Here is a 115,343-nt window from a genome sequence, read left to right as displayed (position 1 = left end):
TTGGGAGGTCAAGTCCATCCGTGCTGGCAAAGTCAGTCTCAATGAGAGCTATGTGTTCATCAAAGATGGTGAGGTGTTCTTAACCAACTGTCACATCACTCCGCTGAACAGTGCTTCCACCCACGTCAATGCCGAGCCAAACCGACTGAAGAAGCTGTTGTTACACCGACACCAAATCAATCATTTGATCGGGGCGGTGGAACGCAAAGGATTGACCTTGGTGGCCAGGAGCTTGTATTGGATCAAAGGCAAGGTCAAGTTAAAAGTGATCTTGGCCCAAGGCAAGAAGCTGCACGACAAACGCGCAGCTTCCAAAGAACGTGATTGGAATCGCCAGAAACAGCGAATCCTCAAAGGTAACAACAGCTGAATCAGTTGTTCCAGCAGTCGTCGTTGGGGCCTCTGCGGCCCAGGTTATCAACCCAAATGCTGGCACATCCGGCATCGTCGGCAGCTTGGCCACCACGGGCATTGGCCTGAATGCGCCAGGCCGCCCCACCGGCATTGCCTGCTTGGACAATCTGGTAATCATTCCAAACCAGAAAAGCATTATCCAAGGTCAAGGCAGTCCCTCCTCCGGTCACGTTGGTCGGATAGGTGTTGGTGTTGGCATAGAATTTTTCATACAAGCCTGCCACTTCTAACAATTTGGCATGGGCTTCAGCCCGTTTGCTCTCGACCACATACTGACGGTAGCTGGGGATGGCATAGGACGCCAACAAGGCGATGATGCCAATAACCACCAACAATTCGATCAATGTAAAGCCGTATTTCTTATTCATGATTCACTCCGAAGGTGCACTTTCTGATATAAAAATTATATCAGAAAATCGTGCACTTCGTTTGTTCTCGCCACGGATGATCATTTCAAAGAAATAGACATTACCGGGTTTCAAGTCTCGCAACTCCAAGCCATTGGCCTGGTCCTGCTCACTTCGGTAACTGGAGTTTTCTGCATCCATTTTGAAGCGATAGGTGTTGCCAGCAACCACCAAAGAACGATTACCCACATCCACCTGATCCAGTTGTGCTTGGACCACTTCGGTTGAAGAAGGCTCAGCCAAGGCCGCTGATGTGAACGACATCAGGGCCATGACCATTAAAATATTCAATAACTTTTTCATGATTTTTCTCACTCAATCAACAAATCTGACCAATTACGTCGGCGCCAGGTGAATTTTTTGAATTCAATGACCGTGGTGGTGCCAGCGCCCTCAATGATGATGTTGGAATTACCACCACCTTGGTTTTCAATGATGGGTGGGCGTCCCACAATCAAGTCGTTAACCTGAATACCCGTGCCATCAAACACCTGGGTTTGTGGGTTGCCGAACGGATCGGTAACAGTCGCATCCAGTTCGAAAATGTTGCCTGAATCTGGTGTCGCACCATGCAAGGGGTCTATCGCTAAAATCCAACTCTTACCACCGGCTTCACAGGGGTCAATCCCAGCCGTTACCGTGGTGGCCGCCAACAAGATGTCGGTGCCAATCACACTCATGGGGTTGGTCATCCGTTCGCCCTGCTCATTCAATTCCACAGTCCAGCCCCAGTCACCACCGATGTAGTCGACTTCACTGTTGGTGCGGAAATTTCGAATGGCTCGCTCCAGACCATTGGCATCTGTTCCCAAGATTTGTTTTTCCAACTCTTGCGGAATCAGTTCAGCTGAATTGTAGGTGAATACATTGCTGTTATCCACTGCATCAGCAAAACCCACAATATATTGGTCTGAGGGTAAGCTGATGGAACGGTCAGAAACCTCCAGATATTTACCGGTACCAAACATCACCAACGAGTCTTTTTCAGGTGTCACTGGGAATTCACCTTGGGCAGTGGCATCAAAACTGACCACCCGCGGTTGTTCGGTGATGGGGCGATGCATGATGCTGCCGCTGTCAAAAACCTTCACGATGTTTGATGAATTTTCCCAGTCAGAATAGTTGCTGCTGCGGAAATCAAATCGCCACAAGTTACCATACAAATCGCCGGCATAGGCATAATCGGCCCCTTGGTCAATACCGATTGAACCCGAAGTCAAACCCACACCATAAATGGAATCGACTGCCTGGGCAGGTCCCATGCCATTGGGGGTGGCGGCTGAACCCACATTGGTGTCCAGTTTGGCCAACAATTGACCGTCACGCAAGCGCACCACATACAGCACCGCCGAGCCATCGCCCTGGATGCCATCGTTTTCTGAGTTGTTGTAACCATTGGGAATCAACGCCACCCAGTCACCGGTGCTGGAAATGCGGGCGATGTTGGCCCGGCCATATGAATATCCCATGTCGGCATCATCACGATCGGTGAATTCCCACATGGCATCCGGCGCCGTAGCGGTAGGGTTGGTGACATCCAAGGCATAATAAGCTTGGCCACCATAGCGCATACCACCGACCAGCACCGTGCGCCATTGGCTGCTGATGAAGGCATCGGCCAACACCGGCGAATTGTCGACGTATGACCAATGCTCATAGACCGGATCCACCAATCTGTGGATGTTTTCCAAGGCTTTGGAAGGCATGTAACCCCAAATTTCTTGACCTCGGGATGGGCCTTCAGTATACACCGCATGCAACATGCCCGAGTTACTGCCGATGTACACCACATTGGTGCGATTGGCGTTGTTAATTTTGTAATCAATGTATCCATTACCGGCTTGTGCAGCGGCAAATTCATCTGAGCTGTCTGGCCAGCGGGTGTCACTGTAACTTTCACCGGGGCCACGCTGGATGATGGGACTGGCATGCACCACATCAGACAATTTGTTGTCGCGATTACGCAGCACGCCACCACCTTGAATCTCAACGCTGTTGTCGCCATTGACGAAACGAATGATGTCATCCACAGAGGTGCTCAAGCGGGTGATCACACCCAAGCCATTGAGGCTGATGATGGCGTCTAAATTACCACCCACACCCGGCAACAAGCGTTCCACATTACCAGTGATTGGATCATGGGCATAAATGCGGCGGTTGGTTTGTTGTACTTCGGTGCCGCCAGTCGATTCACAATTTCCGCCGGTTAATTTGCAGGCCAAATCCCAAGTGACGGCACCAAAGTCGCCGTCGGCATTGACCGGACGGGCCAGTAAGTTACCGGTCCAATTGGATGAATCAAATCCAGGGGTGTATGCTTGGGTGCCAGCGGTGATCACACCGGATGATACGGTGGAGGTGCTGCCGCGAGACAGGCGCTCCAGAATGCTGTTGACCACGGCATTCAGAGAAGCGGCCAATTGTTCCGGGTCATCGGCGCCAAAAAAGTCACCCCGGCTGTTGATCGATGAATGCCACACGTCATCAATTTTGGTCAAGGCATTACTGGCAATGGGCCAATCACAGGCGCCGCTGCGCAGGCCTTTTAATACGGCTTCTTTCGGATCAGCAATGGACGTGTCTTCAGGGCAGTTGGCGAAGTTGCCGGCTTGGTAGTCCAAAATCCTGGAGGCCTCCAAGCCCATGCCGATGTTGTACGTCACCATGTGTTGCCAATAGGCTGGGTCATTCTTCGGATTCCAGATGAAAGCCGGGTTTTGCCACTCATCTTGGCCCGGCGCAAAGACGATGTCAGCCCCCGTTGAATCGGTGTAATCACCTTTGTATCGTTTGACGTTGTTGTTCAATCCTGGCACCAAATCGCGCTGCCAAAAATGGAAAGCAATGTCTGACAATGAGGTACCGCCTTCACTCAAGGGATAGATGTGTTGTTCACCACCACCGTTGTAGCCGCCATATAAATTCAAGTCATCACCGGCCAACTGCCCCAGATTGGTTTCGTCCTGATCCACCGTGTAACTTAAACTTTGGTTCCACTCACCGTCAGAAATGGCGATGTGGAAATTTTGTTGACAAGACAAGCGGGTGTTGAAATCATCGGAATCGTAACTGTCCAATTGAGTGAACAGGTTACCAGCCCGATAGAAGGCGTTGCGCAGTGGCGTACCGCCGTTAGAAGGCACCCGAAACAACCAACGGAAAAAATCTTTGCGGTGTTCCTCGTCGAACCGTTCCAAATCGGGGAAATTGGTGTTGCGGTTCAGTTGTTGCCAGGCAATCTTGAAGGTCGGACCGAAAGTTGAAAAGGACCGACTGACCGCCGACTTGGCCAATTTATTGCGCGTGCTGTAATACGTGTACCAGTTGGCGAAATTTTGTCGTTGGCCGGCTGGCACATCCACCCGGGTATCGCCCAAGTAGTAAAAAGCCGACCGACCCCTGGCGTTGCGGGTGTCTCGATTCGGATAGTAATCGTTGTAATTGTTGGTGTTCACCGTATCCACATTGGGTGTGTTGGGTATCTTGGCAAAGCGCAGTTGATAATCACCAGGCCCGTAATAATAATAGCGGGCGATGGGCAAAAAATTACGGCTTAAGTCAACGGTGGCTGAATTGCTGTCAAATCCATCCACCTTCGCAGCGGTAAAAACTGAATTGGGCAACTCCACCCCATCGGCGCCAATCGGCGGACGGTAATTGATGTTGGGGTTGTAATATATTTTGTTGCGGGTTGGATCGGCAAAGGAACGGCGATCATAAGTGCTGCTCGAGTTGCTCAAACCACGACCCATAAAACCCCAAGCCATGGAACCCGAATCATCAAAGGTCACGGCCAAAGCAGGCGGCACCGATTGATTCAAGAACAAAGGATCATGAGACAGGTCCAGCAAAGCCGCGTTGGCGGTTTTGGCACCAGACATCATCACCAAAGTGGAGGTGATGGCTAATTTAAATGTGGTAGATAATTTCATGTGTACCTCTGCTTATTGACTGGGTGAACTGTTGGGAACCGCGGTATACACCGATTCCATCATGGCAAACGATTTGCCATCACCACTTCGGCTCTTGGCCGTGATTAAAAATGTGGATTGCTGTGGTGAGCTACCACCACCGCCACCGCCAGCGCCATAACTGCCGAATTCGACGGTTTGGGTCGCCCCACCTGCACCACCACCGGTGGTGCCGCGAATGTGTTGAATCATGTATTCTGGTTGCACACTCAACGCACTGCCCAACACCGATGCCGATGTGTAGTTGTGGCCGGGTTCTGAGCCTGAGGTGCTCCAGTCGTTGGCTTTGAAAGCTTCAACGGTGTTGTTCAAGCCCGAGGTGGGATCACCTGGGGTGTTATACAACGAATAGATGTTGGACAATGAGCCGGCTGCGGTGCCTTCAATCACCACGCCATTGGTGGTTTCCACCAAATTGTATAAAAACTGTTCACCAGCCCGCAGGGCACTTTGTGCGCCACTGTAAGCCAAGGAACGGTTCTTCAAACCAGCAGCCATTTTGTCCTGCAAAATGGTGCCCTTCATACCGGTGTATCCCATCAAGGTGATGATCAATAACAAGATCAAGCCCACGGCCAATGCAGCGCCGTTTTGATGGGTTCTGAATGGGGTTGTTTTTTTCATAATGTGTAGCTCCTGACTGGAACAATGGCAGAAAATTCTTTGCGGTGCATGCGCTCAGCAGGCATGCCAGTGGTTAAGCCCGTGCTGGGGTCTTGCGGGGTCAAACCGTCGGGCGAATAAATAAAAACTTCGTTGTCCAAGGTCGAACTGTTGGCCACGGTGTTCATCAACATGTGGACTTCAATGGCATAAATTGAACGCCAAAGACAACCTGGTTCATTGGCCAAGTTTAAGCTGTTGAGGGTGGGCGCCGCGGGTTGAATGATGCACCCTTGGATGGTGTCAATGGCGCCATCATTGTTGGTGTCACCACCGCCAGACACGCCTTGCACCTGATCGGCTGTCAGACGGGCCACGTGACCGGTTTGTAATTGGGCCAAATAAAACACATCCAAACGTTCAACCCCTTCAACCAATTGTTGGGCCACGCCATTTTCGGCGCGATACAGGGAACTGACACGTCGATTTGGGTTACCCGGATCGGTATCAACCCCGACAAAATAAGTGACTGTTTTGAAATCCCGGTTCATGCTGAACACGCGGGTGTCTGAATCAAGGGCCAGGAATGGCACCTGACCCACGGTAACCGAGTTGCTGCCCCAAGTGGCGGTGGTGACCATGGTGGTGTTGCAGTCGGCCACAATGGCATCACCAGTACTGCCAGCAGGTATGTTGTTCATGGTGGTTAAAGTGTTGCCAGCAACGCTTTGTACCCGAGTTCCACCGGTCAAGTAGCGCACGGTCAACACATCGGTGCTGGGTACCCGGTTGCCATCGGTGGTGCCCATGGACCTGACCACAGTCGCGGTGTCGCCACCCACATCACCAATGGTGGGTGTACAGGATCCGGCGCCACACTCATGGCCACGAATGAACCAACTGGGGTCCAGTGGATAGGGGACATTGGCGGCCAACAAAGAACCGGCATTGCCATCACTGAGTTGATCATCATCGTCGTCATCCAACAACACATCACCCACCGCCGGCAGGTTATGGGGTAAGGTGACATTGCGATCAACCAACCAGGAAGACATTTCATAGCCTTGATCCCAGTCGGTGGTGAAAGTGGTGGGTAAAGCCACCGTGGCGCAGTGCTTGCGGCCAGCATTCTGAATGTCTTGTTTGATGCGCATCATGGCGTAACGGCCATTTTCTTGCAACAAGGACAAGCCTGTTTGGGCGCGGTTCAAATTACTCGAGCTGGTGAACAATGACACCAATCCAAGTAAAATGATCAAGCCAATGACCATGGCGATCATCAGTTCAATCAGAGAAAAACCGCGGTTATTAAGTTGAGAATTGTTCATAGTCATATTCATGGTTGCACCACCAAGGCCAAAGTTTGTGCATCTGTGGCACTGTCTCGATTCGATTCAGTCCAAGATACGGTGACGGTACACAAGCCGTTGAACGGCGGTGCCGGGAACCAAATGGAAGGAGGCTCAGCCGTTGTTATGTTGGCTGGCACATTGGCGTTGCGCACACAATTGATGGTGCCTTGCGCATTGGGCAATATGAAAGACAAGCTTTCGGCCCATTGCTCCAAATCATAGGCAGCCAAATCAGCATAAGTACAGGGCGAAGCCAAGGTACAAGTGGTGGTGCCTACCGCTGCGGTGCCATTGTAATCATCGTTCCACAAAGCCGTGGGGTTGGCGCGCATGCGATCCACCATGTTCTCCGCCAAAAAATTGGCTTGAGAACGCAAATAGCCATTGTGGTTGTTTTTCACTGAAATGGACATCAAGCCAGCAATACCCAACAGACCAAATGAAAAAACCATCACCGCCACCAAGACTTCAAGTAAGGTAAAGCCTTGGGCAGATTTTTTTGTTACGGCATTCATGGTTTCACCACCCTGGCTGAGCCGGAAGGACTGATTAAAATGTTGCGCAGGTTGTTGCTGATGGCCGTTGAACCATTGACGCTGGGGTCATCTTCGATGGCAAACTGGGTACCCAAGCCACCGCGCAATGCGCCCACGTTGTTGTATATCAGATCACCAGTGAAGCCACCCGATTGGGTGACCTTCAAGTTCCTGGGCAAAGCCGGTTGTACATAAACCAACTCGTCATTGTTACCCAACTCATCAAGGGTGAAAATTTGCCAGCCGTCTCTCCAATTACTGCCATTGCGATCAACGATCACATCCACCCCTTGCTTGATGGCCTCATTTCTGGCCACAGTTAAGCTGTAGACGATTTCGTTGGACATGTCACTCACCTGCTTCCTGATTTTAAAGTCACGGTAGCTGGGAACGCCCCATGCCAGCAGGATGGAACCCACCAGCAAGGTAACGAACAACTCGACGAGCGTGAACCCTTTATTTTTTTGAATCATGTGCACTTGATTGTCATACTATTTTGACCGACTTACATCATAAGTGAAGCCGGTCAAGGCAACAAGCAAGCTCAAGAGGATTCCGATTGGCGGTATCAATCGGCAGATAAACGGTTGATTGGGGCGCTATTTTTGCACCAAGCGCAATTCTTTGGGCAACGCAAACACCATGTTCTCAGGCTCCCCATCCAATTCAGTGACACTCACATCAGGATTCTGATCACGGATCGCTTCAATCACGTCTTTAACCAATTTCTCTGGGGCCGAAGCACCGGCTGTCAAGCCCAAGGTATTGACCCCTGAAAACCAGGATTGATCGATGTCTGCTGCGCCGTCAATCAGATGCGATCGAACCCCTTCTCGCTCGGCCAGTTCCTTCAAGCGATTGGAATTTGAACTGTTGACGCTGCCGACCACCAGCACCATGTCGGCCTGATCAGCCAACTGCCGCACGGCCGTCTGGCGGTTTTGCGTGGCATAACAGATGTCATCATGTTTGGGGCCTTGAATGCGCGGAAAGCGCTGGCGCAACTTGGCAATGATGTCACGGGTGTCATCCATCGACAAAGTGGTTTGTGTGACATAAGCGATGCGGTCGGGCTGATTGACTTCTATGGCCTGGGCTTCAGCCACTGAGTCGACCAAATAAATGGCCCCCTGGCCTTGCAGTCGGTCCCATTGCCCCAAAGTCCCTTCGACTTCTGGATGACCGTGATGACCAATCAAAATCAGGTCAAATCCTTGTTTACAGTAGCGGAATACTTCAATGTGGACCTTGGTCACCAATGGACAAGTGGCATCGAACACCTTCAATTGACGCTGTTCGGCCTCCTGTCTGACGGCTTTGGACACCCCATGCGCGGAAAAAATCACGATTTGATCATCAGGAATTTCATCCAACTCATCGACAAAAATGGCCCCACGATCACGCAGCTTATTGACCACGTACTGATTGTGCACCACTTCATGTCGCACATAGATGGGCGCCCCAAAAGAATCCAGCGCACGATTGACAATGTCAATGGCACGATCAACCCCGGCACAAAAACCGCGAGGGTTAGCCAGCAGAATTTTCATGGTCTTTCTCGGGTTTGTTTTTGAACGCGTCGATGATCAACAAGACCGCGCCCAAGGTGATGGCGGCATCGGCCACGTTGAAGGCCGGCCAATAATAGTTGTGATAATGCAATTCAATGAAATCCACCACATACCCCAGCTGCACCCGGTCCCAGATGTTTCCCAAGGCACCACCCACAACCAAGGCCAAGGCGGTGTTTTGTAACTTCATGTGGGGTTTGTTTTGCCACAACCAGTACAACAACCACACCACAATCACGATGGCCACCACCGAAATGAAATACCGTTGCCAACCTGATTGGTCGGCCAACAGGCTGAAAGCGATGCCTTCATTGTGCATCAAAGTCAGGTTAAAAAACCCAGTGATTTGATGCGGCACATACAATTCAAAAGCCTGGCTGGCCCAAGCTTTGGTGAGCTGATCCAACAGCAACACCAAGGCACTGAGCCACAGTAACTTCAAGCCTGAGTTGGGCAGCCGCATCAAGCAAACCTCCGCACTTCACCTTGGTGATCGACGTTGTCCACACAACGGCCACAAATCTTGGGGTGCGCCGGATCGACCCCCACATCCTGCCTGATGTGCCAACAGCGTTCACACTTTTCGCCGGCGGCGGTTTGGGCCGTGACGGCCATTTGTTGACCATCAGACAATTCAATCACGGCCGCACCACCCCGCTCTTCCCAACGCAAAATGTGGGCTTCGGAAGTGATCAAGACAAAGCGAAATTCATCATCCATCACATGCAAAGATTCATACAAGTCATCGGACAAGTACAGCTTCACTTCGGCATCCAATGAGGCACCGATGTCACCAGCCACCCGCAACGCTTCCAAACGCTTGGAGACCACTTGTCTGATTTCGGCAATCGCACGCCACTTATCGGCTTGATCATCAAACGATGCGGCAGGTAATTCATACCAGGTCTCGAACAACACATGTCGCTCACCGCCTTGGGCCAGCCTGATTTCATCGGCGGTGAAGGTTAAGATGGGTGCGATCAAGCGTTGTAATGCCTGTAAAATGTGGTGCATGGCGGTTTGTGCTGACTGCCGGGCCACGCTGTTTTGATGACAGGTATACAAGCGGTCTTTGATCACGTCCAAATAAAAGGCCCCCATGTCTTGTGAGCAAAAGTGCAGCACTTTCTTGAACACCAAGTGCAGTTGATAACTGTCATAACAAGCCAGCACCTCGGTTTGCAGTTGCTTGGCTTGGTTGATGGCCCACAGGTCTATTTCGGTGCATTCAGACAAAGCCAAACAATCTTCAGCAGCAAATTCATTCAAGTTACCCAACATGAATCTGGCGGTGTTGCGAATGCGACGGTAGCCATCGGCAGCCCGATTCAGAATTTCATCCGAAATGGTCATTTCGCCGCGGTAATCTGCCGACGCCACCCACAGGCGCAAGATGTCGGCACCCAAGGTGTTGACCACATCTTTGGGTGAGATCACATTGCCCAAAGACTTGGACATTTTCTTGCCGTCTTGATCAACCACAAAACCATGGGTCAACACTTGTTTATAGGGCGCATGTTGGTTGATCGCCACCCCAGTCAACAGCGATGAATGAAACCATCCGCGGTGCTGATCTGAACCTTCCAAATACAAGTCTGCGGGTTCGGTTAATGCGTCATTTTGTTTCAGCACACAGTAATGGGTCACACCAGAATCAAACCACACGTCCAACACGTCAGTGACCTTTTCATAATCGTCCACGTGCTCACCCAAGAACTGCTGATCATCGAGCTCAAACCAAATGTCCATGCCTTTGACTGCAACCTGGTCGGCCACTTGGCGCATGATGGAGACCGTTTCGGGGTGCAGATCGCCGGTTTGCTTGTGCACATAGATGGTGATTGGTACGCCCCAAGTTCGCTGTCTGGAAATACACCATTCTGGGCGATTTTCAATCATTTTGTAAATGCGTTCTTCACCCCAGCCTGGGATCCACTCGACCCGCTTGATTTCTTGCAATGCCTGGCTGCGCAAGCCTTCTTTGTCCATGCTGATGAACCATTGTGGGGTGGTGCGAAATGCCGTGGGTGTTTTGTGCCGCCAACAATGGGGGTAGCTGTGCCTGATGGATTCGTGGTGCAACAATTGACCCGCTTGAGACAAGGCTTCGGTCACGGTTTTGTTGGCTTCCCACACATGCTGTCCAGCAAACAGGGGGGTGTCAGGCAGGTATGTGCCATCCCCATCCACCGGATTATAGATCTCCAAACCATAGCGCTGACCCACCACGAAATCATCGACCCCGTGACCCGGTGCGGTGTGAACGGCACCGGTACCGGCTTCGGTGTTGACGTGCTCGCCCAAGATCACCGGCACCTGTTTGTCATACAAAGGATGTTTTAATGACAAGTGCTCCAAGGCCTGGCCAGCCACCGTCGCCAAAACCTGGGACTGGTCCACACCCAATCGTTGCATCACCCCATCCACCATATCGGCGGCCACCACCAACAGTTTGTCTGGGTGCCCTTGGACCAGGGCATAATCCAGCTCGGGGTGCAATGACACCGCCTGGTTGGCAGGAATGGTCCATGGGGTGGTGGTCCAGATTGGCAGCGCCGTTGGCTGCGACTGAGCGGCCACCCCGAAGGCAGCGGCCACCGCATCGGCATCGATGAAATCAAACGCCACATCAATCGATGGCGAGGTTTTGTCTTGGTATTCAATTTCGGCTTCAGCAAGAGCCGAACCGCAGTCAAAGCACCAGTTGACCGGTTTCACGCCTTTCTCAATGTGCTTGTTCTCAACGATTTCGGACAGCGCCCGAATCATGTTGGCTTCGTAGTCAAATGATTTGGTGGTGTAGGGCTGATCCCAATCTCCCAACACCCCCAAACGGATGAAATCTTGTTTTTGGATGTTGATTTGGGTGTCGGCATAATTACGGCATTTCTCTCGAAAAGTTTTGGCATCCACTTTCTGCCCCACTTTGCCGACTTTTTTCTCCACTTGGACTTCGATCGGCAAGCCATGACAATCCCAGCCAGGCACATAAGGTGCCCGAAAGCCAGACATGGTTTTGGACTTGACGATGATGTCTTTCAGGATTTTGTTGACCGCATGGCCGATGTGAATGGCTCCATTGGCATAGGGCGGGCCATCATGCAACACAAACAAAGGGCTGTCTTGATGGTGTTGTTGCAAGGCCTCATACAAACCCTCTTTATGCCATTGCTTGATCCATTGTGGCTCCTTGGTGGCCAATGAAGCCTTCATTTTGAAATTGGTTTTGGGTAGATTGAGCGTATTCTTATAATCTTGGCTCACACCGGTTCTCCTGAATTGTTGGCAAAATACTCTCTGGCTTGCTGCACATCTGTTTCAATGGCAGCGGTCAATGCCGTTAAACTGTCGAATTCTACTTCATTTCGCAGCTTTTGAAAAAACAAAACTTCAACACTTTGCCCATACACCGCTTGCTTGAAATCCAACACATGGACTTCAATGCGTTTGGCATTGCCACCGACGGTGGGATTGTAGCCAACCGATGCCACCGCCGGCCACCAACGGCCTTTGATTTTGATTTTGACCACGTACACGCCGCGCAAGGAAAAGGCCCCTGATTTCCATTCCAAATTGATCGTGGGATAGCCCAGCTGACGGCCCAGTTGTTTGCCTTTGGCCACGCGACCCAATACATTGAATTGTCGTCCCAACAACGCCTCCACCTGCGTTAAATGACCTTGTCTGAGCTGTTCTCTGATGCGGGTGGAACTGACCCGGTGACCTTGCACCATAACCGAAGGCATGCGCTGCACCGAAACACCATCAACCGCAGCCAATTCTTGTAACAAGGGAAAATCACCTTGCCGCCCAGCCCCAAATCTGAAATCATCACCCACCAGCACATGCTGGGCCTGTAAGCCATGTAATAAGATGTGTTGGTAAAAATGACTGGCAGACATGGCCGCCAATTGACGATTGAAATTCAAACAACACATCACATCCACGCCCAAGTTGGCCAACAATTTAAATTTGTGCTTAAAAGGGGTCAGCACTTCTACCGCCATGCGGCCATTGAAGTATTGGGCCGGCAATGGGTTCATGGTCACCACCACCGACTGCGTTTGGCGCGCCTTGGCCTCTGCCACCACCGTTTTGACCAGGGCCTGGTGGCCCAGGTGAACCCCATCAAAGTTACCGATGGTGACACAAGTGTTGCCCGAGATTGGCCAGTGATGAGGGTATCTGATCAGTTTCATGCCATCTGTTTGTGGGCCCGCAGCAGGCCCATTGAAATTAAATAAACCGCGGCACCAACGGCGATCACCAGCAGTAAATTGAGGAACCGTTGATAACCACCCAACAGGTGCCAAGCCGGCAACCAGGACACCATGTATATAATGACTGCGGCCATCAAAGCCAATGCCAGCAGCAATTTCCAGAAAAATACCGGCGCCATCAAACCGCCGGTGATGATCTGATCGGCCCGCAGTTTCCGATACAACCAAAAGCATTGCATCCAAGCTGAACTGACGCCAGCTATGGCCAATCCCACATGCAATGACACCACGCCCCAATAATACAACAGACCGACAAAAACGAAATTCAAAATGACGTTGATCAACATGGCCTTGAGGGCAATCTTCACCGGCGATTTGGCGTCTTTTCTGGCATAGAATGCCGGCAACAGCACCTTGTTGGCCACAAACGCTGGCAAGCCCACCATGAACACCATCAGACTGTAGGCAGTGAAGGTGGCATGTTCAATGGTGAATTGATCATAGGCAAACAAAGTGATCACCACCGGCTTGGCCAACAGCAACAAGCCCACGGCCGAAGGCAAGGCAATGAACATGGCCAAGGTCATGGCCCAACGCAAAGTTTGTTGGTAATCGGCATGGTCCTGGGCCGCAAATGAAGTCGACAAGCGCGGCAGAATCACGGTTGAAATGGCAATGCCGAACAAGCCCAAGGGAAACTCAACCAGCCGGTCGGTGTAATAAAGAAAGGTCGGCGATCCCACCAGCGGCAACAAGGTTGCCAACATGGTGTCGATCAACAGATTGATTTGCGCCACCGAGGAGCCCAACAAAGTCGGCAACATCAGGGTCATGACCTTTTTCACTTCAGGATCATGGAATTTCACCACCGGTTTAGGCAACAGCCCCAAGCGCATCAGCGCGGGAATTTGAACCAACAACTGGATCACGCCAGCAATCAGCACCCCAACGGCCAAGGCTTTGACTGGCACCGCAAATTCATCACGTAAATACAATGCCGACCAAATCAACACCAAGTTCAACAGAATTGGGGTGGCGGCCGGCAAGGCAAACCGTCCGAAGCTGTTGAGAATGCCTGCACTGAAAGCCACCAGGGAAATGCAAAACAGATAAGGTAAGGTGATGCGCAGCATGTCAACGGTGTGATCAAACACCGCCTCATGTTCCAAAAACCCCGGGGCAAAGATCGCAATCACACCCGGGGCCAACAATTCCAGTACCGCCACCACGATCACCAGCACCACCACCAAACAACCAAACACATGGTTGAGATATGCTTGCAACAAAGGCCGGCTGTCCTTGGCTTTGATCTCATTCAACACCGGGATGAAAGCCAGTGAAAATGAGCCCTCAGCAAACAAGCGCCGCATGAAATTGGGAATTTTAAACGCCACAAAAAACGCATCAGTCCACAAATTGGCGCCAAAGAATCGGGCGAGCAACACATCGCGAATGAACCCTGAAATGCGAGACAACAAGGTCGCGAAACTCACCACCGCAGTGGATTTAATCAAATTCATTCAATTAATAACCTATCCATGTTGACTAATCATGGCATTAGTGGGAAAATGCCGCGTTTTTTAAAATTCTTGTTGTTAAGGAGAAATAGGTTTGGCAAATTCAGCATCTGCAAGAAAACGCGTTAGACAAGCTGCTAAAAACAGGCAGCATAACATGAGCTTGCGCTCAAAAGCACGCACATCAATGAAAAAAGTAATTGCGGCCATTGAGGGTGGTGACAAAGCCGCTGCTCAAGAGCTTTTCAAAGCCATGGTTCCAGTGGTTGATGGTGTGGCCAGAAAAGGCTTGTACCACAAAAACAAAATTGCAAGACACAAAAGTCGTTTAAATGCAAAAATCAAGGCGATGTCTTAACCCGCGCAAAGTCAATAAACACGCCAGGTTTGAACATCTGGCGTGTACCATATTTCACACCTGTTTTAATCTCATTTTCTGACATCTTCTGTCAGTTCCAGCGTCAAATTCGCGATCCGCTCACAAAACGTGACAAAAAAAGTCAATGATTTGCAAAAAATGTGAATTTCGTCACTCATTTCTTAGAAAAACCGTGTTAATATCGACACTGGGCATAACTATAATGATTGTTTGAGCAATATCATGAATATTGAAAAAGAAAAAATATCGGTTAAATTTCTGAAAGTGGGCATGTATGTATGCAAACTTGACAGATCTTGGCTCGATACCCCATTCCCGTTCCAAGGCTTCTACATCCGCAGCCAAAATGAAATCAGGGACCTGAAAGCGTTTTGTGAATTTGTTTACATTGACGTTGAAAAAGGCAAGTCCCTGAACAGTGAGCCAGAAATTTCAAAACCCTCGCCACTGCTGCGCAAAAAAGAAGTCGGCAACAAATACCGCGGACGCATCAAACCTTTCATCGTAAAACATGACTATTACACTCAAGCTTTAAAGCCCATCAAGAAAGAGTTTGGTCCCGCACACAATTTAATGATCGACCTGAACAGCGCCATTGAAGAAACCAGCTTCAACTTGCGCGTAGGCAAAGGTTTGAACATCAAGAAAACCAAGCAGATTGCCTCGCAGGTGGTCAATTCAGTCATTCGCAACCCCAACACTTTGGTGTGGTTGACCCAGTTGAAAGAAAAAGGCCAGTATATCTATGGTCACTCACTGCGCTCCGCCATCTTGTCAGCCGTGTTCGGCAGACATTTGGGTGTTCGCGAAGACCAATTAGAGATCTTGGTCTCTGGTGTGTTGTTGGCAGACATTGGTAAAACCAAGTTGAGCCGCAAACTGTTGGAAAAAGCCGAAGCATTGACCGATGAAGAGCGCAAGCTGTTTGAATCTCATGTCGAGTTGGGCGTAGAGATGCTGGCCAAAGACCGCACCTTGGATCACAACATTCTGACCATTGCCGAAACCCACCATGAGCGTTTCGATGGCAGTGGGTATCCTTATGGCTTGGTGGGAGACGAAATCCCAGCCTTTGGTCAAATTGCTGGTATCGTTGACACCTTTGACGCCATGACCAGCAAAAAACCATACGGTCAAACCTACACCTCTTCACACGCGATGGAATGGTTGTTTAAACAACGCAACAAACTGTTCAGTGGTAAGTTGGTTGATGAGTTCATTCAAGCCATTGGCTTGTACCCTGCGGGTTCAGTGGTGCAGTTGTCTGACGGCTCAACCGGCCTGGTGCTTTCTCACAACAAAGAGAAACGCCTGAAGCCTGAAGTGCTGTTGATCAAAGACACACAAAACAAAACACTAGAGAAACCCAAGTTTGTTGATTTGTCGAAGAAAGCCATGTTCTCCAACAAAGAAAGACCTTGTATCACTGGCGCTTTGAAAGCCGATGCATTGGACATCAATGTGGATGACATCATCAGCAGCTTCAACAACCGCAACTTGGTACAAAAACTGCTGACCGCATAATCTAATTACCGGTTTAAAAACACAAAACCTTGTTATAATAATTCGCTTTATAACAAGGTTTTTTTATGCAGCAGTATTTGGATTTTGCCCAACACATCCTGGATCACGGCGTCGACAAATCTGACCGCACTGGCACCGGTACTCGCAGTGTGTTTGGTTACCAAATGCGCTTCGATTTGCAGCAGGGCTTTCCAGTTCTTACCACCAAAAAACTGCACCTCAAATCCATCATTCATGAGCTGCTGTGGTTCTTGGCAGGTGACACCAACATCCAATATTTAAAGGACCATGGTGTGCGGATATGGGATGAGTGGGCCGATGAGCATGGCGACTTGGGCCCGGTTTATGGCCACCAATGGCGTTCCTGGCCCACGCCCAATGGCGAAACAGTTGACCAGATTTCTCTGCTGTTGCAACAAATCAAAAACAACCCCGACTCCAGACGCCACATCGTCAGCGCCTGGAATGTGGCCGATGTCGATCACATGGCCCTGCCCCCTTGCCATTGCTTGTTCCAATTTTACGTGACCGAAGGGCGCCTGTCCTGCCAACTCTATCAACGCAGTGCCGATGTGTTTTTGGGGGTGCCCTTTAACATCGCCTCCTATGCCTTGTTGACCATGATGATGGCACAAGTCTGTGACTTACAGCCCGGCGAATTTGTCCACACCTTTGGCGATGCGCACATTTACAGCAACCACATGGAACAAATCAAGGAACAATTGTCGCGCTCCACTTTTGACTTACCAACCATGCACATCAATCCTGACGTGACTGATCTGTTCGCCTTTCAATTTGATGACTTTGAATTGATCAACTACCAGGCCCATCCACACATCAAAGGTGTGGTGGCGGTATGAAGATCACCCTGATTGCGGCGATGGATCGCCAGCAATTGATTGGCAAAGACAATCAATTGCCATGGCATTTACCCGCAGATCTGCAGTTTTTCAAGCAACAAACCATGGGCAAAACCCTGTTGATGGGACGCAAAACTTGTGAGTCCCTGCCGTTTGCCCTGCCGGGTAGGGAGAATTGGGTGCTCAGTCGCAACCCATCATTTCACCGCAAAGGTTTCACCACCATCACCGACCTGAACGCCTTGCCTGAGGTCGATGAATTGATGGTCATTGGGGGGGCCAAAATCTACCAATTGATGCTGCCCCAAGCGACCCACATGATCATCACCCGAATTCAAGCTGAATTGAGTGGCGACACCCATTTCCCCGAGGTCAATTGGGCTGCATGGCAAGTGGACCGGTTGACCAACCACCCGCCAGCAGTGGACCACCCGGACTGGGCATTTGATTTTGTGTTTTATCGCAGAGTCAACGATTGAAGTCAGTTCAATTCACGGTGCTGCAACATGTTTTGGATTGATTTGCGTTCCAAAAACTCATGTAAAGACTCCACCAAAAACACCGAACGGTGTTGACCGCCGGTACAACCGATGGCAATGGTGATGTAACTGCGGTCATTGGCTTGAAACTCACTGATCCATTTCTTGGCAAAATAACACAGGTCATCCAAATATTCTTGGACGATGGATTCTTGCTGCAGGAATTGTTTCACTGCGGCATCCTGACCAGTCAGGTTGCGCAATTCGGCATGCCAATAGGGGTTCGGTAAACAACGCGCATCGAACACAAAGTCGGCATCAAAGGGCACCCCCCGTTTGAAGGCAAATGATTTGACTATGACACTGACGCTTTCATTGCGCTGACTCATGATTTGCCAGATCTGTTGCTTCAACTGTTGTATTTTTAATTGACTGGTGTCGATGATCAAATCAGCATGGGCCTTGAACTCACTCATCAACTGGTTTTCAATTTTGATGGCCTCAGTCAGGCTGTACTTGTGCTGGTCAGTGGACAAAGGGTGGCGCCTGCGGGTTTCAGAATACCGTTTGAGAATGGTCTTGGGATCGGCCGACAAAAAAATTATTTTGATCTTTAAAGCACTTTGATCAATGCTCTCTAAGAGCTCATTGAAGGCATTCAAATCGCTGTTTTTGTTGCGGATGTCAATGCCCACAGCCACCTTGGGGTAAAACTCTTGGTCGGCACTGATGTTTTGCGCCAACTGATGCAGCATGTTCACCGGCAGGTTATCGACACAATAAAATTCCATGTCTTCCAACGACCTGAGGACCACCGTTTTGCCGGCGCCTGACAGACCCGTGACTATGACCAATTGTTGCATAATTGAAAGCCTTTCAAAATGGCGTCGGTCAATTGTTCACGATCCTCGGCCAATATCAAATTTTTATACAAGCGGTGCTGGCGAAATAAATACGCCGTTTCCTTCATCAGCTCCTGGTGTTGTTTGGTGATTCTTTCAGGGAAAGCGATGCCGATAATCAAACTAACCTTTACATCATCAATGCTTTCATAATCAATGGGTTGTGCCATTTTTATAACACATGCCCTGAGGTCATTTTCGGCCAAACATTTGCCATGGGGCACGGCCACACCATTGCCCAAAGAGGTGTTCCCCAGTTTTTCACGGTCGACAAAGCTGTGGTAAATCTTGAGGCTTTCGCCATGTTCATTGGCCAACAAATTGGCCATGGTCTCAAACAACCTTTTCTTGCTGATAAAATGATGATTGATGATCATTTTATCTTCTTCCAGTAAATCAATGATTTTCATGTGGTTCAATTAAAAAGGCCTAACCAACGGTTGTTGACAACCGGTTAAGCCTTGGGGTTTATCTCAATGAGTTGGGTGGTCAGTAACTGACCTGGTTCATTTTAAACGCTTCTTCACGGTGATGGTCGGTCACTTTGTCTTTATGCCGACGGATTTGTTTGTCCAGTTTATCCACCAACAAATCGATTGATTTGTACAGGTGGTCTTCGGTTGAATCGGCAAAGAAATCTTTGCCCCCAATATGCATGGTTGCTTCTGACTTGTGTCTTACTTTTTCTACACTGATGATCACATGCGCATTCAACACTTGATCAAAATGTCTTTTGATGCGCTCAAATTTGGTTTCTATGTAATTTCTGATGGGTTCGGTGACTTCTAATTGGTGACCAGTGATTGTTAAATGCATATGACTGTACCTCTTGCTTTGAGCCCTTGGCTCAACTTAATGAAACTCCCCAATGGTCTGTGTCAGGGTTGTCGACAACCGGCATGGGTGAAGACGTGGCAGTGAAGACGCGGTTTTGGGGAACTGTGTTGTTTGGTGTAACGGAGCCTGATGGCTTGGATTCAAAACCTTGGCACAAGAAGAAATCAGTATGGCTGTGGCTTTGAAAAAATGATCTGAATTGATGACTTTCATGTGGCTCCTGTATATTCAATATACCTAAACAAGGCCACAATAGCAAGCCAAACCGCCTGCTTCACATGGAAAAATCTTGGCCCAAATAAACCCTTTTGACGTCAGGATTGGAGATGATTTGTTCCGGTTTGCCCTCGGTCAACATCTGGCCGTCATTGAGGATGTAAGCGCGGTCACAAATGCCCAAGGTTTCTCGCACGTTGTGGTCGGTGATCAAGACCCCTATTTGTTTGCTTTTTAAATGATAAACAATCTTTTGGATGTCAATAACTGAAACTGGATCCACCCCAGCAAATGGCTCATCCAGCAAGATGTATTTGGGTTCCATGGCCAAGGACCGAGCAATTTCCACCCGCCGCCGTTCGCCGCCCGACAAACTGATGCCCAGCTGACTCTTGACGTGCTCCACATTCAATTCTTCCATCAGCTCCAAACAACGGTATTCTTTCTGGGCCTGGGTGAGGTCTTTGCGCAATTGCAACACCGCCATGATGTTGTCTTTGACCGTCAGCTTGCGAAACACCGACGCCTCTTGTGGCAGATAGCCCAAGCCCAGTTTGGCCCGTTCATGCATGCCATACTTGGTGGCATCCAAAGAATCGATGATGATTTGTCCACGATCGACCGGGATCAACCCGACCACCATGTAAAAACATGTGGTCTTACCGGCTCCATTGGGTCCCAATAAACCCACCACTTCACCCTGACGCACGGCAAAAGACACCCCGGCAATGACCTGCCGCTTTTTGTAGCTTTTGACGATTTGTTGCGCTTTAATCATTGTTTTGATCAATTTCCATTTTGAACTGGGTGTTGGCATCGCCGGTGGAGGTGATTTCTTGGGTGCGTAAATCAAACTCGATGTTTTCACCGGTGGTCACCCCAATGGCGCTGGTGATGCTGACATTGCCACTGAGAAAGACTTTTTCACTGGCTTTGCGGTAATCCACCTGATTGGCGCGAATCACCATTTTTTCATTGTCTTCCATCATTTGTTCCATATACACCTGATTGCCTGACATCAACACCCGGTCAATGCCCTTGTCTTTGTGGTAAATGGTGCCGGCCGCTGATTTGATCAACAGACTGCCCTGCTCGATGGTCAGCCCTTTGGGGCAATCGGTTTCGTTCTGTTTCAACTTGGTCACACAACCCGGACCTTGCACAATGACTTTTTGTTGGCGGTCACTGTCCAGTGCCTGCACTGCTGTCACCGACAACAAGGCCAAAACAATCCCATTAATTTTCAAATTCTGCATACATTTCACTCAGTAACTCGATTTCTTGTTGATTAAAGTTCACCACCGCACCCAAGCCCCGCAATTTCGAACCCAATTGTGTGACCACCAGAGGGTTGTCGGTGGTCCCGGTTTTGCGGGTCACATCGACCAGCAAAGCACTGGTATCCACAGTGACGGCTTGCTCGGTGGGGCTGGCCAATTCAATGCGCACGCGGTTGGGGAAAAAAATTTCCGTCTTGTTGGGGTTGATTTCACCCACCGAGGAAGTGAACACCCAATCACCTTGGCTTTCGTGCAGGGTGACATTGGGTTGGTCAATGACGGTGACTTCGGTGTCGGCATAATGGGTGATGGTTGGCGAACGGACTGTGGTCACGACCTGGCCGCTGTCATCGGTGGATTTGATCACCACCCCAGTCAAGGCATAACCTTTGGTGAAGGGTTTGAACCGCTCACTGGCATCAACATGGAAATACCGCTGGTAAAGACCATAGCTCAGCACCGCCAACAAACCGAACAACATCAATTGCTTGAAGCGGGAAGTTTCAGTCATTGTTGACTTTGGGTGAAGTCATGGCTGAGGCCTTGGGCTTGCATGATCAAGTCACAAACAGCCCGTCCAGCACCCGCGCCACCGCATTGTGCCAAAGTCAACTTGGCCACCGCTTTGACCTCTTCATGGGCATCGGCCACGGCCACTGGTAAGCCACATCGTGACATGATGGGCAGGTCAATCACGTCATCACCCACAAAAGCGGCTTCTTCGTCGGTGATGCCCAAGGCCACTTTCAGGTTTTCATAGGTTTCCAATTTATTCATTCTGCCTTGATAGACATGGTTGACGCCCAAAGATTTCATCCGATCAGCCACAATCACTGAACTGCGGCCTGTGATCACCGCCACTTCCACGCCCTTTTTCACCAACATGGAAATGCCCAAACCATCTTTGACATTAAATTTTTTGATTTCGCGGCCATCGTCGGTGAAATACAGACCGCCATCGGTCAACACCCCATCGACATCAAAAATGACCAATTTAATCGGCTTGGCCAAAGCCAGCATGTCGTTCTTCTTTGCCATCAAACCACTCCTGCTCGCAGTAAATCATGGATGTTCAAGGCACCCACCAAATGGTTGTCATCATCCACCACCAACAGCGAATGAATTTTATGTGTTTCCATGATTTGAGCCGCCTCAACGGCCATTTTGTCTTGTTTAATCATCACTGGATTCAAGGTGGCCAACTCGCCTATCGGCTTTTGTTTGAATTGTTCAAAGGCATTCAAAGTGCGGCGCAAATCACCGTCCGTGAAGACCCCAACCACTTGGTGGTTGCTGGTCACGGCGGTCATGCCCAAACCCTTGCTGTTCATTTCCAACAAAGCTTCACTGAAACTGGCTTGTTGATCCACTTGTGGTATGGCCTCACCGGTGCGCATCACATCTTCGATGCCCAACAACAACTTTTTACCCAGCGAACCGGCTGGGTGTGAGCGGGCAAAGTCTTCTTTGGTGAATCCTCGCAGTTCCAACAAAGTCACCGCCAAAGCATCGCCCATGACCAAGGTCGCGGTGGTGCTGGAAGTCGGAGCCAAGCCCAGGGGGCAGGCTTCTTCTGGCACCGAAATGTCCAGATGAATGTCTGAGTTGGCGGCCAAACTGGAATCCGGTTTCCCGGTCATGGAAATCAACTGCGCCCCCATGCGCTTGATCACCGGCAAAATGGTCAACACCTCTTCGGTCTCGCCTGAGTTGGAAATCGCCAGCACCACATCTCCGGCGGTGATCATACCCAAATCGCCGTGACTGGCTTCGCCCGGATGCACAAAAAATGCCGGGGTGCCGGTGGACGCCAAGGTGGCAGAAATTTTGTTGCCGATGTGGCCCGACTTGCCCATGCCAATGACCACCACGTGGCCATGACAAGCCATGATGGTGTTCACTGCATCAACAAAGGCTCCACCCAGGTTTTGTTGCATGTTCTGCAAACCCGCTTGCTCAATGGCAAACACGGTTTGTGCTTGTTGTAAGATTTGCTCGGCATCCAGGACCTTCATATGCCCTCACTGAAATAAAGCCAGATCATGTAGCTAATATACATCAACACCAAAACCAAACCAATGATTCGCGAAATAAAGCGATCCTTCAACACAAAATACACCGATGCCAGGAACAAAAACACCGTCAGCATCAACATGTAGAAATAATCATATTTGATGAAATGCGCGGTGAACTCGTACTCACGAATCAAGCCCGAAATGCCAATCACCCCCAACAGGTTGAACATGTTGGAACCCACGATGTTACCGATGGCCAAATCATGTTCTCTTTTCATGGCACTGGCCACTGTGGCAGCCAGTTCCGGCAATGAGGTGCCCAAGGCCACAATGGTCAAGCCAATGACCATGTCGGAAACCCCAAATAACACCGCAATGTCGGTGGCGCCTGTGACCATGGCCTGGGATGCAATGGGCAAAGTGATGATGCCAAAAATCAAAAAGGCGATGGCTTTGTTTATGCTGATGTCCAGATCGTACTCAGCCTCGAATTCATCGGTAAACTCGTCTTTGCTGGTTTTCATACCAATCATCAGCAAAAAGCCGGTGACCACGAACATGCTGGTGATCAAGATCACCCCATCGACGAACGAGAGCTTCATGTCCAGCAACAAAAACAGCACCATCAATGTGACCAGCAACAAGATGGGCATTTCCCGCTTGATGGTTTGCGATTTGATACTCATGGGCACGATCAATAAACCCACCCCCAAGACCAAGGCGATGTTGGTGATGTTGGAACCCACGGCATTGCCCAAGGCCAGGCCTGAGTTGCCTTTAAAAGAAGCGATGGCTGACACCACCATTTCTGGTGCCGACGTACCAAATCCCACAATGATCAAGCCCACCAGCATGGTGGAAACCCCCATGTGTTTGGCAGTCGAAGCAGCACCCAATACAAACTTATCGGCGGCGTAAATGAGCAAGGCAAGCCCCGCCACCAAATACAGTGTAGAAATCAGCATACGTCAGTTCAAATTATCCTTTCAAGATGTGAGCAAGTTATACCGGTCAATTGGTTGCGCACCTGCAGCTGCCCCATTTGATAAAAAATGGGCACAACCTCTTTATAAACGGTCTATTTTACAATATCATTCGCGCTCAACAAACAAACAATTGTGATTCATGCACCCAGACGAAGTCAAAAAATTACTTTCAGCACAGATCAATTGTGAACACATTGAAGTTCATGGCGAAGATCGTCGGCATTATGAAGCCGTGGTGGTTTCAGCTGATTTTGACGGATTGATGAAAATCAAACGACACCGCATGATTTACCAGGCTTTGGGACAACACATGGCGTCAGACATCCATGCATTGAGCATCAAGGCACTGACTCCCGATGAGTACCAACGTTTGCATCAAGCCCAATAAGGAACCCAGCATGAACAAAATCACCATCACCGGTGGCCACACCATCAACGGCACAATCACAGCCTCTGGCGCGAAAAATGCGGTGCTGCCCATTTTGGCTGCCACCATCGTGGGCCAAGGCGAATCTCACATTTCGCATGTGCCACACTTGCATGACGTCACCACCATGAATGAATTGTTGGTGCAAATGGGGGCCCAATTGACAGTGGATCACCATGCCGACATCACCATCTGTACCGATCATTTGACCAACCAAACTGCGCCGTATGAGACGGTTAAAACCATGCGCGCATCGATCCTCGCCCTGGGGCCATTGGTGGCCCGCCACGGTCGAGCCAAAGTGTCCTTACCGGGTGGTTGTCAGATTGGTGCCCGACCGGTGGATTTGCACATCAAAGGGCTGCAAGCCATGGGCGCCCACATTGACGTCCAAGACGGCTACATATTGGCCACTTGTGATCGCCTCAAAGGCAACCGCATCGTGATGGAAAAAGTCACGGTGACCGGTACTGAGAACATCTTGATTGCCGCCACCTTAGCCCAGGGTGAAACTTTGATCGAAAATGCCGCCATTGAGCCTGAGGTGGTTGACCTGGCCAAATATCTGTCGGCCATGGGCGCTGAAATCGAAGGCGTCGGCACCTCGAAAATTTATGTTCAAGGCAAGGATCAACTGACTGGCACCCACCATGAAGTGATGCCTGACCGCATTGAAATTGGCACCTTTTTGGTGGCTGCGGCCATCACCGGCGGCGCCATCACCATCCAAAACTCATGCAATGACGATCTCGATGCGGTGTTCGACAAACTCACCGAGGCCGGCGCCACCATCACCACCGCCACCGATTCTGTGACCTTAGAAATGCATGGCAAACGCCCTCAGCCGGTGGACATCAGAACCGCCCCCCACCCGGCCTTCCCCACCGACATGCAAGCCCAATTCTGTGCTTTGAACGCCATCGCCGAAGGCACCAGTGTCATCACTGAGACTTTGTTTGAAAATCGCTTCATGCACGTCGAGGAGTTGATCAGAATGGGTGCCAACATCCATGTGGAAGGCAACCAAGCCATCATCAAGGGCGTTGATCACCTCAGTGGCGCACCGGTCACGGCCACCGACTTGCGGGCTTCGGCTTCTTTGGTCTTGGCTGGTCTGGCCGCCCATGGCCAAACCGCGGTGCATGACATTCACTACATAGACCGGGGTTATGAAGCAATTGAAGAAAAGCTCAACCAGTTGGGGGCCAAAATCATCCGCAGCTGATTTCGGCACCTGGCAAGCGGCTTCCAGAGGTCAAATTGGCTGCCTGCCAATCAGGGATTTGTGTTAAGGTGATTGGGTCAATAATTCAGTCCGTAAACAATGCTCAAAAATACATTTTACCTGGCTCTGTTCACCCTGATTGCTTGGGGCACTTACCATTTGTCCAAGCCGACCAACACCCCGCCTGACTTGTTTTTTGACGGTTTGTTTTTTGAAAACGTGATCGGGCATGTGGACCGCATCACCCAAGGTCCTCGCGCAGTGGGTGATTACTTCCACCAAGATGTGCAGCATTACATCATCGATCAACTGCAGCAGATGGGCCTGCAAGTGGTGCGGCACCGCAGCATCAGCTATCACCCCAAGAACAAAAGAGCGGCGCCAGTGGCCAATGTCATGGCCACCATTCCAGGCAGCGACCCCAGTCGGCCCGCCTTGATGTTGATGGCCCATTACGATGCCGCCCGCTTTGCTGCCACCGGCGCCGGTGATGACGCCAGTGGGGTGGCCTCCATTTTGGAAGCCGCCAATGCCCACATCAAAACCAAACGACAAGCCACCAACAACATCATCTTGCTGTTCACCGACGCTGAAGAAATTGGCTTATTGGGTGCTTTGGCCTTTGTCAATGAACGTTTGGCCAACCAAGACATCGGCTTGATCATCAACCTGGAGGCGCGTGGCACCAGCGGACCGGTGATGATGTGGCCGGAAACCCAAGGCGGCAATCGAGCCATGATCGAGGCCTTTGCGGCAGCCAATGTGCCTTTACCGGTGACCACCTCTCTGCATTACGAAATTTATCGCCAGCTGCCCAATGACACCGATTTGACCCCGTTCAATCAACTGGGCGGCATCAATGGGTTCAACCTGGCCTTCATCGATGGCCATTACCACTACCACACCAGCGAAGACAATTTGGCCAACCTGTCACTGGATACTTTGGCCCAACAAGCCATCCAAACCCACAGCCTGCTGAAACATTTTGCCGACCTGGACTTGCGCACCATGAAAAGCTCAGAATCGTTGGTTTATTTCACCATTCCTTTGCTTGGCCTGGTCAGTTATCCCATCGTCTTTAATTGGGTGTTGCTGGGCTTAATTGCCTTGTTTTGGTTGATTGGCGCCCTCAGCTCCAACCGCTCAATGGCCAGTGGGCAACGCAATTTGTTGGCCCGCATTTGGCCTTTGTTGCTGTCGGCTTTGTTGGCCTATGGCATCTGTTGGTTGCTGTTGTGGTTGATTGCCTGGTGGGTGCCAGTGACCCAAGACGTGATGCAAGGTTTTCCCTACCAAGGTCACGCCATGATGTTGGCTTGTTTGGTCGCTGCTGGCATCATCACGTTTGCTGTGTACGCGGCACTGAATCCCAAAAACCGGCACCAACAGCTGTTGATGGCGGTGATGTGGTGGTGGTTGATGTTGCTGCCCTTGGTGTACCATTTACCTGGAGCCGGTTTATTGATTTGGCCGGTTCTGTTGGCCAGTGTGTTGTTGCTGACTGGCCCCCTTTGGCCGCGCATGACTGAACAATTGGCACCGGTTATGGCGGTTTTGAGCTGGCTATTGATGGGCAGTATATTGATCAACTTACCGATCGCCATGGGCGTGGACGCCTTGCCTTTGACGGCGGTGTTGCTGGCTTGGTTACTGGCTTTGATGGTGTACCTGATCAGCCCCATGAAAGGGGTCTGGCAAGCCCTGGTCATGCTGGCCATACCGGTCTTGTATTTGGTGGCCGAGATGGTCCGACAAGCCCCCATCAGCGAGGACCAACCACACCCGACCAGTTTGTCCTACTTGTATGACCACGATCAACAAACCGGCCACTACTACAACTACGATGTGACTTTCTCCGGCTGGCATGATGACCTGTTCGCGAACCCAGTCAGCGCGGCAGACCGCCAGCAGTTCAGTCAACAATACCGCAAACCGGTGCGCCACTTGGCCCAGCTGGATCAACCGATCGCATTACCACCCATCGGCGTGACTTTACAGCCGCCACTGCGACAACAGCAACGCCGTGCTTTTCAGTTGCGCCTCAATGCCCATGGCAACAGCCAGCTGCTGGACATCTATGCCACCGCTCCCATGACCATCCATCGGCTGGCCATTGAAGGGCGTTTGGCGGTGTTGCCAGAGCCACTGAAAATCCAAGCGGGTCAGCGGTGGTTGCAGTATCATTTTGACAACAAAAAGGAGCTGGTGTTGAATCTGGAAATTGAGCTGGATGACCCAGTGGCTTGGCAGTTACAGACCCACAGTTATGATTTGTTGGAACAAGCGGCATATGGGCTGTCAGCCAGACCGCCTCACCAAATCCAAAAACCATTCATCGCTTCGGACAACGCCGTGGTGGTGCAATCATTTGCGTTTGATTTTGATCAATAAAGGGCTGTTGTCATTGGGGTTTTTCAATTTGGGTTGGTTGTTGTTATCAATCACCAGATAAAAGTGATCATCATCAACGGCCAAACCTTCGGCCTGGCCAAAACTCATGTCTTGGTAACTGTGGTCAAAACTCTTGACGATGTGTTCATAGGACCAGGCCCGCCCTTCCCGGTAATTACCATGCTCATCTTGGATCAATTCATGCACCACATAGGCATTGCGGTGCAAGGCATACAACGTTCCACCATGTAAATACAAGCCAGTGAAATCCGGTTTGCGGGCGCCTTGTAATGGGTGGTCACTGTTATCGTACACCTGGTTAATTTGCTGGGTAATGGTTTGGAACTGTTCATCGAAAGTGACGTCAATCAAGCCGCGTGGCTGCCGCTCCACGGCCAGTAAAAAACGTTGACCACCCAAATGCACCAAGGCCTCCATGCCGGCATTGTGCACCTGGAACAAACCAGCGGCAAAGGCCGGTTGGTAAATGCTGTCTGCCGCTGGCACCCATTGGCTGCCTAGTTGGTTGACTTTGATCATGCGGTGATGCACTTCGCTGACCACAAAAAAGTCATCACCCACGGCAGTGATGGCTTCCAAATCCAGGCTTTCCACTCCCAATGACTCACGGTCTATGGCCAATTCGGCGCGGGCCGTGGCGTCGGTGTCGTTGACCGTCAAGGCATAGATCTGATTGGAATCATCACAGATGGTATACAGCCGCTCATTTTTGATGGTCAAGCCGGACGGTTCAAATGGGTGATTGACCCGAATCGGATAAACGGCATAATCAGCCACCGGCTGTGGTTGGTGACTCATTTCACCATCCCAAATGAACAACAACATCCATAATTTGATCATATTCATCACTCAGTAGGACTCAAAGACGGGTCATCAACCCTCAAAATCATCGGCAAAAATCAAGTCAGAAGGTCCTGGACACACACCGGCTGCCACCACCTTGATGTCATCCAATTTCCAATCGCCAGCGGCCACTGTCTCATCGGTACCCAAACGCCAGCGAATCAACACCGTTTGACCGTCATAAGCCGACAAATCCACTTTCACCTCGGTGAAACTGCCCAGGGTGTCGACAAAGGCCGGGCGTCCACCCAAGGGGTTTTGGAAATTGGCGCTCAAAGTCCCATTGTACCCGTTCTGGGTAATGGCACTGCCCAAGTCATTCCAGTTGGTGCCACCATTGGTGCTGATTTCCAACACCCCACCATCGTAATCGTCGTTGCTCGATTCAAATTGGTGTTTGTGCCAGAAAGTCAGTTCCGCTTGTTCGGTCAAGGCCATCTCTGGGGTCACCAAACTGCTGTCAGAAGTTGAACCGATGTTGGTGGCCACAAAAGCCCGGGTGCCGCCATTGGTGTTGTTGTCGCCACTTTCTACCCGCCAATCGTTGCTGCCCACATCCATCAGTACCGACCAGCCGTCAGTTGTGGCTTGACCGATGTTGCTGTACGCTTCCACGTCGGTGTACAAAAATTCGGTTTCACACACCGGTTCCAACAACACATTTTGTTCGGTGGTCATGCCACCCATGGTGGCCACATCGATAATGGACTGGCTGAAATAACCTGCTTTACTGAAGGTCAAATCACTGGTGGTGGCCGCGGTTTGCACGCTGTAGTTACCGGCCATGTCGGTAAACGTCTGTTGTCCGGCGTATTCGACCAGGACTTGTTCAATGGGCAGGAAGGTGCTGTCATCGCGCACCAAACCGCTGATGGTGCCGATGTTGGCGGGATCCAATACCTCGATGAAGATGGCCGCTGGGACACCGGTGATGCCGTTGTTGGTGCCGACCGCACCGTCGTCACTGGCTTCAAACCAAACCGTGTATTGACCGGGCGACAAACCGGTGGTGTCGATGCTGCCGACAAAGCCCTCGGTGCTGCTGTTGAACGTGCCATCGGCTGCCGTCATGTCAATGGCCACCGCACCGGCTTGCCAGGAAGGGGTGCCCAAATAGGCTTTCACCGCGGTGATGTTGTGGGTGGCTTCGGTGCCATTGGAACCATTGAACCGGGTATCGGTGGCGGTGCCACTGACCGCGAAAGACTGTCCGGCGGCCACTTCGATGGTGGTTTGTGGCAAATCAATCACATCCGGGCCTGAGGCTGTGATGTAAGGCATGCGGGCGACTTTGGCGGCATAAATCATGGCCCCCAAATTATCCGGCCAAATGGTGTTTTCAAAAGCCGAACAACTGGAATAAAAGCCCCCTTCTCCCAACTCAATGGTGAATGCCGCCACCCCCAAGGTGCCATAGGCGTTGTCATCTGAGGCGCCATCGGCACCACCCAATGAGGCATTGGATTGCTCGGGACGATAACCGGTGAAATACGACATGCGCCGCGCCAGGGTGCGCAGTTGGTCGTGATTGGGTGCTTGTCCGGCGCCATTGGAATAGCCAAATGGGAACAAGGTCAGTTCGGCCACATTGTGGATGTCCAAATAAACGCCGGGCTTGGTCAATGGCGCGGCGGTGACCAAATCATCCGGGCGGTCGTCGGGAAACAAAGTTTTGATGTACTCATTGATGGCGGTGGTTTCCGGCTCACTGACAGCTGAGAGTCCTCGGTACACTTCACTGCACTGATTGCTGCTGGAACCGCTGCCTTGATTCCAACGGAACAAGAAATTGCGGTTCATGTCCACCCCTTGTTGGTTGCCGCCAAAGCAGTGGTTTTCATTGCGGTTTTTGCGTTGGTTGGGAAAATTTTGGTTCTCGGAGATTTCCCGACCATCCGGGTTGCCTTGCAACAACAAATGGATTTCGTGGTGATCAACCAACCAGGTCACGTCAGGGTCCACCCCATGATTGGCCAACAAGTGCTCGGCAAAGCGGGTGACCAATTCAGCGGTGGGATATTCACGGGCGTGAATCGCCCCCATGGCATATAAAATGGGTTTGTTCGGATCAATCACATTGGCATTGGTGATTTTCACCACTTGCATGTCATGTCCTGGTAAGCCGCCCGGCTCCGTTTTGTGCCAGGAATCACCGATGTCTACCAAGGTGACCAGTTGCGGATAGGTGCTTTGCATGGTGGTCATGGCGGCATAGGTTTCGGCCACCGTGCGGTAACAGGGAAAGCCATCGATGGGCAATCGCCCTTGAAACTCCTGCTCCCGGATGGCGGCGTGCTGCCGCATCAACTCATCATGTGGTTTCAGGCTGAAGCCCAAATCCAGCAGCTGCTGATAATCGGCGGCCTCATCCACCATCAGCAACACGGTTTGATTCTTCTCATCGATGCGCCACAAATCGTAGTCGGGGTTCAAATCCAACACCGCGTCTTTGTCTTCATAAGCCAACAACACAATCCACGGGCCATCACCTGCAGGCAGCTCTTGGCTGAATGCCTGAACCGGACTGGGTGACAGGGTCACGGCGGCGATGAATGCGATGAGTTTGTGATACATGAATTGACCCTCTTAAGGTTGTTTGCTGGTTTCAAGCACTGTGGTCTTGATGGTTGTGATGTGATCCAACACCGCTTGCTGCGGCCCCATGCCCCCCATGATCATGTACCCATGTGGGGTCCGAAGTAAGCTGCGGTGGTCCATGCTGGCCGGTATCAGGCCGGCTTTGATGGTCCACTGCTGGGTGTTCAGATCAAACTGTCGCACAGTTGCACTGGGTGCTGAAGGCACCCCGTTGTAGCCAATGCCGTCGTAATTATACGGATTGTCGCTGCCGGCCACAAAGAAAATTTGCTGCGCCGCATCACTGGCTGCAGCCATGCGGTAAAATGCGGTGCCGCTGTGGTGTGGGATCGGTTGCCAGTTGATCTCGGTGATTTGCTGTGGATTGATGGTGCCCATGGCACAGGCTGGTGAGGGCAGAAAAGATTTTTGCTCGCCAGACCACGCCACTTTCACCCCATCACAGACCACCATCTGGTTCCCCACCATGCCGCCTGCATGGCCAAACACCGGCGGCATAGGCCAGGGGCTGGCCTGCTGCCAAGTTTGTGTCTCGACATCAAACACCTGGACCAAATCCACATTGTCCACATCGTGCCAGCCACTGATCAAGTAGATGTATCGTGCCTGATAGACCAAAGCCACCGCATCATCCACCGGGGTCGGCATGGGCGGCAATGCCGTCCACTGGTGATCTTGGCCATGGATGCGCCACACATTGGGCACCGAATGTTCACTGTGGTCTGCCGCCACCGTGTAGCCACCGAACAAATACACCGAATCACCCACGGTCACTGCCACCGAGGCCAGCACCGGCTGTTGTGTTTTTGGCGGCTGCAAATCATGCCATTGGCCACCATACCAAACGTGGGCCTGGTTGCTGATGTCTCGATGGGTTTTGCCAGCACGCAGACCATTGAAGGTGTAGAATTGATCTTGGCCGTTGATATTCAGGTAAGCCACCGCATGGTTACTCAGTGGCTGCGGCAAGCGCATAGGCAGGTCGGTGGCTGTCGGCCGATGGCCACATGCCGTCACCATCACCAGCCACAACAACCCCAAGGCGGCATTTTTGCACCAACTGTCAATCACGCAGCGACCTCGCCATGGTCACGCTGCAATTGCAATGCCCGGTGTCACCCATGCGTTGTTCGGTATGGGTGAAGCCATACTTTTGGTACAAAGCTTGGGCGGCCTGCATGCCCGGCACCGTTTCCAAATACATGGTGGCATAACCCAAGGCTTGGGCCTCTTGCAAACAGCGCTCAATCAATTGGCGCCCGATTCCCTGACCCCGCAAAGCCGGGGTGAGGTACATTTTGCGCAATTCCACCACCGTGCCTGGTTCGGTGCCCAACAACGGGGCATAACCACCAACGCCAGCCACTTGTCCATTCAACTCAACCACATAATAGGCGCTCAACGCATTGTCATAGGCCCCGTGCATGTCTTCCAACTCGGCATCCACGCCAGCAAATCCATCACCGAACAAACCAAATTCAGCCAAGGTGTCCAACACCAAGGTTTTGACCGCGGCATTGTCTTTGGGCTCAATGGCCCTGATCAATGCTTGGCTCATGGGTTCAGTGGGTGTTTCAGTCATGTCCATTCTCCGGCGGTGACTTCGACCAAATGACCAAAGTTGTAAGTCACGGTGGTCACTTCGGCCAGGGTGTCGTTGATCAAATCTTCATAGTCAGTCAAGTGGGTGGTCTCCAAGCGGTGTAATTCCCGGGCATCCGAACGGGTTTTCGGGTTCTTACTGATCAAGGCACAACAGTCTTTGTAGGGTTCTCGACACACATCGAACAGGCCCAACTGCTGTGACATTTCAATGATCTGCTCTTTGTTGTAAGTCAACAAGGGTCGCAGGATGGGTACTGTGACCGCTTGGTTCATGGAGTTGATGTTTTCCATGGTTTGGGAAGCCACTTGCCCCAGGTTGTCGCCGGTCACCAAAGCCTGGGCTTCCAATTGCCCCATGATGCGCTCAGCCACCCGTGCCATGAAGCGACGAAACAGAATCAAATCATAGGCCATGTCATGGGCCATCAAGGCCATGTCAAAGTGGGTGTAAGGCACCACGAATAAACGCACTTTGCCAGCCGTTTCACTGATGATCTGGGCAATGCGGGAAATCTTGTATGCCGTGACGTCTTGTTGCTTGTAATGACTGGCCGAAAAGTGCACAAAATCAACGTTACACCCCCGATTACTCATCAACCAAGCAGCCACCGGTGAATCAAAGCCACCAGACAACAAGGTCAACACCCGGCCGGTGGTCGACACCGGCAGACCGCCGGTGCCCTTGATCTTGTTGGTGTAGACCGCGGTGCCTTTGGACGAGACATTGACGTAAAAGGTCTGGTCGGGTTGGCTCAAATCAACATCGGACCAAGCCGTCTCTTGCAACACAGTGGTGGCCAAATCAGCCGCCAGTTGTTGTGATGTTTGGCTGAAATTTTTGTCACTGCGTTTGACCTTCATCGCAAAGGTCAAACCAGGGCGGTGGTGTTTTTCGGCCAACTTTTTGACCAAATCATGCAGTGGCTGCAAATCCGGCTGGGGCCGCATGAAGCGGTGAATCCGCTCCTCAAACCAATGCACAAAACTGAGCCAGGCGATGCCTGGAATGCGCGCAATTTCTGCCACCACTTGTTCGGCCTGAGCTTCGCTGGTGTCAGGCGCTTTGACAAAGATCCGATCATGGATGGCGGTGACTTCCCACTCCAGGTCCATAGACTGCAATTTGCGGCGGATGTTTTGCCGCAAGCGTTTGACGAATTGTTGGCGGTTTTTGCCCTTCAGGGCCAATTCAGCATAATGGACGGTGATGCGGTACTGCATGGGCGATCAGGCGAAATGCGGACGCAAGGCCTGCTCCATACGCTGCATGGCGTCTTGCAACACTTCGATGGAGGTGGCAAACGACAGCCGCACATAACCAGGTGCGCCAAATGGCGTGCCAGGCACCACCGCCACCCCAGCGTGTTCCAATAACCAGGTGGACAAGGCCACGTCATCCTCAACTTCAGCCAACTGTGCGATCACACCCGTCACATTGGGAAAGGCATAGAAAGCCCCATTGCCCTCGCCACATTGGACCCCGGGCAATTCATTCAATGCCGCAACCAAATAGTCATGTCGCTCTTTGAACGCCGCTTTCATGGTTAGTAAACAATCTTGTGGGCCATTGTATGCTGCCGTGGCCGCTGCTTGCGAAATGGAACAGGGGTTTGAGGTGCTTTGTGATTGAATTTTGCGCATGGCCGTGATGATGGGCGCCGGTCCAGCGGCAAAGCCGATGCGCCAGCCGGTCATGGCATAGGCTTTGGACACGCCATTGATGATGATCACCCGTTCTCTGAGCTCCGGCAACAAAGCCACCAGGTTACCCAACGGCTCTTGGCCCCAGTAAATGTGTTCATAGATGTCATCGGTGGCCACCAACACCTGTGGGTGGGCTTTGATCACCTCGCCCAAGGCTTTCAATTCGGCTTGGGTGTAGGCTTTGCCCGTGGGGTTGCTCGGCGAATTGAGCATCACCAGCTTGGTGTTCGGGGTGATGGCCGCGGCCAATTGTGCTGCGGTCAATTTGAATGCATGGTCTGCGGTGGTTTCCACAATCACCGCTTGGCCGCCGGCCAACAGCGTCATGTCAGGGTATGACACCCAATATGGGGTCGGAATGACCACCTCATCACCCGGGTTGATCACCGCATTGAGCAAATTAAAGATGCTGTGCTTGGCCCCACATGACACCAACAGCTCTTCAGGTTGGTAACTGACGTGATTTTCCCGCATCAATTTTCCGATGATGGCCTGTTTCAATTCTGGGGTGCCATCGACCGCGGTGTATTTGGTTTGTCCGGCTTGAATCGCTTCAATGGCCGCCGCTTTGATGTGTTCAGGCGTGTCAAAATCTGGCTCGCCCGCACCCAAGCCAATCACGTCTTTGCCAGCCCGCTTCAACTCGGCGGCTTTCATGCTCACGGCGATGGTGGCGGAGGGTTTCACTTGTTTGACCAAATCAGCTACGAAATCACTCATGGTGGTGCTTCCCACATTCAAAAGTGCTTATCTTAAGAGATGCCCTTCATATCGCAACCTTTTTCTGGTAAAAAGGTCGTGATAAGCCCGAATCAAGGGCGACTCAGTCGCGACAAAGGCTCACAAGTGATGGCAAAATCCACATGGTAGTGGTCGTCATGGCGCACCCATGCCTGGCGTTGATTGAAGGCGATGTGTTGCTGCAAATAAGCCCCGTCTTTGGTGGTCAGCAACAATGGCTGCAAATCAGGCGCCAACAACACCCGTTTGATGCCAGCCCCAGCAACTTGCGCTGCTTGGTGCAAGGCTTTGAGGTGCGCTGCAAAAGCCACAAAATCAATCGTCAGATCCCCCCGCCGTCCCTGCCGATCAAACTCGAGTTGATAACCATATTGGTTGCTGGCAGCCAAGGGCAAATGGGCTGGCCGGCCCTGTTGATCAATGACCGGCACCATGAAATCCACCGACAGGCCGTTTTGGTGGGTTTTGTGGGGTTTGAATGGCCCGCCTTGAGGCCAACCGGTCTCGCCATAAATAAAATGCCGGTCTGGCAGCTCCTGAGCCAGTTGCGCATGACTGGAAGACATGATTTCTGCCACTTGATGGTGGACGTGGGTGCGGCTGAAGTACCAACCCAAACGGCTGTAGCTGGCAAAGTTGGCCCCCTGCAAGGGCAATTTCACCGAATGCTTGATGGCCCCTTGGTGGGTTTTTCCGAAACACACACTGGGGCTGGCCCATGTGGTGCAATTGACTGCGGTGGTGATCAGCAGCATCCAATACTTCATGCTGATCTGGACCACAACTTGGGGCCGGGGTTCATTGCCGCTCTTGCAGCAAAGCCAGAGACTCCTGCACCCACGCCACTTTGGCACCCACTTTTTTGACGCCGAGCATCAGGGTCAAATTGGGATAAAACTCTTCGTCAGGTAAGCCGTGTGGGTAATTGGGGTACTCGGCTTTGACTTGATCCTGAATGGCACACAAGGTTTGGTGCCAGTGTTGCATGTGCAGCAACAATTGTTCCATGAACTGGATGCGATCGGCATGGGATTCGAGGGCGCCCAAGAAAAATGTTTGGGCCAAATAGGCCAACTTTTCGGTGTTGGTCACTGGCCCATGGGCCAACCAGTCAACCAGCTCACGCTGCCCTTTGGCTGTCGTCTGGTAGACCTTTTTGTTGGGCCCTTTACTGGATTCAGCATCTTGCACAGTCAACAAGCCTTGATCGGTCAAGCGCTTGAGCTGTGGGTATATCTGCGACAGGTGGGCCGCCCAGAAGTTGCTGAACACGTGATCAAAAGTTTTCTTCACGTCATAGCCGCTGTGGGGCTGTTGCAGAATTCCCAATAAGATGTGTTTTAGACTCAAACCGCCTCCCTCAAGCCGGAATTTCTTTGAATTTCTTTTGGTAGTGACGTCGCCACAGCACCGATCCTGGGATGCCGATGGCCGCCGGCAAGACCCACGGTATCACCGCCACCCAGCCAGTCAAGCCGATGTCAAAGATCCGGGTCATGCCAAACACCGCAAAGGCCGTGTGAAAAGCGATGCCTGCACCGATCACGGAGCCCAAATGTTCATACAACCAAGCGCGTTGGCTGGGTTGCTTACCGGCCATGTAGGACAACATGCCCCAGCCAGTGGTGAAACCAACCGGACTCAAAGCCAACAACACGATTTTGGTGTTGGGCTCATACGCCAAAGCATACCACACAATGAACACGCTGGTAACGATGCAAAGGTAAGCCAGAGACTTCATATTCGGTGTGGCCAATTGACTGATGTCTTTCTTATGACGCAGCACATCCACGGCATAAAGGGTGACAATGAAGGTGACCACCGACAAGTAACCCAAAAAGAACAAAAAAGCGTAATCATTGGGGTGTGAAAACGGGGTTCTGCCCTGCTCGATTAAGCCAGGCATGTACATCAATATCCCCAAAAAGGCGGTTCCCAACACCACCCGCGCCAACCAGATCCATATTTTGCCCAATTTTCTGTGCAGTGGACTGCCTTTTTTGCTCAATAAAGGCACCCAAAACAGGCCCAAACCGATGAAGCCACCCGTGATGTGTATGTACCGAAATACCTCATGCACCGCATCCATAAACCACCTTTTCTATATAAATTAATATATAGAATACTATGAATGTTTTTACATAGTCAATCAACCAACCACAAAACATGACTTTTGGACCAGCGGAAAAATCCATTCCACCATGTTGCTGCGGCCGCAATTAAGTTATCATTACCTGCCATGGAAACCGTCAACCTACAGATCAAAAAGAAAGAAAAGCCGTTCCAGATTCACAGCCCGTTTGAGCCAGCAGGTGACCAGCCACAGGCCATTGAAAAATTGTCTCAAGGGTTTGAAGATGGCTTGAAAGCGCAGACGCTGTTGGGGGTGACTGGATCGGGCAAAACCTTCACCATTGCCCACATGATCAACCAAGTGCAAAAAACCACCATGATCATGGCCCACAACAAAACCCTGGCAGCGCAGTTGTACACCGAATTCAAAGAGTTTTTTCCCGACAATGCGGTCGAGTATTTCGTTTCCTATTACGATTATTACCAGCCCGAGGCTTACATCCCAGCCACCGATTTGTATATTGAGAAAGACGCCTCGATCAATGAATACATCGAACAAATGCGTTTGTCAGCGACCAAGTCCCTGATGGAACGCCAGGATGTGATCATTGTCGCCACCGTGTCGGCGATATATGGTTTGGGTGATCCCCAGTCATACCTGCAGATGCTGATCGCGCTCAATGTGGGTGACACCATCGACCAACGGGCGTTGTTGCGGCGGCTGGCTGAATTGCAATACTCGCGCAACGACATCATCCTGGAACGCAGCACCTTTCGGGTGCGCGGTGAAGTGATCGATGTGTTTCCCGCCGATTCTGAAAAAGCCGCGGTGCGCATTGAATTGTTTGATGATGAGATTGAAAAACTGAGTTATTTTGACCCGTTGACCGGACAAAAAATCAGCGATGAACAGTCCATCCACATTTTCCCCACCTCCCATTATGCCACCCCGCGAGAGCGCATCCTCAACGCCATCACCCACATCCGTGAAGAACTCAAAGAGCGACTCAGGGTGTTGTACGAGGAAAACCGCCTGGTCGAAGCGCAACGCCTGGAGCAGCGGACCATGTATGATCTGGAAATGATGCAAGAACTGGGTTACTGCCAGGGCATTGAAAACTATTCAAGGCATTTGACCGGTTTGCCACCGGGGCACCCCCCGCCCTGTTTGTTTGACTATTTACCCAGCGATGCCTTGTTGGTGGTGGATGAGTCACATGTGACCATCCCTCAGATCGGCGCCATGTTCAAAGGCGACCGTTCACGCAAGGAAAATCTGGTGCGCTTCGGCTTTCGCCTGCCTTGCGCCCTGGATAACCGCCCATTGAAATTCGCCGAGTGGGAAGAGCGCACCCCGCGCATGGTGTTTGTCTCAGCCACCCCCAGTAAATACGAAGCCGAGCACCAAGCCCAAATCGTGGAACAAATTGTGCGCCCGACCGGCTTGATCGATCCGCAGATCGAAGTGCGCCCAGTGGCCACCCAAGTGGATGACCTGTTGTCAGAAATCAACTTGCGCATCAAGCGCCAGGAACGGGTGTTGGTCACCACCCTGACCAAACGCATGAGTGAAGACCTGACAGATTATTTGGCAGACAAAGGCATTCGGGTGCGCTATTTGCATTCAGAAATTGAAACCGTGGAACGGGTGGAGATCATCCGCGACCTGCGCAAAGGCGTGTTCGACGTGCTGGTAGGCATCAACTTATTGCGGGAAGGATTGGACATGCCAGAAGTGTCATTGGTCGCCATCCTCGATGCCGACAAACAAGGCTTTTTGCGTTCCGCCCCTTCGCTGATCCAAACCATTGGTCGGGCCAGCCGCAACGTCAACGGCATGGCCATTCTGTATGGCGACAAGATCACCCCTGCGATGGAACTGGCGATGGGCGAAACCGAACGCCGCCGTGAAAAGCAGTTGGCGCACAATGCAGCCCACTGCATCACCCCCAAGTCAGTGGTCAGAAAAATTCACGACCTGCAAGCCGCCTACGAACAAGACGACGCCAAACAGCTGGTCAAGATCGCCGAAGGCGAAACCCCCTATGCCGGTAAAAAAGCCAAAGAATTGGGCACCTTATTGAAAAAACTGGAACAACAAATGAAACAGCACGCCGCTGATCTGGAGTTCGAAAAAGCCGCCGATCTGCGCGATGAAATCGAACGCATCAAAGACGCGGTGTTTTGATCATCAAGTCGATAAATGATGGGCCAAAAAATCAAACACCCGGCGCACGCGCAAGTTGGTTTTGAGCTCACGGTGGGTCACCAACCACAACTCCGATATGAATGGCGGCAAAGTGGGCACAATGCGCCTGACACGGGGTTCATGATCACCAATGGCCCCGGCCATCACCCCCACACCAGCGCCTTCAAGCACCATCTGCCAGTGAATGATCAGGCTCTCGCATATCACTGAAAAATGGCCATCATGCAGCGCAAAACCCCACCCCCTGAGTGTCTCCAAATATCGTTGGTTGTCTTTGAACCCCAGAAAATTGGCCTGTGAGAATTGATCGGGACGATCCGGATTGCCCAATTGTTGCAAATATGTGTTGGCGGCATACAAATAAGACTCATCATCCCGGAGCTTGCGCCCAATCAATTCAGGTTCTGTCGGCCTGAAGGCGCGCAGCGCGATGTCGGCTTCACGGCGCAGTAAATCACTGGCAGAATTGGACGCAATCACTTCTACTGACAACTCGGGTTCAGCCCGGCGCAACGCAATGATGATTGATGGCAGCACATGAAACGCCATCACATCGGTGGCGGTGATGATGATTTTTCCGGCGATGTTTTCATTCTGCCCAGATGCCAACATGGACAAATGATCCGCAGATTGCGCCATTTTTCTGACGTGGTCCAACAACTGTTCACCATTGGGGGTCAGCACCAAACCCCGACCGACCCGTTCGAACAACACCACCCCCAATTCTTCTTCCAATGCAGTGACTTGCCTGCCCAAGGTGGGTTGTGTCATGCCCAAGTCCACAGCCGCCGCCGATAAAGAGCCGGTTTCGACCGTTTTTAAAAAGGCTTTGGCATGATTCCAATTAAAATTCATCTTCATTCCATGCATTATTGCATACTAAGCATGCAAATTATGCCATTATATTTGCATTTATGTATGGGTAAAATGGGCGCTTTGATCAACGAACCCTGAGTAACATGCCAACGATCTCATTCACAGCCTGCATACAATCTATGTTCTGTATCTGCGCCGCAAATCCATGCCCATCGATTTTGCTGGGCTGTGTGGTTTTGCTGATCACAAGCCACCAACCTTAACACCCCAGCAGGAGTACAACCACATGCCTCAAATCGCCAAATTCTGGAACAAAATGGCCCCGAAATACGCCAAACAACCGGTGCCTGATCAAACCGTTTACGAACAAAAATTGAAATTAACCCAAGCCAAAATGCACCCGCCAATGCAAGTCATGGAGTTTGGCTGTGGCACCGGCACCACCGCCTTGATTCATGCGCCATTTGTCCAACACATCTGGGCCACCGACGTGGCCGATGAAATGATCCGCATTGCCCAAGAAAAAGCCAGCGCACAACACATTGAAAACGTGACATTTGAACGTTTGGCATTCGATGACATGGCACTCAAACCAGCCTCTTGGGACATGGTCATGGGTCACAGCATTTTGCACCTGATGAAAAACAAGGACCAAGTGATCAAAGATGTTTTCCAATGCCTCAAACCGGGTGGCTGGTTCGTCACTTCAACCGCGTGTATGGGAGACAAACTCAGTTTCTTCAAATGGATTGCACCCATTGGACAATTCTTGGGCTTATTGCCTGTCTTGAATGTCTTTACCAGACAAAACCTGCGGGATGCCATGCAACAGGCAGGGTTTGTGATAGACCATGATTGGCAACCCAACAACGGCCACACCTTATTTTTGATCGCCCAAAAACCACCCAAATCAGGAGACAACGATGAATAACCCAGCCGCCATGATCACCTCAATCACACTGTGCATGATGATGCTTGCCGGTTGTGCTGGTCAAAAACTGAATAAAAAAGCGCAACCCATCAGCCACGAGCAACCATTGATCACGGTGCAAGATGTGCATGTGAAGATCTCCCTTGACCATGTGTTGATAAAAAATGACCCCGCCTCATGGGTCAAAAATGCCGCCTGGGATGAATATGCATTGTCCATCACCCCCAAGCAACAGCATCTGACCATTTCATCCATTGCATTGGTCGATGCTTTTGGCACTCAAGTCGACCACGACTTCAATCGCAAACAATTGAAAAAAGCCAGCAAACTGATCAAAAAGAAGTATGAAAAACAAGGCCACGCCATCCAGATAGGCAGTGTACCCAGCGGCAGTTTGTTGGGATTCAGCGCCGCTGTTGGATTGGGTGCAGCGGCCGGTTCATCCGCCTCGACAATGTACATCGGATCATCTGCCGCAGGCGCTGCAGGCGCCGTGGTGGTGGCTGTACCAGCCGCCATTGTGACGGGGATTATCCGCGCCAAAAACCACCGGCAAGTGCAGCATGTATTGACCGATAAAGCCTTAACACTGCCCTTTTCAATCCAGGCACAAGGCACCCAGATGGGGGTGATTTTTCCCGCGGTGCCGATTCCGAATCACCTGGCCATCACTTACACCATTGACAACCACAGCAATACCATCAAAGTCCCATTAAACCATGTCATGCACGGCGTGCACATCAAACCGCAAAACTGACCAGGGTAATGGGACGCCATGATCGGTCAGACAATTTCAAGGATCAGGTGTCACCATCGGTGTCACCTTCCTGGTCCTTATCTTTGTCCTTGTCTTGAATGGTGTTGAACAGGCCTTCGAGCAATTCACGTTTTTGCCGGTCTTTCTCGGCCCGTTTGCGTTCTTTTTCGGTCATTTCAACCGGTTCCTTGTCGGTTTCACCGCCAGCGCCTTGGGCTGGCTTGTTGTCGTCCTTTTTGCTGCCCAACAAGGCATCAAACAACTCCTCTTTGAGTTCGTCTTTTTTCTCATCGATTTTGGCCTTTTGGGTTGCCAACAGCAGTTGCGCCACATCCACTTTAACCGCCGGCTCCAACAGGTTGCCGGATAAGTTCACGGGTATGCGCACATTGATCAGCTTGGCCAAATTTTTATCCAGCACATCGGCGGGGATGTTGGTCAGCATCGGTTTGATGGTGCCTTGGATGGTTTGTTGATCGAGGTCAATGGTCACCTCGCCTTTGACATCGAAATACGGCGAGGTCAGGCGCAGCTGCTTGGTTTTCAATATGCCGTTGTTGATGTCGGCTTGGAGGTCCATCAATCCAAATGCGGTGCGTAAATCTTCATTGGTTTGGGCGGCCTCGGTTTTATTCAACAAACTCAACGATCGTTGGATGATTTCAAACACATCAATGCCCACCAAATCGCCATCGGTCAGTTGGTAGCTGAGGCTGCCTTGGGCACTTTGCAAGGGGCGTTCACTGAATGGTTCGTCGATGCGCAAATCGGCATCCAACTGACCCAATCCGGTCAGGTATTCGGTGCCCATCAGGTCAGCCAACAAACCACCGGCTTGAAAATCGCGCATTTGGTGGGTGATCTGCAGTTTTTCACGGCTTTGTTCGGGCTGTAACCGCAGTTCGGTTTTGATCAAGCCCTGATAAAAGCCGGCTTTCAGGGGTTCGACCACGATGTTGGGTCCCTGGGTGGCGATGTTCAGGGTGATGTCATTGAGTTGCACCCCGGCTGCTTTGAGCTGCCCCATGGTGATCTGGCCATTCAAGCGACCCAAATCCATGGCGGCATCATCGCCGGCGGCACCTCCGGCCGAATCGACCGCTGGCAGGTATTGATCCAAATCCAATTGGTCCAGGCTCAAGCTGAATTGGCCTTGCATTTGGCTCAGTTGACGCAGGTCCACTTCACCGGTCAAAGTCGAGCCATCCAATTGCATCATGATGTTTTGCAATTGCAGGCGGTCATTGTGCAACCGCCACTGCAACTCACCACCCAACTCATTGTCGGCCTGGTTCTTCAGCGGGGAGCCCAAGGTGTTCAACAAATCATCCAAGGCAAAGGCCGGCATGGACAATTGTCCCGCCAATGTCATGTCTCCGGTGATTTGCTGACCCTGCACCGGGGTGGTGAGGGACCAGTTGGCATAAGAAAGATCCAGTGAGCTGAAATTGAGGCTGTCATCGGCCAAGTTCAACACACTGAGGCCTTGGGTCTGTATGGTTAACGGCACTTGGTCAACCTCCCCAGTCAATGACAATTGTGCAAACTGCAGCACCACACCCGCATCGCCGGTCAAACCGGTGGCTTGCCAGGCGGCCTGCACGCGACCAGCCAGGCCAGTGCCCTCCACGGCCAGGTCCGCGTCCAAGAACATGTCCGTTGGGGTGTTGGCTTTGATGGCGTCGCTGTTGAAGTTCAGATCTTGCAAGGTGGCGGTCAAATCGGCGCTGGCATCGACATAACGCAACTGCCCATCGCTGATTTCGATGCCCCTGATTTCCAACGCAGTGCCGTCACTCGCTGTGGTTTCGTTGCTCGGATCACTGGCCAGGTGATCCAACAGGGACTGCCAATTGCTGTTGCCAGATTGGGCCACTTGCAGTTGGATGTTGGGTTGTTGCAATTCAACCTGACCCACTTTGATTTGCTGTTGTAACAAGGGCCACAATTGCACCTTCACCGCCACCCGCTGAACGGTGGCCAGGTGGTCACCTTTGAAGCCGGATTCATTGGCCACCGTCACATCTTGGAGGTTGATGGCCAAAGTCGGAAACACCGACCATTCGATGGGCCCATTGAGCTGCACTTCACGACCGATTTGTTCGGCCGCCAGTTGTTGAATCCGTGGTTTGTGATCATTGGGGTCAAACACCCAAGGCAAAATGATGATGGCCAGCACCACCAACACCACCAAAGATGCCACCAAACCCAACAGCCATTTGATCAATTTCTTCATCCAGTTCAACTCAGCAAGGAAAAAATCATGCTAGCATTGTTCACCTTAAGATGTTGTGAACAATGGTCACAAATATACGGCTGACACAAAAAAGGCCTCCTGCGAGGCCTGCTCACAACATCTCTGTGGTTGACTTATCTGGCCACCATTTCAACCAACAAGCTGTTGACCAATACTTCATCAATACCGAACTCGGCCGGTGGTCTGAATTGCCACTTTTTCAACGTCCGGTTGGAGTAATTCAACAACATGCTGGAGGTGACGTCATCCAAGCGCTTGACTTTCACCACTTCTCCAGCGGGGTTGATGTGCACCTCCAGCTGGATTTGTTTGTAACTGAAAGACAAGGATTTGGGGATTTTAACCGGCTCACTGACCAGCGCTTCCCAGACGTAGCCATTGGGGTAGTTTTGCTCACCCAACACTTGATAAGGCTGGCCTGCTGTGATGGCTTGGGCGGTGTTATTGATGGTGCTGCGTACTGGGCTGGAAGGCTCATCATCGTTGTTGGCCTGACGCGCACGACTCGATGATTTGGGTGCCGGTGGCACATTGGCATCATCGGTGACCGGTGCGATTTCAATCGCCGGCATGCTGAAACTGGGCCGTTCAATGGCCATGTCAGTCACGGGCATCTCAACCACATCAGGCTGTCCCACGTCCACCTGTGGTTTTTCCACATTCAAATCAGGGGTGTTCATGGTTGGTGCGGCTTGTCGCTCGGGCAAGCCCGTCGACCAACTGGGCTTCTTTTTGTCTTCGGCGTCATCACCGCCAGAGTCGTTATCACCTTGTTGTGCCTGCAAGCCAAAGGCCCACAGCAACAGGCTCATAATGGTTATGATTCTCATGGATTGTGTGTTGGTTTTCAATGGCCGTCACTTTATCACAAGCCCCCCAATTTGTACCGAAAAACCACGCCAATCGCTTGGCCAGAATGGCCCCAGGCCAAGGAGGCCAGATTTTGCATGGTCATGGACGCAAAACTGGCCATTTTTGTCACTCAAACACACAAAAATGTCCACCTGGCAGAAAGCCGGCATTCGAGACTGTTTGCCCCAACCAATCATGGTACACTGATGCATAAAAAATGAACAATACCACCGTCCAATCACCTGCCATCCACAACGCTTTGGCCATCGCCAAAGCGCAAGGGGTGCTGTTCATACGGGAATTTCTGCGACAGCAGAAAAGTCAGGGCGTCCAAGTCAACCTCGGCCCCAACAAAAGCGCTTCGCTGGCCAACCTGCAAACCGCTTTGTTGGAGGGTACCATCGCATTGACGGCTTTGGAACAATGGATCCATGAAGTGGAAGGCTGGGGCCAGCAACACGTCTATTTGTTCGAGCTGCCAGTTGAATTCATGCGCCAAGTGAACGCCGATCCCCAAACTGCGTTACACCAGTTGGTGACTGACTCACCCCACCAAGCCGTGTTGCAGGCGACCGATCAATTCAGCTTCCCCGAAGCCATGGAGCTGCAACAAATCAAAGTGCAACAAGGCTCGTTGGAAGTGATTTGGCGACAACAAGCCAGCAACACCTTGCGGGTCAGGGCCCAGGATTTACCCTTACAAGAAATCGATGGCGACTGGTATGAGTTTCGGGCTTTTCGGATCACCCCATCGCGCCAAGTCATGCGCTTTTTGCTCACCCCCGATACCGGCACAGCGGCCTTATACATTCAATTGCCCTTGGGCAAAGCCCATCGCCTGGCCCACAGCGCTGCGGTGGCCTGCGTGCAAGCCATTCTGCAACTGCCCGATTTGCCGGTGAAGGACTTGGCCGCACCGATCAAAGCTTTGGATCGCCTGGACTTGGCCGCCGGGTCCAACCCGTTGAATTTACATGCACACAGCACCAAATTCAGTACCAACGGTGGCACCATTGAATTCACCGCCAATCAACACATCAGCGGCTTCAAGCAAATCGAAAGCATGCGCTTGGTGCGACGCTCCCTAAACGAAGCCGACTTCACTGGTGACACCGGTCACTTCAACATCCACCTGGATCAATCTGGACGAACCATCCAAATGTCGGTCTCAGCGCGGCACCACAAATGTTATTTCAAAGCCCAGATGAGTGGCTTCGAAATGCGCCGCATCATCACTTACTTGTCGCAATTATGAACCCATGACAACCGCCAACAACAGCTTTTGGTCTTCCGTGGCCGACACCATCAAACAACCGGTTGACCGGCTCAAAGCATGGTATGAGACGACTGACAACGGCACCTTCGATTTGGGCCGATTGATCCGTTTTACAGGTTTGCCAGCAGCGCCTTTGCAACAGGCCCTGGCCTTGCTGGCCAACCAGCAATTGCTGCAAGTGCAAACCACGCAGCATTGTGCCCAATGTTTACAAGCGCCTGATGAGCCCTCCTTGGCCAACCAAACCTGCTCGGTGTGTCAAGATGATGCCCCCTTGCAGTTGGTCACCACAACCCTGTATGTGGTCACCAAAGCCCGCAGCCGCGACATCCATTGGATGCTGGTGATCCATGGCATGAACACCGTGGGGGCCTGGCAGCAGGAATTCAGTTGGTTGTTGTCCAATCATTACCGCCATGCGGTTCCCGTGTACATCTATAAATACGGCAACATCAAGATCAAACCACTGCTGTTGCTCAGCCAACGGCGCCAAATGAACCAACTGGCCGGGGCCATTCGCCAACTGCAACAACAAGCCCCGGCTGGACGACCCGACGTCTTGGCCCACAGTTACGGCACCTTGCTGCTCAGCCGTTTGTTCACTGACGACCGTTATGCCGACATCAAACTGGGCCGCATCATCCTGGTGGGGGCCATTGTGCGGCCCGATTATGACTGGGCTGCGGTGCAGCAAAGCGGGCGCATTGAAGGGGTGATGTGTCACCATTCTGACCGCGACCACACGGTGCGCTTGGCCCACTACACCATTCCGGGCACGGGACCTTCAGGCCGCATAGGCTTCAACGACACCCAACAAGTGATACACCACCATGAAACCGACCTGGGCCACAGCAGTTATTTTGCCACCGACAAATTGACCCACATTTTTCCCCAAGTTTGGTTGCCTTTTCTCACCGCAGCCAAGCCCAAACCCATTTCAGAGGCAAGGCCAGCCAACTGGCGACCGTCCTGGCTGCGCTGGGTGACCCATCCGTTGAAGGTGTTGTTGCTGCTGGGTTTGTTGGGCCTGTTGGTGTTGCTGGTGGTGGCCAGTTGGCATGGTTTTGATGCCACTTGGCAGCGATTGATGATTGAGATTCGAGGCTGGTTTGGCGTAAACTGAAACAAACAACTGGTCACCACATCATGATTTCAAACATCAGCGCCTTGGGCTTCTTTCATACATTCGTGGGCATCGCGGCCATTTTCAGTGTCCTGATCCTGTTGTGGCGTGAACAAGCCATTAGCTGGCAAGCCACTTTGGGTAAAGTTTATTTATTGGCCACCGTGATCACAGCCGGCACTGCCCTACTCATATTCAAACACGGCAGCTTCAACGTGGCCCATGGTTTGGCGGTGTTGACCATCCTGGCCGTGGTGGCCGGTTGGGTGGTGGAAAAAACCGCTTGGTTCAAATCATGGACTCCGTATGTGATGGCCCTGTGTTATTCCAGCACCATCCTGTTCCATGCCCTGCCCACCGCCACCGAAATACTGACCCGTTTCCCAGCCGACGCGCCCCGGGTGACCTCTTTGGAAGACCCATTGTTGCAGCAAACTTTCTTGCTCATCCTGTTGGTCTTTTTGGGTTTGTTGGTGTTGCAACTGTGGTGGCTGAAAAAACGCCAGTGATGTCAGGTGTTGGGCTGCCAGCCCTGACCCAATTCCTCCACGCTTTTTTGACTGGAAACTCATTAACATAACCCCCTTATTCAATTAACCAGGAATCCAATGAATCTTCGTGCTCAATTATGGCTGGCCACACTGATGTGGCTTTTCACCAATCTGGCTGCGGCCACCGATCACAACACCTTACCCAAAGTCCAATTCAGCGATGCCCTGCCCACCTCTGGACATTTGATTCTTGGGGTTTACGCCGAGGGCCAATTGGGTCCTTTGGGGCGACAGATCGACCAACAAACCAACGGCGCCCTACAACACGCTTTGACCGCCACCGACTTCACCGGAGACAAGATGCAGACCCAAGTCATCACCGCCCCCATGGCATCTGGCTTGCAGCAAATGTTGCTCATTGGTTTGGGTTCGGATGCCGAACCCTTGTCGGCGCGTGACTGGCAAGAACTGGCAGGTCAAGCCGCGCAAACCGCCGTTGAAGCATTCAAAACATTGCCCCCCATAGCCATGGACGCCAACCAAGCAGACGGTCTCAGTGGTGCCAACCAAGCTTTGGGGGCCCTGTTGGGCAGTTATTATTTTGACCGCTACCAAACCGATCCGGAGAAACAAAAAAGTCAGGATGCGATCAATGTGGTGGTGGCCAACCCCACCGCCGCCCAAACCGCCTTTGATGCCGAGCAAAAGCCACTGGCCCAAGCCATTTGGTTGGCCCGCAACCTGTCCAACGAACCGGCCAATGTGATCTACCCGGAAAGTTTCGTCAGTCAATGGCGGACCCACTTCAAAGGCATGAATGACATCAAGATCAAAGTTTATGACGAAGATGACATGCGCCAGCAGAACATGGGTGCTTTGTATGGCGTTGGCCAAGGCAGTCAACGCCCGCCCCGCCTGCTGGTGGTGGAATACATGGGTGGCACCAAAGACCAGGCGCCGGTGGTGTTGGTCGGTAAAGGCATCACTTTTGACACCGGTGGCATCAGCCTGAAAAATCCGCCGAACATGTGGAACATGAAATTCGACATGTCCGGTGCCGCCAGTGTCATCGGCACCATCCATGCCTTGGCCGGTCGCGGGGCCCAAGTCAATGCCGTGGGCATCGCTGCACTGGCCGAAAACATGCCCGGCCCCAACGCCCAAAGACCCGGTGATGTGGTCACCTCCATGTCTGGCAAAACCATCGCCATCCGCTCCACCGACGCCGAAGGCCGCCTGGTGTTGGCCGACGCCATCCACTACGGCGATGTCATATACGACCCGGCGGTGTTGATTGACCTGGCCACTTTAACCGGTTCGGTCGGCCGCGCGTTGGGCAAAGACTATGCCGGCTTGTTCACCCGCCACCAGGAATTGGTTGAACCCTTCATCACCGCGGGTTTGAACACCGGTGAAGAGGTGTGGCAATTGCCCTTGAATGACAACCACTTCAAAGCCATTGAGCACGAAGTGGCCGATGTCATGAATTCAGGCCCGGATGCGCCAGGTGCCAGTGCCGGGGCCGCTTTCATCGGTGAATTTGTCCGCGAATCCACCCCTTGGGTGCACTTTGACATCGCCGGGGTGGCCTGGAATGACAAAGCCACGCCGACCAAATCGTCACCGGGTTCACCGGGTTTTGGTATTCGGTTGTTGAACGAATACATCAAAACCCGATTTGAGTGAATCCCCAGCCCGCCATGCAGGATCGGTCAGTGACACTTTCTGACCGATCCGTTGCATCAACCATTGCCATTTCATTGCAATGACCTTACATTGGTAGACAGCCTGCTCACCGACTGATTGAATATGTTTTTACTGCTGCTGTATGTTTTTGGGGCCTTGTTCTTCTCTTTTTTGTGCTCCATTGCCGAAGCCGTGCTGCTCAGCATCACGCCTTCCTACATTGAAAACCTGAAACAAACCGACGCCAAAAAAGCCGCCCGCATCAAACGCCTGCGGTTTGACCAGATTGATCGGTCTCTGGCCGCCATCTTGACCTTGAACACCATTGCCCACACCGTGGGCGCGATCGTCGCTGGTGCCAAAGCCACCAAGGTGTTTGGCGATGCCTGGATTGGCTTGTTCTCAGCCGTGATCACGGTGTTGATTTTGTTTTTCTCTGAGATCATCCCCAAGACCATTGGCGCGGTGTATTGGAAAGCCTTGGCCAATCCCATTGCTTATCTGGTGGCTTTCTTGATCAAAATGCTGTACCCAGCCATTTGGCTGTCTGAACAGGTCACCAAACTGATCTCCAAAGGCTCCAGCCACCATGGTTTCAACCGCGATGAATTCTTGGCCATGGCCGGATTGGGTCACCGCACCGGACACATCGATGAACACGAATCGCGCATCATTGATAACCTGTTCACCTTCAATGCCATCTTCGCCAAAGACATCATGACCCCGCGCAATGTGATGGTCTGCTTGCCCGCGGCTGAAACGGTCGAATCGGTGTTTGAGCAAGTGGCCAATTCACAATTTTCACGCATGCCGGTGTTCACCGAGGACCCCGATGACATCGCCGCTTTTGTGCTCAAAACCGACATTTTATTGGCCCAAGCCAATGGTGAAAACAAGTCGCTGAAAGCCATCCAACGTGAAATTCCCACGGTCATCGAATCCACCACCATGCCGGTGTTGCTGGAATTGTTGTTGAACCAGCGCCAACACATCGCGCTGGTGGTCGATGAATATGGCCACACCGCCGGTTTGGTGACCTTGGAGGATGTGGTCGAAACTTTATTGGGCCTGGAGATCATGGACGAAGTGGACAAAGTCCGAGACATGCAATCCCACGCCCGTGAACAGTGGCGCAAACGGGCCATCGACAAAGGTTTGGTGGTGGACCCAGACAACGGCTGAGGAGCCAGATATGAAGACAAGCGAACAAGACTCAACCCCATATGACATCGTGCTGTTTGGCGCCACCAGTTTTGTGGGGCAAATCATCACCCAATACTTGAGCGAACACCTGGCCGACAGTCCCATACGTTGGGCTTTGGCTGGCCGATCGGCCGACAAATTACAAACTGTGTTGGATGCCTTGCCTGAATCCAGGCGCGACATCCCGGTGCTGTTGGCTGATGCCAACGATCCCGATTCATTGCGAGAATTGTGTCATCAAACCCAAGTGGTGATGACCACGGTTGGCCCCTATGATTTGTATGGCGAACCGATGGTCAAGGCCTGTGTGGCAACCGGCACCGATTACTGTGATTTAACCGGCGAAGCCCACTGGATCAAAAAAATGTTGGACCGGTATGAATCCCAGGCCAAGGCCAGCGGTGCCCGCATCGTGCATTGTACCGGCTTCGATTCAATCCCCTCAGATCTCGGCGTTTGGCACCTGCAACAAGTGGCCCAAGTCAAATTTGGCAGCCATTGCAATCAAGTCAAATTACGCATCCGCAACATGCGCGGTGCGGCCTCCGGCGGCACCATCGCCACCGCCTTGAACATGGCCGAACAGATGAAACAGGACCCGAAACTGAAAAAGCAGATGGTCAACCCATACATTCTGTGCCCTGAGGGACATGGGTACACCAGCCGCCAACATCACGTGACCATTGAGTGGGATGACACTTTTAATCGCTGGACGGCACCGTTTTTCATGGCCCCGATCAACACCAAAATCGTCCACCGTTCCAACGCTTTGACGGCAAACGCTTATGGTGTTGATTTCAAATACAATGAAGGTTTGATGACCGGCCCAGGATTCAAAGGCAAAATGCGCGCCCGCAGTGTCTATTGGGGACTGGGTGCCTTCTTTGGAGGCATCAGCATCGGCCCCATCCGCGCCTTGCTGAAAAAATTTGTCTTGCCCAAGCCTGGCGAAGGGCCCAGCCCAGAGGACCAAGAACAGGGCTTTTACGATTTTCGCTTTGTCGGCCAGACGCCCGACGGTGAGCAATTGTTCACCCAAGTCTATGGCGACCGCGATCCTGGCTATGGCTCAACCGCCAAAATCATGGCCCAAACAGCCCTGTGCATGGTACAAAATTTGTCACCTGAGCACTCAGGAGGCTTTTGGACCCCAGCCAGTTTGCTGGGTCAGCCACTGATAGACCGCTTGCAACAACACGCTGGGGTCACTTTCACCGCAATCGAAAGCAAAGAATGACCTATCGTTCAATTTAACGGTTGGTGCGGGCGGTGCATCAAGTTATAATTTTTTTGTGTGTAACTACCCGCAAAGACCATGACATTCCAATCCCCCACCCCAACGTGGACCATTCCGCCTGCCCAAGTCAATTCAGTGGCCATTTCCGATGACGGCACCCGATGCGTATATGGCTCCTCCTTTGAACGAGGCCAAGGGTACTTTTATACCTACATGGTTGATAACCAAGGCAACCAATTGTGGAAACAACCCATTCAAAGGAACACCGCAACGTATCAAGGCGTTTATTGGGTCGACATCAGTGGCGATGCCGCCATTGTCGCAGCGGGTGGTGAAACCGTCGATTATCACGAAGATCCCAGTTGTGCCAACCCAGGCTTTTTACAAGCTTTTGTTGGGACCACCGGCGAAAAATTCTTGGACATCACCAAACCAGCCAGGATCAACCAAGTCAGCTTGAGTCATGATGGTTCCTACTTAGCCATTTGCTATGGCCAAACTGTGGAAGTCTACAAATTAAAAAAATTGATCATCACCCCGGGCCTGACCAATTATCAATTTGACAGCATTTTCACCCACACTTCCACCACCTATGACATCAACAGTTGCGTCATCAGCCATGATGGCAGCACCGTGGTGGCAGCAGCGATTAACTGGGATGCGAACAAATCCGGTTCAACAGATACACACAAAGGCGCCATTCTGTCATTTTCAATCAACGACACCACGGTGAGTACGTTGGGCACATGCGACTTGACCACCGCCGGTCCCATTCAAGTGGCGGTGACTGACAATGGCAGCCATTGGGCCGCGTCCTTACATGACGGCAGTTGTGCCTTGGTCAACAACAGCAATCCAAGCACCCTGGTTTGGCAACACCTTGCCACACCAGCCACTGGTTACACCTTGGATTTGGCCTATGCCGTGGCCATCGGCATCAACACTTCAGGCAATGCCTTGGTGGCTTGCGGCGCCAACCTCTCAGGAGGTACCAAAGGCGGGCTGTTGTATTTGGTGGAAAATGTCAGCGGTACCGCCACAGCCCAATGGCAAGCGGAATTGTCTTATGGCGCCAACCCGGGGGTGTCCATGGATCATGGCACCACCCATGTCACCGCCACCGATGGCAAGCCCGTGGGCCAAACCACCACCGAATCGGCCGGCAACCTGTACCTGTTCAAAGTGGCCGATGGGTCGACGGTGATCCAGCAACCCACCTTCATGATGAATTGGCCGATGCAGATTTCACGCGATGGCAGTGCAGTGGTCGGGGCCAGTGATGATGGCACCGTGTATTACTGGAAAAGTCCCTACACCAGCGCTGGATGACTGCCCAGCAATTGGCTTCAAATCGCAGCGACATGACATTCAGTGACAAACTCAGCAACACCCTCAGCCAATCCATGGTGCTGCGCACCATGGTATTGTTTGTCGCTTGGTTGGCGGTGTGGCAAGCCGGCCGTTTGGTGGAGTACACCAACCACGCCAGTGTTTGGTTTCCGGTGTCTGGCTTCACCTTCGCTTGTTTCATGGTGTTGGGTAGACGCGCGGCGTTGCCCATCATGGCCGGGGCCATCGTCATCACCATTTGGCAAATCGACATCTATCAAATCCCCTTGAGTCTGCCACAATCGGCTTGGGCCGGATTTTTGTTTGGCCTGGCGCACATGGTGCCCTACTGGTTGGGGGCCCACATCATCGTCAGGTTGTCGTTGAAAGAAAACCATTCAGCCCCGCAATTGATCGTCACATTTTTGGTGGTGGCAGGCATCACCGCTTTCGTGGTGACCACCTTGGTGATCAGCTCTTTGGTGTTCACCGACCAGATGCCGCGAGCCGATGTGCAACAAACCTTGCTGCCATTTTTCATTGGCGACATGGCCGGGGTGGTGGTCTTGGCGCCGTTGTTCAGCGGGGTCTTGCTGCGTTTCTTCCCCGACCCGAACATGAACTTGAATGAGTTCGTTCGAGACGACTTGGGCTCGGTCAAAAGCCTGATTTACAAAATGTCATTGAATGTGGCCTTGATCATATTGACCATGTTGCTGGCCTTTTGGATTGGCACCCAAGAAAGTTCTTTTGCCATTTTCTTCCTGGCCGTAACCCACATGTGGATTGCCTGCACCGAAAGCCCCAAATTCAATGTCGTGAGCCTGGCGGTCAGCAGTGTTTTGATCGCTTTGTTGGTGAATTTATTGGGTTTGATGGACCATGTGATGGTTTATCAATTTGCCATCAATGTGATTGCGGCCAATGCCTTGTTTGGCATCGCCATTCCTCAGCTCAAAGCCTACAACCGGGAACTGGAAATCAAGGTACAAACCGACGCCCTCACACAAGTGTCTTCGCGCCCCCACATGGAGCAACGGGCCGAAGCGGAAATTGCCAACAGCCATGCGCAACAAACACCGTTGTCCTTGGTGGTGTTTGATTTGGATGACTTCAAACAAATCAACGACCAATACGGCCATCCAGTGGGTGACCAAGCTTTGCAACAAGTCAGTGACCACGCCAAAAACAGCTTGCGCAAGAACGATGTGATTGCGCGTTTTGGCGGTGATGAGTTTGTCCTGTTGCTGCCTGATTTGAGCAGCCAGGAGGCCACCCTGGTGATTCAGCGCATTCAGCAAGCCGTCAGTGAAATCATCATCGGTGAAACCACCCTGGCTGGCAGTTTTGGTATTGCCCAGTTGTCGGCAGGTGAAGACTTTCATCAATTGTTCATGCGTGCCGACCAAGCCTTGTATACCGCCAAGCAAAACGGCGGCAACCAGATCAGCATCGCCGACCCAACTGACTGAGTAGGCGCTGGTTCATATCAGGTGACAGATGTGGTTTGTTCCGGCGGCTGATCGATGTTCAAATGGCCGGAAATGGCCTCGGTATCCATGATGTGGCTGGCAAAACCGGCACCGGCCTCAGTGAATATATTGGCCGCCATGTCCACCCCAGCCTCTTCCAAAGCAGCGATGTCCTCAGGAAATTTGGCGATGGACACCAGGCGCTCTTTGTAGCCCATTTCCTTCATCATCTTCACCACTTCCAAGGTGGTGGCAAAATTGGGTAAGGTCAGCACCACCAATTTCAGGCGGTGGATCTTTTTCACCCGGTCCCAAAAATCGGCGTCACTGGGATCCCCCAGCACCACATGCCGATGGGTTTTTTTGTGGTTCAACACCTTGTAGACATTGACATCAATGCCCACCACCAACTTTTTGTGCAATTGACACAGTTGGTCATAGGCGCCGGTGCCAATGGTGCCCATGCCAATGATGGCAATTTCGGCTTTGCCGATGTTCAACACCGGATCAAAAGGCAGACGTTCCCGACTTTGGAACCGTTTGAACCACTTGCGGTTGCTGTTGTACAACTCATTGGAAAAGGTGCTCAACACCGCAGAGACCACAAAAGAAAAAGAAATCATCAAAGCCATCACCACCAACCAGGATTCATGGATCCACTGTTGCGCCACGCCGATGGCCAGCACGATCAAGCCAAACTCACTGAAATTACTCAAATTGATGGTCGACAACAGTGCGGTGCGGGCGCGCAGCTGGAAACGGGTGAACAACACGAAAAACAACCAAGACTTGAGCAACACCAATGGCGTGAGCAGCAAGGCCAGCAACAGGGTGTCCATGTTGGGTTGGCTATACAAGCCCACCGACAAAAAGAACCCCAGCAAGAACAGGTCTTTGAAACTGAGCATCTTCTTCACCAACTCGATGGATTTGGGGTGGTTGGCCAGCAAGGCCCCCAAAATCAAGGCACCCAAATCCCCTTTGACCCCCATGATTTCAAACACTTCGGCGCCACCAATGGCCAATAAAAAGCCAAACAACACCAACAACTCACCGTGCCCCACGGTGTTCAACAAGCGACGCAACAAGAACCGACAAGGAATCAACAACAGCAAGGCCAAGGCCCAGATGGTCGGCACTTTGTTGGCGGTGAATGCCAGGAACACCACCGCCAAGATGTCTTGAATCACCAAAATACCAATGGCAATGCGACCATGCAAGGCGTCGTATTCACCCCGTTCTTCCATCACTTTAACCACGAACACGGTACTGGAAAAACTCAAAGCAAAAGCCAACAGCAAAGCATGTTGCCAGGACAAATCGACGAACACCGACACCCCTGCCACGATCAACAGGCTGAAAATGGCCAACAAGGCCACCACAATGACGGACGAATGGATCAAGGTCACCGCCCAGACTTGTGGCCGGGCCAGGTTGTTGATGTTGATTTTTAAACCGATGGTGAACAACAACAAGGTGATGCCCAAATCAGACATGATTTTCAACAAACCTTGATCAACGATGTTTTGGGTACTGAGGATGAAGCCTGCGGTCAGAAAACCCACCAAGGGTGGCAGGCCTATTTTTTGTGCGACCAAACCCAGGACAAAGGTTAAGCCAATCCACAAAAAGTCATTCAAAGCCATGGCCACCCAGCTAAAATCCATCACCACCCCTCCGCTCGCTTATGATGCCACTGAATTCAATGCCTTGAGTAACCACCGAATGCATGCCCATTTGTGCCCCTTTTTGCCATAACTATTAATATCTTACCAGATTTTTCTTCAACAACATTGTGAACTTGCTCAATGATTTTATTAACCCATTCATCTGCCCACTGGACCCACATTCCCTAACCAAAGCTACTCCGATCAAAAAAACATGCTTCTGGAAAATCATGAATTAAATAAGCAACCCGTCATTCCTGCGGACAGAAACTGCTGGCCGAATATTTTTTATCAGAGCCGACAACTGTCTGCTGAGAGACTCATACGTTACATTGATAAATAAAATTAACCACCAAAAACTGTGCTTTGGTATTCAGGTAGATTCTCGTCATCCTGCGGCTTGACCGCAGGATCCAGGTGCTAATCAGTGTGTTTTTTTTGAAAATATCAGATGTTTTGACTCAGCCTGCCTGGATTCTGTGGTCAGGCCACAGAATGGCGACAGTTAAGTACATGATGATTGACGTCATGGTGGTTGAAAAAGTAATAAACTGTCATTCCTGCGCACGTGTGACAGGGTGTTTGGCTTGTGTGGTCACAATCAACTCATGACTGAAATGCAAACAAACAGCGATTCCCGATCGGAGTCGGGAATGACGCCATAGTGAGAAAAAAACAACAAAGCCGTCATTCCAGCGAACATTCGAAAGGGTTTTTGGCTTGTGTTTAGAATCAACTCATGGCTGTAAGTGCAAACAAACAAAGATACCCGATCGGGGTCGGGAATGACGCCATGGTGAGAAAAATCAACAGAACCGTCATTCCAGCGAACATTCGAAAGGGTATTTGGCTCGTGTGATAAAAATCATTTCAAGGCTGAAATGCAAACAAACAGCGATTCCCGATCGGAGTCGGGAATGACGTCATGGTGGGTAAAAATAGCCGGCAGTCCTACGCATGTGTGACAGGGCATCTGGTTTGTGTGATGAGAATCAACACATGGCTGTAAGTGCAAACAAACAGAGATTCCCGATCGCGGTCGGGAATGACGCCATGGTAAGAAAAATCAACAGAACCGTCATTCCTGCGTACGCAGGAATCTAAGTTTCAGGACCCATAAAAATTCATTCAAAACACCACATATTCAACTGCCCTGTCATATCCATGACTGACATGATCAGAATACACCCATTAAAAGCACAAGATTTTTTTGGTCTGATTAGACCAGAACCAATCAGAAACTAAATAACGTGAAATATTCTTATGTTTACATCATGGCCAATAAGAAGGGTGGCGCCATCTATATCGGAGTTACTGCGCAATTGATCACTCGAGTGTGGCAGCATAAAAACCACTTCATTGATGGTCACACATCCAAATATAAAATCACCCAATTGGTTTATTATGAACAGTACGAATGTATTGAACAAGCCATTCTCAGAGAGAAACGAATGAAAAAATGGAAACGACAATGGAAAGTCCAGTTGATTGAAGAACTTAACCCAAACTGGATTGACTTGTGGGATGAAATCATTGGATGACCTCGCTGACTCAATGAGACTGAATATTTGGTACATGTGGTCAAAATCAATTCAAGGCTGGGATACATACAAACAGCGATTCCCGATCGGGGTCGGGAATGACGCCATGGTGGGTAGGCAGTCCTACGCATGTGTGACAAGGCATCTGGTTTGTGTGATGAGAATCAACTCATGGTTGTAAGTGCAAACAAACTAAGATTCCCGATCGGGGTCGGGAATGACGCCATGGTGGGTAAAAAAAGCCGGCAGTCCTACGCATGTGTGACAAGGCATCTGGTTTGTGTGATGAGAATCAACTCATGGCTGTAAGTGCAAACAAACTAAGATTCCCGATCGGGGTCGGGAATGACGTCATGGTGGGTAAAAAAAGCCGGCATTCCTACGCATGTGTGACAGGACATCTGGTTTGTGTGATGAGAATCAACTCATGGCTGTAAGTGCAAACAAACTAAGATTCCCGATCGGGGTCGGGAATGACGTCATGGTGAGAAAAATCAACAGAACCGTCATTCCAGCGAACATTCGAAAGGGTTTTTGGCTTGTGTGGCAAAAATCAATTCAAGGCTGAAATGCAAACAAACAGAGATACCCGATCGGGGTCGGGAATGACGCAGTGGTGGGTAAATAAATAACAGAACCGTCATTCCTGCGAAAGCAGGAATCTACAGCACCTCAATCGCAAGCACAAAACAAAGCAGCGAAGGGTGCTCACTGAGAAATAGAGGCAATCATTTTCATGCCAATATGCTTTCTCTTCGCAAAAATGGGTTTGCATGGTCCTCATGCAACCCTGTCGACTTTGTCATCAAAACTTGATCTGAACTTCATGAGTTTGAGACGGTGCGACCATAAACTGAGGCAGTCTTGTAGTTGCGGGGTGGCCCATGTTGATGTTGTTGATTATCTTGATGGTGGTTTTGGGCATCAAAACCACCGTATGGACGCTCAGTCTGATCCTGGGGCTGCGTCACTGAGGGTTTTTATCCAAACGGTGATTATCAAACATTTCGATCGCCGCTTTCAATAAGCCCAGCATGCCAATGCCCAGTACCGTCAGTCCCACCGCCACACTTTGGGTCTGATCGGCTTCAAACCACATCAAGGCCAGCAGGCCCACTGCCATGAACCCAAAAGCCATGATGGCGATGATGACCAGGGCCACTTTGCCCTTGGTGGGGTGTTGCCAGACCTTTTCTGACAGTTTGTTTTGCGTGGTGGTGGTGTCTTGTAAGGTCGAAAAGCTCAGTGACACCCCAAACAATATCAACACGTGGTTCAACACCGCCCAATCGGGTTGCTTGTTCAGCAAAGAAATCACGAATGGCACATAAAAACCCACCGCTGCCAACAACAACGGGTATTGCAGGTAACTGATGGCGTGAAAAAATTTTCGGGGACTGGGCATGGTCATCTCAGCGACTCAAGACTGCGATACATTGTAACAAAGACGGTGCCTCATGAGGCACGCTCGGCTGCCGCTTCACGCGCCCTGGCCTGGTGCAGCTTCTGATAGCTTTCCAATAAACGCAAATGTTTGTCCACACCTGTCAGCCGCATGTCAGTTGGGGTCAGTCCATCAAAGCGGTCTTCACCATGGACATTACTCACCACACGTTGCATCACCTCAGGCGTGAACATGCGATTTAAATTATGCATGAAATCAGACAGTTGTAACTCTTCATCTAAAGTGATTTCTAACACGGTTTCCATGGCCTGATAATACAGGTTGCGCTCAACCGTGTTGTCGTTGTATTGCAGGAATTCAGCCACCCCATCCAAGGCCTCGACCCATTGACCCAAGGCCAATGACAGCATGATTTTCAATTCCAAAATGGTCAACTGTCCCCACACCGTGTTTTCATCGAATTCGACCCCGATTAAGGTGCGGATGTCCATGTATTGATCCAACTGGCTGTCTTCCAATCGGTCCAGCAAGGCCTGCAAGGCGGCCTCATCCAAGCGGTGGATGGTCAAAATGTCCTCCCGAAAGGCCAAGGCTTTGTTGGTGTTGTCCCAAATCAAATCTTCCACCAAATACACTTCAGAGTAATCCGGCACCAGGATGCGACAGGCCGAGGTGCCCAAAACATTGAACTCAGCCACATACACTTGTTTACCCAAATCCTGCAGTATGGCGAACAACGCCGCCGCCTCTTCGGCATTGCTGCCGGAAAAGTCCCACTCATGAAAGGCATGGTCAGCCCGATCACTGAAGAAGCGCCAGGAAATGATCCCGGTGGAGTCGATGAAGTGATCGACAAAGTTTTCCGGCTCTTGCACCGCCAGGCTGTTGAAAGTGGGCTTGGGCACGTCATTCAAGCCTTCAAAACTGCGCCCTTGCAACAATTCAGTCAAACTGCGCTCCAAAGCCACCGCAAAACTGGGATGCGCCCCAAATGACGCAAAAACTCCTCCGGTTTTGGGGTTCATCAGGGTCACACACATCACCGGAAAACGACCACCCAAAGACGCGTCTTTGACCACCACCGGAAAGCCTTGTTGTTCCAAAGCGGCGATGCCAGCCAACACATCCGGGTATTTATCCAACACCGAAGGCGGCACATCCGGCAGCACGATTTCTTGTTCAATGATTTGCTTTTTTACGGCCCGTTCAAAAATCTCAGACAAGCACTGCACATGGGCTTCATCGGGGTTGTTGCCGGCACTCATGCCATTACTCAAAAACAAGTTTTCGATCAAATTCGACGGAAAGTACACCGTTTCACCATCAGACTGGCGCACATAAGGAATGGCACAGATGCCCCGCTCGACATTCCCCGAGTTGGTGTCAATCAAATGCGAGCCCCGCAATTCACCATCGGGATTGTAAATGGCCCAACAATGGTCATCCAACAGGCCTTCTGGCAGGGCGTCATCGGGGCCAGGTTTGAACCAGCGCTCATTGGGATAATGGACAAATTCAGCATGCGCCAATTCTTCGCCAAAGTACTGATCGTTATAGAAAAAATTGCAATTCAAACGCTCAATGAATTCACCCAAAGCCGAACACAAAGCGCTTTGTTTGGTGCTGCCCTTGCCATTGGTGAAACACAAAGGCGACGCGGCATCACGGATGTTCAATGACCACACATGCGGCACGATGTTGCGCCAGGATGACACTTCGATTTTCATGCCCAGCTGTTGCAACACCCCGGTCATGTCCTCAATGGTCTGCTCCAACGGCAAATCTTTGCCCAAAATATAGGTTTCACCGCCTGCATCTGTCACATCCATCAACATCGCTTGGGCATCAGACGCCAAGCTCTCCACCACCTCAACCTGGAAATCAGGACCGGTTTGGATCACTTTCTTGACCGTGCAACGATCGACAGCACGCACGATCCCCTGGCGGTCTTTGTCACTCAATCCTTCGGGCAGTTCGACTTGGATTTTAAAAATCTGCTGGTAGCGATTTTCTGGGTCAACGATGTTGTTTTGCGCCAGCCGGATGTGCTCAGTGGGGATGTCCCTGGCTTGGCAATACACCTTGATGAAATAAGCCGCACACAAGGCCGAGGAGGCCAAAAAATAATCGAACGGACTGGGCGCTGAACCATCGCCTTTGTAACGAATCGGTTGATCCGTGATCACTTCGTAATCATCAAAAGTGGCCGAAATCCTGAGGTTGTCGAGAAAGTGGGTTTTGATTTCCATCGGTGTGCATGCTTAACAAGAGACCGTATTTTAGCCTGTTTGGTCAACAGAATGACGAAAAGTCCTGCCGCGCAGCCAAGCCTTTTGACCGCAGTGATATAATGGCAGGATCAAATACCCATACTGTAGCCCACATCACACAACATGGACTTGAACAAACGCCACCACCTGCCCTTACCCAGCCTCATGACCGTCTTGATCACCTTGGCCATTGGCTTGGGCGTGGGGTATTTGGGCCCATTTGGCAGTTTTCAGATGCCCTTGGGACAGCGCTTGCTGTATTGGGTGATCTTGATTGGCGTGGGCCATGCCATCTTTTCCTTGACTGAACGGTTCTGTCAGAATTGGCTGGCCAACAAAAACCTCAATGTCTACCTGAAGCTGGTCATCACCTCGGTGATCGGTGCGGTGTTTTTGTCATTCTTTGTTGATTGGACCTCGCAGCTGTTTTTTGACTCTTCCTTGCGCTTCCCACAAAGCCTGCAGTTTTATTACCCGAAAGTGCTGATCCTCAGCCTGATTCTGAATGTGTTCGGGCACCTGTTGGAACAAGCCAGAAACGCCAAAACGGCAACCACCACCAACCCGCCAAAGGACAACCGCTTCATCCAACGCTTGCCCCACCAGTTGGGCACTGAATTGATTTGTTTTTCGATGGAAGACCATTACCTGAAGGTTTACACCGAACGCGGTGATCACATGATGCTGCTACGCATGAAGGATGCCTTGGTGGAACTGGAGCACTATCCCGGCATACAAGTTCACCGCTCATGGTGGGTGGCCTTGGACGCCATCAAACAAGTCAAAAAGCAGACGCGCAAAGCCACCCTGATTTTGCACAACGACATGGAAGTGCCGGTTTCACAAAAATACCTGCCCCAACTGAAACAGCACGGCCTGCTCAGTTAGGGCCCGTTTACACATTTCAAGCCAAAGAGCGGAAATTGCCATGGAAGCCCAGTGGGATGTGAAACGGCAACCACGCCTTGGCCAAGGGACCGGCGCTGATGTTTTCCGCTTCAAAAACATTGACACATGTTTTTTTGCTGGGCCAATGCAAGGCCGTACCCAGTAACCACCCGGATTTTCCTGGTTGGCCATCGCGCTCAACCACGATGTGTTCTTCCACCAAGTAATCATCGCCATAATCGTATGCATCCTCTTGACCGGTGTGCACATTCAACGAACGCACCGATTGCATCCAGCCGCCCTCAGGTTGACCGCCGATGGTGAAGACCTTTTGATTCATGATGCCCGTCTGTGATGGGTAGATTCTTGGGAATTCGCTGATGCCAGCGAACACCTGTTGGTCGGTGTGTCCATTGGGCCGGATGGTGAATTTCACGGTTTGGCTGAAAGCATGTTGATTCGGCACGGTTTGACCGACCATCACCTGTTCAATCACTTGCATGATGTCCAAATTGCGGTAGCGACAGCCGTCGAAGTGGATGGTGCCATCGCGGTCTTCCCAGGCGTTACCAAAGTGGAACAAGAAACACGGCGGGAATTCATGGGTCGAGCGCACCGTCAGATCATTTTTATCCACCACCAAGACCCGCATGGGCTGGTCATTGGCGAAGGTTTGTCGCTGCATGAAACTGGGGGCGTCTGGTTTGATGGTCAGCGAAGGCAAGATCACCAAAATGTGTTTTTCGGTCACCAAAAAATCATGCAACATGGCGTGGTATTGGCTGTCAATCAAGCCAAAGCGGTCCAATTGTCCGTTGGGTTTCAAGCGGTACAAAATGATTTTACCCGAGCCGTAATCCAAACCAAAATTCCAAATCGTGCCATCAATATCGACTTTGGGATGGGCCGAAAATGGCATGCCTTTCAACCCGGGGTCCAAAGTGACCTTGCCTTTGGTCTGTAAAGTGTTGGGATCCAATTTGTGGGCCGATCCGGCTTCCCACAGGGCCCATATGTCGTCACCGATTGGCAACACATTGGTGTTGGCCGGGTTGATGCTGTCGGCACTGGTGATGGGGCTGGGTTGTTCGATGCCCAATCCACTGAAATCGTATAAAAATCGATCGGCCGCTTGCTCGGCCACGAATTTATCGGTGCGCACGAACTTATTTTGATAGGACACCTGGCCGTCTTTGAAATCAAAGGCATGGATCATGCCATCACCTTCGAACAAGTGACCATAGCGAAGCCCCCCCCGTTCGAACAAGGCCGGACCATTGCGAAACAGTTGCCCCCGCAGTTGTTTGGGGAATTGCCCTTCGATGGTCAACCGGTCCACCACCCGCTCTTGGGTGTAATTGGCATAACCGACCAATTTCGGTTGTTTGGGCAGTGCCTGGTTAAAGCGCTGCAGGGTGCTGAGGTTGCCAGCGACCAGCTGATCGGCAGCCAACAACATCTTGGGGGCCAAGCCCAAAGCCCCCAACAAACTCAATTGTGTGACGAATTCACGGCGTTTCATGCGGGCCTCCTTCACAGGTACACCATCAGTGCGACGGTGGTGGCTTGTTCTTCTGCGGTGGTGATTTCAACCACCATGTCGCGGTATTGTGGCGGTCCCATGTTGCCCACGGCTTGGTTGGAAAAGCCATAGCCTTCGGTCGGCATGCCAAAGGCATTGGCGTCCATTTGTTGGTTGTTGTTTTCATCATGAAACATCCGCACCACGTATTCACCCGGAGCCAAATCGGTGAAGGTCAATTGACCCACGCCTTGTTTGGCCGCCACCATCAAGCTGGCGTGTGCCTTGCCCTGATTGTAGTTCTCTTCACCGGCAAACAGCTGAGCCATCAAATGCCCTTCATCGTTCTTAATCGAGTCGACCGACACCACCAATTCCGCCGCTGAAGCCGCCAGACTGAAGGTGGTCAATGCCGCTGCCTGGGCCCAGAATGTTGCTTTGTTAAACGTTGATTTCATTGAATTATTTCCTCATGGTTGATCAGACACAACCCATCCTAATGAAACCAAATCCAAGTACAATCGACTTTTCGCCAATGGGGTCATTGGCTTCGTCAAACGGTCATTTTTGGGCCTGGTGTCAATTCACGAATCGTGAATTGCAGTACCACCCGATAAAGAAAAACGCCGATTCAGGCATCTTGAGGGCATGGACGAACGCCATTCATTCTTTGGGGTCGGACTTCGACCGAATGGCTTGAAAGGCCTTCAGTCAATCACTGCAGTGCGGTCAACGCGGGTGTTCCAGCCTGGTTTTCAGCGACACTGATGACCAATTCGACTTGCCGGTGATTCGGTGCGCGTTTGAGTTGGTACATACCCGCTTCCAAAGTGTCCACTTCAATCCAATAAAAGCCTTTTTTGGGAATGCTGATTTGATGCTGATACAATTCACCACCCAAAACGATGTCGCCGGTCAATTCGGCTCGGCGATCAAAATACACCAATATCAAAAGGGTTTCAGGTTCACCCACTGGCGCCACTGCAATGCCAGCCACATACTCGGGATTTTGCAAATGATAAGCGAAGGTGCCCAGCCGCACCAGTTTGGTCCGTTTGGAGTCCACTTTCAAGCCCAGTTCTTGAAACCTGGGTTGCAACTTTTTCGCGGCTTTGGCGATGCGTTTCTGCTCGGCCTTTAAGTCCAGCTTGATCTGGTTTTGGTCATCAGCAAACAGCAATTGGCGGTCTTGTCCGGCATCGGGACTGCCAAAAACACCCCCGGAAATCACCGGAAAGTTAAACACCGCATGGCTCAAAAACGCCGGATCCAAAGTCATTGATTCACCTTCGTGGTTGACCATCACCACATTGAACTGCACCTCATCCAATCCGGATTGGGGTAATGATTCCTCCGCTGTGACCACGGTGGTCAACAGACACAAGCACAAAATGCGAATTGGGGTTGGGAACAATTGGATTTTCATGGCGCAAACTAATAAACAAGAGAAAAAAACATGGTAACACAGGTCACCTGTCCATGTGGTTCACCAGGCAGCCAGATGGGCTTTGACACATTTTTTGCGATGAACCCATTAAGCTGTCGGTCTGTTGGAAGGATTTATCCTTTCTCAAACAACACACAACCCAGGACCCAATCATGACCCAAGAAAAGACTTACCAACCACCGAAAATTTGGCAATGGCAACCCGGTAACGGTGGCCAGTTTGCCAACATCAATCGCCCCACCGCCGGCGTCCGACAGGAACAAACCCTGCCCCGCGGTGAGCACCCGTTCCAATTGTATTCTTTGGCCACACCCAATGGCGTTAAAGTCACAGTGATGTTTGAAGAGTTGCTGGCCGCTGGACACACCGGCGCCGAATACGATGCCTATCTGATCGACATCAATGCAGGCGACCAATTCGGCAGTGATTTCGTGGCCATCAACCCCAACTCAAAAATCCCGGCCTTGTTGGATTTGAGTGGCGAGCAAGCCATCCGGGTGTTTGAGTCAGGCTCAATCTTGTTGCACCTGGCGCACAAATTCAATGCCTTCCTGCCCACCGAATTATCGGCCCGCACCGAATGCCTGAATTGGTTGTTTTGGCAGATGGGCAGCGCCCCTTATTTGGGTGGTGGCTTTGGTCACTTTTACAGCTATGCCCCCGAACCCATGGCGTATCCCATTGACCGCTTCACCATGGAGGTCAAACGGCAATTGGATGTGTTGGACCAACACCTGGCCAAGCATGACTATTTGGCGGGTGATCAATACTCCATTGCCGACATCGCCAACTGGCCTTGGTATGGGGCCCTGGTTTTGGGTCGGCTGTATGATGCCGCAGAGTTTCTCCAAGTCAACGACTACCGGCATGTGTTGCGCTGGGCCAAAGCCATTGATCAACGTGAAGCCGTCCAACGCGGCCGCCGGGTCAACCGCAACTGGGGAGATGAGGCATTCCAATTAAGCGAACGCCATGCCGCCAGTGATTTTGCCTGAGTGCCAACAGGTCATTACTCAGGCACAAAAAAGGGGCGGAAGATCCGCCCCAACATCAACCCAGGTTTTTCCAGGGTGAGGGAATTATTCAAAACCGTGGGCAAAGATCAAATCGCCGTACTCATAGGCACCCATGTCAACGGTTCCACCATCAATCCGGGCATTGCCATCCAAATCTTCGGTGGTGCTGACCACGGCATTGTTGCCACTGCCGATGGCGGCTGAACCCAAGGTCAGGCGGGCGTTGCCAGCGACGGTGGGCACGGCCATCAAATCGACGTCTTGGACAAAATCAGGGTCCAGGTCGATGTTGTTGTCAGCATCAATCCCAGCTGCGTTATTCCAAGCGGTACTGCCTCCCGAGCCTTGAACCAAACTGTGGGACCAGATGACATCACCACCACCAGATTTACTTGCACCGACGGTACCGACACCAGAAATGTCCTCGTTGTTCCACACAATGCTGTTCTCAATGGCGGTGTTACCACCCCTCACCGGGCCACCCAAATGATAAATGGCACCACCATCGCCAACCGCCACATTGCCGGTCATGGTGACATTGGTGAAACTACTTGGGGCCAATAGGTACACGGCTCCCCCGTCACTGCCAGCGGCGTTACCACTGAACAGTGAATTGGTGACCACGGCAACGTTGGACGCATACAGGGCACCGCCACTGCCGCCGGCTGAGTTGCCAGCAAAATAGACCCGATCCATCTCGATGGCTTGGTGCACAATGGCACCGCCGTTGTTGACGGCTGAATTGCCGATGAAACTGACTTGATCCAATGTGGGTGTGGCTTGGCTGGTGAAGGTGGCCGCCCCCCCGTTGTTGGCTGACTCATTATTGACAAACAAGGCATTGCTGATGGTGCTGTTGCATCCATACATGGCGCCGCCTGAAAATTCAGCCCAGTTGCCTTGCAGCACCAAATGACTCAGCACGTGACCGGCGCTGTTGGCTGTGTTGCACTCCACGCCTCCCCCTGTTCTGGCCGGTGGCGGACCGTTGTCATTGAACCCGGCGGTGATGGTGAAACCATCCAACACCACGTCCGGGTCAGAAAGGTCTACCACATGGTAGGCATTGGTGCCGTTGATGTCGGCCACCGCTTCAATCACCCCATCGGCATTGACATCGGTGTCGTTTTCATCGATGTCACCCGACAATACAGTGAGGTTGGCATTGAAATCCCGTTGCTCCAAAGCGGTTTCGGTGCCCGCAAAGCCACCATAGACCGAAACTTCACCGGGAATTTCAAAAGCCTCACTCGGGTCATCGCTGTTGCCACCTGAATCGACATCGGGCAAGTAAACCCCAGCAGCCACCCAGATCTGTGAGGTGGGGCCTGCCACTTCCAGGGCGTCGATTAAATTGTCATAAGCGTTTTGCCAACAAGCACCCAATATGCACGTACCGGCGCGTTTTTGACTGTTTTGGTCAACATGGATGATGCCCAGGTATTCGGTTTCATAAGCACCGATGTCACAAGCTGCCAATTGCGGACGGGGCAAGCCGCGCTGATCTTCCACGGTACACAGGGCATCACTGCCGGCATCGACGGCTGGTGAAGTCAAAGCCAAAGCCATGGTTTGTGTGTTGCCGCCGTTATTGGCCAAGGCCTGCAATTGGGGATCATCGGTCAAAGCCGCGTCGCAATTACCGCTTTCGATCAAGGAATTGCTGTTACTCTGGCTGCTGTTGCTCAACTCGATGTAACAGTCTTGCGACCCATTGTTGTCAGCGATCAAGGTGTTGTTCAGGGTTTGGTTGCCATTCCAGGTCATCAAACCACCACCGGTGGTGTTGGCTTGTCCATTGCCCGCGATGGTCACATTGGTGGCGATTAAGGTACCGCGGTTGTGGATCGCCCCACCCTCACCGGCATTGCTGCCATTCTGGCTGAAGGTACTGATTTCAATGTTCAAGGTACCACCGTCATTGAAGATGGCGCCACCCTTGCCGGCCAAGTTGTTGGTGAAGGTGCTCTCCGAAACAGTCAAAGTGCCGAAATTGCTGTTGTAAATGGCGCCACCGCCGAGTGGTCCGGAGCTTGATACGTGACCATCAAAGGTGCTGTCAACAATGGTCAGGTTGCCATTGCTGATGATGCCACCGCCCTCACCGAGGTCAAAACCATTGTTGACATTCAATGCATACAAATTCACCGCCACACCCACATCAACATTGAAAATGCGGTTGCTGCCACCGCCAGACAAGGTCACGTTTTGGCCAGAACCGTCGATGGTCATGTCCGCTTCCAGTTCGATTTCACTGACCAGGGTGATGCTCAAGTCGGCGGCAAAATTGATGGTACCCCCAGGACACACGTCCAACACTGCTTGACGCAAGGTATCAGGCCCGCTGTCGGCATCATTGCTCACTGTGATGACCCCGTTACACAAGCCTGACAAAACCACGTCGTTGCCATCCCCCCCTTGGTATGTGATGTTGAATTGGCTGCCATTGGAGGCAGTCACCGTGCCCCCTTCAGGCAACCCATTGAAGGTGTTGGCCACGGCATTGCCCCCTTGGGTGTTGACCAACATGAATTGATCACCGGCATTGATATCAGTGTTCATCACCACTTCCAAGGTGGCGCCCCCACCCAGTGAGCTGTCCAGGTTAATGCCCGACACACTCAATTGGTCATATTCAGTCACCGGAGTCAAACCGTTGATTTCAGCCACATAGGTGCTGCCCGTATCCATGCTCAAGCTGGTGAAGCTCAGATCACCGGTGTTGGTGCCTGCCGCGTCGCCAGGACTGATCACCGAACCGGACAAAGCAGACAATGAAATGGCTGCGGTGCCATCGCCAGACAGGGTTTGCCCACTGGCCAAATCAAAATTAAAGCTGAAACCAGGTGGAAACAAAGTGGAGCCGGCGGTCAGGAATATTTCATTGGACGCACTGATGTTGTTCTGCGATGGGGCCGAAGCCAAACTCAAATCGCCGTTGTTGATGCGGGTCACACCGCTGTAAGTGTTTTCACCGCGCAAGTCCAAATCACCATCCAAGGTGCTGATCAAACCGCCCGAGCCACTGATCACACCCTGTGATATGACATCGATTCCCGTCAAAGACAGGTCGAAGGTCTGTAAATTGACAGCTTCATACAAATAGATGACTTCTGCAGACATGGCCGTGGTTTGGTTCAGGGTCACCGCGTCATTAAAAATCAAATTAAAGCTGGATTGTGTGTTGCCATTCAGCACACTGGAACCACCGGCATCGGTGGTTAAGGTGTAAAACGCATTGGCCGTTCCGATGGGGCCAAAACTGACCACGTTATCAGAGTTGATGACCAAATCGACCTCAAAAAATCCATCTGCGGCATCCAGGGTGTTGTTGAAGGTGATGCTGCCGGCATCGGTTTCGGCGATGGTCATGTCTTGCATGATTTTCACAGGATCATTGAATGTTATGCTCCCTTCATTGGATGCCCCTTGATCGACGGTGAATGTGGTGGTGTTGATCACCGTGGAATCATCGCCAGCACCATCATTGGTGATGATGCGGCCCAACAACACCGGACCATTGAAAATGGTTTGACCACTGACGTCATTGACTTCCAGGTATTTTTGGCCACCGCTGGTTTGAAACACCTGGTCATTGAACACCGTATCAGCCGCGCCCGTTTGATTGACTTCCATGAAAGTACTGGGTCCGATTCTGACCGCGTCGTTGAAGGTGGTGGCGGTGTCATCGCTGTTGACTTGAAAATCAGCCCGATATTCAATCACCGTGGTGCCTCCGGCATCGGTGGTGACACTGGCCGCTTGGATGATCACATCGCCCAGGAATGCAGCATCGGTGAATTGGGTCGTTCCCGTGGTGTTGAATGCCAGGTGCTGACCCGTGGCATCGATGTCTTCCCAAAACCGCAAGAGTGACCCATCAGTACTGGTGAAGGTGGTGTCAGCAGTGATGGTCATGGCGCCGAAATATTCTTGTGAGCCTGCGGTGGTGATGATCGCCGAACCCACGGAATTGATGTTGGTGGTACCGTTGACGGTCAAATTCCTCAAGCTGAAAGAATCACCCCGATTGGATTCATCTGGGCTCAAAGACCCGAACCCAACGTCTTGATTGAATACAGCATCACCGTCCAGGTACAAATCAAAATCAGCCGCTCCGGATTCAGAGTAGACATTGCCATTGAAAGTGATCACCGCCCCAATCATGGTGCTGGAAGCAAATAACCGCACGTCGTTATTATAAGTTTGATCAGTTGAGGTGCTGACATCGGCAAAGACTGACAGCACGCTGCCGGTATCAGTGACAATCCCATTCAAGGGCAAGGTACCACCCACCGGACTCAAAAATTCAATCTGTGAAGTTGAAACGATGTTCAAATTGTGTGGGCCATTCACTTCACCCAAATTGACCTCTTGCCCAGGGTTGTTGGTAGCCACAATGTTGAAGTCACCCGACAAGTCCACTTGTGCATTGCGCAAATCAACATCATCTCCATTCACCTGCAAGGTCAAACCGCCTGCACTGGCGGCCACATCTAAATCGGCACCTGGATCAATGGTAATATTCAGAATTGTGGCATCCACATCCAAAATCAAAGCGCTTACGATTTGCACGTTGGTGTCGGTTTCAGGAATACCGCTGCCCGTGTCACAGATCCAAGAGCTGGTGCTGCTCCAGTTGCCTGGTGAAATGCCCAAACAAAAAGTGGTGCCGGCCTGGGCTTGAAATCCCAGCAGCAAGATCAAAGATGACAATAAGAATCTGATGTGTTGGTAGTTTTTATTCATGGTGATGGCTGTTTTTTTGCTGACTTATTGATGTAAAGCGTGAAAAGTGTGTGGTTTGCTTCAAATGCGGTGTTAAAAAGTGAAATTGATGGCAGGCGCCTCAATCATTCGGCCATGGCCAGCCCAAGTTGTGTCATGCTGTGTTCGGTGGCCAACAAATCCGGGTGCTTGGCCGGCAAAGCCCGTTGCTGTATGCGCAGTGCCATTTTCAAGTGATTTTCAGCGCGCTCAGGTTGTTCCAGGTCATGAAACACCAGACCCAATTCGGCATGAATCAGTCCATTGGTTTTGTGGGCGTCGCCATTAACTTGAACATTCAGTGCCAAGGCCCGCAACAACACTTCGGTGGCTTCTTCTAATTCGAATAAAGTGCGGTGCACCCTGCCCAAGCCCAACAGTGCCGTCACTTGTTCGGTTTGGTTGCGGGTGTTGTCAGGCTTGTTGTGGGCCAGCACCGATTGGAACAAGGCCTTGGCTGCCGCGCCATCCCCTTGCCTCGATTTAACTTTGGCCAACAGGTTGTTCAAGTACAAATGCAGATTGTGTTCAGATGGCAATTTTGACAATGCTTGTTGAGAGTGCTTAACTTGATCAGCAGCCGCTTCATATTCCGCCAACTCCAGCAGAGACTCAGCAAACCGGTAATGCAGTTTGGCTGGCAATTGGGTATCTTGTAAAGCCAAACCTTCAATCAATTGCAGTGACCTTATGTGGGCCTCATGCGCTGGTTCCACCTGCCCCAGATGGGCCTGACTTCTGCCCAGATGACTCAAGAAATCAGCCTGTTTTTCCACCGCTCCTTCAGCAGCCAAATGATCAATGACGTCCAGTAAAATCGGCACCGTTTCGGCAAAGCGCAGACGCCGTTGAAAGTACAATACTTGGTTGGTGATGCCGATCAAAGTGTTGCTGTGTATTGGACCATAAGCTTCGCGCCAGGTAGTGATTGCCTGTTTGAGCATTTGATCGGCCACATCCCAATTGAAACCTTGCTCCTCTACGTATGCCAAGTTGTGCTTTATGGCGGCGATGAATGGGTGATCGGCATCATACACTTCCAAATATATGTCCAAGGCCTGATTCATGTGCTTGGCGGTGGCTGACCAATCTTTTTGCTGTCGATAGGCCACCCCCAAATTGTTGTATGAATCGGCCAAATGCTTGCGATCGCCCAACTGTTGACGCAATGCAATGGCAGCCAAGTGTTGTTCAATGGCTTTGGCCGGTTGCCTGGTCTGGTTATACACATTGCCCAAATGGTTGTGGGCATAAGCCAACTGATCCAGATTGACGGGTTCTTGAGTTTGGGCCAGTTCAATGGTGGCCAGCAAAGTATTTTCAGCTTGAACGTAATCCAAGGTTTTGCGGTGAATCAATCCCAGTTGGCTTAAACCACTGATGATTTCTTCGTGGTTGGCCGGTAACAAACGCTGCTTCACCGCCAAAGACTGCTGGATCAAGGCTTCGGCATCGGCGAATTGATCCATGCGGGTCAAAATCGAACCAATGGTATGCATGAAGCGGGCATCGGACAAAGTGGGTTGCTCAACAGCCAACAACTGGTCCTTGGCATTGTGCAACAATTGTTGGGCAGTGACCGCCGATTCACGGCCTTTTTCCGGATTGGCCACATTGAACAAATCAGTCAAGAACGTGGCCATTTCCTCGGCTTCGGCTTGGGCCAATTGGGCTTTCTGGGCCTGCTCGGTGGCCAATTGAGCTTGTTGGCGCTGGGCCCAATAGCCAGCCACCACCGTGGCCAGCAGGGCCAGTGAAAACAGCACCACACCCAAGCGGCGCTTGATGAACAAGCCACTGAGGTAAGTCCAAGTGTGTGGTCGGGCGCTGATGGGCCGTCGATCAAAGAACCGGTGGATGTCATCGCGCAAGCTCAGCACCGCGCCATACCGTGCATCAGGCTGGGCTGCGGTGGCGCGGTCAATGATCGCTTGAAAGTCTTGGTTCAAAGGCACATCGTCCAAAAACTTGCGCAACAACACCCCCATGGCATAGATGTCACGGCGGGTGTCGGCCAGGGGCTTGGCTTGACTCTGCATCACTTCAGGTGCCATGTAACTGGGCGTACCAGAAATGCTGTTATCTTCGGCCAGTTGGTCTTGAAATTGGGACACCCCAAAATCGATCACCTTGACGACAGGCGCCCCACTGACTTCTGTGACCAGCACATTGCTGGGCTTGATGTCGCAATGGATGATGCCTTTTTCATGGGCATACGCAATGCCTTGACACAGCTGCAAAAATAAACGGATGCGCTGGGCTTGGCTGCATTGGCGCTGCTGACACCAGCTGATCATGTCCAAACCCTCAACCAATTCCATGGCAATGTAAGTTTGCCCTTGCTCGGTTTGGTTGATTTCATACAAAGTGGCGATGTTTGGGTGGTTCAAACTGGCCAGGATTTGGATTTCATTGATCAAATATTTCTGATTGGGCGATTTTTTGATCAATTTCAAGGCCACCTGCCGTTCGGCCGGATATTGTTGCTGAGCTGCATACACATGGCCCATGCCGCCGGTGCCAATTTTTTTGACAATGGTGTAGGTGTGTATTTGGTCGCCCACAGCCAATTCAGGCAGTTCCTCTTGCCGCTTTGACTCGTTCAAATGGCGCACGATGGCAGGCTGTTCAATGGCCTGGGCCCAGGTGGACTCTTTGACTTGCAACATCGACAACACCGCCTTGATCAAGGCTTGATCATCACCACAGGCCTTATGGACATAGGCTTGCTGCTGGTCAGCAGGCAGTTCTTGTGCTGCCAACAAAACCTCTTTCATCAAAGCAAACTGCTCAGGCGTCATGGTCACACAATTGGTGCAACAACCACAATTTACAGGCTTGCCATTCTCGATTCACCGTACTGCGCGACAGGCCCATAAATTGCGCGATCTCATCTTCCGACAAGCCGCCAAAAAATCGCAACTCAACGATTTTGGCCCCGCGAGAATCCAGCTTTTCCAAGTCGTCCAAGGCGTCATTCAATGCCACCACATCCAAATCCAATGATTCGGTGATGGCCGACACCGCTTCAAACGGGGTTTGTTGGTTCTTGGGGATGCGGCGTTGGGCGTGTTTTTTCCGCGCATGGTCCACCAGCAAACGGCGCATCACCACAATGGCGGAAGACAAAAAGTGTTTGCGGTCATTCCAATCGGCCGCCGATGAGTCGAACAAACGAAAATAAGCCTCATTGACCAACTCCGTGGCTTGGAAGGTGATGGTCTGATTTTCCTGTTTGAGGATGTTGCCCGCAAAGGACCGCAATTCCCGGTAAATCAGGGCCATCAATTCGGTATTGGATTGGGAATCTCCGTCTTTGAATTGGTTCAACAATTGGGTGACTTCTTGTTTGCGATCGTGGGTCATGGGTTGGGGTCGTTTTTATTGCATCAACCACGCCAATGCGGTTGATGAATCAAATTCCCATTATAGCCATTTTTGCCCAGATCTTGGTCCAAACGGTATGCAGAATTCAGAAAAAATCGGGCCTGGCGATGCATCACACATCACGGCCATGAATGGCTGATCAGAGCGACGTTTTGTGTCATCCCTTGGGCGTCAATGACTGGCAAGGCGTTTCAGTGATCGCGTCACTTTGCAGGCCGCCTATCCCTTCCACCCGTTTGGCCAATGGAATCGGTCCAATGTGGTGATTGATCGACTGTCTTATTGAACCACGCAATGAATTGAACAGGGTCGGGCACATGACTGCCCGGCCCTGTTCAGGCTTTTAATTTACCCAAAATGTACTCACTGGTCAGGTGTTTGCTGACATCCATGGGTTCGCATTGGGTTTTACCACTTTCCACCGGGATGGGACCGATGTCTTGGGCAATTTTCAAGGCCCTTTGATTCAGCGGCAAACTGCGCTTGCCAATCCCCATCAAAGCCGCCCCCATGGACAACAACACACAGTTGTTTTCTTGTTCGTGGGTTTGCTCAATGTGATCTAGGATGGCCTCATAATAGGCATCATCCGGCGCGCTTTTGGTGTTCTTTTTGGACAGTTCATAGACGAAACCGTAAGCACAGCGTTTGCGCACCTCATCATCGCTGCGGGCCCAGTCCACCGCCACTTCATCGATGAAGGGGGTTTTTGCCACTGGCGCACCACAGGCTGAATAGACATGCACCATCATGCCGAAATCAATGTCTTCGACCTGCTGCTCCACTTGCTCACGGCTGATCGCTTTGGGATCATCAACCAACACCGACATGACTTTCATTTCATACACATCACTGTCCCACAGCGCTTGTGCCAAGTCATGGTCTTTGCCCACCTGCTTGGCCAATTTGCGCAACACCGTCAAACCCATGCCCAAACTGCTGAACGGACTGTCTGGATACAACTCATGCCAGTTCTTGATCCCCCGCTCATTGCGGTGATCTTGCAACAATTGCAGCACATCGGTTTTGTTCATACTGACCTCACAAACTTCATCAAGGACCAATCATTATACCGCTGATTCTTGCCCGCAGATAGCTTGACTGGCTTCAGAAAACCACGCCCACCACATGATCAATCGGTACCACACCCCAAGAGCGGCTGTCATGTGAATTATCCCGATTGTCTCCCATCACAAACAAATGGCCCGCTGGGACAGTGACATCGACATGTCTGAATGGCACCTCACGGCCATCGATGTGGATCACTTGATACTGCATGTCTCCCAGAGTCTCAAGCCAATAAGCATGGCTGTCCTCTTGGCGCATCCACTCTGCCGGCAGCAGCTGGCCATTGAGCCACACTTGCTTGTCATCAATGCGAATGTGGTCACCACCCATCGCCATCACCCGCTTGATGTATTTGTCTTTCGGGTTCATTGGGAAATCAAACACAATCAAATCGCCATGCTTGATCGGACATGAATCATTGCGCTCGGTCTTTAAGAATTGAATGTTCCAAAATTGGTAGTTGCCACAGCCCCACTTTTTGACATGAATGAGCTGCCCCACTTGCAAGGTGGGCAACATGCTGCCAGCAGGTATGCGGTAATTTTCATAAAAGAACACCCGCATGGTCAGGAATGGTATGAAGAACAACATGAAGATGCCCGCCAAACCATACCACCGGCTGTACCATTTTCTGATTTCTTTGATTCTGGGTGCCAACCAATAAGCATGGGTCATGGCCGTTAAAGGAGTCAATAAAAACAACCACAGCACCTCATCATTGGTGTATTTGGACAACACCCCAAACCGCAAAAAAGCCAGGCCCACGCTCAGCAACAAATAAAACCAAGCCCAGCGCTTTTGGCCCAAATACAAAAAACCAATGGGAGCCGATATGAATGCCAGCAACACCGCCACCCAACGCTTGGGTGTCCACATGCCAGAAACAGTCGATTCGTTTTCAGTCATAACAAACCATATGAAAAAGAAGAATTGGTCTGATCACAATTGATCAACAACCACATCCTTATAGAAAATTTTGCAATACCCAAGATCAATTTCCTTGAGGGTCATTCACTCCATTCAAACCAATTATAAAACAGCAGCGCTTGGATACACACCTTGAATGTTTTTTATGCGGCATCAGCAGACTGTGCTTGATTCACCCAAAATCAACAATAATTGGCCAAATAGCGGCAGTATTTGGCCAAGATCTTTATGAAACAAAGGGCTTGGCTCAAGGTATTGAGTATCCAGCAGAAGGGTTTTGCTGGAACAAAACAACCAACCATGAGGAATCACCATGAAACTCCCTTTATACAAAATGGTGCTATGGGTCACCACCTTGACCTGGAGCTGCCATGCACTCAGTAACCACGAACTGTTCATCGCCGATGAATGGGCCACCTGGGACCACATCAGCCAGGCTGACTTACCCCCAACCATGGACCCAGAGCGAATGGCGGTTGGCACCATCAACACAGAACAAATGCTCCAAACCCAAGTTGGCGATTCTTGGACCCTGCCCTTACCTGGGATTACACAAAAAATCAGTCTGTATGTCGAACACATTGACCATCACATCCACGGAATAAAAACCCTCACTGGCATCATAGACAGATTCCCAAATGCCAATTTCACCATATCGGTTGAAGGGTCACGTGCATTAGGAAACCTCAGAATCAGCGGCTCAAGTTACATCATTGAACCAATCAGCAAATCCTCTGCAGCTTCTCACCGCATTTATCGAGCCATTTTCCCAGAAGACCGCAAGCACAATTACCTGAGCCAAATCTTGCCTCAAGGACACGATCAACAGTCCAAAGAAGTGAACTTCCAAAATAAAAATGAAGGTGCCAAACCAAGTCCCACAGTTCATGATGTTTCGGTTCTGTTTTTGTACGCCAACAACGTCACTGATGCCAACATGCTGGCCAGCAATGTGGTCACCAAGTTTAATCAAGTGTTGCAAAACAGTGAAGTTGGTTTCAATCAAAGTCACAAAATTTCTATAGCAGGCCCAGCACAAATGATAAATTCTGACTTTCTTGGAGACACCCGCGAAGACATAGTGAATCTGATGAGCAGCAAAAGCGAACTGTTTTCAGACATCGAAATCAGGCGTGATCATGTGGGTGCTGATCTCGTCTTTTTATTCGTCAAAACTGAACTGGGGCCCACATTTGAACGGGTTGGTGGCGCTGCCAACACTTTTTTTCCAGAATCACCCTATGGCGTCAGTACCGACACCTATGCACTGGGAGATCTGACTGCCATACATGAAATTGGCCACATGCTGGGTGGAATTCATCCCGAAGACTCAAAACCAGACATCAACAATTCACTCAATCATGGCCTGATTGATGCCAACAATCAATGGCAAACCATCATGGGGGGATACAATGAAGATGATGGCTGTGTTTTGGATACCAGCGTCGCACCTGAAAAACAAACTTGTCGCCGCATTGAATATTTTTCTAATCCCGCTTTGAATCCAGCTGTGGCCGGAGGCCAATATATCGGTAACAACCATTCAGCCAACATGAAATCAACATTGGAATTGACCATACCTCAGGCCGCTAATTGGGGCAGCATATCATCTCCCGTTTACAGTGAGCCTATCAGGGGCTACTCGTTTGATCCCGAAAAAAATGGTCATGGTTTGCACATCACCAAAGCTGGGAGTGGCGACAACATTCAGTATGTCATTGTATTTTACACCTATGACAACAATGGTGAACCAGAATGGATGATTGCTCAAACATCGAACTACCAAAACAACTCATTAAGCGGCGATTTCTATCGGTATACTTTTGATGACAACACCGAACAAACCACACCACAAGACGCAGGCTCCTTCACCCTGGATTATGCACTTTCTTCAGTTAACAACAGCAGCGCATGCGATGGCGTCAATCGCAGTGCTCAACCTGGAGTATTTAATTGGACCATAGACGGTCAAACCGGCAGTTGGTGCATGCAACCCTTGTTCTTGGATGAAAATTTCGAACCCAAAATCCCCAACCCAAGTTCAGTCTCGGGATTATGGTTCGAGCCGACTCTGAGTGGTTGGGGCAGTTCATTTCAAGTGGCTCCAACTGGCAGCACCAATGTGGCTTTGGCCACTGTTTACTATTTTGATCAATCAGGTGTAGGTCGATGGGCTAATGGGCAACTGAACAATGTGCCCTTTCTGCAGAGTGATTTTGTGTTTAACCTATTCAACCATGTCACTGGTTACCCCAGAACGGGCACGGGGTCCACGACGACTCAGGACATTGGCACTTTTAAACTGCTGTTCAGCAATGGCAACCGCAGTTACATCAACGCCACCTACCCCTCGCCTCCGGGGGGCACTTGGCTGAGGGATGTTGGCAACATGCAAGGTGTGGCCATTTCCAGACTGTCTTACTGATCATACCCGCCAACAAGCCCGCTCAAGTCATCGAGCGGGCTTGTCAATTTCACGCAGAAATTTGACCAAACTGTTTGAATCCGTTTTTGTTGTTCACTTCGATAGGCTTACTTCGACCCAAGCTCAGCACGCCGCAGTGACCTTGGTTTTCATTGATTATAAGTCTCAGGACATTGTCATGCCCATTGCATCCTGCTACCCTACGCCGATGGCCAAACCCCACAAAAAAGGTCCCACCACCACGGTGGATGTGTTTTGCAGCGGTTGCAAAACCCAGCTGTTCACCTACCGCAAAGGCGGCAAAGGCGCATTGATTAAATGTTTCAAAGAGCGCATCAGCAAAGACTTCACCCAATCACCAGGCACTTGTCCGGCTTGTGATCAGGTGTTTGCTCGTGACACCTTGGTGCGGGGCACACCGGCTTTTAAAATCATCGGCGACAAGGTGTTCAGCAAATAAAGATTCATGGCTGATATTTAAGTCAAAAAAAACCTGCTATGACAGCAGGTTTTTTTACACATGCAAGTTTGAATTCATTCAATCCGAACTGGACCATAGCCACCATCAGGCACACCAGTCACTGCCACGTTGTTGGCCTGGATTGGCATGACTGTGTTGGTCGGATGGTTCAAAGTTTGACAATTGGTGGGCGAATTTCTACGGCGATTGTAAGCGGCATTGTCGATCAAACTGGAATTTTTAGGTACGTAATAAGTCCCGATTCCTTGAATGGTGAAGACAAAACCTTGGGCAGCCAGAGTCGAACCACTGCCATTCGAGTTGGCTGTGTACATCAAATACAAAGGGGTACCCGTACAAGCCCCATCATTATACAGAGGAGAGGACAAACCTGGAGTTCCATCGGCGTTCACATGTACCAAATAGCCGCTGTTGTTGATAACGGTCCACTGATTGTTGGTAAAACCAATGACTTTTCCGAGAACAGCATTGTCAGACACCCGCACCAGTCGGGTACCTGGACCGTCTTGCAGGGGCGCCAAATCAACGGTTTGACTGCTGCCACCCTCGATACCGATGGTCAACTCTGTACCACTTAACCCTGAACCTGCAATGTTTTGGTCATCGGTGCCAGTGCCATCCTGCAACGCAGCCAAATCGACCACTTGACTGTTGCCTCCTTCAATACCAATGGTTAATTCAGTTCCGCTCAATCCAGATCCTGTGATGTTTTGGTCATCGGTACCGGTACCATCTTGTAACGCAGCCAAGTCCACCACTTGACTGTTACCACCTTCGATACCAATGGTCAGTTCAGTACCACTGAGTCCTGAACCAGTGATGTTTTGATCATCGGTGCCTGTGTTTGGATTGGCTGGCTGCCAACCGGTCACTGCATCAAAAGTCAATACCTGACCGGCGGTTGCGCCTTTGTCAATCAAACTGGCGGCATAAGGTACAGAATGCATTTTTTGCAAAGGACTCAAATCAGTGTAACTGGCATCGGCTTGTTGTTTAACAGAAACCAACAACCACAAGTCCAAACCATCAAAAATGGTTGACCCCAAGTCAACCGATTGAATGGTGAATAATCCCATACTTACATTCACCCCCAAATGCTCAGACGTGGCCAGAGGAATTCCGGTTCCATTGGCATTATCAAAGGCACTGATGGTCATGTCATACAAACCAGAAGCAGGCGCACCATTGTCCAATAATTCACCTTGGTATGTGAAAGTGTGATCGATCTGAGCGTGCAAAGGTACCGCAAACAGGCTGCAGAATAATAAGATGATTGTTGTTTTCATATTAAGTCCTGATTAATCTAGGTTGTTTTTAAAGATCAAGTCCCTATTGGGGATCATGATTCCACTGTTTATTGCGAAGTCATTACCGGCAATGGTTTCCTGGCTGTCATGCTGTGCCACGGCGGCGGTGAGTTCAAAAGACCCACCTGCTGACTGACCGCCTCCACTTGAAATGGTGTGGCGCGGCAACTCATATTGAGCATGAGCTTGAGCAAAAACCAATACCAGCACACCAATCACAACTGATTTAATGGCAGTTTTCATTGAATTTCCTGAGTACAGTTAAAAATATTGTGAACACAAATCTGAGAAAACACACACCCCTTTTTTTGTGTTTTAAAAATGATAGCAACTTTCGTAATTCATCACCAGAGATATCATTCATTCTCAGTGAAAATAAGTATCCGGCCAGCTCTCAAAACATTCATATGAATGAACACTGACAATTATTGACCCAAAGTCAGAATTCTGAATTCATGATTTCTCAGAGAACTTAGTCAATGTATCCTACGCAAAATTGGTTGGTCTACATTCATTGCTGACTTGGTGTAGATGGATTTGGTTGTGTTGGCTGAGTCCCCGTACCGGTGGCCGCTTGGCTGATGGTTTCGATTGACTTCAGAAAGGTTTGGTAAATGGCAATTTGCTGTTCGGGGCTGGCATTGGTGTTCATCGACAGCTCACAAGCCCGGTACAGCATTTCCCGCGCCAACAGCACCAAAGGACTCAAGCCACCTGCGGTGACCACCGTTTCACCTTGGGAACCGCTGATGTTGCCACTGTCGCCACCGGCCGTCGCACCCACGGAAAAACCGCCTTGGAATGCCGAAGAATAGTCCGGATCCGGCTCCAGGCAAATCACACTTTGGTTGCCCACCGGCTGGATGTAAGTGTTGATCACATCCGGGTGGTTGCTGACGATGCCAATGCCATCGACCGTGGTTTGTTGTGACTCAATGGCCACTTTTTCCAAAGACGCGGCACAAGCACCCAAGCCCAACACCGCGACCACACAAAGCCAATTTCTCATGATGATTCCCCCTTTCTTTTTTGTGATTGTTCATTGACCATTAAACACAGCCCAACGCAAAGAGTCAAGAAATGTATATTTTTCTTATTCCATTGCGAACCCAAAAAAATTGAGGACTGCGAAATGAATTGCCAAACGGTTGCTGTTCAGCGGTATCGAAGGGGTGCAAAATGGTTCAAAGGCCACAACGGATTGAGAACAATCCCTCAACAAGTCACTTCAGCTCAAACTCATCTGCATCCAAATAGGCCGGAAAGCTTTGTTTGAATTGATCCAGTTTGGCAATATCAAGGGTGGTGCTGATGATTTGCACTTGGTTGTCTGAGGCAGCGACCATCGGTTCACCGACAAAGTCCAACACACAGGTGCCACCCGAATGAGCCACCCCTGAACCATCGCTGCCAACCCGGTTGACGCCGATCACATAGGCTTGGTTTTCCATCGCCCGGGCTTTGAGCAAAGTGTCCCACACATGGCGGCGTGCAGCCGGCCAGTTGGCCACATTGACCAACAAATCGTAGTCTTGGCGGTTGCGGGAAAACACCGGAAACCGCAAGTCATAACAAACTTGAGGAAGGATTCTGAAGCCATTGATTTCGAACACTTTTCGATCCATACCTTGGGCCACATAGTCGCCTTCGTTACCCAGCCGAAACAGGTGTCTTTTGTCGTAAAACTCAACCCGGCCATCCGGCCTCACCCAATAGAATCGGTTGGCCTTTTTATCCCCTGCAGCCACCAATACAGTTCCCGCCATCACACAATGGTGTTGGGCGGCCATGTGTTTGAGCCAAACCAAGTCATCCCCACCATCCGCCGGCTCTTTCACCATCGGGTCATGGGTACAAAATCCGGTCGAGAAAGTTTCGGGCAACAACAACAAATCCAATGCATCGTGGTCACGAAAATACGCCACAATCAGGGCTTCCAGCGCGGCGAAATTGGCGGTCTTGTCCAACCATTGGATGTCGGCTTGAACCGCGGCGACCGTCAGAGTTGACACAACAACCCCGCGGCTTTCAACAAGGTGCCGTTGTTTTTGGCAAAACACAGTCGCACCACTTTGTGATCCCGGTGGTAGGCTTTTAACACCTCAGCTTGGTAAAAGGGACTCAATGGAATGGCCGCCACACCGACTTCGGTGGTCAACCAATGGCAAAATTCCGTGTCTTTTTTGTCTGAGACGGCCGCATAATCCAGCAACACAAAATAAGTGCCTTTACAGGGCAATACATTGAACCGGGTGGCCTGCAGGGCTTTCACCAAAACATCCCGCTTTTGTTGGTAGAATGCCGCCAATTCATCAATGTGTCCAGGGTGCGACTGCAACATTTCTGTGACCGCATATTGGGCTGGGGTAAAAGTACAGAAGGTCACATATTGATGTATTTTTCTGAATTCAGCGGTCAAGACTGCAGGTGCCACACAATAGCCCAACTTCCAACCGGTGCAATGAAAAGTCTTACCAAAACTGGATATCACCATGGAGCGGGCGAACAATTCAGGATATGACAACACACTTTCGTGTCGTTCACCATCAAAGGTCATGTGCTCATACACTTCGTCACTGATCACATACAAACCATACACCGTGACCAAGCGCTGCAAGGCTTCCAAATCACTGGCTTTGAGTAAGGTGCCGGTCGGATTGTGGGGACTGTTGATCACGATGGCTCGGGTGTTGGCGTTGATCGCCTGCTCCACTTGTTCCCAGTCAATGGCATAATCCGGTGCCGTCATGGCGATGTGGCAACAGCGGCCACCGGCCAATTCCACAGCTGGCTCATAAGAATCATAGGCCGGATCAAACACAATCACCTCATCGCCGGGCCTGACCACAGTTTGAAACGCCACCCACAAGGCTTCGGTGGCACCAGAGGTCACGGTGACGCAATTCATGGCATCCAATGGGGCAGCGGCATTCTGGCGATAACAACGGTCTACCAAAGCCCCAATTTGTTCCAACAAAGCCGGCAAACCCGATGACGGACAGTACTGGTTCTTGCCGGCAGCGATGGCTTCACTGATCGCACCTTTCAAAAACTCGGGCACATCAAACTCAGGAAAGCCTTGGGACAAATTGATCGCCCCATGTTGAGCGGCCAACTGTGACATCTCGGTAAAGATACTGGTGCCCACATGCGGCAATTTGGATTGGAATGTGGTGGTGTTGACTGTGTTCATATGGGTGTCGGATAACAGGTCAACACAGTGTACCTGATTTGTCTGCTGCAATGAAATAGATCGAAGGTCAGGACCCCAACGATTGATGAATCAATGTGACCTTCGGCCCACCACCCACTTTCTTCGTTGGTGTACAATGGGTGACTCACAACCAAACAAGGAATCTCACACATGGAAAACAAACTCATCACCCTCATCCTATTCGCCCTGTTCACCACCGTCGGTCACAGCAGCGAATCGACCAACAAAGCCAACAGTTCCATGATTTGGGAGATCACCGGACCGGGCATTGAACAAGCTTCCTACGTCGCCGGCACCGTGCATGTGATGTGTGAAAAGGACCACCGACGAGACCCCCGTTTTGCCGCAGCCATGGAGCAAGTGGACCAGCTGTACCTGGAAATTCACCTGGAAGACCCCTCGGTCATGATGTCGGTGATGATCACCGACGTGCCGCTCGAAGAACGCCTTTCACCCGTGCAATACGAACAGCTCAAAGGCATCATTGGTCAATACACCGACTTTGACATCAGCATGTTCAAAAACATGGAAATGTTTGCCATCTCAGCGATGTTGTTGATGACCTCACTGGAATGCCCCATCGTTGGTGTCGAGGAAGACTTGGAAACCCAAGCCCAAGCCATCGACATGCCGATCAAATCTTTGGAAACTTTGGATGAACAGGTCGCCGTGATGCGCGCCATGGATCCACCCAAATCAGGCGAACCCTGGAGTGAAGAAGAGTTGAAAGCCTACGGCATGGTGCCAGAAATGTTTCGGGAGATGCTCGACCTGTACTACGCAGAAGACATCAACGACATCCACCAAATGACCATCAGGGAAATCAGCAAAGTCCACAATGGCGCTGAACTGATCGACGTGCTGTTGGATGCCCGGAACAAAAACTGGGTCAAGAAAATGCCCCAAATCATGCAACAAAACCCCACCCTGTTCGCCGTCGGTGCTGCCCACCTTGGCGGCCCCAATGGTGTGGTGAATTTACTTAAAGAAGCCGGTTACCAATTGAAACCAGTTAAACCCTAATTCCTCCCAGCCCCTCCTGCAGTCCATGCTCCTATGACCTCTGGTGCGTCGACTGCAGTCGACCGTTCCCGCCACGTGTTCTCACGACATCCCCACATTGTTGTCACCCCGAGCGAAGTCGAGGGATCTCAAAACGCACACCAGATACCTCCACTCACTGCGTTCGGTTGGTATGACAAGTGCTTGTCATCCCGAGCGCTACCGAAAGACCTCAAAAATCGGGCCAACCTGTTCATTAATTCAGCCCCTTAACCACCCTAAAACGTCGACATCCCCGTCGCTTCCATGATGCGGTAGCGCCAGTAGCGCAGGCGGCTGTCATCGGCGTAGTGGGCATGGGGTTGGCTAAAAAATTGATTGGGCCCATTGTGCCAATACAAGTCAAAATAAGTGGCGGCATCGGCAAAAGCCGACAAATCCGATGGCCCGACCAATGCCACATTGGTTTCCAGGTTCAAATCATCCAGGTTGCGGCGGGTGTAATTCGCTGAACCCAGAATCAGCTCACTGCGGCCATGCTCCCGTTGGGTCAACAACATTTTGCTGTGACATTGCTCGCCATGCGTGTCACACCAGCGTACCGGAATCCCGGCTTGCGTCAACTCATGGGCCACTTGTCGGTTGGGAATGCCGTTTTTCTTTTTGCCAAAAGCGTCCTCATTGGGGTCAAGCAAGACCCGCACCTGAGCCCCCTGCTCATGCGCCTGCTTCAGTGCTTTGATGATGCCGCGGTGTGACAGGTAAAACATCTTCAGGTCAACCCGGTCTCCGGCAGCACTTTGCATCAGAACATCCATCACCCGATCACGGATCTGGCTTTCGGTCAGCACTTGTATGGTGGCCGCGGATGGCGCGGCCGAAGCACCCGCTGTTGGTCTTGGCAAGTCCGCCACCTCGGCTTGAGAAAAGTCCAACACCGCTTGTTCGGAGGCCAACAGGTCGAGCACGGCGGGGCCAGTGAACTCCAGTGCCACGTTGCCGTGCGCACTGCTGGCATCATGCGGGTTGCCCGAGGTCACCAAACCCACCAGACCAGAGGGTGAATCTGCGACCAGTACTTTGCGGTGATTGGCTTTGAAATTCAGTAGTTTAAGCCAAGTTCTTAACGTGACTTTTTCAAGTCCCACGGGGTTAGGTATCCAGCCACCCTCGCTCGAATTACCCCACCATTGACAACACAGGCGCCAAAGACCAGACCAGGTTGGGTTGGAATCACGCAAACGATTCAAATCTGTCATCACCACTTCAATACCTGCCTGGCTCAATTGATCCAGGCGTGATGATTTCAGCCCGCCATACAATTGATTGATTGGATCGGTGATCAGCACCACACGCAAGCCTGGTAATTCCTGTTTGCGCTTGATCGTCACGGCCGCCAATTCATCAGACAAGGGCCGCATGTTGGGATCGTGGCCATTGGCCGCACCGGCGAAATCATTGAACAAAAACATGTCCAACACCACCAACCTCTCCGCTTGTTTGATCAGAGTCAGCACCCGATCAAAAATCTGCTGTTCGGTGTACCGCACCCCATCTTCATCCACCCATGTGGCATCGGCTAAAAACCGCACCTGCCCCACCGGCTTCTGAGCCGATGCGAAACTGATCCCCGCCGGCAACGGTTTGAAACTGTGATAGGCCCCCATACCAAGCCAGCCCAACACCAACAGCCCCAAAAACCAGCGCATCGTGCGTTTGATCGTGAACCTTCTCATGCCATCGATTGTAGCCCATTCCCAACCAACAAGACCAAGGAACATCAATTGAAATCCACGTCACCCTGAACGCAACTGGCAAAAGCAGTACAGTTCAGTCACAAAAAAGCCTGTCATCCCGACCGAGTGAAACGAGCGGAGGGATCCCATCACCGCTCTAAGATTCCTCGCTTTCAAGGAAGTAAGCGCTTGAGTCGAGACAGGATCAGAGACCGGCGCCTACATCGATGTAGGTGTGCCGAGCGAGCTTGGAGCAAAATCAACTGAGAGGGGATCGAGGGGTGTGTAATCCATAGTTTTCAACCAAAGTCTAAGCTTAAAAAATTTGATTCAAATCAATATGCCAGCCAACCCCAAACTCCCCAATCCCAAAATCAACTCACATCATTTATAATGGCATACCAATCAGATGATGGACCTGGACCAACCCGATGATTTCAGTCAACGACACAATCTCCCTCCGGTATCTTGAGTTCAAGATGCACCGCGCCAAAAGCCACGCAGAATGGAAAGATTCGGCGTTGAAGCACGATGCGATCTCTGGCTTTGAAGCTTGGAAGCACAAAGAAGAATCGAACTCTTATGATTACCGAAACATCCGCACCCGGCTCAATGTCCTGAAGAATCTCAGAAAAGAACGGGATGACGTGGGCCTGTTGTTCGCCCTGAATGAAGGCATCCACGGCAACCAAGGCGGCATGGGCAAAGCCAAACTCTATGAACTCGCCAAATTCGGCACCAAACAATTGATCATTGACTACGTGAATGAAATTGTCGATGCCCTGGAACACATCGCCACCATCCCCGAAACCAAAGACATCACTGGCCAAGACAAATTGGACTTTTTTCAACGCGCCAGCCATTGTTTCGGCCGCTCTGCCCTGATGCTCAGCGGTGCCGGCTCCCTGGGACATTTTCACCGCGGCGTGATCAAGTCATTGTTTGAACACGATTTGATTCCCAATGTCATCTCCGGCTCCAGCGCCGGCTCCATCTCTGCGGCCTTGCTGGGCACCCGCACGGATGAAGAACTCGAGGCCCTGGTGCATGGCTCCACCAAGCTGGACCCGCTACAAGATGAAATTGATCAATACCGCAGGCGCTTGATCCGCAAGCAGACCGATTCTGAGTCATTGAAGTTGCTGCTGGAGGCCATCATTCCTGACCTGACTTTTCAGGAAGCCTATGAAAAAACCGGTCGCCAAATCAGCATCACCATCGCCCCTTATGAAGAACACCAAAAATCCAGGCTGATGAATGCCATCACCTCGCCCAATGTGTTTGTGCGCTCCGCAGTCATGGCGTCCTGTGCGGTGCCCAGCATCTTCGAACCGGTGATGCTGATGGCCAAAAACGTCTACGGTGAAGCCCAACCCTATTTGGAGCACCGTTTGTGGGTTGACGGCGCGGTGACCGATGATTTGCCGGCCAAAAGATTGGCCAGATTGTACGGTGTGAATCATTATATCGTCAGTCAGGCCAACCCCTTGTCATTGGCCATCATGAAAGGCGAAGACTATTTACCCGTTCCAGATGGCATCAAAAACGTCGTCAGGGTATCCTCCCATGAAATGCTGAAAGGCGGCGAATACATCAGCCGACGCTACCTGCGAAAACTGCCCAAGATCGGTCAGGCCATGGGCATCATCCACTCTGCGGTGGCCCAAGAATACAAAGGCGACATCAACATCGTCCCCAGCTTCAGTTTCGTTAACCCACAAAAACTGCTGGGACAACTCAATTCAGATGAAATCAAAGAGCTGGTATTCGAAGGCGAACGCGCCACCTGGTCCCGCTTGGAACAAATCAAAATGTGCACCAAAATCGGCCGCAAACTGGACGAAATCCTCGACCACCACGCCGACCACGACGTTAAACACCTCTACAAAAAACGCCGCTGATCACGCCAAAGTAGCCAGAAGGCCAAGCTCCAATGATCTGCAATCTGCTTCCCCTCTCGCCTACATGGATGTAGGTGTGCCGAGAGAGCTTGGAGCGGAATCGGCCGAGAGGGGATCGAGGGGTGTGTTAATCCACAGAACCATTTCCAAGATAACAGAAACGCCCAAACACCCCCTGGAGCGTCGACTTCAGTCGACGTCATCCCGAGCGCAGCCGAGGGATCTCAAAACAATCACGAGATCTCTCCACTCACTGCGTTCTCTCGAGATGACAACATTTCGTGATCCTGGCGCAGACCGATATGACAAAGCATTGACCTTCGCCACCAAGAAGGAATTATGCAATCACCCCATCCGCCAACAAATTCGCCAACTCACCCTCAGACAACCCCAATTCTTCAGACAAAACTTGCCTGGTTGAACCACCCAAAACCGGTGGCGGCAAAGGGTATGACAAGGCCGCTGCTGAGAACTTCAGTGGATTGGCAATTTGTGGGATCTGACGGCTGTTCTCATCAACCATCTCAAACAACATCTGGCGGTGCTTGACTTGCGGCTGAGCCATGGCTTGGCCAATGTCATTCACTGGCCCACACGGCACCCCAGACTGGTTGAAGTGTTCAAGCCAATGCCCAACGCCTTGAGTCAACAACGCTTGGGCCAACAAGGGAATCAAACGGTTGCGGTTGGCCACCCTCTGGTGGTTGCTGCTGAATCGGTCGTTTTGGGCCAATTCATCCAGCCCCAGTACCGAACAAGCCCGGGCAAACTGCTCATCGTTGCCAACAGCCAAGAAAACCTCGCCATCGGCGCAGGGGAACGTCTGGTAGGGCACGATGTTCGGGTGGCCATTGCCATGCCGCTCAGGCACCTGCCCACTGACCAAGTAATTCATGCCCTGATTGGCCAACATGGCGATTTGTGTGTCCAACAAGGCCAAATCAATGTGTTGTCCTACACCCGTTGCCTGGCGTTGGTGTAAGGCCGCCAAAATGCCGGTGGTGGCATACATGCCAGTCATCAGATCCGTCACCGCCACGCCGACTTTTTGCGCTTGACCACCGGCCGCTGCGGGCTCGCCGGTGACGCTCATCAAACCACCACTGGCCTGAATCATGGCATCGTAACCCGCGGCATTGGCTTGTGGCCCGGTTTGCCCAAAGCCGGTGATGGAACAATAAACCAAACCCGGATTGATTCGGCTCAGGCTGACATAATCCAAGCCATACCGCTTTAGACCGCCCACCTTGAAGTTTTCCACCAACACATCGGCCTGCCGCGCCAGCGCAATGACCAAGTCCTGTCCCCGCTGCTGGGTGAGGTCGATGCACACCGAGTGCTTGCCCCGGTTGGCCGCCAGAAAATAGGCCGACAGCGCAGCCTCATCCGAGCCACCAGCCAAATATGGCGGACCCCAATGTCGGGTGTCATCCCCCACCCCTGGTTTCTCAATTTTCCACACCGTCGCCCCAAAATCTGCCAAGGCTTGCGTCGCCCAAGGACCCGCCAAAATGCGGCTCAAATCCAATACTTTGATGCCATCCAACAGGGTTGGCGATGGCTGATTGCTGGTTGTTGATTGATCAGTCATGAAACGATTATTGAATGGCTGGCATCAATAATCAATAGCCCTGTTTCCTGTGAGCAGGATAATGAATCCGTTGCGACCTCCCCTGATCTTCGCCTCCTGATCCTGGCTTCGACCAAGCCCAGCCACCTCTTAGCAAGGTCGCTGGGCCCGCCGAAGTGATCACCCCAGATCATTGTACACTTTCAAAACAATGATCGTCCCTGATCACTGCCCACCCATCCCTGGGTTAAACCCCAATTGCCACCTGCATCAATCGAACCCATCCCGGAATATGACATCATCGATTTCGGGGTGGGTGTTGATGATTTGAATGGCGTTGTCGATCACGGCCGTGGTATACAAGAATCCATCTTGGCTCAGTAAAATGTCACTGAGACCAAGCATGTGATCAAATCCATTTTGACCATCGTAATAAGCCGATTCATACACCAAAGAACCGTCTTGCTGATCCCTGCTGAAGACCACCAGGTTGTAGTCCCATTGAGTGGCGATCACCAAATAGTCCTGGTCTGGACTCATGGCCATGCGTCGGGGTTGAATCAAACCAGAGATACCATTGGTTAAATTGACATAACTGGCATCATAAGTCAGTTCGCTGGTCAGTTGATCAACCGTGAATACCACCACCGCATCACGGTCATAAGCCAAAGCATATAAATACCGGCCATCCCCTGACAGCAGGAGATCCACAGGATTCTCCAGATCGACGATGCCGTCTTCACCATTGATGTATTCCTCTGACGGCGTCAACAACCCGGTCATTTGATCCCTGGCAAACATCACCACCCCGCCAGAATTGGGTGGTCCAGTGGTACCCAACGTGACATAGAGGTGATCCTCGGACTGGTCAAAAACCAAATCAGAACCGAAGCCACCGCCCGATATGGCGTATTTAGTCACATAAGTTAACTGACAATCAGTCACATCCACACTGAAAACCATCACTTCACTGGAAACCGCCATGTAAAGAAAACGGTTGTCACTGCTCAAGGCAATTTTATAGGGCGCAGTGAAATTCCCATTGCTGGGATCCAACCGGTCTATGGCCTCCACAAAAGACAGTGAACCGGATACTGAGTCCACTCTGAAAGCAGCCAAATGACCATCTTGATCGAATGGCACAATGAACTTAAGAGAGGAAACATACAAACAACTGTTGTCAAGGGTGATTTGAATGTCGTTGATGCCCGTTAAGCCGTCCACCCCAGCCACCCCTTGGGTGTACGCAAACGCTTCAGTCAATGCGCCATTGGCCGGATTCTTCGAATAAACCGTGATGGTGTCTACCGCGTCATTACCTGACAAACTGGTGCCCGCATAAACAAAATCCCCAGATGGGCTCTCTTCAATTTGTACCACCCCATCATTGGAAACAAAGTCAACATACTCCAAATAAGAATCACCACCCCTTGACACCCAATCGGATGCCACCAGTTGATGAGAAAATAAAATCAATAAACCACAATGTAATTTCATCAGACACTCCCTTTTGCTTGGTTTTTTATGCGGTGTTGTGATCGCCGCCATAAAAGCCACAAAGCAACACACCACTCAATTCACCGCCATTGTGAACCAAACCACACCAGCCAAACCACCGCCAGAAAGACATTGGGAACATTGTTTATACAAAATGAAACATTTCAGATTTGACCAAAGAACTCTGCCCATCACCCCAAACAAACCACTTGAAATCACCAAAAGACAGCGCCCCCTGGAGCGTCGACTTCAGTCGACGTCATTCGAGCGAGCTCGGAGCTGAATCAGCAGATAGGGGACTGAGGGGTGTGTTACCTCTTAGCCGATATCACTCCGAGCTAACTCGGCACACCTACATCCTTGTAGGCGAGAGGGGATCGAGGGGTGTGAAAAGCACAGAGCCATTTTCTAAGGAACTGCAACACCCATAAGACCTCTGGAGCGTCGACTTCAGTCGACGTCTGCGCCAACTCAATTCTGCCGAAAAAACCACACCATTGACACAAAGTAGCAATCCATGACACCAAGCAACCCCAGCCGTGCGAAAAAACTGAACCAGACTTACAATGCACAGATAAGCACAGAAACTGCGAACCATTTCAACCAAACAGCCCAGGAGAAAAAACATGCCAATGGACCTATTCCAACAGTTTATCTATTTCACCATGGTGGCGACAATATACCTGTCACCCATTCTCGTCGTGCTCATCATCACATTCTTGATCAAGAAAAAATTCAAAGCCATCATGTGGACCATCCTCTCGGCACCCCTCACTGGCTTGGCTTTGTGGGGGTTTTTCTACCTCTCCATATTCACCGAAATGTCCAAAGATGCCAATCACCGCGAAGACCTGTCAGCCCGGTTTGACTTGAATGACGGCATTAAAATTTATCAAGGTGCTTATGTGGGCCTCAGTGATCGAGGTTCAGAGCCGCGCAACAGAATTTTTGAATTCTACCAAGTTGAGAAGCACGACAAAAATGCCACATTCATCGTATCTGTGCCAGCCAGAAGGGCCAGATCAGCCGCTTATGCCAACTTCAAGACCGAACAAAGCCAACCACTCGAACCCGCTTATCTGATTCTGGTGAACACCCACCAACATCAGAACTATAAGGTTGCTGGCAACCCCGAGGAATTCATCCAACAAAATTTCCCCTCCATCCCCGAGTCAGTCAGCATCCACAACATATTCATCCTCAAAATGAACGTCAAATACTCAGTCAATGTCTTCCTCTATTGGTCACCCATATGGCGGGATGAAAGGGCCCGCGAAGACTTAAAACGCAACCCCAACAAACCACCCTGGCTTTGGACCCACCAAAAAGTCTACTTCACCTTCCTCAAAGGCAACCGGGATTACATATAAGCGAGTGTTTGAGACCAAGAGGGAAAACGATGTGTGTCCCACTTCCCATCTTGGCCGATATCGCTCCGAGCTAGCTCGGCACGCTTACATCCTTGTAGTCGGCCGCTTACGCGTCCTGCTCACGCGGCACACCTACATCCATGTAGGCGAGAGGGGACCGAGGGGTGTGTCAACACAACCCAAGAACCAAAAACTACAGCACTTTCAACAACCCATTAAGCAAACTCAAAGGCATCACCGCCGTGTCTGGCGTGCTGCCACTGTTGTTTCCAATGCCTGACGAAACATACCGACCCACCCGCAACAACAGGTACTTTTCACCCTTGCGGTGACCGATAAAAGCATCGGTGATTTGCGTTTGAGGCCGAGATTTCTTTTGCTTCATCCCCATCAGACTGATTTCATCGGCATAAGCCAACACAGGGAATTCAACCGGTTCAGGAAAGCGATGGGTTCGGTGAAAACCAAACATCCGCCAGCTCACATTCTCAACTTTGACCATCCAATTGTCGGCCAACTCCTGATAAGACGACGCATCCAAACCAGACAGCAAAGCCGACCTGAGTTGATCCGTCGTACTGGCATGGAACACCAGTTGATAATGCCTGCGCCTGACCCAGCCCTTGATGCGCACATCAATCTCAATGGTTGCATCCGTGACTCTGAACTCGGCCACCATGCCTCGATGACTGTATGATTGGCTGCTCATGTTGACCTGGGCCCTGAGGAAACGCGGTTTGTAAGGATGGGATTGAGCAGCATGAAGCGTATAAAGCCAAACAAAAACTGGAAGATAATAACTGGTTTGGTGAGAAAAATCGAAAGTTCAGCAATGGTTTCAATCGAGGTTTTCCTAAACGAAATCATCTATTGAGTATAATCTCATTCCTCAGAATCATGTAAAACAGGCCCTCTAACCAACTTTCCATCTTTAAACTCATATCGAATTTTAAAACCTGGGCTCAACTCTCCAGTGGCAAAGTCTTTGTCATAACTTTGAACCAATAACACCTCTTCAGACTGTTTTAAAATTTTATTGTCTGTCTTATTGATTTTATTAATAATTTCTTCGAATGTCTCATCCCCGTTTGTGAACGGAAGACCTGTCGCGAACACACGAAACCCGTGTTCTGGAGGAATCTCACTTCTGATCATTTGCTCACGGGTGACTTTATAAACCCGCGGTGATTCAGAACCATCCGTCTCAGACTTTGCTGAAACCACAAATGACAACAATAAAAATATTATGATGCTGATCAAATTTTTCATAGAGATTCCTTAAGTTACATTTTAAATCAATGACTCTGACCCCTTTGACTTCATCGGCAGACATCAGCTGCCCGCAACAATCACGTGGACTGAAGTCCACGCTCCAAATGTATACTAACCCATCGTCCTCGGGCTTGACCCGGGGACCCATTTTCATCAGTCTATAAATACCCAAAGCCGGATTTCTAAATCGTAGCGAATTCATGGTATGAATGAAGACTCAGCGAATATCGTGGACTCAAGTCCACGCTCCAATAGATTGAACCCATCAATCCCCATCACCACCATAAGTCAGCACTTGCAGGATTTGCGACAGATGGCCTTGTTCTTCAAATATCAGGATGTCCATTAAATTTTGCATCAGGGGCATCAAATCATCATCCGATGCTTTGATGACTTTACTTTGTTCCACCCCGCCATTTTCATTGATCAGGGCCGCAACTTTGATCCAGCTTCTAGCCATTGAGTGGTGCCTGTTATTGACCATCGCAATTTTCTTGACGGCCCGCGGCTCCATAAAGGTGACTTGCCAATGCATGTTGATGGTGCTGGCAACCGCTTGGCCATCTCGGTAAGCCGGGATGAACTTCAATTGTGACAGCTCTTGGTCCACATCGTCTTTGATGAAGGGAAAATCGTACCGCCGATCATTGGTCAAAGGTTCCCATTTCTCAACCCGGCCGGCTTGATTGATCGTTAAGCGAAAAGAGCGGCTTTTGTTGTTATCGGTGTTGGTTGAATTGACCGAATCAATGGTGTTGATCAACTGCGGCGGGTGGTTTCTGGCTGAAAAAATATGATGATACCGCTGAAACACACCGGGGAATTTTTGATACTGCGCCCGCACGTCGTCGATGATGTTGTTCAATTGCGCCGCAAAATCAGGGATCTGCTGTCTCGCTTCCTCGTCACCCCAAATAATTGGCTTTACATTCAGAGCCATCAGGTCATCATCAAACAACAAAGCGACCGCATGCACATCTGCTGGCTCGATGTCGGACTCAATCGTTACGGTATCGGTAAACACCACCCATTCTTGGTGATAGGGGATTTCTTGCACCCTTTGACGCAACCGCTCAATGGCGGCTGGATCCCACCATTTGTTAGCTGCTTCGGGATCAAATTCGATGGTCACCATGGCTTCTGTTGGAATCGGTTTGCCAAAATCCAATTTGGGCGCATAGCGATACTTTTTGCTGGCAGCAACAGCCGCCCCCTCAAACACCCCAGCAGGCTCGGCATCAACCACCTCCACCCAAACCACATCCCCCTGCTCATCAATGCTCAACAACAATTCAACCCGGCCCGACTGACCATCCAACAAGGCTTCCAAAGGGTAATCAGGCGCGAAGGTCTCAAGTGGCTTCGCTTCACTGTTCGTGGCCAACTCAGCCCAAACGCTGTTTGACAACAACAAGCCACCACACAAAGCCAAGAAAAACCCACGAATCATCAAGATGCCCTTTTTGTTTTCAATCATTGCCATACCTCAAACCTCTGAACGCCTGGCCAAACCACCACAACACCAATCATCATAATCAAATGATTCAGGATCAGCGATCAAGGCCGCAGAACGATTGACCAACTCCAACAGCTTGGGATGTTGCGTATTGCCGGCATCGGCCAGGAATTGGTCAATGTAATCTCGACTCTCTGAGCGGTATTCAGTGCGGACCGCATCCCCAACAATCAAATAAGCACATGCCAAAAAGTACCTTTGCTTGGGGCATTGATCATCCGCCGCAAATGCCAAAACCAGATCATTGAGCCCCAAAAGAACCACTAACAAATCAAAGTCCTGCATCGGCTCCATCGCCTCAGCATCATAAGCCCATTGTCGCAGCTCTGCCCTAGAAGGATTGACTGGATCTTTAACCATCACTTCCTTTTTCTTCAGACTGTTGTTTTGAATCACTCAACGGGGCCGAACTAACCGCTTCTTTTTCCTTGTTTGCTTTGTGTTGATTAAAAAAGTCAAACAACAAAAACACCAAAGGAATGGCACAAGCAATCAACAACACATAAAACAGCATCATTCAATCCCCATTGACCAGCTTGTGCAGGGAGTAAACAAATAGCAAACCCCAAATTTTTAAAGTCATACTCACCCTTAATTGCTCCTGCATGATAATTTTCGATTTATCAGACACTTATTCACCACAACTGACAGAACCCTCTAAACTGAACACATCCAGTCCAAACCTTTGAGGCGCAGAATACTCAAGCACGCCCTCATTCAAGTCATAGTCAACATTATCAATGCCCCCTTTGATCTCACAAAAGGCATGGGCATGAAAACTGAATTCATCTTCCAAAAACTTCGCAATGTCAAAACCCTCATCAAAGTTAACCTCATAGGCCATCATGATGACCTCCATGGTTTGGTTGTCTATGAATGTCTTCCTCATGCCATATTCATATGCTTCATCGACATGCAAACAGGCGAATTTGGACTGCATCAACTCCCGATGCTTGTAGATGGAGTCCTTCGAAACAGAGGGTGTTACGGAATATTCAAATTGAATCCACTTGATGGCTCTGAAACTGCCACACACTTCATATGCTGCATTGTGCGCTGCTTGCTCCAGCATAACTTCAGGCGCTGGCTCAACACCATGGCGTGTAAAAGCCACTGCCTGCCTTAATTCGTATTGGTTTCCTTCAATGTATTCAAACGCTAACGTCTCAGCAACACCGTCAGGATATTGCTTGTACTTTGCAGTCAAGCCACAGCCAGACAAGAAAAACATGACCACTGCCAATAGAATCAGCGTCTTGGCATATGATTTGAGGAATTTTTCGAGCGTATCATTCACATTTAATCATCCAAATGAAACTTGTCCCATTCAACAAAATCATCAATCACAGACATACCTCAAACCTCATATCACCTTCCCCAACACCTCACTCACCCACATAAAAGGCTTCTTTCCCCAGGGGGGATTTGATGGATGCCAGCTTTTCACCGGTTTCGCTTGAATACAGCAGGGCGCGGCTGTTTTTGTTCACCACAAACCACTTTTTGTCGGATTCAAAACCCATGAGCTCATCATGCTCAATTTCCTTGATCACTTCACCACTGACAGCATCGACCAAGGTGGTGGTCATGTCGGTGAAGTTGATGGTGGGTGTTTTGCCGTCGTTGTATTTGTAAAACCCAATCACGTGTTTCATGTCGGTGATGTTGTATTTGTCCTCGAAATCTACCGCATCAAACACCGTGATGTCCTGAGTCGCTCGGTTGTGGACGAACAGTTTGTTTTCTTGGTGACTGAACAGCATGCCGATGCCCTTTCTTGACATGGGAATTGGCACAATGCCGCCCACCGTAGAGGACACCACGATCAACAACGATTTGCCCAAAATCTTACCCGCCCGTTTGGCGCTTGAGCCAATACCCAGATCATTCACCAGGCGGTTATTGGCCACATCCAACATGTGCATGCGGGTGCCCGAATTGGTGACCAAAAAAGCCTTGTCGCCCGCGGAGTTAAGCAGGCCCATTTCGGCATTGAAAGGCAGGTTTCTGTTCAATTGAACCGACCAATCATTGGCATCAACCAAGGCCATGTTTTCTTTACCACTCAATAACATCCGCTTGGACTCGGCATCAAACCACATGTCATTCAACTTCACGTCCACATCCAGCACCTGGTGTTTGTTCAAGCCTTGTTCGCCCAACAGGTAAAACTCGATGTTCCTGGGCGACTTGCGGGTGCGGTTGGCGATCAACAGTTGCTCTCCCCCATCCCACTCAACAAACTGCTGTTCACGGTCGCTGAGGATGCGCTCAGCCACTTGGGCACCATCCTTCTTCAGATCATAAATTTTGAGCTCCGCATAGCGGGTGGTGTCCTTCTCCGACAAAAGAATTTTGCGACTGATCAACAAGTAATTTTTGAAGCTGTGAACCACGGTTTCCCCGCGGCCATGCTTGATCCGAGGCAGTACCTTTTCTTGCGCCAAATCAACCACCACCAGCGAACTTTTCGGGCTGGAAAAATTGTTGTCCTTAAAATAAACAAAACGCCCATCATCGCTGAGCTCAGCCACCGAATACTTGCTGTTGATCGGAAAACTGGCGGTTTGCTTATAATTCAGGGTATCAAACAACACCAACTCTTTCTTGTTTGGCTTGCCCAACACCACGGCCAGCGATTTGCCGTCATTGACCAAGCGGAAAAAATAGTCCGAAGCCAAATCCCTGGTCTCAATGGTCAAACGCTCGATATTGACCTCTTTCCTGACAGCCAGCGTGTCTCGTTCCAACACATAAATACGGGTCTTCTTGCGCTTCTGATCGGTGAGCAACAAATAATGGTCCAACTGCGGAAAGTCATAAAACGCCGGCTTCATCGTCCGGCTCTCAATCGGCCCAAATGTCGCCAACTCCTCGCCATCCTTAAAATCCACCAAGCGCAAAGTACTCCCATAATTGGGATACAACTTCTCATACTCATGAATCACAAACTGCTGTGCCTGCACCGCAAACGCCCCACACAAAGACAGCAACAAAACCAAACGAATCATCATGGATTTAGTCCTTTAAATGAAGAAGAGCCAACGATTATACCGAATCGGCTTGTGGATGGAGGTAATTAATGTGAATGGAATGTATACGGCACAAAGTGAAACATAAAATCACACCATTGTATCGTCTGAATAAAATCCATCAGAATAATTACAAAACCTCTTTCAGCACTGGGAGTTAATCCAACTTTTTAGATTTGATAAATCCACATTGAAATTGTGAATGACACTATCTACGCCATTTACATACTTTTGATGTCTACGTTGACTGAAAATAATGCCCAATTGCTCAACTGCACTCGAACTCTTCTCTGAAAGATAGATATCGGAGCCAACCAATGAATTCAGTTGTATAAATAACTGTTTCAATTCCTTCAACGCACCTTCATTCTTCCAACCTTTTGAAGCGTTCTTGAATACAGATTCGATTTCCATGATCACTTCCATTGCCTTCTCTTTGTTCACGGTTAGTTACCTCATAATTTTAATTTTTGACTTTCAGCTCTGTTCCACTTCCCCTTCGACTCCAATCGGTCATCAATCAGCGAAAACTGATCTGAAGTGCTGGTTAAATTTTTCATATGGATTTGATTTTTCCATTTTCGATTTTGAATATGGCCAAAGGCACTTCCATGATTTTTGGATGATAAAATCCGTGTCCATACATGCCATCTTCTCCAAAACACTCACCATGATCTGAACAAATCACGACGATACTGGGAAATTCTGATGTCCTCGCAACAAAAGACAGGTATTCCTCAACCACACCATCAAGAAAATGAACAGATTCAATCTGCTTATCGAATGAAGCCTGGTCAAAACCCACATCAACTTGATTTCTCATCTTATATCTGGCTTCATTTGAATGACTGACTTGGCCGCCAAACTCATATGGGTCATGAGTCTCTCCTAAGTTCAACATATGAAAAAAAGCCTTATCGTTTGTAATGGATTTCATTAAGTATTCAATTTGCTGTCTGGCATGAATTCCTGTGTAGTTAAATTGTTGAAATCCTTCAGTCAAAATGGGAGATTTAAACCACTGCATGGCACCAACACCCACTGTATCCATACCCATTTGTCCAAAACCTTCAATCATGTCTTTGGGACAATTTTCAAAATCAATCAATGCTTCAATGTTTTTTCTTGGCTCCACGAGCCACAATAAGTTCTTTTCGAACCTGTTGTAATATGGAATTCGATCCTCAACATGAGGAAAAATGCCACTGAACATGGATAAATGAGATGGCATCGTGTATGTGGCTTGAGAATGTGCTTTCTTGAAAAAACCGGTTGAATCAAAAAATGGTGTATCGGCCAACTCAAAAGAATCCCAGCGACAGCTGTCCAGTGTAATGAGGATGAAATTAAATCGCCTCATCCTGTCAACACCACTCAGGTTGTGGCAATAAATTCATTTTGTTGTGAACATCTGTTTCAAAAAAATGCTTAAACTGAATAATCTCTGCCAATGATTTTTCCAAGTGGTACTGGGGAGCAATCCCAATCAATCCATACAATTTATCTGAGTTGTACTGGTGGTTAAACGTGGTCATTTCCCACCCATACCCAGACTCCCAGACAACTTTTCTTGACATATTCTTGATATGAAGCGGCACATTCAATATATCAGCAATGCATTCATAGTATTCAACGGCTGGATAAGAGCTGTTGTGAGTTAAATTGAATTTCTGCATGAAAGATTTGGGCTCCCCAATCAGGCGAAAAATTGCCTCTGCGATGTCTTTTGAATGGATGAAAGTGGATTGAATTTGTCCATGCTCACACAATGTCAGCGGCTGATGATTTTGCAGGTTTTGTATCAGTGTATGATCTCGATTATGCAGGGGCAGGCAACCCAACAAAGAACCTTTGCCGAGTATGTGATACGGCCTCAATATTGTCCAATTCGTGTCTCTGATCTGCTCCCAAAAATTTTCAACCCTGATCTTGCCATCAACATATCCACCAAATTGACCCAAAGCCGCTTTGGGGGTGGTTTCTGAAATCCGCTGTTGTTCTTGCAGATTTCTTCTGTCATAAACCAATGTTGTGCTGACCACGATGTAATGGTGGCAGCGAGAACCAAATAGATCATGGTTTCTCTTTGCGTCATGTACATCGTATTGGCATAAATCGATCACACATTCAAATTCCGTGTTTAAAATATCCAGGGCTTCTGACTCAGAGGAAGAAATATAATTGAGGTCTTGATTGATGTATTCCACCCCCGCTACGCGCTGGAATGGTGCATCTTTTCCCAACGCATAAACATCAGCCACAGACACCAATCTTTGCGCCAGGTAATGGCCGTTAATACCACTTCCGCCAATAATCAAAACCTTCATCATTTTTTTGATTGCTCGAGCAGTTGATGAAAAAGGTCTAACTTGCCATCCACATAAGCAGTGATGTCGTGGTCATTTTTCTTAACCAAACTTTTCTTCAGCTTGGCATATTCCTTCGCTGCATCTGGATTTTCACTAAGCAAATTTTTGAATGATTTGAAATTATTCCATGTTTCACCATTGAAACTAACCAGGTGAATATGAAATTCATGCTTTGTAGGAGTTCCCTTCCAAAAAAAATCACGATCTGGCATGAACTCTTTGAGTCTTGGTTCATGTACATAACCCAAATTAATCAGGAATTTCACCAAACCTGATTGTTCTGCCTGATTCTTGTATCCAACTGCAATGTCTATGGTCGGCTTAGCTGGCATGCCTTTAACAGATGTGCTGCCAAAGTGCATGACTTGCAGATCATCAATGCCTGAGACAATGACTTGCTTTTCTTGCTCAAATTTATCAATCCAAGCAGGATCGTAATCAAGAATCTCTATCTTTCGATTTAACTTTTCAAAAACACTGCTCAATCTGTGGTTACCTTTTTTGCAGCGTTGTGTTTGGATAAGGATGTCCAAAGCAGGTTGAAGTCTTTGGCCAGCTCATTTTTCCTGGCAGGCAAGTCCTCTAACCAACATCTGGAAGACAAACCAATCAGGTCTTCTCGACTGATGTCAGGTGAATAACGCCCGACCATGGCTTTCTTGCCATTATTAAGCACGCAAAAAAAGTCCAGACAAAAAGAGTCAATTTCATAAATTTCGCAGCTGGCGATCTTATTTTGCTTCATCAGTCCTTTGATTTGTTTCTCTGCCGTTTCTCTGTTCTTTTTAATTTCTTTATGAGCAAATTTTTCACATGTCACCAAACCTGTTTTGTTCTGAGAATCCTTCAAATGGCCACAATAAAATGTTTGGACTGATTCAAGAGAACTCATGATAATTCTTAGCTTGTCGATCTTCACATCAGCATTCTTAATTTGATCAATGAACTGTCGGCTATTGAGGCATCTGATATCGAGATTTTCAAATTCTGAACCACTTTGAAAAAAGGATGGTATGGTGTTGGAAATACTCGCTACATCCGTGTTTTTCAGTCTGATATTGGCCATGATCGCCAAAATGAAAAAGATCACAATTGAAAGCTGGGCAGAATTCAATAATACATTGGCCAATTCCCTGGGGAATTCATATTCATTTGGAATCAAGCCTACCAAGCTGATTAACAAGGGTGTAAAAAACAACACAACCGCACAAACAACCAATGCAGTTTGAGTTTTTTCACTGGTCAATACCCTTTCAATTTTTACATTCATAATTCCCTCCTTTCACACTTTTGAAAATAATATCACAATACTCCAATACATTAATATGGTTTTTCTTTGTGATTATTACGCCAGTTTAATAATCACAAACCCCTACCCACATCCCTGTGGGCAACTCACAATTCAATTGTCATCATTGCGCGAGCGATAAGCCTCTAGGCCCAGTTCTTTGACCCGCTCGTATTCGATTTTGGATTGGTCGAGTTGGTCGAATATGGGGAATTGATCTGGTTGGACTTCCAAGCGAATGTTTTGCAATGCATCCAGTGCCCCATCGCCTTCGGTCACGGCCAGTGACAAACCAGCCACAAAGCTGCCTGCCAAGGCTGAAGTGTCCGTATTATCAATTGCCAACATGTTCCGAAACTCGGTGTTCTTGGTCATGCGTTCAGGCGTGGCTGCATTGACCATGTAGTTAAGGGCTTGTTGGTCTTGAGACACGTTTACATAATACCCCAGGGCGATCGGCGCGGTCGCCAAAGCCCTGAAAACCAAAGGATCCTTGAAGTCATCGCTGGTCGCCTGTTCCATGAAATCCGTGATGGCTTGGAACGATTGTTCTGAATTCATCAGACCCAAGGCGGCCAAAGCATTGGGCCACCATTGCTTTTCACCTTCATCATGCAAAAGCTCAATGATCATTGCGGCGTCTTCTTTGGGGATATTTTTGCCCTCTGCCACTGGAAAGCCATGGAAATAATGCGTCTTGATCAAAGTCATGGTGTCGGTTTCAGGCTCAGCCACAGCACCCGCAACCGGTGACTCGGCATGGCCTTCTCCTCCGGCATCTCCTTTGAATGCGTCACATTCTTGATGATTGATACCGACTCTTGTGGGTCCAATTGATTTATCCATCAAATTAAATTCGCCCAACCTGTGGTCTAATCCTTGATTGTGTCCAAACTCATGGGCCATCAAGATGCCATCTTGATCTGGAGAAAACCTCACCATGGCCAAAGAATTACCAGGCATGCTGGCACAGCCCAAGTATGCGGCACCAGTCTTCTCACACCAATTGATGGCCCGAACCACTTTCACATGGCCGCTGACCTGTTGCACCAGAAAAAACTCCATTGCATTGTCAATGACGCCATCGGTGTTTGGAAACGAATTAACTGGCCCGATTTTATTGATCGTTACTGGGCATGGCACGTCATGCTCACCACTGTCGGTGGCCAGAACCGAAGTGGCAGATGCAGCAATGGTCTCTGCATCTGCATCGGATAACACCGCATTTGCATGGTGCAAAAACCTCAGATTGTGTTGGTTGTTTTGGGCTGAAGCAGGCGAAATAACAGCGCCCAGAATCAAGCACTGGATGATAAACCAGGAAACAAACACTTTCATATTGACCTCCACAATTTTTGCAATGATTAAGCCAGGTGTTTGTGAGCCTATTTGAATCAGCACCCATCACCCGGCAACTGAATATGTTGTGTCGCTTAATCACCATTCATCTCACCACTTAAACCAAAATCATCTGATCATGAATTCATAACTATTCAGCCAATGGCACTTTTTTTGAAATCGAAGTGAGAGGAATGACCACCCAAGAACACTTTGATGAACAGTGAACAGCTCGACTGGACACGCGAGAAGAAAAACAGGAAACAACAGGCTAGAAATCACAGCCTGAGTGTTTCGATTCATCACACCATTGAATTTGGAGGAAACATGAAACTCATCACACAAGCCATGGTCATTGCATTGCTGCTGAGCGGTTGCGCCACCACCAACCCTGGTTCTGGGGCCAGCACCAAGTACTATTTGCCCAAAACCATTGTCAAGGCAGACCTCACTTTGATCTTAAAAGGGTGTACAAACAACCCCAACGGACATGCCACTATTGAAGTGGAGCCAAAATTAAATGTCAGCCTGATCCCCAGTAACGATGGCGTGGCCAGAGTGATTCATGGACAACACTTGGGGTCGGACAGAACGAAAAGACAATTGACTGTTACGACCCACCCTTCTGGTCTGATCGCGGGAATCAATACAACCAACCAAGACCAAACCGCAGCCATCATCTCCAATGTGGCCAGTTTCGCCACAAAAGTCCTCAGTGTTGCTGCCCTTGCTGATAGCACGACTCCAGCCGATAAGATCAGATTCGAGTGTCACCCTGATGTCAGCAAACACCTGAATTCAATTGCAAACCTCAAAGACAACATCAAAGACCAACAACAAATATTGAGGGCTGTGAACTTTCCAAGTTCGCCCAAAAAAATTCAAGAAGACATAGATGCCCTGGCTGTCGAGATCTCCAAGATCAGAACCTCGTCACCGATGTCGCTCACTTTCTCCAAGAACATACCCATTGAACAAGTGTCATTGTTAGATGACCCGAAAGATGAATATTTGGAACAGGAACTTGAATTTGATTTTGCTGATGTCTTTGAAAAATGGTTGATCAAATCCGAGCTCAATGGCATTGAAAAGGAAAAATCGGCCGAATACAACTTCGCTAAGAAGCACCTGAGAATCAATTGGGCAGGCAAAAAATCCCGTCAAACCAACGCCACCATTTCTTCCAGTGACAAATCAGTCGACTTCAAAGCGTGCGAACTGTCGATTTTGGTTCCACCCCTAACCCACATCGACCTGCAAATTACCCCCAAAGGCTCGCTCTATGATGACAAACTGACTGAATCTACCCAGTCCATTCCGGCGCCCCAATTAAGTGATCCAGAAAAACTGTGCCTCAGCGTGGCTTTCGCCGAAAACAGAACGGTAAACATGTCATTCAATAAATTTGGTCAAAGAACCAGTTTCACCTGGAATTCTGAAGCCAGGGCAGAAGCCGTTACGGGGGCATTGGCTGGCATCGCCAAAGATGTGTCTACGACCATGTCCTCATTGGAGGGTCAATCGGAATTGGACAAACAGCTTGAAACCATCAATCAAGTCAACACCCAAATCCAATACAACAACGCCCTGCTGTGCCAACAAGCCGCCGCCGAAGGCGCCACTTCATGCCCAGCACCCGATGGTAATTGATTAATTATTAAAGGAACAGGATGGCCATGGATGGCTTTGGGTTAAGAAACCTGATCAATCTCAAAGCAGAATTACACGTCTTGGATGTGTGATTAGACCGTTGATTAAATGAAAGCAATACTGTGTTTTACTCATCACAAAATGTACCCTTTTTTCGGTAAAAGGTCTGCTCTTTTGAGCGCACCACATAATGGGAATCCGTCATTTTAAGGATGCGATCCAGACTCCACTCAACATCATCAGCAGATTTGTAATACAGATTTCCATTCATGATTTTCCAATAACTTATGAACTCCTGGGACTGAGAACAGGATTCATCTCTGAATAGTTTCACAATGGAAGTACCATCAGCAAAATACTCAATGTAGCCTGGTTAATTCATGATTTGTTGCTGTTCTTTGTCCTCAACCCACCTGCCAATGATCAGCGACTGATATTTTTCATCATTGGCACCATCAGTTTCTTCTTTTGTCAGCTTGGCTTCGGTTGTTGTTAATGTGAGCAATAACAATATGATAGGGGCTTTTTTCATTAATACTTTCATGTTAATTCCTTTATTCGTAGGTGTGCTCGAGAAGGCATCACTTTCCCCTTATTTTTTAATCAATGACTCTGATCCCGTAAAATTAGCATGGCTGTTATTCGATGCGGATTCTTATGAAAATGTAGATATATCAGACAAATGGCATTTGTACGGATGAATATGAGAAGCTGTTGTACCCATAATAATTTAACCCTTTGTAGTAGTCAGTGTCTCAGACCACATTGATTTCCACTATTCCGACTCTTTTTTGTTAAAGTCTTCAAATTTTGTATCCTTGAGATACAAGTCTGATTGGTACCTCATGCCGTAATAATCGCGTGTGTGCTTCAAATAACCTTGCACATCAATTCGGCCACAATGAGTGTATTCTTCTCTCGATAGAGATTTGTCCAGCAGGATCGAGCTCTCTGTATTGTAGCCAAGACAAGAATCTCGGTCTAAAAACACGGCTGTTAAATGGGTTTCCAAATGATAATAACCAGTCACCGTGATCAACTTACCATCAAAGTCATGTGGATTGGCTATTACACGGACCAGTGGAACCACGGTTTTGTTGTACTCCATGTCCATAATTTCATGGTCATCACCATCTTGGGCCCAAGCTGCCCCCATGAAGAGCATTATCAGCGAACTATATATCTTGTTGAGTTTATTATTAAGCTTCATCTTTTTTTCTCATCAGTTCATCCATAGTCAATACCTGCCTGTCATTCCATTAAACTTAGCAAAAAGCTGCTTAAGGATGTTTGTTTTTCCATTCATCAGTCAACGCCACAGACCAAATCCGTTTCAGTGGCAGCTCTACTTTGATGTCATCAATCATCACAAAAACTCCCTTTTTTCCTGTACAACATTTGATCTTTAGAACGCAACACATAATGCGACTCTGCCATTTTTATGATGCGATCCATACTCCAATCAGTCTCAAAATCAAATTTATAATAGAGATTTCCATTGAGGATTTTCCAATAACTATTAGAAACCATTAGCTCGACACAAGTCTCTTCATCGAATATTTTTGCAACAGCACGGCCATCTGCAAAATATTCAATATAAACGGGCATTTCGTATCGTTGTTGCTGGTCTTTGTCCTCAACCCATCGTCCAATGATCAACGCCTGGTAATCCTTATCATTGCTGTCATCCGCTTGTTCAAGAGACAACTTGGCTTCGGCTGTAGTTAATGTGATCAATAACAATAACATTGAAGCGTTTTTTAATATCTGTTTCATGTTAATTCCTATATTTTTGGGTATCCTCGAGAAGGCATTGCTTTCCCCTTACATCAAATCAATGTCTCTGACCCCATTGATTGCTTATCCTTAAATGAAATCAATGTCTTTGACCCCGTTTATTTTTATGGTCTTTCATTATTATAGAACCGTGGTCAAAATTACTTGACCACGCCAGGCATTGTTTTTTTATAGTTGATTATCACAGACATAAAAAATCAAAAAAATAACCAGTCTGAAGCGTCGGCTGCGGGTGTAGGAACATAATGCCTCATCATATACTTAAATCTTTAACAATATTTAACTTTGACATGCTTCAATAGCAATAATTTCATGCTCATTCAGCCCATAAAGTTCGTTAACGCTTGAGTTCAGATCTGCTTCCATTTTACTAGTGTTTTTGCCTTGGTTTTTCGCTTGCATAATCGCTTTGACCTGCTCCACAATGTGATTCTCAGTTTCTTCGCTTACATCATCGGGCACGGGAAAGGTATTCAAGTAATTGGTTTTCATTCTTCTGGCATCCCCTTGTAAAGTGTCTCCTGTGTTTTTTAAGAACCACCACAATAACTGCGAGTTGGCAATTGCTAAAAAAAATTCATAACTTTCTAATGTGTCATTACGCTTTACCCAACTGTATATTGTGGTTGCATGATAGTAGTTATCCGTATTAATCGTCACATTAGGGTATTTGCTGCATATTTCCATCGAAGTCAGTTTGGGCTGCTCGAACTGGGTCAGGTTTTTAGGATATATGTATGCGTGCCAGTGTTCTTTATCTTTAAATTTTTCGCTCTCTCGGGATTTGAATTCTTGTTCATGATCACTTATGTATTGATGGGTTATTGGGTATTTTGTGGCTATCTCATTCAGTGGAATGATTTGAGCTTTTTGGCCATGAATGTGGTAAGGGAAAAAGACATACTTATGTGTCGAGAGTTTCGCAAATCTGGCGATGTCTTTACCCATCAGAAAAGGTTTCAACAAATCAGTCTCAAGTTTATAAGTTTTCCCGGTCAGAGGAACTTCGAACAAATCATCATCAATTTTGTTCAAAATGTATAATGCGTCCCTGCTGGTTTGTAATCCTACAAATATTGAATCGAATAGCTTTTCTATTTTTGTGCTGTTGTTATAAATTTTTTGGAATGCGTTAGATTCAGATTGAGTTTCAAATAAAATCCATTGATTTGTGCCATATAATTCAGCAGCAGTTTGAATCTCCTGATAGCTGACTTTACGATATTTGGCTTGTTCGTTTAAGAAATCTTCCACATTAGACTTAAATGGCGCCCTTAAAAACTCAAACCCATTTGATTCAGTTTTATTAAATTGAACGATTGCAGTGTAAGTAATGGCATCTTCAAAAATCATATTTGCTCCAAAATGTGAAATTTTGGAAATGTATTGGCCTTCAGTTAAATAATCCCTAAAAACTGAGGCAGAACTGGAATTTAAAAACTTATGCGGCATGATGTAGGCATTATGTGCATGCTTGTGTGCCAACATAACAGCCTTTTCAAAAAACAAATTGGCAAGGTCATAAGCACCTTGAGCGCTTTGGTATGTTTTTTCGTAATAAATTTTCGCATCAGGCTGGGTTTTCTTTATTTCTTGCACACGCATATATGGTGGATTGCCAATCACAACATCAAAACCCTGGTAGTTACCAGCATTATCCAGTACTTCTGGGAACTCAAAACGCCACTCAAAAGCATTTCTATAAATGGCATTGTTTTTAATGGCTTCCAGCTTGGCTTCCAGTTTTTTACTTTTTTGAGTAAGCTCAGTGATCTTTTTGTTAGTGTCTCTTTGTTTGGCTAGACTGTCAGCAAATACATCAACCTGTTGTGTCAATGCGACTAACTGGCCTTGAAACTTCCTGAGATCTCTGAAATCTTTACTATTTTTATTAATTTCGCTTTGGAAATTGTTTTTAATCTCATCGATTAATTCACGCATGGCACGTTTTTGTGATTTGTCGGTTGCGTTGCGATAGGTGCTGACTGCTGCTCGATAACTGATGATGTCGTATTTGCTTTGTTTCAATGCTTTTTTCAAATCGGCATCCAGTGCGAAGCGACTGATTAATGAGTTACCACATTTTATGTTAATGTCTATGTTTGGCAATGTTTCTAGCTCTGTTGCGTTTTTATAATATGCATTTTTCAACAGCTCAATCCATAATCGCAGGCGGCATATTTTGACCGAATTGGGGTTGATATCGACACCGAATAAACAGTTTTCGATGATGGTTTGTTTTTCATTGAACAAGGTTTCTTGAATGCGCTGGCTTTCTTCGCTGTTCGGGTTATATGAAAACAATTCGTTGTCCTCGTCGGTCACAACCAAATCATCATTAATAACTTTTACATCGTAATTTTTCAGTCTGCGACCATGTCGGTCACAAAGAAGCTTCAACTCGCTTTTAATGGCTATGATTTCGTTCAAAGATGACACCAAAAAGTGGCCGGAACCAACCGCAGGATCACAAACAGTCAGAGAATTAATGATTTGATTGGCCTCCGGATAGTCATCGATGTGGTTATGCAGATCAGTGAAGTTTTTACATGACCATCCTTTTTTTTGGTTAAACTTATTCACTACAGCTTTGCGCAGCACTTCTTTGCTCATGTACATGGTGATGTAACCTGGGGTAAAGAATGACCCATCTTTATAACCATTAATTTTTTCAAAAATTAAGCCCAATACAGATGCGTTGATCAAGGTTTTATTGTCTTCTTGGATGTTCTCACTGCCCTCACTGGAAAAATCATAGGCATTTAAAAATTCAAACAAGTACTCAATTGCATTCAGTGCACCCTGACGTTTTTTTCCATTAGTGTCTTTTAAAACCGTATTGGATAGAATGGGCAGGCTTAGATTATCTTCTAAGTTACCGATAGAGAGGGTTAGGTGTTCAATTTCAACAGGTTCAAATAGAGATGAATTCAAGTATGGAACATTTCTGAATATTTTGTTGATCTCTTCAGTTCTATCTTGCTGTTTTTTTGCTAAAACTCGAAAAAATAATTTTTCTAGGTCGTCGTAATTTTTAATTTTATCAAAACTCAGAAATTGGTATGCTTTGTCTCTTTTGTGGTAACTTAATAACTGTGCTTCTAGTAGTTTCAAAAAGAGGATCCGGTTGATCCATGTGATACAAAGTTCCAAGCCCACACCAAATAACTGTTGATTCTCTTGTTCTCCATATTGAAGCCGATTGGGTAAACGACTGAGTTTGTCCATACTATCAATTTGAGTGATTGCGTTTTCAAGCAATGACCCTGAATGCCGGGTTCCGGATTTGGCACGCTCAATGATTTTTTTACCCTTTTTTTTGTTTTCTGCAAGACCAATGATGTGCAGTAGTTCACTGTAAAATCCTTTGTCAAGGTTGTTACTGTCATTTTCAAAAGGTAGTTTTAAAAGATGTTCTGGTGAAAAAAACCTAAACAACCTGATAAGTTTTCTCTCTTGTTTTTGATTAGGAGTTTTAAGAGATGAGCTATAGTCGTTAATTTTTAGATGGGTGAATTTTATTTTTGGGATAACTTTCTCAATTTTAGGTGAGGCTATTTCTTGATAAAAGAAGTCCGTATTAGTACTTGACAATTGTTTGTTTTCAAATTGTTTAAACTGTTCAACCAATTGTTTGTCGCGGGCAAAAAGCTGTTCAAACTCCTGTGCATCAAAAACAAACCATTCGTCTAAGTTCGTACCTATTATTTGTTTTAATTCAAAATTGTTTTCAGTTATTCTCTCTCGTAAATAGTAAAGAACCAACTCTTGTAGAGCTTTTGTGTTAAGCCTATCTAAACGCATCATTTCTGTTATGTTGGTTTGGCGTTTTATTTCCATGATAACAGCGACAGATGTCTTAGTTGACTTTCCGTTGTGTATCACCAAGTCATTGCGGTCTTTGGTATTAATCGCGAATTTGTTAGAGTAATAAGTATTTTTTAAAAAATCACTGATTAAGGTTTTAAGATGTTCCTCTGATTCATCCCGATTAGATTCGGATAGTAACTCAGTCAGGTTTTTCTTGAATAATTCGAATTCCTTTCTGTGAGGTTTAAGTTTTCTAAGAGCGGCATTGATCGCACGATGGACTGTTATCGGTGAAGTCATAATCAAACTGTTTTTTTAGTTCATTTTAATTCTACTTTATTGTGTGGATTTAGATTGCAAATAATATCAACAGGGTCATATATGAACACCTAGACAGGTTTGAACCAATGGGGCCAGAGTCGTTGATTTTTAAGGTTTCAAACGTGGTCCTGTTGTAATCTTTTAAAGATACTAAGATGACGATTTTTGTGTTTGAGCTTTATAATTACATTAAATTTAACCAGAATTAATCCATGGGCATTATCTTTCTCACCGCCGGATCCATCAGTTTTTTGGTCGCCACCGTATTGGGCGTGTGGGCGACAATTTGGCACCATCGGATGGTTCATTCTGAGCAAGGTGGTTCTTGGCCAGTGTTTTCGGTGGTTGCGGTGATCATCTCGGCTTTGTGCCTGTATTTGGGCTATTCCAGTTTGCCAAGCACTGCTGACGGTGAGATGTCTTCGAATGACATGCAAGGTGCTTTGTTTGCTTCGGTGATCATGGGGGCAGCGCCGGGATTGGGGTTGATTTTCGGGGCCTTGGGGGTTTGGTATGCGAGGGAGGATGGGTAACACACAATTCGGTCTACTTTCGAGGTGATAATTAGTTTTACACACCCCTATCCCCTTTCGCCAACATGGATGTAGGTGTGCCGCATGAGCAGGATGCGGGAGGGGCAAAAGAAACACACCCCTTAATCCCCTCTCAAGAGGGGAGGTTCGGTGGAGACATCACGAAGGCTGACGATCTTTTATTTATCGGATGCAATTGGTCAATCCGCCAGCTGGACCCGCATCAGGGGGCTCATGAGCATGTGCATGAGGTATTTGATGTTGAGGTGGGTGGAGGTGGCCATGTCGGTGGTGTATTGGTCGAGGGCGGTGATGGCTTTGGGGTCGTAGTAATGGCCGTTGAAGAGGACGGCTTGGATGGTTTGTGTGTTTTTGATGTCTGCCAGTGGGTTGGCGCGGAGGAGGATGAGGTCGGCGCGTTTGCCGACTTCGACGCTGCCGGTGATGGTGTCGACGCCGCTGAATTGGGCGGGCCACAGGGTGGCGGCTTTGAGGGCTTGGGTGGTGGGCAGGCCGGCGGCGACCAGGTTTTGCAGTTCGTGGTGGACACTGAGACCGCTGTATACCAGGGTGTCGATGTTGTCGGTACCGACCAGGATCCTGATCTGGTGTTGGTGGGCTTGTTGGATGTGGGTTTTGACCAGGTCGTAGTAATCCTGGTGCACGAAGCGGCCTTCAGGGTCGAGGCCACGGGCGGCGCGGTTGATGTCGGGTTGCCACAGGAGTCTTTGCACCACCCACGGGATGTATCGCAAGTTAGCTTCATTGGCCCAATTCACTGTCCTTGATTGGGCACTCATTTGCAGGGTGGTCAGGGTTGGAACCCAGGCGGTTTGGCTGTGGCCCATGGTTTGCATCAACTGCTCGCATTGCTGCTGGTCTTGGTGGTCGATGATGTCTCGGATCAGGGCTGCGTCGTAGGCGGCGATGGGATCGGGCAGTGACCTGAATTCGTCGATCTTTGCATAACACTCAAAGGCGAACAAGCGGCCATGCTCGATGCTGGTCATCTGACTGTTCAAGGCGTCACGCAAGGGGACTTTGAGGGGCTTGTGTCCGGCCAGGGTCATGCCCTGCTCCGCTGCTGCTTCAGCCAACCAGCTGAATTGTTCGGGGCTGAGTTCGCTGTAGGTTTTGATGAAATCGGCACCCTGTGTGGCGTAAAAATCCACCAATTGTGTGGCCTGCTGTAGGCTGTTGAGCTTGAAGTGGGCCGGATAGCCGTCTGGCACTTCATTGCCGCCATTGGTCTGGTAGCTGCTTTGTTGGTGGTAGGCCGGTGACACCACCTCGCCGGCATCGGCCTGCGCTGTCCAGCGTTTTCTGTCGGCAGGACAGGCCCAATAGGCATCATCATGATCCAAACAACCGGACATGTCCCGCACCGAAGTCACCCCATAGCGGATGAACAAGGGATGATGGATGTGCGGCGACATCTTTAAACTGTGGGTGTGCATGTCCCACAAGCCAGGCATCAGATATTGATCACGGCCATCGAGCAGCCGGTGACCACTGAAATCGGCGTGCCTCAGCGCGCCATCAATGGCGGCGATCCGCCCATCGGTGATGACCACGTTTTGATCGCGCCTGATGCGTTCATTGGCCACGTCCACCACGTGGATGTTGGCGATGAACAGGTCGCCCTTGGCTGGTCGCACATCCGGTCCTTTGAGCGGCAGTTCGTATAACAGATAGGCCAAAGCAATGAGCAGCAGCACTGCAGCGAGAATGAACAGGCCCAGAAATTTCAATGATTTGATCATGGCGGTTTGTTGGTTCGAATGTCAGGGTGTGGTGTGCAGGCTTGGGATGTCGCCTGCACACCGGTCTTGCCGTGTCTGTATTATTTCAATTGCGCCAGCAGTTCCTGGGCTTCGGCCAACTCAGGGTGGCTGCTGCTGAGTTCTGTGAGCAAGGCTTTGGCCTGGCTGGTTTGTTCCAGCTTTATGTGGGCTTTGGCGATTTGTAGGTTGAGTTTGGGGTGGTTCAAGTCTTGTTGGGTCAATTCCATCAAAGTCAAGGCCTGTTGGTAGCCTTGGCGGGTGTCCGCGGTCTCGAAGTACATGTAACCGTACATGCCCACCAACATGGGCTCATAGTTGGCTTTGTGTTCCTGATACTTCTGGATCGCCTGCTCGTGGCCCTGCAGAATCTCGGCCACCAGTTTCAAGGTCAGATCATCACTGTACTGATTGCCTGGTTTCGGGGTGATGCCGATCGATTGCAACAAGGCCTGTGCAGTGTCGACCGTTGAGGTGGGGTTTTGGCCGGTGACCAGACGTTGATCAATGGCCACATGACTGAGCATCATTGGGCTGCTTTGGAATTGGGCCTGTCGATCTTTGAGCTTGTCTTCCAACAGAAAGTCATAGCTGTTGATCCACTTCTTGCCAAACAGCTTTTCTTCGATGTTGGTGAAAGCATTGACCTTTTTGCCAGCCACCAGGTAACTGCCGTCATCCAGCTTCACGTCCACCAGCGCTGCCGGGCCATGACACACGGCGCCCACGGCCCCACCGGCCTGATAGACTTGGGCGATGATCTGCTGCAGGCTGGGGTCTTGCGGCAGATCGAACATGGCGCCCTTGCCACCGACAATGAACACCGCCGCATAGTCGGCACTGTCGAGATCTTTCAAGGCCTTGGTGTCGGCCAGTTGGCTCATGGCCTGCT

Annotated in this window: 101 protein-coding genes (2 of these 101 cut by a window edge); 30 read left to right on the top strand and 71 right to left on the bottom strand. The window is 49.9% G+C overall.

All coding sequences use genetic code 11. The annotated features are described in order from the left end of the window. A protein-coding gene (gene smpB / locus K7G70_RS11910; RefSeq protein WP_223788876.1) for an SsrA-binding protein SmpB crosses the window boundary here: on the top strand, positions 1-370 show its 3' portion. The gene continues 104 nt to the left of window position 1, outside the view; 370 of the gene's 474 nt are visible here — the last part of the coding sequence; the start codon falls outside the window, past its left edge; its stop codon occupies positions 368-370. A 1-nt stretch (position 371) separates the two neighbouring features. On the opposite strand, the gene K7G70_RS11905 is transcribed toward smpB, so the two are convergent. From K7G70_RS11905 to murJ, 12 genes are all read right to left on the bottom strand, one after another. Next, positions 372-782 (bottom strand): type IV pilin protein, encoded by a 411-nt coding sequence (locus tag K7G70_RS11905; protein ID WP_223788875.1) that lies wholly within the window; start codon positions 780-782, stop codon positions 372-374. A gap of 3 nt (positions 783-785) precedes the next feature. Continuing rightward, on the bottom strand, positions 786-1,124 hold the full coding sequence (locus tag K7G70_RS11900) for a hypothetical protein (RefSeq protein WP_223788874.1): 339 nt from the start codon (positions 1,122-1,124) through the stop codon (positions 786-788). Positions 1,125-1,132: 8 nt separating this feature from the next. Further along, entirely contained in the window at positions 1,133-4,753 is a 3,621-nt protein-coding gene (locus K7G70_RS11895) for a pilus assembly protein (RefSeq protein WP_223788873.1), read from the bottom strand. Positions 4,754-4,765: 12 nt separating this feature from the next. After that, entirely contained in the window at positions 4,766-5,416 is a 651-nt protein-coding gene (locus K7G70_RS11890; protein ID WP_223788872.1) for a pilus assembly PilX family protein, read from the bottom strand. Beyond that, positions 5,413-6,723 carry a prepilin-type N-terminal cleavage/methylation domain-containing protein gene (locus K7G70_RS11885; protein ID WP_223788871.1) on the bottom strand — a complete coding sequence of 437 codons (1,311 nt, stop codon included), beginning with the start codon at positions 6,721-6,723 and terminating at the stop codon, positions 5,413-5,415. Before K7G70_RS11885 ends, K7G70_RS11890 begins: the two co-directional genes overlap by 4 nt. Positions 6,724-6,731: 8 nt before the next feature. Beyond that, on the bottom strand, positions 6,732-7,262 hold the full coding sequence (gene pilV / locus K7G70_RS11880; protein ID WP_223788870.1) for a type IV pilus modification protein PilV: 531 nt from the start codon (positions 7,260-7,262) through the stop codon (positions 6,732-6,734). Next, positions 7,259-7,756, bottom strand: coding sequence for a GspH/FimT family pseudopilin (locus K7G70_RS11875; RefSeq protein ID WP_223788869.1), 498 nt, complete (start codon positions 7,754-7,756; stop codon positions 7,259-7,261). The genes pilV and K7G70_RS11875 overlap by 4 nt, the downstream gene beginning before the upstream one ends. Positions 7,757-7,882: 126 nt before the next feature. Continuing rightward, entirely contained in the window at positions 7,883-8,833 is a 951-nt protein-coding gene (ispH, locus tag K7G70_RS11870; protein ID WP_223788868.1) for a 4-hydroxy-3-methylbut-2-enyl diphosphate reductase, read from the bottom strand. Next, positions 8,814-9,317, bottom strand: coding sequence for a signal peptidase II (gene lspA, locus K7G70_RS11865; protein ID WP_223788957.1), 504 nt, complete (start codon positions 9,315-9,317; stop codon positions 8,814-8,816). Before lspA ends, ispH begins: the two co-directional genes overlap by 20 nt. Beyond that, positions 9,317-12,118, bottom strand: a complete 2,802-nt coding sequence (gene ileS / locus K7G70_RS11860; protein ID WP_431310023.1) for an isoleucine--tRNA ligase — start codon at positions 12,116-12,118, stop codon at positions 9,317-9,319. Before ileS ends, lspA begins: the two co-directional genes overlap by 1 nt. After that, positions 12,115-13,053, bottom strand: coding sequence for a bifunctional riboflavin kinase/FAD synthetase (locus K7G70_RS11855; protein ID WP_223788867.1), 939 nt, complete (start codon positions 13,051-13,053; stop codon positions 12,115-12,117). The genes ileS and K7G70_RS11855 overlap by 4 nt, the downstream gene beginning before the upstream one ends. Further along, complete coding sequence (gene murJ / locus K7G70_RS11850; RefSeq protein ID WP_223788866.1) at positions 13,050-14,594, bottom strand: murein biosynthesis integral membrane protein MurJ; 1,545 nt, start codon at positions 14,592-14,594, stop codon at positions 13,050-13,052. The genes K7G70_RS11855 and murJ overlap by 4 nt, the downstream gene beginning before the upstream one ends. Positions 14,595-14,685: 91 nt before the next feature. Between murJ and rpsT the strand changes: the two genes are divergently transcribed. The 4 genes from rpsT (at position 14,686) to K7G70_RS11830 (ending at position 17,833) form a co-directional block, all read left to right on the top strand. Continuing rightward, entirely contained in the window at positions 14,686-14,949 is a 264-nt protein-coding gene (gene rpsT, locus K7G70_RS11845; RefSeq protein WP_223788865.1) for a 30S ribosomal protein S20, read from the top strand. Between the two features lie 243 nt (positions 14,950-15,192). Further along, positions 15,193-16,494 carry a cyclic di-GMP phosphodiesterase gene (locus K7G70_RS11840; RefSeq protein WP_223788864.1) on the top strand — a complete coding sequence of 434 codons (1,302 nt, stop codon included), beginning with the start codon at positions 15,193-15,195 and terminating at the stop codon, positions 16,492-16,494. A 65-nt stretch (positions 16,495-16,559) separates the two neighbouring features. Next, positions 16,560-17,354 carry a thymidylate synthase gene (locus K7G70_RS11835; protein ID WP_223788863.1) on the top strand — a complete coding sequence of 265 codons (795 nt, stop codon included), beginning with the start codon at positions 16,560-16,562 and terminating at the stop codon, positions 17,352-17,354. Beyond that, positions 17,351-17,833, top strand: a complete 483-nt coding sequence (locus K7G70_RS11830) for a dihydrofolate reductase (protein ID WP_223788862.1) — start codon at positions 17,351-17,353, stop codon at positions 17,831-17,833. Before K7G70_RS11835 ends, K7G70_RS11830 begins: the two co-directional genes overlap by 4 nt. Before the next feature lie 2 nt (positions 17,834-17,835). Here K7G70_RS11830 and rapZ read toward each other — a convergent pair whose 3' ends face one another. The 9 genes from rapZ to K7G70_RS11785 form a co-directional block, all read right to left on the bottom strand. Continuing rightward, a complete protein-coding gene (gene rapZ / locus K7G70_RS11825; RefSeq protein ID WP_223788861.1) occupies positions 17,836-18,696 on the bottom strand; it encodes an RNase adapter RapZ in 861 nt (286 codons plus the stop codon). Continuing rightward, positions 18,678-19,145 (bottom strand): PTS sugar transporter subunit IIA, encoded by a 468-nt coding sequence (locus tag K7G70_RS11820; RefSeq protein WP_223788860.1) that lies wholly within the window; start codon positions 19,143-19,145, stop codon positions 18,678-18,680. Before K7G70_RS11820 ends, rapZ begins: the two co-directional genes overlap by 19 nt. Positions 19,146-19,224: 79 nt before the next feature. After that, complete coding sequence (hpf, locus tag K7G70_RS11815; protein WP_223788859.1) at positions 19,225-19,551, bottom strand: ribosome hibernation-promoting factor, HPF/YfiA family; 327 nt, start codon at positions 19,549-19,551, stop codon at positions 19,225-19,227. A 295-nt stretch (positions 19,552-19,846) separates the two neighbouring features. Beyond that, positions 19,847-20,566, bottom strand: coding sequence for an LPS export ABC transporter ATP-binding protein (gene lptB, locus K7G70_RS11810; protein ID WP_223788858.1), 720 nt, complete (start codon positions 20,564-20,566; stop codon positions 19,847-19,849). Continuing rightward, entirely contained in the window at positions 20,559-21,044 is a 486-nt protein-coding gene (locus K7G70_RS11805) for an LptA/OstA family protein (RefSeq protein ID WP_223788857.1), read from the bottom strand. The genes lptB and K7G70_RS11805 overlap by 8 nt, the downstream gene beginning before the upstream one ends. Further along, positions 21,025-21,579 carry an LPS export ABC transporter periplasmic protein LptC gene (gene lptC, locus K7G70_RS11800; RefSeq protein WP_223788856.1) on the bottom strand — a complete coding sequence of 185 codons (555 nt, stop codon included), beginning with the start codon at positions 21,577-21,579 and terminating at the stop codon, positions 21,025-21,027. Before lptC ends, K7G70_RS11805 begins: the two co-directional genes overlap by 20 nt. After that, positions 21,576-22,106 carry a KdsC family phosphatase gene (locus tag K7G70_RS11795; RefSeq protein ID WP_223788855.1) on the bottom strand — a complete coding sequence of 177 codons (531 nt, stop codon included), beginning with the start codon at positions 22,104-22,106 and terminating at the stop codon, positions 21,576-21,578. Before K7G70_RS11795 ends, lptC begins: the two co-directional genes overlap by 4 nt. Beyond that, complete coding sequence (locus tag K7G70_RS11790; protein ID WP_223788854.1) at positions 22,106-23,083, bottom strand: KpsF/GutQ family sugar-phosphate isomerase; 978 nt, start codon at positions 23,081-23,083, stop codon at positions 22,106-22,108. Before K7G70_RS11790 ends, K7G70_RS11795 begins: the two co-directional genes overlap by 1 nt. Further along, entirely contained in the window at positions 23,080-24,048 is a 969-nt protein-coding gene (locus K7G70_RS11785; RefSeq protein ID WP_223788853.1) for a calcium/sodium antiporter, read from the bottom strand. Before K7G70_RS11785 ends, K7G70_RS11790 begins: the two co-directional genes overlap by 4 nt. Positions 24,049-24,208: 160 nt before the next feature. On the opposite strand from K7G70_RS11785, the gene K7G70_RS11780 reads away from it, so the two are divergent. The 3 genes from K7G70_RS11780 to K7G70_RS11770 all read left to right on the top strand — a co-directional run bounded on the left by K7G70_RS11780 (position 24,209) and on the right by K7G70_RS11770 (position 28,112). Further along, complete coding sequence (locus tag K7G70_RS11780) at positions 24,209-24,457, top strand: BolA family protein (RefSeq protein ID WP_223788852.1); 249 nt, start codon at positions 24,209-24,211, stop codon at positions 24,455-24,457. A gap of 10 nt (positions 24,458-24,467) precedes the next feature. Next, positions 24,468-25,721, top strand: coding sequence for a UDP-N-acetylglucosamine 1-carboxyvinyltransferase (gene murA, locus K7G70_RS11775; protein WP_223788851.1), 1,254 nt, complete (start codon positions 24,468-24,470; stop codon positions 25,719-25,721). A 99-nt stretch (positions 25,722-25,820) separates the two neighbouring features. Next, positions 25,821-28,112 carry a M20/M25/M40 family metallo-hydrolase gene (locus K7G70_RS11770; protein ID WP_223788850.1) on the top strand — a complete coding sequence of 764 codons (2,292 nt, stop codon included), beginning with the start codon at positions 25,821-25,823 and terminating at the stop codon, positions 28,110-28,112. On the opposite strand, the gene K7G70_RS11765 is transcribed toward K7G70_RS11770, so the two are convergent. The 9 genes from K7G70_RS11765 to K7G70_RS11725 all read right to left on the bottom strand — a co-directional run bounded on the left by K7G70_RS11765 (position 28,086) and on the right by K7G70_RS11725 (position 37,713). After that, positions 28,086-28,973, bottom strand: a complete 888-nt coding sequence (locus tag K7G70_RS11765) for an SdiA-regulated domain-containing protein (protein WP_223788849.1) — start codon at positions 28,971-28,973, stop codon at positions 28,086-28,088. The two genes, K7G70_RS11770 and K7G70_RS11765, sit on opposite strands and share 27 nt — an antisense overlap. Positions 28,974-29,006: 33 nt before the next feature. Then, positions 29,007-31,550 (bottom strand): M14 family zinc carboxypeptidase, encoded by a 2,544-nt coding sequence (locus K7G70_RS11760; protein WP_223788848.1) that lies wholly within the window; start codon positions 31,548-31,550, stop codon positions 29,007-29,009. Between the two features lie 12 nt (positions 31,551-31,562). Beyond that, a complete protein-coding gene (locus tag K7G70_RS11755) occupies positions 31,563-32,645 on the bottom strand; it encodes a Kelch repeat-containing protein (protein WP_223788847.1) in 1,083 nt (360 codons plus the stop codon). Next, a complete protein-coding gene (locus K7G70_RS11750; RefSeq protein WP_223788846.1) occupies positions 32,638-33,156 on the bottom strand; it encodes a GNAT family N-acetyltransferase in 519 nt (172 codons plus the stop codon). The genes K7G70_RS11755 and K7G70_RS11750 overlap by 8 nt, the downstream gene beginning before the upstream one ends. Beyond that, on the bottom strand, positions 33,153-34,400 hold the full coding sequence (gene thiI / locus K7G70_RS11745; RefSeq protein WP_223788845.1) for a tRNA uracil 4-sulfurtransferase ThiI: 1,248 nt from the start codon (positions 34,398-34,400) through the stop codon (positions 33,153-33,155). The genes K7G70_RS11750 and thiI overlap by 4 nt, the downstream gene beginning before the upstream one ends. Positions 34,401-34,406: 6 nt before the next feature. Next, positions 34,407-35,603 carry a pyridoxal phosphate-dependent aminotransferase gene (locus tag K7G70_RS11740; protein WP_223788844.1) on the bottom strand — a complete coding sequence of 399 codons (1,197 nt, stop codon included), beginning with the start codon at positions 35,601-35,603 and terminating at the stop codon, positions 34,407-34,409. 92 nt (positions 35,604-35,695) lie between these two features. Beyond that, positions 35,696-36,391 (bottom strand): penicillin-insensitive murein endopeptidase, encoded by a 696-nt coding sequence (locus tag K7G70_RS11735; RefSeq protein ID WP_223788843.1) that lies wholly within the window; start codon positions 36,389-36,391, stop codon positions 35,696-35,698. Positions 36,392-36,422: 31 nt separating this feature from the next. Continuing rightward, positions 36,423-36,974, bottom strand: coding sequence for a PadR family transcriptional regulator (locus tag K7G70_RS11730; protein ID WP_223788842.1), 552 nt, complete (start codon positions 36,972-36,974; stop codon positions 36,423-36,425). 10 nt (positions 36,975-36,984) lie between these two features. Then, positions 36,985-37,713 carry a hypothetical protein gene (locus tag K7G70_RS11725; RefSeq protein ID WP_223788841.1) on the bottom strand — a complete coding sequence of 243 codons (729 nt, stop codon included), beginning with the start codon at positions 37,711-37,713 and terminating at the stop codon, positions 36,985-36,987. Between the two features lie 150 nt (positions 37,714-37,863). On the opposite strand from K7G70_RS11725, the gene uvrB reads away from it, so the two are divergent. Continuing rightward, on the top strand, positions 37,864-39,885 hold the full coding sequence (uvrB, locus tag K7G70_RS11720) for an excinuclease ABC subunit UvrB (protein WP_223788840.1): 2,022 nt from the start codon (positions 37,864-37,866) through the stop codon (positions 39,883-39,885). Between the two features lie 3 nt (positions 39,886-39,888). Here uvrB and K7G70_RS11715 read toward each other — a convergent pair whose 3' ends face one another. Further along, entirely contained in the window at positions 39,889-40,761 is an 873-nt protein-coding gene (locus tag K7G70_RS11715) for a LysR family transcriptional regulator (RefSeq protein ID WP_223788839.1), read from the bottom strand. Between the two features lie 247 nt (positions 40,762-41,008). Here K7G70_RS11715 and K7G70_RS11710 point away from each other — a divergent pair, with 247 nt between their 5' ends. Further along, a complete protein-coding gene (locus tag K7G70_RS11710) occupies positions 41,009-41,653 on the top strand; it encodes a class I SAM-dependent methyltransferase (RefSeq protein ID WP_223788838.1) in 645 nt (214 codons plus the stop codon). Then, positions 41,646-42,410: a hypothetical protein gene (locus K7G70_RS11705; protein WP_223788837.1), complete on the top strand. Its 765-nt coding sequence runs from the start codon at positions 41,646-41,648 to the stop codon at positions 42,408-42,410. The genes K7G70_RS11710 and K7G70_RS11705 overlap by 8 nt, the downstream gene beginning before the upstream one ends. Positions 42,411-42,453: 43 nt before the next feature. Here K7G70_RS11705 and K7G70_RS11700 read toward each other — a convergent pair whose 3' ends face one another. Beyond that, positions 42,454-44,646, bottom strand: coding sequence for an AsmA family protein (locus K7G70_RS11700; protein WP_223788836.1), 2,193 nt, complete (start codon positions 44,644-44,646; stop codon positions 42,454-42,456). A 134-nt stretch (positions 44,647-44,780) separates the two neighbouring features. After that, positions 44,781-45,497, bottom strand: a complete 717-nt coding sequence (locus tag K7G70_RS11695; RefSeq protein WP_223788835.1) for a hypothetical protein — start codon at positions 45,495-45,497, stop codon at positions 44,781-44,783. A gap of 239 nt (positions 45,498-45,736) precedes the next feature. Between K7G70_RS11695 and K7G70_RS11690 the strand changes: the two genes are divergently transcribed. The 8 genes from K7G70_RS11690 (at position 45,737) to K7G70_RS11655 (ending at position 55,336) form a co-directional block, all read left to right on the top strand. Further along, the gene (locus tag K7G70_RS11690) at positions 45,737-46,774 is read left to right on the top strand and encodes a hypothetical protein (RefSeq protein ID WP_223788834.1); all 1,038 of its coding nucleotides are present in this window, start codon (positions 45,737-45,739) and stop codon (positions 46,772-46,774) included. 4 nt (positions 46,775-46,778) lie between these two features. Next, positions 46,779-47,918: a lipase family protein gene (locus K7G70_RS11685; protein ID WP_223788833.1), complete on the top strand. Its 1,140-nt coding sequence runs from the start codon at positions 46,779-46,781 to the stop codon at positions 47,916-47,918. 23 nt (positions 47,919-47,941) lie between these two features. Next, on the top strand, positions 47,942-48,427 hold the full coding sequence (locus K7G70_RS11680) for a DUF2306 domain-containing protein (protein ID WP_223788832.1): 486 nt from the start codon (positions 47,942-47,944) through the stop codon (positions 48,425-48,427). Positions 48,428-48,562: 135 nt separating this feature from the next. Continuing rightward, positions 48,563-50,095, top strand: a complete 1,533-nt coding sequence (locus K7G70_RS11675) for a leucyl aminopeptidase (protein WP_223788831.1) — start codon at positions 48,563-48,565, stop codon at positions 50,093-50,095. A 123-nt stretch (positions 50,096-50,218) separates the two neighbouring features. Further along, positions 50,219-51,277: a hemolysin family protein gene (locus K7G70_RS11670; RefSeq protein WP_223788830.1), complete on the top strand. Its 1,059-nt coding sequence runs from the start codon at positions 50,219-50,221 to the stop codon at positions 51,275-51,277. 10 nt (positions 51,278-51,287) lie between these two features. Beyond that, positions 51,288-52,535 carry a saccharopine dehydrogenase family protein gene (locus K7G70_RS11665; protein WP_223788829.1) on the top strand — a complete coding sequence of 416 codons (1,248 nt, stop codon included), beginning with the start codon at positions 51,288-51,290 and terminating at the stop codon, positions 52,533-52,535. Between the two features lie 78 nt (positions 52,536-52,613). Continuing rightward, a complete protein-coding gene (locus K7G70_RS11660; RefSeq protein WP_223788828.1) occupies positions 52,614-53,864 on the top strand; it encodes a WD40 repeat domain-containing protein in 1,251 nt (416 codons plus the stop codon). Continuing rightward, positions 53,861-55,336: a sensor domain-containing diguanylate cyclase gene (locus K7G70_RS11655; protein ID WP_223788827.1), complete on the top strand. Its 1,476-nt coding sequence runs from the start codon at positions 53,861-53,863 to the stop codon at positions 55,334-55,336. Before K7G70_RS11660 ends, K7G70_RS11655 begins: the two co-directional genes overlap by 4 nt. A 17-nt stretch (positions 55,337-55,353) precedes the next feature. Here K7G70_RS11655 and K7G70_RS11650 read toward each other — a convergent pair whose 3' ends face one another. After that, complete coding sequence (locus K7G70_RS11650; RefSeq protein WP_223788826.1) at positions 55,354-57,003, bottom strand: cation:proton antiporter family protein; 1,650 nt, start codon at positions 57,001-57,003, stop codon at positions 55,354-55,356. Between the two features lie 1,250 nt (positions 57,004-58,253). Here K7G70_RS11650 and K7G70_RS11645 point away from each other — a divergent pair. After that, positions 58,254-58,544 carry a GIY-YIG nuclease family protein gene (locus tag K7G70_RS11645; RefSeq protein ID WP_348525082.1) on the top strand — a complete coding sequence of 97 codons (291 nt, stop codon included), beginning with the start codon at positions 58,254-58,256 and terminating at the stop codon, positions 58,542-58,544. 967 nt (positions 58,545-59,511) lie between these two features. On the opposite strand, the gene K7G70_RS11640 is transcribed toward K7G70_RS11645, so the two are convergent. Together K7G70_RS11640 and K7G70_RS11635 are read right to left on the bottom strand one after the other, a co-directional pair. Beyond that, on the bottom strand, positions 59,512-59,949 hold the full coding sequence (locus tag K7G70_RS11640) for a hypothetical protein (protein ID WP_223788824.1): 438 nt from the start codon (positions 59,947-59,949) through the stop codon (positions 59,512-59,514). 50 nt (positions 59,950-59,999) lie between these two features. Then, positions 60,000-62,198: an OsmC domain/YcaO domain-containing protein gene (locus tag K7G70_RS11635; protein ID WP_223788823.1), complete on the bottom strand. Its 2,199-nt coding sequence runs from the start codon at positions 62,196-62,198 to the stop codon at positions 60,000-60,002. Positions 62,199-62,342: 144 nt separating this feature from the next. On the opposite strand from K7G70_RS11635, the gene K7G70_RS11630 reads away from it, so the two are divergent. Then, positions 62,343-63,107 carry a LytTR family DNA-binding domain-containing protein gene (locus K7G70_RS11630; RefSeq protein ID WP_223788822.1) on the top strand — a complete coding sequence of 255 codons (765 nt, stop codon included), beginning with the start codon at positions 62,343-62,345 and terminating at the stop codon, positions 63,105-63,107. A 16-nt stretch (positions 63,108-63,123) separates the two neighbouring features. Here K7G70_RS11630 and K7G70_RS11625 read toward each other — a convergent pair whose 3' ends face one another. The 3 genes from K7G70_RS11625 to K7G70_RS11615 all read right to left on the bottom strand — a co-directional run bounded on the left by K7G70_RS11625 (position 63,124) and on the right by K7G70_RS11615 (position 66,055). Then, positions 63,124-64,629 carry a carotenoid oxygenase family protein gene (locus tag K7G70_RS11625; RefSeq protein ID WP_223788821.1) on the bottom strand — a complete coding sequence of 502 codons (1,506 nt, stop codon included), beginning with the start codon at positions 64,627-64,629 and terminating at the stop codon, positions 63,124-63,126. Positions 64,630-64,640: 11 nt separating this feature from the next. Further along, positions 64,641-65,087, bottom strand: a complete 447-nt coding sequence (locus K7G70_RS11620) for a DUF2141 domain-containing protein (protein WP_223788820.1) — start codon at positions 65,085-65,087, stop codon at positions 64,641-64,643. 257 nt (positions 65,088-65,344) lie between these two features. Further along, positions 65,345-66,055, bottom strand: a complete 711-nt coding sequence (locus K7G70_RS11615; RefSeq protein WP_223788819.1) for a hypothetical protein — start codon at positions 66,053-66,055, stop codon at positions 65,345-65,347. 173 nt (positions 66,056-66,228) lie between these two features. Here K7G70_RS11615 and yghU point away from each other — a divergent pair, with 173 nt between their 5' ends. Then, positions 66,229-67,071 carry a glutathione-dependent disulfide-bond oxidoreductase gene (yghU, locus tag K7G70_RS11610; protein ID WP_223788818.1) on the top strand — a complete coding sequence of 281 codons (843 nt, stop codon included), beginning with the start codon at positions 66,229-66,231 and terminating at the stop codon, positions 67,069-67,071. An 84-nt stretch (positions 67,072-67,155) separates the two neighbouring features. Here the strand turns inward: yghU and K7G70_RS11605 are convergent, their stop codons facing one another. From K7G70_RS11605 to lepB, 5 genes are all read right to left on the bottom strand, one after another. After that, positions 67,156-71,841 (bottom strand): choice-of-anchor Q domain-containing protein, encoded by a 4,686-nt coding sequence (locus K7G70_RS11605; protein ID WP_223788817.1) that lies wholly within the window; start codon positions 71,839-71,841, stop codon positions 67,156-67,158. A gap of 104 nt (positions 71,842-71,945) precedes the next feature. Next, positions 71,946-74,660 (bottom strand): serine/threonine-protein kinase, encoded by a 2,715-nt coding sequence (locus K7G70_RS11600; RefSeq protein WP_223788816.1) that lies wholly within the window; start codon positions 74,658-74,660, stop codon positions 71,946-71,948. After that, positions 74,650-75,225: an ECF-type sigma factor gene (locus tag K7G70_RS11595; protein ID WP_223788815.1), complete on the bottom strand. Its 576-nt coding sequence runs from the start codon at positions 75,223-75,225 to the stop codon at positions 74,650-74,652. The genes K7G70_RS11600 and K7G70_RS11595 overlap by 11 nt, the downstream gene beginning before the upstream one ends. Positions 75,226-75,581: 356 nt before the next feature. Continuing rightward, on the bottom strand, positions 75,582-76,280 hold the full coding sequence (locus tag K7G70_RS11590; protein ID WP_223788814.1) for a DNA alkylation repair protein: 699 nt from the start codon (positions 76,278-76,280) through the stop codon (positions 75,582-75,584). Between the two features lie 73 nt (positions 76,281-76,353). Further along, positions 76,354-77,220, bottom strand: coding sequence for a signal peptidase I (gene lepB / locus K7G70_RS11585; protein WP_223788813.1), 867 nt, complete (start codon positions 77,218-77,220; stop codon positions 76,354-76,356). A gap of 334 nt (positions 77,221-77,554) precedes the next feature. Between lepB and K7G70_RS11580 the strand changes: the two genes are divergently transcribed. Beyond that, entirely contained in the window at positions 77,555-79,666 is a 2,112-nt protein-coding gene (locus K7G70_RS11580; RefSeq protein WP_223788812.1) for a zinc-dependent metalloprotease family protein, read from the top strand. A 178-nt stretch (positions 79,667-79,844) separates the two neighbouring features. Continuing rightward, complete coding sequence (locus tag K7G70_RS11575; RefSeq protein WP_223788811.1) at positions 79,845-80,126, top strand: hypothetical protein; 282 nt, start codon at positions 79,845-79,847, stop codon at positions 80,124-80,126. A 74-nt stretch (positions 80,127-80,200) separates the two neighbouring features. Here K7G70_RS11575 and K7G70_RS11570 read toward each other — a convergent pair whose 3' ends face one another. From K7G70_RS11570 to K7G70_RS11550, 5 genes are all read right to left on the bottom strand, one after another. Next, a complete protein-coding gene (locus tag K7G70_RS11570) occupies positions 80,201-81,433 on the bottom strand; it encodes a DUF8740 domain-containing protein (protein WP_223788810.1) in 1,233 nt (410 codons plus the stop codon). Positions 81,434-81,445: 12 nt separating this feature from the next. Beyond that, positions 81,446-81,697, bottom strand: a complete 252-nt coding sequence (locus K7G70_RS11565; RefSeq protein WP_223788809.1) for a hypothetical protein — start codon at positions 81,695-81,697, stop codon at positions 81,446-81,448. Between the two features lie 268 nt (positions 81,698-81,965). Beyond that, on the bottom strand, positions 81,966-82,463 hold the full coding sequence (locus tag K7G70_RS11560) for a hypothetical protein (protein ID WP_223788808.1): 498 nt from the start codon (positions 82,461-82,463) through the stop codon (positions 81,966-81,968). Between the two features lie 214 nt (positions 82,464-82,677). Further along, positions 82,678-83,466, bottom strand: a complete 789-nt coding sequence (locus K7G70_RS11555; protein ID WP_223788807.1) for an amidohydrolase — start codon at positions 83,464-83,466, stop codon at positions 82,678-82,680. After that, positions 83,454-84,647: a methionine aminotransferase gene (locus K7G70_RS11550; RefSeq protein WP_223788806.1), complete on the bottom strand. Its 1,194-nt coding sequence runs from the start codon at positions 84,645-84,647 to the stop codon at positions 83,454-83,456. Before K7G70_RS11550 ends, K7G70_RS11555 begins: the two co-directional genes overlap by 13 nt. A 171-nt stretch (positions 84,648-84,818) precedes the next feature. Between K7G70_RS11550 and K7G70_RS11545 the strand changes: the two genes are divergently transcribed. Continuing rightward, on the top strand, positions 84,819-85,691 hold the full coding sequence (locus K7G70_RS11545; protein ID WP_223788805.1) for a TraB/GumN family protein: 873 nt from the start codon (positions 84,819-84,821) through the stop codon (positions 85,689-85,691). 257 nt (positions 85,692-85,948) lie between these two features. Here the strand turns inward: K7G70_RS11545 and K7G70_RS11540 are convergent, their stop codons facing one another. Continuing rightward, a complete protein-coding gene (locus tag K7G70_RS11540; protein WP_223788804.1) occupies positions 85,949-87,406 on the bottom strand; it encodes a phospholipase D family protein in 1,458 nt (485 codons plus the stop codon). A 431-nt stretch (positions 87,407-87,837) separates the two neighbouring features. Here K7G70_RS11540 and K7G70_RS11535 point away from each other — a divergent pair, with 431 nt between their 5' ends. Further along, on the top strand, positions 87,838-89,307 hold the full coding sequence (locus tag K7G70_RS11535) for a DUF3336 domain-containing protein (RefSeq protein WP_223788803.1): 1,470 nt from the start codon (positions 87,838-87,840) through the stop codon (positions 89,305-89,307). 337 nt (positions 89,308-89,644) lie between these two features. Here K7G70_RS11535 and K7G70_RS11530 read toward each other — a convergent pair whose 3' ends face one another. After that, positions 89,645-90,898 carry a CaiB/BaiF CoA transferase family protein gene (locus K7G70_RS11530; protein ID WP_223788802.1) on the bottom strand — a complete coding sequence of 418 codons (1,254 nt, stop codon included), beginning with the start codon at positions 90,896-90,898 and terminating at the stop codon, positions 89,645-89,647. Positions 90,899-91,147: 249 nt separating this feature from the next. Then, on the bottom strand, positions 91,148-92,374 hold the full coding sequence (locus K7G70_RS11525) for a lactonase family protein (RefSeq protein ID WP_223788801.1): 1,227 nt from the start codon (positions 92,372-92,374) through the stop codon (positions 91,148-91,150). Between the two features lie 626 nt (positions 92,375-93,000). Here K7G70_RS11525 and K7G70_RS11520 point away from each other — a divergent pair. Then, on the top strand, positions 93,001-93,744 hold the full coding sequence (locus K7G70_RS11520; protein ID WP_223788800.1) for a hypothetical protein: 744 nt from the start codon (positions 93,001-93,003) through the stop codon (positions 93,742-93,744). Positions 93,745-93,937: 193 nt separating this feature from the next. On the opposite strand, the gene K7G70_RS11515 is transcribed toward K7G70_RS11520, so the two are convergent. The 13 genes from K7G70_RS11515 to K7G70_RS11455 form a co-directional block, all read right to left on the bottom strand. Next, positions 93,938-94,453: a hypothetical protein gene (locus K7G70_RS11515; RefSeq protein WP_223788799.1), complete on the bottom strand. Its 516-nt coding sequence runs from the start codon at positions 94,451-94,453 to the stop codon at positions 93,938-93,940. A 173-nt stretch (positions 94,454-94,626) separates the two neighbouring features. Further along, positions 94,627-95,013, bottom strand: coding sequence for a hypothetical protein (locus K7G70_RS11510; protein WP_223788798.1), 387 nt, complete (start codon positions 95,011-95,013; stop codon positions 94,627-94,629). Positions 95,014-95,281: 268 nt separating this feature from the next. Further along, positions 95,282-96,493 (bottom strand): energy transducer TonB, encoded by a 1,212-nt coding sequence (locus K7G70_RS11505; protein ID WP_223788797.1) that lies wholly within the window; start codon positions 96,491-96,493, stop codon positions 95,282-95,284. A gap of 9 nt (positions 96,494-96,502) precedes the next feature. Further along, positions 96,503-96,892 (bottom strand): hypothetical protein, encoded by a 390-nt coding sequence (locus K7G70_RS11500; RefSeq protein ID WP_223788796.1) that lies wholly within the window; start codon positions 96,890-96,892, stop codon positions 96,503-96,505. Then, entirely contained in the window at positions 96,885-97,049 is a 165-nt protein-coding gene (locus K7G70_RS11495; protein WP_223788795.1) for a hypothetical protein, read from the bottom strand. The genes K7G70_RS11500 and K7G70_RS11495 overlap by 8 nt, the downstream gene beginning before the upstream one ends. A gap of 114 nt (positions 97,050-97,163) precedes the next feature. Next, complete coding sequence (locus tag K7G70_RS11490; protein WP_223788794.1) at positions 97,164-97,829, bottom strand: hypothetical protein; 666 nt, start codon at positions 97,827-97,829, stop codon at positions 97,164-97,166. An 88-nt stretch (positions 97,830-97,917) separates the two neighbouring features. Beyond that, positions 97,918-99,546 carry a YncE family protein gene (locus K7G70_RS11485; protein ID WP_223788793.1) on the bottom strand — a complete coding sequence of 543 codons (1,629 nt, stop codon included), beginning with the start codon at positions 99,544-99,546 and terminating at the stop codon, positions 97,918-97,920. Positions 99,547-99,708: 162 nt separating this feature from the next. Then, on the bottom strand, positions 99,709-100,008 hold the full coding sequence (locus tag K7G70_RS11480; protein ID WP_223788792.1) for a hypothetical protein: 300 nt from the start codon (positions 100,006-100,008) through the stop codon (positions 99,709-99,711). 112 nt (positions 100,009-100,120) lie between these two features. Further along, positions 100,121-100,924, bottom strand: a complete 804-nt coding sequence (locus K7G70_RS11475) for a sulfatase-like hydrolase/transferase (protein ID WP_223788791.1) — start codon at positions 100,922-100,924, stop codon at positions 100,121-100,123. 4 nt (positions 100,925-100,928) lie between these two features. Continuing rightward, positions 100,929-101,891, bottom strand: coding sequence for an NAD-dependent epimerase/dehydratase family protein (locus K7G70_RS11470; protein ID WP_223788790.1), 963 nt, complete (start codon positions 101,889-101,891; stop codon positions 100,929-100,931). Then, entirely contained in the window at positions 101,891-102,418 is a 528-nt protein-coding gene (locus tag K7G70_RS11465; RefSeq protein WP_223788789.1) for a GrpB family protein, read from the bottom strand. The genes K7G70_RS11470 and K7G70_RS11465 overlap by 1 nt, the downstream gene beginning before the upstream one ends. Then, on the bottom strand, positions 102,415-103,203 hold the full coding sequence (locus K7G70_RS11460; protein ID WP_223788788.1) for a hypothetical protein: 789 nt from the start codon (positions 103,201-103,203) through the stop codon (positions 102,415-102,417). Before K7G70_RS11460 ends, K7G70_RS11465 begins: the two co-directional genes overlap by 4 nt. 132 nt (positions 103,204-103,335) lie before the next feature. Then, a complete protein-coding gene (locus tag K7G70_RS11455; RefSeq protein ID WP_431310026.1) occupies positions 103,336-104,244 on the bottom strand; it encodes a hypothetical protein in 909 nt (302 codons plus the stop codon). On the opposite strand from K7G70_RS11455, the gene K7G70_RS11450 reads away from it, so the two are divergent. Continuing rightward, a complete protein-coding gene (locus K7G70_RS11450; protein ID WP_223788786.1) occupies positions 104,162-104,614 on the top strand; it encodes a hypothetical protein in 453 nt (150 codons plus the stop codon). The two genes, K7G70_RS11455 and K7G70_RS11450, sit on opposite strands and share 83 nt — an antisense overlap. Positions 104,615-104,886: 272 nt before the next feature. After that, positions 104,887-106,209, top strand: coding sequence for a hypothetical protein (locus K7G70_RS11445; protein WP_223788785.1), 1,323 nt, complete (start codon positions 104,887-104,889; stop codon positions 106,207-106,209). Between the two features lie 373 nt (positions 106,210-106,582). Here the strand turns inward: K7G70_RS11445 and K7G70_RS11440 are convergent, their stop codons facing one another. The 4 genes from K7G70_RS11440 to K7G70_RS11425 all read right to left on the bottom strand — a co-directional run bounded on the left by K7G70_RS11440 (position 106,583) and on the right by K7G70_RS11425 (position 112,116). Continuing rightward, a complete protein-coding gene (locus K7G70_RS11440; protein WP_223788784.1) occupies positions 106,583-106,753 on the bottom strand; it encodes a hypothetical protein in 171 nt (56 codons plus the stop codon). A gap of 231 nt (positions 106,754-106,984) precedes the next feature. Then, positions 106,985-107,419 (bottom strand): hypothetical protein, encoded by a 435-nt coding sequence (locus tag K7G70_RS11435; RefSeq protein WP_223788783.1) that lies wholly within the window; start codon positions 107,417-107,419, stop codon positions 106,985-106,987. A 149-nt stretch (positions 107,420-107,568) separates the two neighbouring features. Then, the gene (locus tag K7G70_RS11430; RefSeq protein WP_223788782.1) at positions 107,569-107,985 is read right to left on the bottom strand and encodes a hypothetical protein; all 417 of its coding nucleotides are present in this window, start codon (positions 107,983-107,985) and stop codon (positions 107,569-107,571) included. Between the two features lie 300 nt (positions 107,986-108,285). After that, complete coding sequence (locus tag K7G70_RS11425) at positions 108,286-112,116, bottom strand: type IIG restriction enzyme/methyltransferase (RefSeq protein WP_223788781.1); 3,831 nt, start codon at positions 112,114-112,116, stop codon at positions 108,286-108,288. A gap of 233 nt (positions 112,117-112,349) precedes the next feature. Between K7G70_RS11425 and K7G70_RS11420 the strand changes: the two genes are divergently transcribed. After that, a complete protein-coding gene (locus K7G70_RS11420) occupies positions 112,350-112,670 on the top strand; it encodes a hypothetical protein (protein ID WP_223788780.1) in 321 nt (106 codons plus the stop codon). 200 nt (positions 112,671-112,870) lie between these two features. Here the strand turns inward: K7G70_RS11420 and K7G70_RS11415 are convergent, their stop codons facing one another. Next, a complete protein-coding gene (locus K7G70_RS11415) occupies positions 112,871-114,433 on the bottom strand; it encodes an amidohydrolase family protein (RefSeq protein ID WP_223788779.1) in 1,563 nt (520 codons plus the stop codon). Between the two features lie 80 nt (positions 114,434-114,513). Continuing rightward, positions 114,514-115,343 carry the 3' portion of a DJ-1/PfpI family protein gene (locus K7G70_RS11410; protein WP_223788778.1) on the bottom strand. Its footprint extends 325 nt past the window's final position, so the window shows 830 of its 1,155 coding nt (coding positions 326-1,155); its start codon lies beyond the right edge, outside the window; the stop codon is at positions 114,514-114,516.

This window comes from Marinicella meishanensis (assembly GCF_019931145.1).
Classification (GTDB): Bacteria; Pseudomonadota; Gammaproteobacteria; order Xanthomonadales; family Marinicellaceae; genus Marinicella; species Marinicella meishanensis.
This window is presented reverse-complemented; position numbering and strand designations above follow the sequence as displayed.

What these genes read in the sequence shown, in the direction of transcription:
- K7G70_RS11905 (WP_223788875.1), bottom strand. Translation starts at nt 782, where the DNA reads ATGAATAAGAAATACGGCTTTACATTGATCGAATTGTTGGTGGTTATT.
- K7G70_RS11900 (WP_223788874.1), bottom strand. Translation starts at nt 1,124, where the DNA reads ATGAAAAAGTTATTGAATATTTTAATGGTCATGGCCCTGATGTCGTTC.
- K7G70_RS11895 (WP_223788873.1), bottom strand. Translation starts at nt 4,753, where the DNA reads ATGAAATTATCTACCACATTTAAATTAGCCATCACCTCCACTTTGGTG.
- K7G70_RS11890 (WP_223788872.1), bottom strand. Translation starts at nt 5,416, where the DNA reads ATGAAAAAAACAACCCCATTCAGAACCCATCAAAACGGCGCTGCATTG.
- K7G70_RS11885 (WP_223788871.1), bottom strand. Translation starts at nt 6,723, where the DNA reads ATGAACAATTCTCAACTTAATAACCGCGGTTTTTCTCTGATTGAACTG.
- pilV (WP_223788870.1), bottom strand. Translation starts at nt 7,262, where the DNA reads ATGAATGCCGTAACAAAAAAATCTGCCCAAGGCTTTACCTTACTTGAA.
- K7G70_RS11875 (WP_223788869.1), bottom strand. Translation starts at nt 7,756, where the DNA reads ATGATTCAAAAAAATAAAGGGTTCACGCTCGTCGAGTTGTTCGTTACC.
- ispH (WP_223788868.1), bottom strand. Translation starts at nt 8,833, where the DNA reads ATGAAAATTCTGCTGGCTAACCCTCGCGGTTTTTGTGCCGGGGTTGAT.
- lspA (WP_223788957.1), bottom strand. Translation starts at nt 9,317, where the DNA reads ATGCGGCTGCCCAACTCAGGCTTGAAGTTACTGTGGCTCAGTGCCTTG.
- K7G70_RS11855 (WP_223788867.1), bottom strand. Translation starts at nt 13,053, where the DNA reads ATGAAACTGATCAGATACCCTCATCACTGGCCAATCTCGGGCAACACT.
- murJ (WP_223788866.1), bottom strand. Translation starts at nt 14,594, where the DNA reads ATGAATTTGATTAAATCCACTGCGGTGGTGAGTTTCGCGACCTTGTTG.
- K7G70_RS11840 (WP_223788864.1), top strand. Translation starts at nt 15,193, where the DNA reads ATGAATATTGAAAAAGAAAAAATATCGGTTAAATTTCTGAAAGTGGGC.
- K7G70_RS11835 (WP_223788863.1), top strand. Translation starts at nt 16,560, where the DNA reads ATGCAGCAGTATTTGGATTTTGCCCAACACATCCTGGATCACGGCGTC.
- K7G70_RS11830 (WP_223788862.1), top strand. Translation starts at nt 17,351, where the DNA reads ATGAAGATCACCCTGATTGCGGCGATGGATCGCCAGCAATTGATTGGC.
- rapZ (WP_223788861.1), bottom strand. Translation starts at nt 18,696, where the DNA reads ATGCAACAATTGGTCATAGTCACGGGTCTGTCAGGCGCCGGCAAAACG.
- K7G70_RS11820 (WP_223788860.1), bottom strand. Translation starts at nt 19,145, where the DNA reads ATGAAAATCATTGATTTACTGGAAGAAGATAAAATGATCATCAATCAT.
- hpf (WP_223788859.1), bottom strand. Translation starts at nt 19,551, where the DNA reads ATGCATTTAACAATCACTGGTCACCAATTAGAAGTCACCGAACCCATC.
- lptB (WP_223788858.1), bottom strand. Translation starts at nt 20,566, where the DNA reads ATGATTAAAGCGCAACAAATCGTCAAAAGCTACAAAAAGCGGCAGGTC.
- K7G70_RS11805 (WP_223788857.1), bottom strand. Translation starts at nt 21,044, where the DNA reads ATGCAGAATTTGAAAATTAATGGGATTGTTTTGGCCTTGTTGTCGGTG.
- lptC (WP_223788856.1), bottom strand. Translation starts at nt 21,579, where the DNA reads ATGACTGAAACTTCCCGCTTCAAGCAATTGATGTTGTTCGGTTTGTTG.
- K7G70_RS11795 (WP_223788855.1), bottom strand. Translation starts at nt 22,106, where the DNA reads ATGGCAAAGAAGAACGACATGCTGGCTTTGGCCAAGCCGATTAAATTG.
- K7G70_RS11790 (WP_223788854.1), bottom strand. Translation starts at nt 23,083, where the DNA reads ATGAAGGTCCTGGATGCCGAGCAAATCTTACAACAAGCACAAACCGTG.
- K7G70_RS11785 (WP_223788853.1), bottom strand. Translation starts at nt 24,048, where the DNA reads ATGCTGATTTCTACACTGTATTTGGTGGCGGGGCTTGCCTTGCTCATT.
- K7G70_RS11780 (WP_223788852.1), top strand. Translation starts at nt 24,209, where the DNA reads ATGCACCCAGACGAAGTCAAAAAATTACTTTCAGCACAGATCAATTGT.
- murA (WP_223788851.1), top strand. Translation starts at nt 24,468, where the DNA reads ATGAACAAAATCACCATCACCGGTGGCCACACCATCAACGGCACAATC.
- K7G70_RS11770 (WP_223788850.1), top strand. Translation starts at nt 25,821, where the DNA reads ATGCTCAAAAATACATTTTACCTGGCTCTGTTCACCCTGATTGCTTGG.
- K7G70_RS11765 (WP_223788849.1), bottom strand. Translation starts at nt 28,973, where the DNA reads ATGATCAAATTATGGATGTTGTTGTTCATTTGGGATGGTGAAATGAGT.
- K7G70_RS11760 (WP_223788848.1), bottom strand. Translation starts at nt 31,550, where the DNA reads ATGTATCACAAACTCATCGCATTCATCGCCGCCGTGACCCTGTCACCC.
- K7G70_RS11750 (WP_223788846.1), bottom strand. Translation starts at nt 33,156, where the DNA reads ATGACTGAAACACCCACTGAACCCATGAGCCAAGCATTGATCAGGGCC.
- thiI (WP_223788845.1), bottom strand. Translation starts at nt 34,400, where the DNA reads ATGCAGTACCGCATCACCGTCCATTATGCTGAATTGGCCCTGAAGGGC.
- K7G70_RS11740 (WP_223788844.1), bottom strand. Translation starts at nt 35,603, where the DNA reads ATGAGTGATTTCGTAGCTGATTTGGTCAAACAAGTGAAACCCTCCGCC.
- K7G70_RS11735 (WP_223788843.1), bottom strand. Translation starts at nt 36,391, where the DNA reads ATGAAGTATTGGATGCTGCTGATCACCACCGCAGTCAATTGCACCACA.
- K7G70_RS11725 (WP_223788841.1), bottom strand. Translation starts at nt 37,713, where the DNA reads ATGGATGCGGTGCATGAGGTATTTCGGTACATACACATCACGGGTGGC.
- uvrB (WP_223788840.1), top strand. Translation starts at nt 37,864, where the DNA reads ATGGAAACCGTCAACCTACAGATCAAAAAGAAAGAAAAGCCGTTCCAG.
- K7G70_RS11715 (WP_223788839.1), bottom strand. Translation starts at nt 40,761, where the DNA reads ATGAATTTTAATTGGAATCATGCCAAAGCCTTTTTAAAAACGGTCGAA.
- K7G70_RS11710 (WP_223788838.1), top strand. Translation starts at nt 41,009, where the DNA reads ATGCCTCAAATCGCCAAATTCTGGAACAAAATGGCCCCGAAATACGCC.
- K7G70_RS11705 (WP_223788837.1), top strand. Translation starts at nt 41,646, where the DNA reads ATGAATAACCCAGCCGCCATGATCACCTCAATCACACTGTGCATGATG.
- K7G70_RS11700 (WP_223788836.1), bottom strand. Translation starts at nt 44,646, where the DNA reads ATGAAGAAATTGATCAAATGGCTGTTGGGTTTGGTGGCATCTTTGGTG.
- K7G70_RS11695 (WP_223788835.1), bottom strand. Translation starts at nt 45,497, where the DNA reads ATGAGAATCATAACCATTATGAGCCTGTTGCTGTGGGCCTTTGGCTTG.
- K7G70_RS11690 (WP_223788834.1), top strand. Translation starts at nt 45,737, where the DNA reads ATGAACAATACCACCGTCCAATCACCTGCCATCCACAACGCTTTGGCC.
- K7G70_RS11685 (WP_223788833.1), top strand. Translation starts at nt 46,779, where the DNA reads ATGACAACCGCCAACAACAGCTTTTGGTCTTCCGTGGCCGACACCATC.
- K7G70_RS11680 (WP_223788832.1), top strand. Translation starts at nt 47,942, where the DNA reads ATGATTTCAAACATCAGCGCCTTGGGCTTCTTTCATACATTCGTGGGC.
- K7G70_RS11675 (WP_223788831.1), top strand. Translation starts at nt 48,563, where the DNA reads ATGTGGCTTTTCACCAATCTGGCTGCGGCCACCGATCACAACACCTTA.
- K7G70_RS11670 (WP_223788830.1), top strand. Translation starts at nt 50,219, where the DNA reads ATGTTTTTACTGCTGCTGTATGTTTTTGGGGCCTTGTTCTTCTCTTTT.
- K7G70_RS11665 (WP_223788829.1), top strand. Translation starts at nt 51,288, where the DNA reads ATGAAGACAAGCGAACAAGACTCAACCCCATATGACATCGTGCTGTTT.
- K7G70_RS11660 (WP_223788828.1), top strand. Translation starts at nt 52,614, where the DNA reads ATGACATTCCAATCCCCCACCCCAACGTGGACCATTCCGCCTGCCCAA.
- K7G70_RS11655 (WP_223788827.1), top strand. Translation starts at nt 53,861, where the DNA reads ATGACTGCCCAGCAATTGGCTTCAAATCGCAGCGACATGACATTCAGT.
- K7G70_RS11650 (WP_223788826.1), bottom strand. Translation starts at nt 57,003, where the DNA reads ATGGATTTTAGCTGGGTGGCCATGGCTTTGAATGACTTTTTGTGGATT.
- K7G70_RS11640 (WP_223788824.1), bottom strand. Translation starts at nt 59,949, where the DNA reads ATGCCCAGTCCCCGAAAATTTTTTCACGCCATCAGTTACCTGCAATAC.
- K7G70_RS11635 (WP_223788823.1), bottom strand. Translation starts at nt 62,198, where the DNA reads ATGGAAATCAAAACCCACTTTCTCGACAACCTCAGGATTTCGGCCACT.
- K7G70_RS11630 (WP_223788822.1), top strand. Translation starts at nt 62,343, where the DNA reads ATGGACTTGAACAAACGCCACCACCTGCCCTTACCCAGCCTCATGACC.
- K7G70_RS11625 (WP_223788821.1), bottom strand. Translation starts at nt 64,629, where the DNA reads ATGAAACGCCGTGAATTCGTCACACAATTGAGTTTGTTGGGGGCTTTG.
- K7G70_RS11620 (WP_223788820.1), bottom strand. Translation starts at nt 65,087, where the DNA reads ATGAAATCAACGTTTAACAAAGCAACATTCTGGGCCCAGGCAGCGGCA.
- K7G70_RS11615 (WP_223788819.1), bottom strand. Translation starts at nt 66,055, where the DNA reads ATGAAAATCCAATTGTTCCCAACCCCAATTCGCATTTTGTGCTTGTGT.
- yghU (WP_223788818.1), top strand. Translation starts at nt 66,229, where the DNA reads ATGACCCAAGAAAAGACTTACCAACCACCGAAAATTTGGCAATGGCAA.
- K7G70_RS11605 (WP_223788817.1), bottom strand. Translation starts at nt 71,841, where the DNA reads ATGAATAAAAACTACCAACACATCAGATTCTTATTGTCATCTTTGATC.
- K7G70_RS11600 (WP_223788816.1), bottom strand. Translation starts at nt 74,660, where the DNA reads ATGACGCCTGAGCAGTTTGCTTTGATGAAAGAGGTTTTGTTGGCAGCA.
- K7G70_RS11595 (WP_223788815.1), bottom strand. Translation starts at nt 75,225, where the DNA reads ATGACCCACGATCGCAAACAAGAAGTCACCCAATTGTTGAACCAATTC.
- K7G70_RS11590 (WP_223788814.1), bottom strand. Translation starts at nt 76,280, where the DNA reads ATGAACAAAACCGATGTGCTGCAATTGTTGCAAGATCACCGCAATGAG.
- lepB (WP_223788813.1), bottom strand. Translation starts at nt 77,220, where the DNA reads ATGACTGAAAACGAATCGACTGTTTCTGGCATGTGGACACCCAAGCGT.
- K7G70_RS11580 (WP_223788812.1), top strand. Translation starts at nt 77,555, where the DNA reads ATGAAACTCCCTTTATACAAAATGGTGCTATGGGTCACCACCTTGACC.
- K7G70_RS11575 (WP_223788811.1), top strand. Translation starts at nt 79,845, where the DNA reads ATGCCCATTGCATCCTGCTACCCTACGCCGATGGCCAAACCCCACAAA.
- K7G70_RS11570 (WP_223788810.1), bottom strand. Translation starts at nt 81,433, where the DNA reads ATGAAAACAACAATCATCTTATTATTCTGCAGCCTGTTTGCGGTACCT.
- K7G70_RS11565 (WP_223788809.1), bottom strand. Translation starts at nt 81,697, where the DNA reads ATGAAAACTGCCATTAAATCAGTTGTGATTGGTGTGCTGGTATTGGTT.
- K7G70_RS11560 (WP_223788808.1), bottom strand. Translation starts at nt 82,463, where the DNA reads ATGAGAAATTGGCTTTGTGTGGTCGCGGTGTTGGGCTTGGGTGCTTGT.
- K7G70_RS11550 (WP_223788806.1), bottom strand. Translation starts at nt 84,647, where the DNA reads ATGAACACAGTCAACACCACCACATTCCAATCCAAATTGCCGCATGTG.
- K7G70_RS11545 (WP_223788805.1), top strand. Translation starts at nt 84,819, where the DNA reads ATGGAAAACAAACTCATCACCCTCATCCTATTCGCCCTGTTCACCACC.
- K7G70_RS11540 (WP_223788804.1), bottom strand. Translation starts at nt 87,406, where the DNA reads ATGAGAAGGTTCACGATCAAACGCACGATGCGCTGGTTTTTGGGGCTG.
- K7G70_RS11535 (WP_223788803.1), top strand. Translation starts at nt 87,838, where the DNA reads ATGATTTCAGTCAACGACACAATCTCCCTCCGGTATCTTGAGTTCAAG.
- K7G70_RS11530 (WP_223788802.1), bottom strand. Translation starts at nt 90,898, where the DNA reads ATGACTGATCAATCAACAACCAGCAATCAGCCATCGCCAACCCTGTTG.
- K7G70_RS11525 (WP_223788801.1), bottom strand. Translation starts at nt 92,374, where the DNA reads ATGAAATTACATTGTGGTTTATTGATTTTATTTTCTCATCAACTGGTG.
- K7G70_RS11520 (WP_223788800.1), top strand. Translation starts at nt 93,001, where the DNA reads ATGCCAATGGACCTATTCCAACAGTTTATCTATTTCACCATGGTGGCG.
- K7G70_RS11515 (WP_223788799.1), bottom strand. Translation starts at nt 94,453, where the DNA reads ATGAGCAGCCAATCATACAGTCATCGAGGCATGGTGGCCGAGTTCAGA.
- K7G70_RS11510 (WP_223788798.1), bottom strand. Translation starts at nt 95,013, where the DNA reads ATGAAAAATTTGATCAGCATCATAATATTTTTATTGTTGTCATTTGTG.
- K7G70_RS11505 (WP_223788797.1), bottom strand. Translation starts at nt 96,493, where the DNA reads ATGATTGAAAACAAAAAGGGCATCTTGATGATTCGTGGGTTTTTCTTG.
- K7G70_RS11500 (WP_223788796.1), bottom strand. Translation starts at nt 96,892, where the DNA reads ATGGTTAAAGATCCAGTCAATCCTTCTAGGGCAGAGCTGCGACAATGG.
- K7G70_RS11495 (WP_223788795.1), bottom strand. Translation starts at nt 97,049, where the DNA reads ATGATGCTGTTTTATGTGTTGTTGATTGCTTGTGCCATTCCTTTGGTG.
- K7G70_RS11485 (WP_223788793.1), bottom strand. Translation starts at nt 99,546, where the DNA reads ATGATGATTCGTTTGGTTTTGTTGCTGTCTTTGTGTGGGGCGTTTGCG.
- K7G70_RS11475 (WP_223788791.1), bottom strand. Translation starts at nt 100,924, where the DNA reads ATGAGGCGATTTAATTTCATCCTCATTACACTGGACAGCTGTCGCTGG.
- K7G70_RS11470 (WP_223788790.1), bottom strand. Translation starts at nt 101,891, where the DNA reads ATGAAGGTTTTGATTATTGGCGGAAGTGGTATTAACGGCCATTACCTG.
- K7G70_RS11460 (WP_223788788.1), bottom strand. Translation starts at nt 103,203, where the DNA reads ATGAATGTAAAAATTGAAAGGGTATTGACCAGTGAAAAAACTCAAACT.
- K7G70_RS11450 (WP_223788786.1), top strand. Translation starts at nt 104,162, where the DNA reads ATGGCCAAAGAATTACCAGGCATGCTGGCACAGCCCAAGTATGCGGCA.
- K7G70_RS11445 (WP_223788785.1), top strand. Translation starts at nt 104,887, where the DNA reads ATGAAACTCATCACACAAGCCATGGTCATTGCATTGCTGCTGAGCGGT.
- K7G70_RS11440 (WP_223788784.1), bottom strand. Translation starts at nt 106,753, where the DNA reads ATGAAAGTATTAATGAAAAAAGCCCCTATCATATTGTTATTGCTCACA.
- K7G70_RS11435 (WP_223788783.1), bottom strand. Translation starts at nt 107,419, where the DNA reads ATGAAGCTTAATAATAAACTCAACAAGATATATAGTTCGCTGATAATG.
- K7G70_RS11430 (WP_223788782.1), bottom strand. Translation starts at nt 107,985, where the DNA reads ATGAAACAGATATTAAAAAACGCTTCAATGTTATTGTTATTGATCACA.
- K7G70_RS11425 (WP_223788781.1), bottom strand. Translation starts at nt 112,116, where the DNA reads ATGACTTCACCGATAACAGTCCATCGTGCGATCAATGCCGCTCTTAGA.
- K7G70_RS11420 (WP_223788780.1), top strand. Translation starts at nt 112,350, where the DNA reads ATGGGCATTATCTTTCTCACCGCCGGATCCATCAGTTTTTTGGTCGCC.
- K7G70_RS11415 (WP_223788779.1), bottom strand. Translation starts at nt 114,433, where the DNA reads ATGATCAAATCATTGAAATTTCTGGGCCTGTTCATTCTCGCTGCAGTG.